The sequence below is a fragment of the Vibrio sp. 2132-1 genome (assembly GCF_033344315.1).
This window is the reverse complement of the sequence record NZ_JAWPON010000002.1, coordinates 1-82,639: the sequence shown is the minus strand read 5'-3', so window position 1 is coordinate 82,639 and position 82,639 is coordinate 1. Positions and strand designations below refer to the sequence as shown.

Here is an 82,639-nt window from a genome sequence, read left to right as displayed (position 1 = left end):
TGGCGCGTCCTGGAGGATTCGAACCTCCGACCGCCTGGTTCGTAGCCAGGTACTCTATCCAGCTGAGCTAAGGACGCGCAGATCTTCTTGCTAAGAAGTTGTGAAGTAAATCACATTCATTTCTTACGAAACAAAAAAAAGGCCATCGGGCCAGTCAATGAATGGCGGTGAAGGAGGGATTCGAACCCTCGATACGGGATAAACCGTATACTCCCTTAGCAGGGGAGCGCCTTCAGCCTCTCGGCCACCTCACCGTTTTCATTGTTATATCTCAGAAGAGATATGGCGCGTCCTGGAGGATTCGAACCTCCGACCGCCTGGTTCGTAGCCAGGTACTCTATCCAGCTGAGCTAAGGACGCACTTTTTGTTGATAAATCAACGTTGCAAGAATGGCGGTGAAGGAGGGATTCGAACCCTCGATACGGGATAAACCGTATACTCCCTTAGCAGGGGAGCGCCTTCAGCCTCTCGGCCACCTCACCGTCTTGCGGAGGCACATATTACGTTTTACCGAAAATATGTCAAACACTTTCTTTGAAAAAATCTACGAAACTGGCTTAACCGTTGCTGATTTAATCAAAGTGACTATTAAACGAACTTTATCACTCTATTATGATGAAAAAAAGAGAGTCTTCTCTGAAAAAAAGACATTTATTTTCAAATAACTTTCTGAAGTTCGAATCAACATTATTGATGAATTCACAGCCATACTCAACACAATAGTTTCTGCAAATTTTCAAAAACAGTAAAAACTAAAAAGGCCAACCCTTCGGTTAGCCTTTTTCATTCAAACTAAGCTCTGTAAACAGGAGCGACTTAGTAGTTACCTGAAGCAACGTTGCCATTGCCTTTTTCAGCTTGAATGCGCATGTAGATTTCTTCACGGTGAACTGAAACCTCTTTCGGAGCGTTAACGCCGATACGCACTTGGTTACCTTTAACACCTAGTACAGTTACAGTCACTTCATCACCAATCATCAGTGTTTCGCCTACGCGGCGAGTCAAAATTAGCATTCTTTGCTCCTTGAGTAATCTCTAAATTTTCTTGCTACAAAGCTATTATCCAACAAAAGTTATATTTTCGTAAACTACCTTGTTAGCGAAAATCAGCCTAAAAAGGCATGCTTTTGTTGAATGTTTAATGCTTCACTAGACGTAATGTAAGCATCATGCAGAATGTTTGCTGCTGTATCCACACATTCGGGTGCTAAAACTAGCATCATAGTGAGTGCATTCGTTGCGCTGAAATTGATCTCAATATCTCGCTTTGCCAACAAATCGCATGCGTGCTCTACCATTCCATTGGCCTCAAGCCCCACTGCGGTCAACAGGCTTACCACTTCACTATTACGGATTTTGTCGCTGAACACCAGATCGAACTTGGCACATGCATCTTGTTTTATCATGATACCTGCCCGTTCTGTTTCCTCGATCACATTCCAAATGTCGATACCCAACATCTGACATTGTTTTGTAGCACTAGATAAATGTTCTTTATCGACTTCGATTATGGCAAGGTCACGTTGAATGGCTATACCAGAGACGGCTTGATTGCCTAACTCCCCCTTTACCAGACTGCCTTCATTAACATCAAATGTCGAAAGCACGCGCAGTGGCACATTATTCTTCCATGCAAATTGCACTGAAGGTAAATGTAATACTTTCGCGCCTCGGCTTGCCATCGCTTCCATGGAAGGAAAATCGATAACCGCCAATTTTCGCGCGTTTTTCACTACACGTGGGTCACAAGTATAAATACCATCAACGTCGGTAAAGATTTGACACTCATCAGCGCGCAATGCGCCTGCCAGTGCCACTGCGCTCGTATCTGAGCCACCTCGACCTAATGTGGTGATATCCCCGTTCTCATTCACACCTTGAAAGCCTGCAACAATCACGATTTGGTCTTGCTCAAGCAATCCCAGAATTGTCTTAGTATCAATGTGTTTAATCGTTGCGTCATTGTGTTGATTATCCGTCACAATATTCGCCTGTGCTCCGGTAAGCGAGCGTGCAGCATGACCCAATTTATTGAGTGTCATTGCTAACAGTGCCATTGACACTTGCTCACCAGCAGAGAGCAAAACATCAAGTTCTCGAGCTGTAGGCACGCTATCTATCTGTTTAGCGAGGTCCATCAGTCTGTTTGTTTCGCCTGACATTGCAGACACGACAACAACAACTTGATTGCCATCATTTTTCGCCTTAATGATGTGTTCAGCAACTTGGTGGATTCTTTCAATTGAACCCACGGAGGTTCCGCCAAACTTTTGCACGATAAGGGGCTTTTTCACCAGTCTTCACCTTCCCAAGACCGAAGTCTCTTTAGAACTGCTTACATCGTCAGTATTTCCTTTTAGAAAAATTATATAAGCAGTAGTTACAACAAAAACCAAATAGCCTAAATGACTCGGTTAACTTTTGGTCAATTAAACCACTTGGCTGCTAAAAAAAATTACGCTCAATCAAAGAAACTTGATTGAGCGTAATTTTAGTAGTTAAAAGCTTATAAGCGCTCTTCTAACCAAGGCTGAACTGTTTTAATTGCCTCTGGTAGTGCGGCTACATCAGTACCACCAGCTTGAGCCATGTCAGGACGACCACCGCCCTTACCACCGACTTGCTCAGCAATCATCTTAACTAGATCACCAGCTTTTACTTTACCAGTTAGATCTTTAGTCACACCAGCAATCAGGCCAACCTTGTCACCTGTCACGTTGGCAAGCAGTACGACACCAGACCCCATTTGGTTCTTGATGTCATCAACCATAGTACGTAGGTTCTTGCTGTCAGCGCCTTCAAGAGCTGCGACTAGAACTTTTGTACCATTGACTTCAACCGCTTTGCCCATGATGTTAGCGCTTTCTGCTGCCGCCATCTTATCTTTTAGCTTCTGCACTTCTTTCTCTAGCGCTTTTGCTTTCTGTGCAGATTCTGCCAGTTTCTCTTCGTACTTCGCGTTTTGAGCTTCAATCGCGTCTAATGCAGCCTCGCCTGTTACCGCCTCAATACGTCGAATACCTGCAGCAATGCCGCTTTCTGAAGTGATTTTGAATAGGCCAATATCACCTGTGCTTGATGCGTGAATACCACCGCAAAGCTCTGTCGAGAAGTCACCCATAGACAGTACGCGTACTTCGTCATCGTACTTCTCACCAAACAGTGCCATTGCGCCTTTCTTCTTAGCAGACTCAATGTCCATCACGTTGGTTTCAATCGTGTGGTTGCGACGAATTTGCGCGTTAACTAGACGCTCAACTTCTTTCAGTTCTGCTGCAGTTACGGCTTCTAGGTGTGAGAAGTCGAAACGTAGGTTGTCTGCCTTCACCAATGAGCCTTTCTGCGTTACGTGCTCACCTAAAACTTGGCGTAGTGCTGCGTGTAGCAAGTGCGTTGCTGAGTGGTTTAGAGAGATAGCTGCGCGACGCTCTGCGTCAACGATAGTTGCTACTTCATCACCTTTCGCTAGAACGCCTTCTGCCATTACACCGTGGTGCGCGATTGCGTTACCTAGTTTTTGAGTGTCCTCAACGCGGAATACACCAGACTCAGTACGGATTTCACCAGCGTCACCACACTGACCGCCTGACTCTGCGTAGAATGGTGTTTCACCAAGTACGATGATTGCTTTGTCGCCCGCAGATAGCGAATCTACTTCGTTGCCTTCAACGAACATCGCTGCTACAGAACTAGAGCCTTTAGTACCTGTGTAACCACAGAATTCTGTTTGCGTATCAACTTTGATTGCTGCGTTGTAGTCAGTACCAAAGTTACCCGCTTCACGCGCACGTTGACGCTGCTCTTCCATCGCTTTCTCAAAACCTTCTTCGTCGATTGCGAACTCACGCTCACGTGCAACGTCGTTAGTTAAGTCAGCTGGGAAGCCATAAGTGTCGTAAAGTTTAAATACGGTTTCGCCGTCCAGTACTTTACCGTCTAGGTTATCTAATGCTTCGTTTAGAATAGCCATACCGCGCTCAAGTGTACGACCAAAGTTTTCTTCTTCGATACGCAGTACTTTTTCAACCACAGCTTGTTGACGCTTCAGCTCTTCACCAGCCGTACCCATGATGTCAGCTAGAACGCCAACCAACTTGTGGAAGAATGCACCTTGTGCGCCCAGCTTGTTACCGTGACGAACTGCACGACGGATGATACGGCGTAATACGTAACCACGACCTTCGTTTGAAGGCATAACGCCATCCACGATCAGGAATGAACATGAACGGATGTGGTCAGCGATAACGCGTAGTGATTGGTTTGATAGGTCTTCGTAACCGATCACTTCTGCTGCTGCTTTGATAAGAGCTTGGAACACATCGATTTCGTAGTTTGAGTGAACGCCCTGCATGATTGCAGAGATACGCTCGATACCCATACCAGTATCTACCGATGGTTTTGGTAGCGGTTCCATAGTGCCGTCTGCGTGACGGTTGAACTGCATGAATACGTTGTTCCAGATCTCGATGAAACGGTCACCATCTTCTTCAGGCGTGCCAGGACGGCCACCCCAGATGTGCTCACCGTGATCGTAGAAGATTTCAGTACATGGACCACAAGGGCCAGTGTCGCCCATTTGCCAGAAGTTATCAGACTCATACGGCTTGCCGCCTTCTTTATCACCAATGCGAACAATACGATCAGCGGGCACGCCAACTTTCTTGTTCCAGATGTCAAACGCTTCGTCATCGGTTTCGTAAACAGTTACCAATAAACGATCCGCTGGCAGTTTAAGAACTTCGGTTAGGAATTCCCAAGCAAAGGAGATCGCATCTTCTTTGAAGTAATCGCCAAAGCTGAAGTTGCCTAACATTTCAAAGAATGTGTGGTGACGAGCAGTGAAGCCAACATTTTCTAGGTCGTTATGTTTACCACCTGCACGTACGCAACGCTGAGCCGTAGTCGCTCGAGTGTAGGCTCGTTTTTCTAAGCCTAAGAAACAATCTTTAAATTGGTTCATACCTGCGTTTGTGAACAGCAGGGTTGGGTCGTTATGTGGAACTAACGATGAACTTTCTACGATTTGGTGTCCTTTGCTCTCAAAGAACTTGAGGAACGCGTTACGAACCTCATCAGTGCTCATGTACATGCAGCTCTTCCTGAAAATAGTCGAGTTAGAATTTTGCCGTATTGTAGATCATGCAAACAGCTGAGACTAGTTTTCTTGAGGAAAAGAGGGAGTAGGAGAAAAAATTTGAAGCAAAACAAAAATCAGTGCGGACGACTGACCGTTAATCTTCGTCCTCAAAGTTCAGCGCGTAGCTGATTTGGTCAAAACTGTAGCCACGATATTGCAGAAATCGCACCTGTTTAGCGTACTCTTTCTGGTCTTTGGCTTTAATACCTTTGAATTTCTTTTCTGCCGCCTGTTTAGCCAGTTCAAACCAATCTTGCGGCTCTTCAGCCATAGCTTGCTCAATCACCGATTCCGCAACACGCTTCTGGTTTAACTCTTGACGAATTCGACGCTCTCCATGTCCTTTGTATACATGCTGTCTAATTTGACTCTTCGCGTAACGTAAATCATCTAGATAATTATGGTCTAGGCAAAAATTAATTGCGATGTCGATGTCTGATTCTTCATAGCCCTTCATCGATAATTTTTGGTAAAGCTCATACTGACCATGATCGCGACGGCTAAGCAATTGGATAGCTGCCTCTTTGCTCGATAATGTTGGCGCCTGGCGTTTTTGGTACATGATGATCCTAAAAGTATTTTTGCTGTACAGGCTCTCAATGGCCTTTGTGATAATTCGATTTTTGATTTCAATAGATACAACAAAGCCCCGCATTGCAGGGCTTTGTCATTTATTAATCTATGAGAGATTAAAACTCTTCAGCTTGCTCTGGCGCTTCACCAGCTTCAGGCGCTTCCGCAAGTGCTGGCGCTAGCAACATTTCACGCAGTTTTGTATCGATAGTTTTAGCCACTTCAGGGTGCTCACGCAGGTAGTTACATGCATTCGCTTTACCTTGACCAATCTTATCGCCATTGTAGCTATACCAAGCACCGGCTTTTTCAACTAACTTGTGCTTCACACCTAGATCGACAAGTTCACCTTCGCGGTTAAAGCCTTGGCCGTACATGATTTGTGTGTTTGCTTCTTTAAATGGTGCTGCAATCTTATTCTTAACAACTTTGATGCGCGTTTCGTTACCTACGACTTCGTCACCTTCTTTGATTGCGCCAGTACGACGGATATCTAGACGAACAGAAGCGTAGAACTTAAGTGCGTTACCACCTGTTGTTGTTTCTGGGTTACCAAACATCACACCAATCTTCATACGGATTTGGTTGATGAAGATACACATACAGTTAGACTGCTTTAGGTTACCCGTTAGCTTACGCATTGCTTGAGAAAGCATACGTGCTTGCAGACCCATGTGGCTATCGCCCATTTCGCCTTCGATTTCTGCTTTCGGTGTTAGTGCTGCGACAGAGTCGACAACCATAACATCGATAGCACCAGAACGTGCAAGTGCGTCACAGATCTCTAGCGCTTGCTCACCTGTGTCTGGCTGAGAAACTAGCAATGCATCGATATCTACGCCAAGTTTCTTCGCGTATACAGGATCTAGAGCGTGCTCTGCATCGATAAACGCACACGTTTTGCCTTCACGTTGCGCAGCAGCAATAAGCTCAAGCGTTAATGTTGTTTTACCTGAAGATTCTGGGCCGTAGATTTCTACGATACGACCCATTGGTAGACCACCAGCACCCAAAGCGATATCAAGAGAAAGAGAACCCGTTGAGATGGTTTCTACGTCCATTGCGCGGTTATCACCAAGGCGCATGATAGAGCCTTTACCGAATTGCTTTTCAATTTGACCTAGCGCAGCGGCGAGCGCTTTCTGTTTGTTCTCGTCCATTACTTTCTCCGATTTATTCATCTTCTTTGGGCGACGAATAGTAATTCATTTTTCTTAAGCAGAAGAACTGCTCAGCAATGAAAGTTATTATACTGTTGATTCATACAGTGTCCATACCTGTATGAAAAAAATTTGGCTGACCTAAAGTCGTGATTTGCTCTAGCCCTTATCAATGCTGGGCTAAAACAATTTAAGAAATTCTAGAGTAGATGTTGATACAATTGAGTCAGCGCATGCTCGACCGCTTTTTTGCGAACTTCTGCACGGTCACCAGTAAAATGCATGGTTTCGACTTGCTGCCAACTTTGGTTATCAGCAAAAGCAAAGCAGACCATGCCGACTGGTTTCTCTTCACTGCCACCACCCGGCCCTGCAATACCACTGATGGATACACCGATGGTGGCATTGGAGTTTTTAATTGCACCCTGTACCATTTCAATCACAACTGGCTCACTCACTGCACCATGCGCTTCTAACGTTGAAGCTTGCACACCAAGCATCTCCATTTTCGCTTCATTACTGTAGGTGACAAACGCACGGTCAAGCCACGCTGAACTACCAGCAATGTCAGTAATGGCGGTTGCAACACCACCACCTGTGCATGATTCTGCGGTCGTTAAAAGATGCCCGTGTTTAGCCAATAATGCGCCTAAATCGGCACTCAATTTTGTTGTTTTTTCCATAGCCAAAATGCCCTTTGTCTCTTTTTACTTGATAGGGATTCACGTATCCTAAGCCGCTACGGAAATAAACAAAAGAACTTACCTGTGAAAGCTGAACAAAAACACACTCCGATGATGCAGCAATACCTCAAGCTAAAAGCTGAGAACCCAGAGATTTTGCTGTTCTACCGCATGGGCGATTTCTACGAACTCTTTTACGATGATGCCAAGCGAGCTTCTCAGCTTCTTGATATTTCATTGACCAAACGTGGTGCGTCTGCAGGTGAACCTATCCCAATGGCGGGTGTGCCATTTCACGCCGTAGAGGGCTACCTGGCAAAACTTGTTCAGCTTGGTGAGTCTGTGGCGATCTGTGAACAGATTGGCGATCCGGCCACCAGCAAGGGCCCGGTAGAACGTAAAGTTGTGCGTATCGTGACACCAGGTACTGTGACGGATGAAGCGCTGCTTTCTGAGCGTGTCGATAACTTAATCGCAGCAATTTACCATCACAACGGTAAGTTCGGTTATGCGACGCTGGATGTCACCTCTGGTCGCTTCCAACTGACAGAACCAGAAACTGAAGAAGCGATGACAGCCGAGCTTCAACGCACTGCACCACGTGAGCTACTGTTCCCAGAAGATTTTGAACCTGTACATTTAATGGCGAGCCGCAATGGTAACCGTCGTCGCCCAGTCTGGGAGTTTGAGCTTGATACGGCTAAGCAACAACTCAATCAACAATTTGGCACAAAAGATCTGGTTGGTTTTGGTGTAGAACATGCGTCCTTAGGGCTGTGTGCTGCTGGTTGTTTGATCCAGTACGTAAAAGATACTCAACGTACGGCTTTACCTCATATTCGCTCTTTAACGTTTGATCATCAGGATCAATCCGTCATCCTTGATGCTGCTACCCGACGTAATCTGGAAATTACTCAAAATCTAGCAGGCGGAACCGATAACACGCTCGCTGCAGTACTCGACCATTGTGCAACTCCGATGGGCAGCCGAATGCTGAAGCGTTGGTTGCATCAGCCTATGCGTTGCATTGAAACGTTAAACAATCGCCTTGATGCGATTGGTGAGATTAAAGAACAAGCTCTGTTTGCCGATCTTCAACCAACGTTAAAGCAAATTGGTGATATTGAACGTATCTTAGCGCGCCTTGCATTACGCTCTGCTCGCCCTCGCGATATGGCTAGACTTCGCAATGCCATGCAACAGCTACCAGAGCTAGAATCTGTCACCGCTTCTTTGACCCATCCGTACCTAACGAAATTGGCGAAGTATGCAGCTCCGATTGACGAAGTATGTGACCTGTTAGAACGCGCGATTAAAGAAAATCCGCCGGTTGTTATTCGTGATGGTGGCGTCATCGCTGAAGGCTACAATGCGGAGCTCGATGAATGGCGAAAATTGGCAGACGGTGCAACAGAATATCTTGAGCAGCTTGAGCGAGATGAGCGTGAACGACACGGTATCGATACGCTTAAAGTAGGCTATAACAACGTTCATGGCTTCTTTATCCAAGTGAGCCGTGGCCAGAGCCATTTGGTTCCACCGCATTATGTACGTCGCCAAACACTCAAAAACGCTGAACGCTACATCATCCCAGAGCTTAAGGAACACGAAGACAAAGTACTTAACTCGAAGTCTAAAGCGTTAGCACTTGAGAAACAGTTGTGGGAAGAACTGTTTGATCTATTGATGCCAAACCTTGAGAAGCTGCAAAACCTAGCTTCTGCTCTGTCTCAGCTAGATGTATTACAAAACCTAGCAGAGCGTGCAGATTCGTTAGATTACTGCCGCCCAACGCTTGTGAAAGACGCAGGAATTCACATTCAAGCTGGCCGTCATCCAGTCGTAGAACAAGTAACAACAGAGCCGTTCATCGCGAACCCAATTGAGCTTAACCCAGCCCGTAAGATGTTGATCATCACCGGTCCAAACATGGGTGGTAAATCAACCTACATGCGTCAAACTGCGCTGATTGCATTGATGGCACATATCGGCTCTTATGTACCGGCAGAATCCGCACAGATTGGTTCTTTAGATCGTATATTTACTCGTATTGGTGCATCAGATGATCTTGCATCTGGCCGCTCGACCTTCATGGTAGAAATGACCGAAACAGCCAATATTCTTCACAACGCAACTAAGAACAGTTTGGTGCTAATGGATGAAATCGGACGCGGTACTAGTACTTACGACGGTCTGTCTTTAGCTTGGGCAAGTGCGGAATGGCTCGCAACACAAATTGGTGCGATGACCCTATTTGCAACTCACTACTTCGAATTAACAGAGTTACCGAACCAACTGCCAAGCTTAGCGAACGTTCACTTGGATGCCGTAGAACATGGAGACAGCATTGCCTTTATGCACGCAGTTCAAGAAGGTGCGGCAAGTAAGTCTTACGGCTTGGCTGTTGCGGGCTTAGCTGGCGTACCAAAAACGGTCATCAAAAATGCGCGTAACAAGCTATCTCAGCTAGAGCAACTGGGGCAAAACAGTGACACACCGCGTCCAAGTGCAGTAGATGTGGCTAACCAGTTGAGCCTGATTCCAGAGCCTAGCGAGGTCGAACAAGCTCTGTCAGGTATTGATCCTGACGACTTAACGCCACGCCAAGCTCTTGAAGAGCTGTATCGCTTGAAAAGGATGCTGTAAATAGACTCACACCAAGGAGCAAAAAAGAAAAAAGGCTATGGGGAACCATAGCCTTTTGCGTATCTAGTGGAATACGGATTATTTAATCGTCTTCTACGTTAAACAAGTTTTCCATATTCAAACCTTGTTTGATTAGGACTTCACGAAGACGACGTAAACCTTCCACTTGTATTTGACGTACTCGCTCACGTGTCAGACCAATCTCTCGACCAACTTCTTCCAGCGTCGAAGGCTCGTAGCCTAGTAGGCCGAAGCGACGTGCAAGCACTTCTTTCTGTTTCGGATTCAACTCTTCTAACCAATGAATCAACGATGATTTGATGTCGTCATCTTGAGTCGAAACTTCTGGATCAGAGTTGTTTGCATCAGGAATAATATCCAGCAGCGCTTTCTCACCGTCACCACCGATTGGCGTGTCGACAGAGCTAATACGCTCATTAAGGCGTAACATTTTGCTTACGTCTTCGACTGGAATATCTAATTGAGCAGCAATTTCTTCTGCGGTCGGTTCGTGATCGAGCTTTTGAGAAAGTTCACGCGCAGTACGCAGATAAATGTTCAGCTCTTTCACTACGTGGATAGGTAGACGGATCGTGCGAGTTTGGTTCATCAACGCTCGCTCTATCGTTTGTCGGATCCACCACGTTGCGTAAGTAGAGAAACGGAAACCACGTTCTGGGTCGAATTTTTCGACCGCTCGGATCAAGCCGAGGTTACCTTCTTCAATCAGATCGAGTAGTGCTAGACCACGGTTACTGTATCGACGAGAAATCTTAACAACCAAACGTAGGTTACTTTCGATCATACGTTTGCGTGCCGCTTCGTCGCCACGTAGGGCGCGTCTTGCGTAAAGCACTTCTTCTTCGGCAGTAAGTAAAGGTGAGAAGCCAATTTCGCCCAAATACAACTGAGTTGCATCTAAGCTTTTACTGCTCGCGTCAAATTCTTCACGCGCAGTCGCTTTGCTTTCTGTGGATGATGATCTTTCGAGTTCGTTATCAATGGTCTTCACTGACGCATTGTCAAATGCAAACTCTTCAACTTTGGTTACTGTGTTGCTGATACTCATAACGCCTCCCCCTGGCGAGTTAGCAAGACATGACAACTCAATATGTCGCTAAATGATGTCGCAAGTTGTTTTTCAAAGTTTTAAGGCAAATAGCGTTTTGGATTCACTGATTTACCTTGATAGCGAATTTCAAAGTGTAGTTTGACCGACTTTGCACCTGAACTACCCATGGTGGCGATTTTTTGTCCGCTTTTTACGCTTTGTCCTTCTGTGACCAGCAGTTTGTCATTATGTGCGTATGCGCTTAAATAATTGTCGTTATGCTTTACTATAATTAAGTTGCCATAACCTCGTAGCGCATTGCCTGAATAAACGACTGTGCCGGCTGCGGTTGAAACGATAGGTTGACCACGCTGTCCTGCGATGTCGATACCTTTATTTCCCTGTTCTCCCGCCGAAAAGTTCTTGATTACTCTCCCTTTTGTTGGCCACAACCACTTTGAGACTTTATCACTCTTTGCTGTGGTAGTTGGCGATTTTTGCTTCACTTTTTGGTTATCTTTTGAACCAACATACTCCTTTGTTTTCGATTGTTCAACCTTCTTTGGAGGCTGTTTTTGTACGACTTTAGGCTTAGTCTCTGTAGGTTTTTGACTAGAGTTTTTACTCGAAGGTTTAGGTTTAGAGGCTGTTGATGTTTTCGTCACTGGAGCTGGGGGGGGCGTAACAACAGGAGCCACAACGGGTTCAACTTTTTGACCATATTTAGGGGCGACATATTTCGGAGCCCAAAGTTTTAGCCTCTGTCCTGGGTAGATAGTGTAAGGCTGAGTTAACTCATTGTAACGAACAAGATCATTTACATCTTTATCTGTGACATAAGCTATGAAGTAAAGTGTATCACCTTTTTTTACCTCATAATAACTCCCTCTGTAACTCCCTCTTTCAAGGCTTGAATAGTCTTTTTTTAGGCTAGAGACAGGTGCAGGGGAATGCGCTGCACAACCAACTAGTCCTGCAGCAAACACAAAGCTAATACCAATATGACGTAGTAACTTATTCACCTATCCCTAACCCTTAAGCTAAATCACCCGCAACCAGAGGTACGAACCGAACCATTTCTACAACGGTAGAGAGATATTCGTCTCCCTTACGCTCTATTTTTAATAACTGTTGTTCCGTATCTCCAACAGGAATGACCATTTTGCCGCCATCTCTTAATTGTGAGAGAAGAGCTTGGGGAATCACTTCAGCGGCAGCGGTAACAATAATAGCATCGAAAGGACCTCGCGCTTCCCAGCCCTGCCACCCATCAGCATGCTTAGTTGAAACATTGTAAATATCCAATTGCTTCAGGCGACGCTTTGCTTCCCATTGCAACGATTTAATTCGCTCAACGGAGTATACATGATCAACAATTTGCGCCAGTACCGCGGTTTGATAACCCGATCCCGTTCCGATTTCCAGAACACGACTCGCCGGTTCTAGCTCAAGCAACTCGGTCATACGAGCAACGATATAAGGCTGAGAAATAGTTTGTCCCTGACCAATTGGTAACGCATTGTTATCATAGGCTTGGTGCATCATCGCTTGAGAAACAAAGCTTTCTCGTGGCAAGCGTTGGATAGCATCCAGAACTCTTTGGTCTTTGATGCCACTGGAGATAAGAAACGCTATCAACCTGTCAGCATGTGGGTTACTCATTACTTCTCTTCCTTTAACCAACTATCCATAGCACGCAGCGACTCGTGAGCGGTGAGATCAACTTGCAGAGGCGTCATTGAAACTCGGCCATGCTCAATTGCATAAAAGTCCGTGCCCTCTCCTGCATCTTGCTCCTTTCCTGGTGGCCCTAACCAATAAATGTCATGGCCTCTCGGATCTTTTTGCTTGATCATATTCTCTGCGTGATGACGTGCACCTAAACGCGTAACTTCAATTTCACCTAAATTCTCTGATGGTAAGTCAGGCACGTTTACGTTCAGTAGACGATTCGTTGGAATCGGCGACGCTAAATGCTGTTGTACAATTTGACGTGCAATTTTAGCGGCGGATTCGAAATGTCGCTTACCCACTAGAGAAAAAGCCACCGACTGAACGCCAAGGAAATGACCTTCCATGGCGGCTGCTACTGTTCCAGAATAAAGAACATCATCACCCAAATTAGCGCCATGGTTGATTCCTGACAGAACAAGATCAGGCAAATCATCTTTCATTAGCTCATTCAGCGCGAAATGCACACAATCCGTGGGCGTGCCTTGCACTGAGTAGATATTTGGGGCAATTTCAGTCACGCGTAATGGTTGTTCTAATGTGAGTGAATTCGAAGCACCTGAACGATTTCGATCAGGTGCGACAATGGTCACTTCAGCGATATCTCTCAACTCATCAACGAGGGCATGAATCCCTTGAGCATGAACACCATCATCATTGCTGATTAAGACTCTTAAGGGCTTCGGGTTTCGTGAATCCTGTTCCATTAGTATTCTCTTTCTACTTCAACCTCATTAACTAACTCACGAACAATAGAGGTCGCAAAAGATCCCGCATCCAGTGAGAAAGTCAGCGTAATGTTGTTACCTTCAACCGTCCAAGCTAAATCTTTTGGCTTTAGCGCAATATCGCGACGGTCGTGGCGCATGCGATTACCACGAATCAGCGCCATGAGGTCAGGCTCTTCGTCTAAAAACGGTTGCTCTAATGCCAGAGCCTCGGCTTGAGTAGGCAGTGCATTATCGCCAGCAAGCGCAGCGGTAATTGCCGCTTCACCTCGCGCAAATTGCACTTGCAGAGCAGCGATGTTGTTTGCATCAATCAACTGAGTGCCAGAATCCGTCTGTGCAATGTCACCATCAATGAACTTATCAAACACACCATTCTCTAGACGAGCTGAAACGATGCGGTTGAAAATCCACGAACGAGCCGCTGATAAATACATGCTGCGCTTGTTTTGATTGCGGGTACGAACGTTTTCGCGTCCCCATCGACGTGCTTCTTCAAGGTTGTTACCATCGTTACCAAAACGCTGACTACCAAAGTAGTTTGGCACGCCAACTTGTTGCACTTTTTCAAGACGTTGCTCTACATCCGCTATATCTGTCACTTCAGACAAAGTAACCACGAACTCGTTCCCTACTAGGTCACCAGGACGCAGTTTTTTATTGTGACGATCTGTTGCAAGGATTTCGATACTTGGGTATTGAGACAAAAACGCTGAAAAATCTGGCGTTTCACCTTTTGGTAAATGGACACTTAACCACTGTTCCGTCACCGCATGACGGTCTTTAAGACCCGCCCAGCTAACGTCTTTCGACTTAACACCACAGGCTTTCGCTAACTCGTTAGCAACGAAGCTGGTGTTCTCGCCCGTTTTACGGATACGAACCATTAGGTGCTCGCCTTCGCCCGTAAAGGCAAAACCTAAATCTTCGCGAACCTGAAAGTGCTCTGGCTGCGCTTTGATTTTTGCCGATGCAACTGGCTTACCCGTTAGGTAAGCCAATGAAGATAAAATGTCTGACATGATGTGTTTCCGCTGATATCACAGCTTAGAGGAGCAAATTGCTAGTTATTGCTTAAACAGAAGTACAACGGCTTCCGTTGCAATGCCTTCTTTGCGTCCAGTAAAACCGAGACGTTCTGTCGTCGTCGCTTTTACGTTAATGTTACTAATGTCGGTTTCTAGGTCTTCGGCTATCGCCGCACACATTGCGTCAATGTGTGGTGCCATTTTAGGCGCTTGTGCCATGATGGTTACATCAGCATTGCCGAGACGGTAGCCTTGCTCTTTGACTCGACGGTAAACGTCTTTCAGTAATTCACGACTGTTTGCGCCTTTCCATTTATCATCCGTATCTGGGAAATGACGACCAATATCGCCAGCAGCAATCGCGCCCAGCAGAGCATCCGTTAACGCATGCAACGCTACATCGCCATCTGAGTGTGCAATCAAACCTTGCTCATAAGGGATTGCTACACCACCAATAATGACTGGGCCTTCACCACCGAATTTATGTACATCGAAACCATGACCAATTCGAATCATTTTCTATCCTTTCTTTGTTCGCCGCGCTCACGGCTTAGATAAAACTCGGCTAACGCAAGATCTTCTGGCTGAGTGATTTTTATATTGTTCGCATTCCCTTGAACTAAGGCTGGCTTCTCGCCTAGCCATTCCAAAGCCGAGGCTTCATCGGTAATGGTTACACCCTGTTCTAATGCGTCAGCCAGTGCTTGAGTAAGCTGCTGAGTTTTAAACATTTGTGGAGTCAGTGCATGCCACAATGCTTCTCTATCTACCGTATGGTCGATATCTTGTACTGCGTTTGCTCGCTTCATTGTATCTCTCACAGGAGATGCGAGAATGCCACCCGTTGAGTGGGCGCAGCAAACATCAATCAAACGGTCAATGTCGGATGTTAATACACATGGCCTTGCAGCGTCGTGAACTAATACCCACTCGCTTTCCAGGTGCTCATTGACATAGTTTAGCCCTGATAACACAGAGTCTGCTCTTTCTTTACCACCAGCTACACGAATCACATCTGGGTGCTTAGCAATGGACAATTCTGGGTAATATGGGTCGCTGTCAGTAACAGCAACGACAACCTTAGAAATATTTGGGTGAGAAAGCAGTTTCTCTACGGTATGTTCCAGTACCGCTTTACCTTCGATCAATAAATATTGCTTAGGGCGATCTGCCTTCATTCTGCTCCCTACACCAGCAGCAGGCACAATTGCGATATGCGATGAGTTCATATCCAACATTTTAATGGTTTTCCTCACCTATAATGCGGTAAAAAGTCTCGCCATCTTTAACTAAACCGAGCTCATGACGCGCACGTTCTTCAATCGCATCAAGACCTTGCCTTAAGTCATCAATCTCAGCGAACATTTCATTGTTGCGAGCTTGTAGCTTGCTGTTCACTTGTTGCTGAACTTCAATTTCATCTTTTACTGTGTAGTAGTCAGACACTCCGTTTTTACCAAACCATAGAGTGTATTGAAGCAAGCCAAACAGTAGCGTAAGGGCTATAACAAAGATTCGCATATCGCTGCTAACATTCTGTACCGGAAGGAATTAGATAAGGTGACATATATAGCATAAATGCGAGGTTGCCTCTAGGGGAGAAAGGGAGACTCACACGCTCCTTACAAGAAATAAGCAGCAAAATGAAACAAGCTCATGGGAAGCGAACCTTACCCATGACCAAAGTAAGACCCCAAAATACAAATCTATAAATACAAAAAAACGCCGTAGCGAGGGTTTCAAAAAGCTATTTAGCGAAACTTTACTCAATGAGAATTAAGCTTGGCCTTTAACTTCTTTAAGACCGCTTACTTGAAACATGGACTTAGCGCTTCCGTTATATAAAAAAACACCCCGCCAAGGCAGGGTGTTTTGAAAGCTTTAAGTTAAGCTGCTAATTCAGTGAAGAATTAAGCTTGACCTTTAACTTCTTTAAGACCGTTGAAAGGAGCGCGCTCACCTAGAGCTTCCTCGATACGGATTAGCTGGTTGTACTTAGCAACACGGTCAGAACGGCTCATAGAACCAGTTTTGATTTGACCTGCTGCTGTACCTACCGCTAGGTCAGCGATAGTTGCATCTTCAGTTTCGCCAGAACGGTGAGAGATTACTGCTGTGTAACCTGCGTCTTTAGCCATCTTGATTGCAGCTAGAGTCTCAGTTAGAGAACCGATTTGGTTGAACTTGATAAGGATAGAGTTAGCTACGCCTTTCTCGATACCTTCAGCAAGGATCTTAGTGTTAGTAACGAATAGATCGTCACCTACTAGTTGAAGCTTGTCACCTAGTAGTTCAGTTTGGTGCTTGAAGCCATCCCAGTCAGACTCGTCTAGACCGTCTTCGATAGAAACGATTGGGAATTGGTTAGCTAGCTCAGCTAGGTAGTGGTTGAACTCTTCAGAAGTGAAAGTTTTACCTTCGCCTTTCATGTTGTAGATGCCAGCTTCTTTGTCGAAGAACTCAGATGCAGCACAGTCCATAGCTAGAGTAACGTCTTTACCTAGTTCGTAACCAGCAGCTGCAACAGCTTCTGCGATAACTTCTAGAGCTTCAGCGTTAGATTTAAGGTTAGGAGCGAAACCACCTTCATCACCAACTGCAGTGCTGTAGCCTTTAGACTTAAGAACTTTAGCTAGGTTGTGGAATACTTCTGCACCGATACGTAGACCTTCTTTAAGAGTCTTAGCGCCAACTGGTTGGATCATGAACTCTTGGATGTCAACGTTGTTGTCTGCGTGCTCACCACCGTTGATGATGTTCATCATTGGTAGAGGCATAGAGAACTGACCTGCAGTGCCGTTTAGCTCAGCGATGTGCTCGTATAGAGGCATGCCTTTCGCAGCAGCAGCAGCTTTAGCGTTTGCTAGAGAAACAGCTAGGATAGCGTTAGCACCGAATTTAGATTTGTTTTCAGTGCCGTCTAGTTCGATCATTACTGCGTCGATTGCAGCTTGGTCTTTAGCGTCTTTGCCAACTAGAGCTTCAGCGATTGGGCCGTTTACAGCTTCAACTGCTTTAAGAACACCTTTACCTAGGAAACGTGCTTTGTCACCGTCACGTAGCTCAAGAGCTTCGCGAGAACCAGTAGATGCGCCAGATGGAGCTGCCGCCATACCTACGAAACCGCCTTCTAGGTGTACTTCAGCTTCTACAGTTGGGTTACCACGTGAGTCGATGATTTCACGACCTAGAACTTTAACGATCTTAGACATTAATGTTTCCTCTCGTTTCAAATATAAATGTCAATCTTAAAGGGCAGCAGCACAACCTTCGCCGCCGCCCGTATCCTTTTACTTCTCGAATTCGCCGCGTGCGTTTTGGCCCGCAGCCTTAACAAAACCTGCAAACAATGGATGTCCATCGCGAGGAGTCGAGGTGAATTCTGGGTGGAACTGAGCCGCTACAAACCATGGGTGAGCTGGGTTCTCAATCATTTCCACTAACTTCTTGTCCGCAGATAGACCTGATACTTTTAGGCCTGCTTTTTCGATTTGCGGACGAAGCACGTTATTCACTTCGTAACGGTGACGGTGACGTTCATGGATCGTCGCGCTACCGTACAGTTCACGAGCTTTAGTCCCTTTCTCTAGGTGACACAGCTGTGAACCAAGACGCATCGTACCGCCTAGGTCAGACTTTTCAGTACGCTCTTCTACGCTACCTGATTCGTCTACCCACTCTGTGATCAAACCTACCACAGGGTACTTAGTCTCTTTGTTAAATTCTGTTGAATGTGCACCTTCCATACCCGCAACGTTACGCGCGTATTCGATTAGTGCAACTTGCATACCCAAACAAATACCTAGGTAAGGCACGTTATTTTCACGTGCATATTGAGCCGCACGGATCTTGCCTTCAATACCACGATCGCCGAAGCCACCTGGTACTAGGATCGCGTCCAAACCTTCTAGAAGTTCAACGCCTTTTGTTTCGATATCTTGTGAGTCTACATACTTAATTGTGACGCTTAGACGGTTTTTCAAGCCAGCGTGTTTAAGCGCTTCGTTCACAGATTTGTATGCATCTGGTAATTCAATGTATTTACCAACCATACCGATGGTTACTTCACCAGTAGGATTTGCTTCTTCGTAGATAACCTGTTCCCATTCAGAAAGGTCTGCTTCCGGAGCAGTAATACCAAAGCGAGCACACACAAGGTCATCTAGACCTTGAGATTTAATCAACTGAGGGATCTTGTAGATAGAGTCTACATCCTTCATTGAAATTACTGCTTTTTCTGGAACATTACAGAACAGTGCGATTTTTTTACGCTCATTCGCAGGAATAACGCGATCGCTACGGCAAACTAGGATATCTGGCTGAATACCGATAGATAGAAGTTCTTTTACAGAGTGTTGCGTCGGCTTAGTTTTCACTTCGCCCGCTGCCGCTAGGTAAGGAACAAGTGTTAGGTGCATGAACATTGCGCGCTCACGGCCTAGCTCAACAGCTAGCTGACGAATCGCTTCCATAAATGGTAGTGATTCGATATCACCAACAGTACCGCCAACTTCAACGATAGCCACATCATGGCCTTCAGAACCTGCAATAACGCGATCTTTGATTGCGTTAGTGATATGAGGGATAACTTGAATAGTTGCGCCTAGGTAGTCACCACGACGTTCTTTACGAAGTACGTCGGCATAAACACGACCTGCAGTGAAGTTGTTACGCTTGGTCATCTTGGTACGGATGAAACGCTCGTAGTGACCAAGGTCAAGGTCAGTCTCTGCGCCATCTTCTGTAACGAACACTTCACCGTGCTGAGTAGGGCTCATTGTGCCCGGGTCAACGTTGATGTAAGGGTCAAGCTTCATCATAGTCACTTTAAGACCACGAGCTTCTAGAATAGCCGCAAGAGATGCTGCTGCAATACCTTTACCTAGAGAGGATACAACCCCGCCAGTAACAAAAATGTAATTTGTCGTCATGTTTAACCTGAAATTGGTTGAATGAGGGAAATGGAGTGCTTCTGGACGGGAGATAAATATACCAGAAGCTCCTTACCGCCACAACGTGAAATCTATCACACCGTAATTTTTTATTTTTTGCTTCAAATCAAAGTGAGCAAAGACAAACCAAAGTCCGTTTTCGTGTAACCAAACAAGCTGACCTTATATTATGTATTCTGCCAGTTTACCTCTGCCTCGATTCTTCTTGTTTTACTTCATCCCAAAAATGGTCAAGTTCTGATAAAGAACAATCTGTAAGTACTTTGCCTGACTGCTGGACCTTGCCTTCAACTTGTTTAAAACGTCGCGCAAACTTTACGTTTGCTTTTCCTAGCGCGACTTCTGGGTTTTTATCAAGGTGGCGAGCCAAATTGACAGTCGCAAATAGCAAATCACCGAGCTCCAACTCAACTTTCTCTTCATCGGGCTGAACTTGCAGTGCCTCTTCCATGACTTCGTCAATTTCTTCTCGTACTTTATCGACAACCGGGCCAAGTGAATCCCAATCAAACCCAAGTTTTGCACATTTTTTCTGAATTTTTGTAGCACGAGAAAGTGCCGGTAAAGAGTTTGGTATTGAGTCTAGGATACTTTCTTCCGCTTTGCCTACTAGGGCTTTTTCTTTTGCTTTTTCCGCTTCCCAGTTCGCGTTAATTTCCTCGTCAGATTCAAACTCAACATCTGAAAAAACATGCGGGTGGCGACGAGTCAGTTTTTCGTTCACGGTTTCAACGACATCCGAAAAGTCAAACAGCTCTTGCTCTTTCGCTAGCTGACTGTAAAAAATCACCTGAAACAACAAATCCCCTAGCTCTTCTTTTAGATTGGGCCAATCTCGATTTTGAATCGCGTCCACCACTTCGTAGGTTTCTTCTATAGTATGCGGAACGATGGTGTCAAAGGTTTGTTTTAAGTCCCAAGGGCAACCGTTTTCTGGGTCACGCAGCTTCGCCATGATTTGTTCTAACTGTTCAATTGGATGACTCATTTTTTGTTCCTTTAAACCTTTCTATTAAAGAAAAAGGTGAGCAGCCAAAACCACTCACCTTCTACATTATATTTTCTCAGCAGCTTTCACTAAGTAATTGTTACTTTGACAAGGCAACAAATTTTCGCGACTCCTGAGCATAGCCTACTATGTGATGCCCTTGAGCCGGCACGTCGGAATAAGTGCAGCTAACGCAGATAAAAAACCAAATATGACGCAAGTGTAACTCTGTAAATAGTTGAAGTTGTAGCTAGGCGACAAACAAACGAGACTCCATCACATGGTTCACCATGTGATGGAGCGAGTGCGTGCAGTCAACAACGCTACAACGATAACTATGACGAGAGTTTTAGCCGAGGCGTTTCACCGTCATGACATCCTTGATCTGTTCCACACGCTTCGAAACCCGCGAAAGCACCTCAATATTGGTGACTTCTAGGTCAAAGTCCATGATGGCAAGTTGACGTCTGTAGTCGACTCGGTTCTTCATACTGGTCACTTTGATCTTTTCGTTGGCGAACAGTGTCGTAATGTCTTTGAGTAGACCACCTCGCTCCATCGCTTCAACACGCACGGTGAGGATGTATGACCCCACAAAGCCGCTACCCCAGACTGTATCGATGATGCGCTCTGGCGCATGATGGCGCAGTTCTTCTAGCTGTTCACAGTCACTACGGTGTACTGAAATCCCACGACCTTGCGTTATGTAACCAGAGATATCGTCACCTGGAATTGGCTGACAGCAACGTGCTAGATGTGTCATTAGGTTATCGACGCCTTCTACTACAACTGCGTCTTTTTTCGGTCGGCTTTGCGCGGGTGATTTATGCTCAGCTTCTTGCAGTTTTTCCAGTGCTTGCTGGTCTTCTTCCTCTGCCGTTGGCTTGTTAACTAACGCGTTGATATGGTTAATGATTTGATTGATGCGCAAATCACCGCTACCTACCCCAACATACAATTCATCTGGTGTTTTGACGTTAAACCGCTTGAGGGCGTAATGCTCTGCATCTTTTAACGTTGCGCCAATTTTGGCTAACTCATGCTCAAGGATTTCACGACCTGCTTCGAGGTTCTTCTCACGGCTTTGTTTTCGGAACCAGGCGTTAATTTTGGCACGCGCACGACCAGAATGAACGAAGCCTAATGATGGGTTTAACCAGTCACGTGATGGGTTAGGTTCTTTCTGAGTGATAATCTCGACTTGGTCACCCATATGTAATTTATGCGTGAACGGCACAATACGACCTCCGACTTTGGCACCGATACAACGGTGTCCCACTTCGGAGTGAATGTGATAGGCAAAATCTAGCGGCGTTGCCCCCATTGGCAAATCGACAACATCACCACGTGGTGTAAAGGCATAAACACGGTCATCAAAGACTTGGCTACGCAGCTCATCGAGCATTTCGCCAGAGTCAGACATTTCTTCTTGCCAATCCAGTAGCTTACGCAGCCACGTGATCTTCTCATCATAACCGCTTCGGCTGCTTGCCCCTTCTTTATATTTCCAGTGCGCGGCAACACCCAGCTCCGACTCTTCATGCATTTGCTTGGTACGAATCTGGATCTCGATGGTTTTGCCTTCTGGCCCTAGAATTACGGTGTGGATCGATTGATAACCGTTTGGTTTAGGGTTAGCAACGTAGTCATCAAACTCGCTCGGTAGGTGCTTGTATTTGGTGTGAACTACACCCAAAGCCGCGTAACAGTCTTGCAGTTTGTCTGCGATGATACGTACTGCTCGAACATCAAACAGCTCATCAAAGGCCAAACTCTTCTTCTGCATTTTTCGCCAAATGCTGTAGATGTGCTTAGGTCGACCACTCACTTCGGCATTGATGCCCGACACTTCCATTTCGTGCGTGAGGTCTTCAACAAAGTCTTTGATGTACTGTTCACGAACGATGCGTCGCTCAGAAAGCTGCTTGGCAATTTGTTTGTAAGTTTCCGGCTGTTGGTAGCGGAAAGCGTAATCTTCAATTTCCCATTTCAGCTGACCGATGCCTAATCGGTTTGCTAGCGGCGCATAGATGTTGGCACACTCTTTTGCCGCCGCACGTCGAACTTCATCAGGCGCTTTTTTAACTTCAATAAGGTTACAAATTCGCTCCGCAAGCTTGATAACCACGCAGCGGAAGTCATCCACCATGGCAAGCAGCATGCGGCGTACGTTATCTACCTGAGATGACGCTGCACTGCCTTCCATGTTGACGTTGAGTTGGCCAATAGCAGCCATTTCTTCAACGCCGTCGATTAATTTTATGATTTCTTTGCTGTATTTCTCTTCCAGAATTTCTCTGTTAAAAGCACCACTTGAAACCAAAGGAAACAGTTGAGCAGCCACTAAAGTGGCTTGATCCATAGACAAGGTGATCAAAATTTCGATCATTTCTCGTCCACGCCACAACAACAGCTCCGCTTGCTCGTTATCAGCCAATACCGTCTGGCAATCTCGATATACTTCGATTAAGCGTGAGGCTGTGTTTTTCTCTTGTCCTAGGCTAGCCACCCAGTTTTCGAGTTCAAACTGTTCATCTTGGTTTAAATGCGCGCTTCTTACCGCAACCATCTCATCATCCTAATTATTATATTCGTGTGGTTTGACTAACACCGTCCAGGTTAGTTCTTTTTACCGCGCGTACACGCTGGCTTTATGACCACCCACCACAAATAAGGGGTCAAAGTCCTAAAGTTAGGACTTTTCAAACAATGCCATCGATTCTAGATGACTGGTATGAGGGAACATATCCAGCATACCTAATTTCGTTAATTTATAGCCTTGCTCTATCAAGCTTTGACTATCCCTAGCAAGGGTAGCAGGATTACAAGAAACATAAACTACACGCTGTGCGCCAAGCTCAGAAACTTGATCGATGATCCCACTCGCTCCCGCGCGTGCCGGGTCTAATAATACTTTATCAAACCGCTCTGCGGCCCAGGCTTGGCCTTCAAAATCTTGCTCAAGGTTAGCGTGATAAAATTGCGCGTTATTGATTTGGTTCAAAGATGCATTGTTTGTGGCTTTTTCTACCATCTCTGCAACACCCTCTACTCCAACCACGTACTTAGCTAATTTCGCAACTGGTAAACTAAAGTTGCCTAAACCACAGAACAAATCTAACACTCGGTCACTCTTTTGTGGGTCTAACCACTCAACCGCTTGTTTGACCATTTGTTGGTTTACACCTTGGTTTACTTGAATAAAGTTATTTGGTGCAAAAGGGATTTTCACTCCAACTTCTTGATAAAAAGGCATATCGCCTTCGATAAGGTCTAATTGTTCTGTCGATGGCATTAAGTACAACGATGCGCCATGACGTTTTGCCAACTCCGTTAGAGATTGAGTTTCACTCGTTGTCAGAGCGCTCAAGTGGCGCAGCGTAATACACGGACCATTATCACCAAGTACCAGCTCTACATGACCCAATTGTTCCGGCTTTTTGAACGCTTTTAGGGCTGAGTAAATCTCTGGCAGCAAAACATTCAGTTCCGGTGCCAGCACTGGGCAATCGGTCACTTGCGCAATTTGCTTACTCTGCTTTTTACGGAAACCAAAATGTAGCTGACGTGTTCTTTTATCAACAAACAAGCTCACTCTCGCACGGCGACGGTAGGCCTGCGAATATCCCAATAACGGGGCATCTAGTTCAATGTCACTGCCTGAAAATTTTCGCATTAGCTGACGCAACGTTTGCTGTTTGTACGTCAATTGTTGGTCATAATCTAGATGCTGCAAATCACAGCCACCGCACTCATTATAATGTGGGCAAAATGGCTCCACACGAGCTTCACTCGGCTTAAGGATTTTAATCAACTTACCGCGAGCGTATTTGCTCTTTTCTTCCACCAATTGAGTGACCACCTCCTCACCTGGCAGTGCTCCATCAATAAACAATGGCTTCTTTTTGAGGTAAGCAATGCCTGCGCCGTGGTGATCTAAACGCTCTACTTGCACTGCTTGGTGCCGAGTATTGAGTTGGGTTTTCTTTTTCGGTTGAAAGATGCGTGCCATGCTCTATGCCTGATTTATGTGTAATTGCTCTTCGGCTTCACTATTCTTGATTGCAGCCGTTGTGTGATTCGAGTGACTTGATTATGCTTACCGTTTATTCGGTGACGTCACTTCTTTGCTCAAGGCTTTATCGTGCGCTTGAGAAATAATGCGTTATTTTCCCATATCCAGACTCCGATGTAATTAGATAACATGACCAGATATGGCTTACGAGCACGTGTAATTACACTAACTCTCGCTCCCACTCTCATTATTGGTTTATTACTGAGCGGCTTTTTCTCATTTAACCGCTACCAAGACCTTGAGAAACAAGTTATCACCACTGGTAACAGCATTATTGAGCCGCTGGCGATTGCCAGTGAAACTCATCTACTATCAGAAAGCCGAGAGGCGGTACGTCGCTTGATAAGCTACGCGCACCGTAAAAACTCCAAACTGGTTCGTAGTATCGCGGTATTTGATGAACATCATGAGCTCTTTGTAACCTCTAACTTTCATCCTAATTTTGAAGCCTTGATGTTTCCCAAAGATAAACCGATCCCGCAACTGGGTAATTCGGAAATCTACGAAAACTCACTGATATTGCGTGTCCCCATTTTGTCAGAAGGTCACTACTTAGCGGAGTTGTCGAACGAAAGCCAAGGCACAAAAGCGATTGGTTACATCGCCGTCGAGTTAGATCTCTCCTCCTTGAGGCTGCAACAGTATCAAGAAGTCTTCTCTGCGTTTTTAGTTCTGGTTCTCGGTCTTGGCTTAGCAAGTGTGTTTGCTTCACGTCTAATGCACGATGTGACCCAACCTATCACCCACATGAAGAATGTCGTTGACCGCATTCGCCGCGGTCATCTGGATGTGCGTATCGAAGGCAAAATGCACGGGGAGTTAGACCAGCTAAAAAATGGCATCAACGCCATGGCGGTATCGTTATCAGAATATCACGTGGAGATGCAGCACAGTATAGACCAAGCCACGTCCGACTTACGTGAAACGCTTGAGCAGCTAGAAATTCAGAACGTTGAGTTGGATATCGCGAAGAAACGCGCGCAAGAAGCGGCCAGGGTTAAGTCAGAGTTCTTGGCAAACATGTCGCACGAGCTGCGTACTCCGCTCAATGGGGTGATTGGCTTTACTCGTCAAATGCTTAAAACGCAGCTTTCTAACAGCCAAACGGATTACCTACAGACGATTGAGAAATCGGCGAACAACCTGCTGAATATCATCAATGACATTCTCGACTTCTCGAAACTTGAAGCGGGTAAGCTGGCGCTGGAAAACATTCCTTTTGATTTCCGAGAAAGTTTAGAAGAGGTAATTAACCTACAAGCCACAAGTGCACATGAGAAAGGGTTAGAAATCACCCTAAAAGTGGACCCTAAAATTCCACCAGGTTTAGTTGGGGATCCACTACGTATCCAACAAATTTTGACGAACTTAGTCGGTAACTCAATCAAGTTTACCGAGCGAGGCAACATTGATGTTAGCGTAGAAATGCGCTCTCAATCAGGAGACTCCGTCGAACTACAATTCATGGTGCGTGATACCGGTATTGGTATCTCTGAGCGTCAGCAAGCGCAGTTGTTCCAAGCCTTTAGCCAAGCGGATGCCAGTATTTCACGTCGTTACGGTGGTACTGGCCTTGGTCTGGTTATCACTCAGAAACTGGTGAGCCAGATGGGCGGCGAAATCAGTTTAACCAGCCGTCTACACCAAGGTTCAACCTTCTGGTTTACGGTGCGCTTGCACTCAACCGAGATGCCAATGAGCGAACTGATTGAAGTGGAACTTCTGACTGGGAAGCAGTTACTGCTGATTGAACCAAACATGCAAGCCGCATCCGTAACCCAACAGATTCTAAGTCAGGAGGGTATTTTAGTAACCTACCGCTCTTCGCTACCAAACAACGAAGAACAATATGATTATGTACTGTTGAATTTAGCGGCCAACCAGACTCACGATGCGGAAGTTATTACACCTTGGATAGAACAAGCGAAACGCATGGCTCCGAGTGTTCTCCTAGGGACACCGAGTACCGAATTGGCGCTTGCGGACCAAATAATGACAGAGCATCACGTCCAGTGCCTGACGAAGCCATTGTCTCGCCGTAAGTTGCTACAAAGCCTGATTAGCGAACATGTAGAATCGCCACCGGTATTAAGCGCTCCAATTACGCCAAGCGAAGGGGACCGTTTACCTCTGACTGTACTAGCAGTGGATGACAACCCTGCAAACTTGAAGCTGATCTCTGCACTGCTCCGCGAACGAGTAGAAACCGTCACCGCCTGTAGCAATGGCCAGCAAGCGGTGAACCTGGCGACAGAGAAAAAGTACGATTTAATCTTCATGGATATCCAAATGCCACAAATGGATGGTGTGACCGCTTGTAAGCACATTAAAGAGTTGGAGCTAAATAAAGACACGCCAGTGATTGCGGTAACGGCGCATGCCATGGCTGGGGAACGAGACCGCTTGCTCTCGGCAGGAATGGATGACTACTTGACCAAACCTATTGAAGAGCATGTGCTACAACAGGTTTTGGTTCACTGGAACCCAAATGCTTGTACAGAGAGCATTGGCAAAGTCGCCCCTTCATACGTTGATGAACCTGAAGGAAGCGCACCACAATCCGTTTCTTCACCTCAACAGGATGTGATTATTGATTGGCAAGCGGCCTTAAAACAGAGCGCGAATAAAGAGGATCTCGCCAAAGATATGCTGCGCATGTTGATTGAGTTCATCCCTGAAGTAGAAGCAGTCGTTGACCAAGCTCTGGAGCAAGAAGATATCTCTCGTGACGACCTAATTCATGTCATCCATAAGCTGCACGGCAGTAGTTCATATTGTGGTGTTCCAAGGCTGAAATCACTCTGTGCGACGCTTGAGCAAGCACTGCGCTCAGGGATCAGTCTTGAGGAAGTTGAGCCTGAAATGTTCGAGCTGCAAGATGAAATGATTAAAGTAACAACAACCGCAAAGTTATACCTTGAACAGTGATCTATTGAAGAGAAACAAAAGCCAGAGCAAATGCTCTGGCTTTTTAGTATTTTGTTTAAGACTTACAAGCTAGGATTCAAAAATGACCGTCGCCACAGCGTAATGACGCTCATCGGAAATGGACAGGTGAATATGGTTAACGCCCATCGCATCCGCTATTTGCTTGGCTGTGCCCGTCAATGCGAGCACTGGTTTTCCAAGCTCATCGTTCGAGATGGAAAAGTCGTGAAACGTGACCCCTTTTGCGATCCCTGTCCCCAATGCTTTTGAGGCCGCTTCTTTGACTGCAAAGCGCTTAGCAAGATAACGACCTTGCAGCTTAAGCTGTGAGAATTTGGCCATTTCTTCTTCTGAAAGAATCCGCTGAGCAAAAGGTTCACCACTACGAGCTAACGCTTTTTCAATACGCTCAATTTCTGCAATGTCGGTCCCTAACCCTATAATCGCCATCTAGATAGCCCTATGACTGGCGAGCCTCAATCATCAGTGCTTTCATGTCAGCAACCGCTTTATTTAAACCATCAAATACCGCGCGACCAATGATTGAGTGACCAATGTTGAGTTCGTAAATTTCTGGTAATGCAGCAATTGGTGCGACATTGTGATAAGTCAGGCCATGCCCGGCATTAACAATAATACCTAGGTCATGTGCATAACTCGCACCAGCAGCAATCTTCTTCAGTTCAGCTTGCTGTTCGTCTTCTGTCGTCGCATCTGCATAGTGGCCAGTATGTAGCTCAATAAACGGAGCGCCACACTTTTTCGCAGCTTCAATCTGTTGACGGTCAGCATCAATAAAGAGCGAAACTTTAATGCCGGCATCTGTCAGCTTTTTCGTCGCAGCTTTAATTTTGTCAAGCTGCCCTACTACATCTAAGCCACCTTCCGTCGTCAGTTCTTCACGCTTTTCAGGCACTAGACACACAAACTCTGGTTTAGTTTGCAGTGCAATCTCAACCATTTCGTCCGTCACTGCCATCTCTAGATTCATACGCGTTTGAATGGTTTCACGCAGAATACGTACATCACGATCCAAAATATGGCGACGGTCTTCACGTAAGTGGATAGTGATACCGTCCGCGCCTGCACGCTCTGCAATTTCAGCAGCGTGAACAGGATCCGGGTATTTTGTACCACGTGCATTACGTAGAGTGGCAATATGGTCGATATTGACGCCTAAATAAATTGAGCTCATTTTCCGTTACTCCGTGCTCTGGGGGTCTGAATGAAAAATTCACGACTTTTTAAAGGTTTGCCGCCAAGATACGGCTTTAAGGCTATACGTGTAAAGCGTTTTGCCGCTTTTAGCTGCTCTTTAGTGACGAACCGCCGCTCACTGATAGCAATCAGTTCATTCCCTAAAAACGTGAGGTTATCGCGCCTAACCGAAGCAATAAACCCTTTCTGTTCCCGGTAACGATAGGTCATTTCTGGATCGACGGGCTCGCCGGTACCTGCACAATGCAAAAAATCCACGCCATACCCCATCGCAGACAGCAAGGCTAACTCAAAACGACGCAGTGCAGGCTCAGGGTTCTCGTTGTGCGCCAACTCGGTTAAAGCATGCAAATAATCATGAAATAGTGCTGGCATCGGCACTTCAGCCATCAAAATACGGCCAATCAGTTCATTGACGTACATGGCTGAGTAGAGATTAATGCCCGTTAACGGCAAACCTAGACTTATCGGCTCGGCTTGACGCAAAGTTTTCATTGAGCCTTTCCCCGACCATTTAAGTAATAGCGGGGTAAAAGGTTGCAATGCGCCTTTTAAGTTCGAACGCTTACTGCGCGCGCCTTTGGCCATTAAAGTCATTCGGCCATATTCCTCACTAAATACATCAAGGATTAAGCTCGATTCACTGTAAGGGCGTCGGTGCAATACAAAACAGCGCTGTAAACCTTCGGAAGACAAATTACTCATCTAAGTCATTGTGCCTAAAAAGTGTGAAATAAAAAATAAGGAGCCGAGCGGCTCCTTATTTTAATCGATACTGATTTTTCATCGATGTTGGAGCGAAGCACCTTCGCAGCCAAGATTATAAATCGTCTATATAACCCAACGATCGCAACGCTCGTTCGTCGTCTGCCCAGCCAGATTTCACTTTTACCCAGGTTTCTAGGTAAACTTTACGACCGAACAATTCTTCCATATCCAAACGCGCTTCGCGACCAATGGTTTTAATCTTCTCGCCGCCTTTGCCAATCACCATTTTCTTCTGACCATTACGCTCAACAAGAATCAAGGCATTGATGTGGAAACCGTCGGTTTCGGGGTTGTAATCAAAACGTTCAATTTCAACCGTTACTGAGTATGGCAGCTCTTCACCAGTAAAGCGCATCAGCTTTTCACGCACAATCTCAGACGCCATAAAACGCTGAGAACGGTCAGTCACGTATTCTTCTGGGAAGTGATGCGTTGCTTTAGGTAAGTGATTACGCACGTGCTTACGCAGTACGTCAATGTTCTTACCTTGCTTGGCAGAGATTGGCACAACATCCACGAAGTCCATCTTCTTCGACATCTCCGCCATGTGTAGCATCACGTCGTTACGATCTTGTACGTTGTCGACCTTGTTTACACAAAGCACAACTGGGAAGTTCGATTTTTGAAGTTTGGTCAGCACCATCTCATCGTCTTTAGTCCAATGCGTACCATCGACTAAGAAGAACACAAGGTTTACATCACTCAATGACGAGTTAGCTGCACGGTTCATCAAACGGTTGATCGCACGCTTTTCTTCAATGTGAAGTCCAGGCGTGTCGACGTAAATCGCTTGGTAATCGCCGTCCGTATCCACACCCATAATACGGTGGCGTGTCGTTTGCGGCTTACGAGAGGTGATCGAAATCTTCTGACCCAAAATCTTGTTCAAAAGTGTCGACTTACCTACGTTTGGACGACCAACAATAGCAATAAAGCCACAGTGTTGGTTTTCTGGCGAGCTTGGCTCACCTTGTGATGCGAAAAACGCATCGATATCGAATTCGTTATCAGCCATTTGTTAATTGCTCAAGTGCTGTTTCAGCAGCCGCTTGTTCTGCCTTGCGGCGGCTGGTGCCTTTACCGATTACAGGCTTATCCACACCTGCTACTTCGCACTCAACCGTGAACTCTTGGTTGTGCGCTTCACCTTTAATATTAGTCACTGTGTAGACAGGCAGCGGTTTTCTTCTGCCTTGTAGGAACTCTTGTAGGCGAGTTTTCGGATCTTTCTGTGAAACGCCTGGTTTAATGGCTTCAAGGCGTGACTGATACCAACTCAGTACAATGCCTCGCACAACTTCAAGATCACTGTCTAGGTAAATTGCGCCAATAATGGCTTCAACCGCATCGGCTAAAATAGAGTCTCGGCGAAAACCGCCACTCTTCAATTCACCTGGACCTAATTTTAAATAATCTCCTAGATCGAATTCACGACCCAGTTCCGCCAATGTATGTCCGCGAACCAAAGTAGCACGCATGCGGCTCATGTCACCTTCGTTCACTTTTGGGAAACGATGGTACAGATCATCAGCGATGACAAAACTTAAAATTGAATCGCCCAGAAACTCAAGACGTTCATTGTGCTTACTGTTGGCGCTGCGGTGCGTCAGCGCCAAATTGATAAGCCCGGCATCTTGAAACTGGTAGCCGAGCTTTCTCTCTAGTTTATCAATTGGAGAATTCATACTCTCTCGATATTTGAATGGTTAGTGAATGCCACCGATGCGGTTAAAACGCACACCAGTTGGAATCCATGAAGGTAGAACACTATCTGCGCCACGATCAAACTCGAAGCTGATCCAGATCGCGACAGCTTTACCGACTAAGTTTGCTTCTGGAACAAAGCCCCAGTAACGGCTGTCAGCACTGTTGTCACGGTTATCACCCATCACAAAATACTGACCTTGTGGTATAACCCACTCTGTCGTGCCGCTGCGTGGGAAATATTGCTCCACGCGGTTACGCACAAGAGGGTTAACCAAAATATTGTGCTCAACGTTACCCAATTTTTCATCCAGTTGGATCATTGGAATACCGTTCGAGCTAAACTGACTTTCTTCAACATTGCTCAGTTTAACTGGCTTACACGCCGATTCGCCTTGGCTTTGCACGCAAAGCTGCTTATCACTTGAATAACGCACGATATCACCAGGTAAACCAACTACACGCTTAATGTAGTCCACACTTGGTTGTGGTGGGTATTTGAATACCACGATATCACCACGCTCAGGCTTACCAGTTTCCACTAGCTGAGTACGCCATACTGGGTCTTTTAGACCGTACGCGTACTTCTCAACTAAAATGAAATCGCCAACCAGCAAGGTAGGCATCATTGAGCCTGATGGGATTTGAAATGGTTCGTAGATAAAAGAACGTAATACTAAAACGAACGCGATCACAGGGAAAATAGAGACGCTATTTTCAACCCACCAAGGCTGACGCTCAACTTTTTGCAAGGTCACTGCATCCAAACCATTAGACGTCTGAGCTTGAATCTCAGCCAGTTTTTCCTGACGCTTTTTCGCGAAAACCAGCTTTTCCAATAGCCAAACCACGCCAGTTACCAAAGTCGCAATAACCAACATCAGTGAGAATGTATTCGCCATTAAATTCCCTTATCTAAAAATACGAAAGTGAAAGAGCCGAAACCCTTTCACTTATTTTAATATCTAACGTCTTAAGACCGACAAGTGTGAGACAAAGTTCAACTTTAGTCTTTACCTACGTGAAGGATGGCTAGGAACGCTTCTTGAGGCAGCTCAACGTTACCGATCTGCTTCATGCGTTTCTTACCTTCTTTCTGTTTCTTCAGAAGTTTCTTCTTACGACTTACGTCACCGCCGTAACATTTCGCAATAACGTTCTTACGCAACTGTTTTACCGTTGAACGAGCGATAATGTGGTTACCAATTGCCGCTTGGATTGCGATATCAAACATTTGGCGAGGGATGAATTCTTTCATCTTCTCTACCAACTGACGACCGCGAGTCTGAGACTGATCTTTGTGTGTGATCATCGCCAATGCATCAACAGTGTCACCGTTAAGAAGAACGTCTACACGTACCATGTTCGAAGCTTCAAAACGCTGGAAGTTGTAATCCAAAGATGCGTAACCGCGTGATGTTGATTTCAGACGATCGAAGAAATCCAGTACCACTTCAGCCATTGGAATATCGTAAGTCACAGCGACTTGGTTACCGTGGTAAACCATATCAACTTGACTGCCTCGCTTTTCAACACACAGAGTGATTACGTTACCTAGGTACTCTGAAGGCACAAGGATATTACAACGCGCAATCGGTTCACGAATTTCTTCAATGTCATTGATCGCTGGTAGTTTTGCTGGGCTATCAACATACAGCAGATCGCCATCTGTCTTCTCAACTTCGTAAACTACCGTTGGTGCTGTGGTAATAAGATCCAAGTCGTATTCACGCTCTAGACGCTCTTGGATGATTTCCATGTGCAACATGCCAAGGAAACCACAACGGAAACCAAAGCCAAGTGCCGCAGAGTTTTCTGGCTCGTAGAATAGCGATGCGTCGTTAAGGCTTAGTTTGCCTAGTGCGTCACGGAAGTTTTCGTAATCGTCGGAAGATACAGGGAACAGACCTGCGTAAACCTGAGGTTTAACTTTCTTAAAGCCTGGTAGCGGTTTATCACAACCATTCTTCGCTAGAGTCAGCGTATCACCAACAGGGGCACCAAGAATGTCTTTGATGCCACAAACAACCCAACCTACTTCACCAGTACGAAGGGTATCGGTATCTACTTGTTTTGGCGTAAAGATACCAAGGCGGTCTACACCCCAAACTTGGCCCGTACTCATCACTTTGATCTTATCGTTCTTCTTCAGTTCGCCGTTTTTAATACGCACTAGAGAAACAACGCCAAGGTAGTTATCAAACCATGAGTCAATGATCAGCGCTTGTAGTGGCGCATCTGGATCACCTTCCGGTGCTGGAATCGCTGACACAATGTTCTCTAGAACGTCATCAACACCAATGCCTGTCTTCGCAGAACAGCGGGTTGCTTCCATTGCATCGATACCAACGATTTCTTCAATTTCTTCCGCTACACGCTCAGGATCGGCTGCTGGTAGGTCAATCTTGTTCAAGATTGGCACAACCTCTAGATCCATTTCGATCGCGGTGTAACAGTTAGCCAGTGTTTGAGCTTCAACACCTTGACCCGCATCCACAACCAATAGCGCACCTTCACAAGCCGCTAGAGAACGTGATACTTCATATGCAAAGTCAACGTGCCCCGGAGTATCGATGAAGTTCAGCTGATACGTCTCACCGTCTTTAGCGGTGTAGTTTAGCGTCACACTCTGAGATTTGATGGTGATGCCACGCTCACGTTCAAGATCCATAGAATCCAGAACCTGTGCGGCCATTTCACGATCGGTTAACCCGCCACAAACTTGGATTAGACGGTCTGATAGGGTCGACTTACCATGGTCGATGTGGGCGATAATCGAAAAGTTACGAATGTGCTTCATAGATTTAGGGTGACTAACTCTTTACAAATAGGGACAGTAAGAAACGCCATCTACTGACGGCATTTCAATCAAGTTGGCAGATTCTACCGAATTTCGTTAACGGGCGCACGTAATTTAAAGTACATACCCAAATAACCTTTAGTGGAGGGGGACAGCACTTACTGGATTGGCTCTCCAAGTACCCGAACGAGGGTAACTTGGCGCTTGGATTCATCTTCTAACGGACGAGAAACACGTTTTGCGATCCACATTCCACCAGCGGCAAACAATACCGATGCCAATATGATGATGCCTTCCCCGCCGGCTGTCAGCGGCGCTAATAGGAAGTGACCAAACATCGCACCGATAATCAAACCAAACAATGGCAGTAAATAAACCGCCATTGCTGATTTTATTAGGCTCGACTCAGGAAAACCAATCTCGACGACTTGACCTATTTTCACCGATTTATCCGTGCGCAGGTGCCAAGATAAACTCTTGTTACCAATGGCTTTAGTAACAACGCCCGTTCCACAGCTTTTCTGTGAAGAGCAACTACTGCAACTGGTCTGCTGTTCGCAACTTAAATCAATTTCGTATTGCTTGCCGCGACGATGCACGTCTGTCACGGTAGCCAACGCGGTCATCATTGTTATTTACTCTTTGTTACATTAAATGTGACTGATTGGGCGATACGCTGTGCTGTGGTCGGTGGAATGTCTCCTACAACAGAGATTTCATGTTGACCGCTCACAAAACTGTGTAGCGTTCTTCTGCCTTGGCGAACCAACTGCCCTTTTAACGAATGCTCATCCTTGTTTGCTACGTAAACAGAGAAGCTAAACAGACCATCAGAATACAGCTGGCTCTCCACCATTTGGTTAGTAACGGCCATACGATAGCGGTTGAGCTCGTTCGGCTCGAAACCCTCAGGGATCCAACCAACCTGCCAATTACTGGTCCCAATATCGCCTTTTGGCATGGTGAGAACAGCAGGTAATTGAACATCTTGCAGGCCACTCATTAACTCTGCGATTTTTGGGTTTACCGTGTAAGAAATAGTGCGATATTGTTCAAGCATTTCACCATCGCGGTCCACAAGGTCGGCACGTAACGGCAATTTACTCTTTTCATCGATCCATAGTACGTATGAATAGCGCAGACCGTCTTTAGGAACAATACGCAGCACTTGTGTTGCCACACCAGCTTCACGAGCTCTACCCACTTTTACATAGTCGTAATACAAGTTTAGCTCATCGATATTGGTGTTGAGCATAGGCATAGTCGGAGCGACCATTTTACCTGACTCGATGGTGAACGGTTCTAAACCCGTTTCGATATAACTTACTTCAGTTCCGCGACGAATCACTTCACGCACTGGGCCACTTAAGTAGACAAGATGAGCATATTGATCGTCACCATGCGTGGCATGACGATACAGCAACGGCTCAATGCTGTTCTTTTTGATAAGGATATAAGAGAGTTCGTAACTTAAATTCTTACTCGCCTCGCTCATTTGATGCAATAAAGCCTCCGCTGGCTTATCACCAGCAAAGGCTTGAGAAGACATCATACTGAACAGAGCGCAAGCGCTGATCAGAAATTTTTTCATTCAATATCCGGATTCAGATTTGCATCTTGTTGAGATGCATCACTGTTAATTCGTAACTGCAATTCGTAGTCTCGCAGCATAGCATGAACACGCTTGCGCTGCTCTTGCATATTTGCCTCGCCTACAGAACGTTCTACAGACTCACGAGTCAAACTCACTGGTTCTGCGCTGCCAGCAAACGGAACCGTCTGCAATACAGGTAATTGATCTGTTTGCGGCGACATTGAATCGCTACCACCGTACTGCTGTACACCTAAAATAACAACAAGCGATACACATGCAGCAACAGCAACTTGACCAAACTGCGTCAACCAACCTGGCAACTGACGTTTTGCTTTTTGCGGTTCTGGTTGCGACTCTTTTGGCGTATCCGCAATTGAGATAACATTTGCACTGTGCGAATCAAACGCACGGTGTGCAGGTTCATCTTCTAACGCTAACGCCACGCTTTCAGCAATATTCCACTCAGGTTTTGCTGGCGCTTCGCCTCGCATCACATCACCAATCAGGTGATAGTTCTGCCAAGCATCACGGCTCTCTTGGTCTTGCTCTAACTCTTGAATTAAAGCCTTATCGACCAATTCTCCATCCATGAGAGCTGAAAGTTTTTCTTTGTCAGCCATTATTTTCACCATAGTTATTACTTGTACTAGCGTTGCAAAAGAGGTCTGATTTTCTTTTCCACCGCCTCACGAGCACGGAAGATACGCGATCGTACCGTTCCTACCGGGCAATCCATCACTTCTGCAATTTCTTCATAACTCAAGCCATCGAGCTCTCGTAATGTCATTGCGGTTTTTAAATCTTCAGGTAAAGCTTCGATTGCACTGAACACCACCCGTTGCAATTCTTTGGACAACGTTAAGTTCTCAGGGTTCGATATTTCTTTAAGTGCACTACCTGTTTCGTAAAATTCAGCATCTTCAGCATCGACATCTGTCGCTGGAGGTCTACGCCCTTGAGCAACAATGTGATTTTTCGCAGTATTCACTGCAATGCGATACAGCCACGTATAAAACGCACTTTCCCCACGAAAGCTAGGGATAGCTCGGTAAGCTTTAATAAACGCTTCTTGTGCTACATCTGGTACATCGCCAGGATTACTAACGTATCTGGAAATAAGATTACATACCTTATTCTGGTACTTTGTTACCAACAGGTTGAATGCTTGCTTATCGCCATTCTGAACTCGCTCAATCAATACTTGATCGGTCAGCTGCTCGTTCATTCGAGCGGATACTCCTATTTGTTATGCCCCTACTCTTCTCAGATATGGGTACTAATTATGCAAAACGTAGTATTGACACCACTGCTTACTTGAGCACTATTGTGACCCTAACGTGAATGAGAAAGTTCCATGGTTTCTCAAGTTTTTTGTCATTGTTTTTTCACAGTGTGATGTCTGTACCCAAATGACCACCGCTGCCTGACTTTAGTCTAAGTTTGACAAGCGAGCATCTTGGAGGGAAATGGGTATAATGAATGATCTCTGTCCCAGATTGTGCTGGGTCGAGCATGGAAAAGCAATGGCATTGACAAACTATTACTTTTCATTTGCATGGCTAATGGCTATCTGAACACCGCGTTACAAATTATAACTTAGGAAGCATGCTCATGCTCTGCATGAAAAAGAAGAGTGGCTCAGTCACCGCAGTAACACGGACGTCGATAGGTCTCCCAACTTAGCCCTTAGCGACAGATGTCGCGATAATGGAATGCACATGGTGTGCAAATAATACACAAGGTAACTTTGTTACCTTAGCTTGGGATTATAAAAGTTATATGAACACAAATCGTGAACATGAGTGTGATGTATTAGTGGTAGGGAGTGGCGCGGCAGGTTTGTCGTTGGCTTTGCGCGTTGCTAACCACTGTAAGGTGATGGTGCTGAGTAAAGGACCACGCAGCGAAGGGGCGACCTACTATGCTCAAGGCGGTATCGCTGCCGTATTTGATGAGTCAGACACCATTGATTCACACGTTGAAGACACGCAAATCGCCGGGGATGGTATTTGCGATGAGGAGACCGTAAGGTTCATTGCTGAGCATTCAAAAGAGTGTGTACAGTGGTTGATTGACGGTGGTGTCCCATTTGATCGTGAAGAAGATGACTCTGACGATGAACCTCGCTACCACTTAACTCGTGAAGGTGGTCATAGCCGTCGTCGTATTCTTCACGCGGCAGATGCGACAGGTATGGCGATGCAAACCTCCCTGCAAGATAACGCTCATAACCATCCAAACATTCATGTTCTCGAACGTCACAATGCTCTGGACTTAATCACCGAAGACAAAATTGGCGGTGATAAAAACAAAGTTATCGGTGCTTATATTTGGAACCGCAACGAAGAGCATGTCGAAACCGTGCGAGCCAAATTTGTGGTTCTCGCTACAGGTGGTGCTTCAAAGGTTTATCAATACACCTCTAACCCAGATGTGTCGTCTGGTGATGGTATTGCGATTGCTTGGCGTGCAGGGTGTCGTGTGGCTAATATGGAATTTAACCAGTTCCATCCGACGTGTTTATATCACCCAGAAGCACGTAACTTCTTGCTAACTGAAGCGTTACGTGGCGAAGGTGCTTACCTGCGTCGTCCAGATGGTTCTCGCTTTATGCCAGATTTCGATGAACGTAAAGAGCTTGCTCCGCGTGACGTCGTGGCTCGTGCTATCGACTTCGAAATGAAGCGTTTAGGTGCCGACTGTATGTATCTCGACATCAGCCATAAGCCTGCTGACTTTATTACGAAACACTTCCCAACCATTTATTCACGTTTGATGGACTTGGGCATTGACATGACTAAAGAGCCAATCCCAATCGTACCTGCTGCACACTACACTTGTGGCGGTGTCATGGTGGATAGAAATGGCTGCACCGATCTGAAAAATTTGTATGCGATTGGTGAAGTTAGCTACACCGGGCTGCATGGTGCTAACCGCATGGCATCAAACTCACTTCTCGAATGCGTGGTTTATGCTTGGTCTGCGGCAAAAGATATTCTAAAACATCACACTAACGTTGAGCTACCTTCACAGTTGCCATGTTGGGATGAAAGCAAAGTAACCAATAGTGATGAAGAAGTGATCATTCAGCACAACTGGCACGAGCTTCGTCTGTTTATGTGGGACTACATGGGCATTGTGCGAACTGACAAGCGTTTAGAGCGCGCCTTACGCCGTATCCAACTGTTGCAACAAGAAACACACGAGTACTACAGCAATTTTCGAGTGTCGAACAACTTATTAGAACTGCGTAACCTTTTACAAGTAGCAGAGTTGATGGTTCGTTGTGCGATGCAGCGTAAAGAGAGTCGAGGTTTGCACTACACGCTTGATTATCCGAACCAACTGGAAAACAGCGGACCAACGATTTTGGTTCCAGCTAAACAGCTTTAACTCTACCAAGTAAACTATTACATCAGCAGGGAGCATTAGCTCCCTGTTTCATTTCCCATTGGCGTAATACCAAAGATAGTTGACGATACTGCTCATCGTCACAGCTATCACGCCAAATCGTAACACTACGGCCAGATTGCAATTGGAATGTTATCTTGAATGGTGATGCCGATGTATCGACTCGCTGTAAATGACCCTTTTCGGACTCAATATCTTCCGAGTATTCGCCATACTCAAGGGCATCAAACCTAACCGAGCCATCGCAGTGCACATACCAATGCCCATGACTTGTAGGTTGAACAAGGCCTTGGCTTGAGAGAGCCTTAACAATCAGTAATAACAAATAAGTCGATAATACGAGCGGAATGCTAGAGAAGATAACAGCCCAAGTCATCAATAAGAAAAGTACAACATTGAGGACTCGGGCAGTCAGAGAGGGAGAAGCAGTAAAATTAACGAACTTTGCTGAGGTTATGGGCGACAATTTTATCAACCATTGCTGCATGACCTAAATTTTCGCTACGGCCATGCCCCATTACCCAAGTAAACAGATCAGGATCATCGCATTCAAGTAAAGAAACAAAGTCACGCTGCTCTTGTTCACTCAGAGTATCAAAGCACTCTTCAAAAAACGGCATAATTACTACGTCAAGCTCAAGCATGCCTCGACGACAAGCCCATTTAATACGCGCTTTTTCTTCCGGAGTGTACATTCACTATTCCTTCATAGATGTCTTGTTGTTAGTGCGGAGTGTAACAAGGGATGTGCTACGTCACTAGTGTGCGGGTCACAATACGATAGTGAAAGCAGACAAATGTTGATTCGTAAATCGCTCCCCTAGTATCTCAAGGTTATTTGGGTATAACATAGCGGAAAAATATCTTCAAAAGGCATTGTAATTATGGAATGGCAAACTCGTTTTTCAGCATTACCTCTCTCAACTCAAGACGCACTTCCAGAGTTATCTATCTCACTGCTGGATAACTTCGGCATGATCACCATGATCGGTGATGATAAAAAATCATACTTACAAGGTCAGGTTACCTGCGATGTTGTTTCTTTAGAACAAGACCAATCAACACTGGGCGCACATTGTGATGCGAAAGGAAAAGTGTGGAGCGTGTTCCGCCTTTTCCATCATCATGATGGCTACGGCATGATCCAACCAAAATCGGCGATTGACGTAGAACTTAATGAAATAAAGAAATACGCTATTTTCTCTAAAGTAACGATTGAAGCTTCTGATGACGTTATCTTAGGTGTTGCTGGCGTCAAAGCCGACGAATTCATTTCAACAATGAGCAAGACAACTGGCAGCGTTCGCCCAGTTGACGGTGGCACAGCAGTGCAAGTTGCACAAGATCGCTGGTTACTGATATTAAGTGCGCCAGAAGCACAGCAAATCGTTGAAACTACCGACGCTGTCTTTACGACAAATGAGCTTTGGAATCGTTTCGATATTGAGGCAGGTTTACCATTTGTCTCTGCATCCGCGCAGAATGCTCACATTCCACAAGCACTTAACGTGCAAGCTTTAGGAGGCATAAGCTTCACAAAGGGCTGCTACACGGGACAAGAAACGGTAGCACGAGCGAAGTATCGCGGTACCAATAAACGTGCGATGTATATCGTAAAAGGTGCAACTTCTGCTCCATTCAGTGACGAACCAATTGAGCTCGAACGCAGCGTAGGTGAAAACTGGCGTTCAGTAGGTGCTTTATTAAATCACTACCAGTTCAGTGACAATCACGCGATTGGCCTGATCGTGCTGCCTAATAATCTCGATGAGGACACTCGTCTTCGTTTGGTTGCGCAACCAGAATGTGAATGGACAATCGAATCACTGCCTTACAGTCTTGATGATGAGTAATACAATCAATACTCCTTTGATGCAATTTCTCACAGACCAACACATTCCGTTTCGTCTGTTACCGCATCAAAGACCAGCAACCACCATTGAGGATGCCGCGCACCAACGCGGCATTCGCCCCTCTCAAATGGTGAAAGCAATCTTGCTACGAGACATGGGTAATCAATATGCACTCGCCTGTGCGCCAGGTGATCGTAGCGTTGATCCCAAAAAAGTGCGCTCGTTACTGAAATGTCGCCGGATGACTTGTGTTGATCAAGCCGATGTTGAGTCCATCACTGGTTACAAAATTGGTACTGTCACTCCTCTGCTACTAAAACGTCATATGCCAATCGTGTTCGACCCTAGCTTACTAGAAGAACAGGAAGTCACGATCAGCAGTGGCGATCGCATGGCTGGACTGGCGCTTTCTATCCAAGATCTTATCCAATTGTGTCAGCCGACCGTAGCTGAGATCTGTCGTTAATCGTCTAAAAACAATGTAATGACACGTAGTGTTTCTATCACTGCGTGATCTCGCTCATATCTACAAAAATAGACATGAGAATTTTTAATCACATATAAAACATAAATAGTCACAAAGATAAAACTCGTATATGCTGAATTTGTTGGTTAAGTTTCAAACAAGCACTTAACCAATATAAAGTGAGTCAGCTAGCTGAGTGACAGCATTCATGCAGTTAGTTATCCACTTTTGTGTAATGCATCTGTGACTATTCGCCCGCTGAAGCGGGCTTTTTTTTACGTGGAACTTTTTCTCTTTCATTTCCTCTAATCGTTAGAACGTAAAGTGTGTTACGCGAAGCACGACCTTAATAGAAACAACTAGCAAACAACCGTTTTCGTTCTATTCTTAATTCTGTAACAAAACTATTGCTTAATGCGTCACGTAAAAAGGAGTGTATTGGGTAAGGGTTCCTTTAGAGAGGTTATTTTTGGGGTAATCCTCACGCTATTTAAGAGATGACACTGTCAAATTGTCTAAGACAACACAATTCTCTGACGCAACACCCTACATCTGTATTTAATACTATTGCTGTCACAATAATTTTCGCGTCCAGAACGTAGAATACCTAGGCTAGGTTAGATAAAAGGAAAGTAAATATGAGACTGTTTAAGCGCTATACACCAAGTATGATTGCTAAACATATAAGTCGTCTTTTTAAAGGAAGAATTTATATTTACGGGGTCGGTAGATTCGAGTTTGATAACGGTAAGTTAATACTGCCGGAGAAAGCAGAGCAACGCCATTTCCGAGCGGTCAAAGAGATCAATCAAGAAATAATGAAACTCCGATGCGCATATGCTTAGCAAAATGTTGATAAAACAAAGGCTGGATTAACCAGCCTTTTGTGTATTTGAAGTTCGCTTTGCACTTACTGACGCGCCAGATCCGGCAAGTGTCCCTTTAAACCAAGCGCGCGCTTCATGATCTCATCTTTCGCTCCCGGCAGTTGCCCCGCTAAACTTAAGCCAATGCCACGAACGAGCTTCTTAGCTGGGTTCTCGCCAGAGAACAAATCTCGAAACCCTTGCATAGTAGCGATCATCTTTGCCGCTTCCGCTTTTCGCCAACGCTCGTAGCTTCTTAGGTTGCGTTTACTGCCGATATCTTGACCCTGCTTCCAAAGTGCTAATACTTCTTGAGCAAGACTGGCCGCATCTAATAAACCTAAATTCACACCCTGCCCCGCTAATGGGTGAATGGTATGAGCTGCATCACCAACCAGCGCGACTCGCTCGACGACAAAATCTCGCGCATAGCGCATTTTCAAAGGAAACGCAGCACGCTCTCCCACTACTTCACATAGACCAAGTCGAGCATCAAACTCACTCGTCAACGCTTTATTGAAATCATGTTCACTCATTGCCACTAACTGCTCTGCTCGATTTGGCTCCGTGGACCAAACAATAGAGCACATATCTGGTTGCGACATTGGCAAAAATGCCAACGGTCCGTGAGGAGTAAATATCTGGCGCGCAATGCTGTTGTGTGGCATAGCAGTTTTGACATTCGCGACCAAAGCATGATGACCATAGTCCCAATGCGTTAATGGAATATCCATTTGATGGCGAAGCCACGAATTCGCCCCATCGGCTCCGACCACTAATTTAGCGGTCATGGCTTGGCCATTATCGAGCGTCAGCCAGCTTTCTTGCTCACCGACCGCGAGAGTCGCGCAACGTGCAGGCATAAACATAGTGACGTTATCGAGCTTTTGGACTTGTTCAAGCAGCGCAAGTTGAATCACACGATTCTCAACAATATGCCCTAAATCAGGTTGTGCCATACTTTGTGCATTAAATTCAATGCTGGCAAAGCTATCTTGTTCCCATACTTCCATGCCATGGTAAGGCGAAGCTCGGCGCTGTTCTATGCCCTGCCAAGCACCAAGTTTACGCAAAATCGTCTCACTAGAGCGGCTCAGCGCAGACACACGAACATCGGGTAATTCTTTCAACGAATCATCTGGCACTTTACCTTCAATAACGGCGACACGCAGATCACTGTCTTTGAACGCGGCAGCAAGTGCCAACCCAACCATCCCTCCGCCGATGATGGCGATATCTACACTTTGCATCATTGCTTTTTATTACCTAATTCAGTGCGGCCGTTCATCGTTTTACCAAGCCAAGTGTATGGCGTAGTAGCGGCTGCTTAAAAATAGAAAGGTTATCCATCGCTGCTAAGGCAGTATTTCGGCCAATTCGCATCGCGGGTAAATCATTTGAAAAAACATGCACTAAGGCACTGGTTAGCCAAATAGTTTCGCTTCGATCTGCTTCTCTACGTTGACTAAAGCGCATCAGGCCTTGATAAAGACCCACATCCTCACTTTGCTGCACAATTTCTTCTGCTAGTGAGACTACATCGCGAATACCGAGATTAAAGCCTTGTCCAGCTATCGGGTGCAGCGTTTGCGCCGCATTTCCAACAATCGCAAAGCGATGTGAAATATTTTGCTTTCGATGGCGAAGAAGCAATGGGTAACTTGCACGGCGCCCCACTTTTTTCATCGCGCCTAAACGCCAACCAAAATCGTTCTGTAAACGCTGGAGAAATGCTTGATCAGATAACTCAAGAACGGCTTGGGCTTCTTCAGGGTGCAAACACCAAACTAAGGACATTCGATTGTCACTCATTGGCAATAAAGCAACAGGGCCATTCTCAGTAAAACGTTCAAAGGCTCTACCTTGATGAGGTTCTTGAGTCACAATATTGGCAATGACAGCCACTTGTTCAAAATCTTGCTCAGAAAGTTCTAGACCAATTTTCTGACAACAGGTCGAAACAGCACCATCTGCAGCCACCAGCAGTTTTGCTTCAAGTTGCTCACCACTTTTCAACGTCACATGGGTACAGTTTTGCTCGCGCTCGATATCGGTAACGGAGTCAGGACAAAACAGCGTAATTGACTCGCTACTGTCTAATAATTCTTGATATACACGCCCAACATCGGCTAATTCTACAACATACCCTAGAGCTTCAACCCCAACCTCTTGCTTGGTAATCTCCGTCATCCCAGCATGAGAACGGTCAGAAACGTGGATATGTTCAATGGGTGTGACAAACGGTTCTACTGACGTCCAGAGCTGTAGTTGACGCAACAGATTGACAGTACCGTAAGACAATGCGATTGAGCGAGAGTCAAAACCAGGGTGCATATCTGATTGTGCTTTAAAAGGCTCAACGACGGCAATGCGGAGCTTTCCCTGAGACAAATGGTCAATCGCCAATGCTAACGTTGCACCAGCCATGGCACCACCAGCAATGACTACATCATATTGCTTCATACTAACCTCTGGACGGTCTACGATTAGTGAATAGTAGGTTTTTTGTCGCTGCTTTCAGGACGAACACCAAATTCAGCATGAATCGTTAGTACGCAAGCTTTGATGTGCTCAATCACTTGCTCTAGCAATTGCGCTTGTTCACCAAGATCGTCATCTTCATCAATGCCTAATTTGGCAATCTCTTCTAGATCAGCCAGTGCTTCTTTAGCGTCATCAGATGCTTTGTTAAGCGCAACGCCTGCTAGACCTAGCCCAGAAATAAAGTGGTTTACAAAGTCGGACACACTGTCGGCTAATGCGAATAAGCCTTCTTCGCCCGGCTCATCTGGCAATAGTAAAGACAGCTCCATTGATGTGCCAGTAAGCTCATTAACAGTAACGTTGAATATGCTCTGAGCAAAAGTGAGTGCTGTCGAGGGCCACCCCATCCCATCATTGGTGTAGTCAAAGAGAATCGGCTGCCAAGTTTGATCATTGATCGCCAATCCACCACTTAACATGCCAACAAATAAGCCATGTAACTCCGCCGGTGTCACAGCCAGGCTTGCCGATTGCAGTTCAGCAGCAATAGATTGGTATTCAGGAAGGGTGATTTCACTCATAACTTGGCTCATTCTTGCGTAATAATGTATTGGTATATCCTACCATCAAGGTTAGTGGTCTGAAACGGCTATCAAATTCAATTTTGGACAGCATTTGTTCAATTTGCCCAATTCCTGTGTGATCTCGTCATCATTTCTCTTTCTGTGATGGGAAATGCTTGAATCTTAATAGCGGTTTTCCTATAGTTTGCTCCTCGGTAGTTGTATGAAGCAACACCTTAGATAGCGCGAATATAGAGTTTATTCATCATGAGCAATCAAGCGATCGACGTTGAAATATTAGGCAAACTTACACGAGTGAATTGTCCGACAGGACAAGAAGAGTCTCTTGTTGCAGCGGCAAAAGATCTGGATCGCCGATTGAAAGAAATGAGCGAACGTACTAAGGTAACCAATGAAATCCAACTGCTGACCTTTGCTGCATTGAATATTTGCTATGAGTTGCACACCAAGTCATACGAATCCAATGGTCAACAGCAAGAAATTACTGAGCGAATGGAAAAGCTCACCGCGTCTTTAGAGAACGCACTAAGCAAAGTTACGCAAGGACAGCAGTAAATACAAAATTTACCCTGGGGTGTGCGTCAGCAGGATTTAAGTCCCTGAGCCGATAAGCAATACCTAAGGGTTAGTATTTGGTAACTATTGAGCAAGCTCGGCATGCACCGAGAAGCCTACGGTTGTCATTGCTGATCCGCCTTGAACCAGCTGGTTCAAGGGCCACAATCCTCAACGGCACCCTGGGGTATTCTCTCTATGTCAGACCTCTCTCGACAAGACTTCCGCAAACTGATTCGTGAAAAGCGCAACGCTCTGTGCAGTGATACGCAATACCAAGCGGGAATCGACCTTATTACTCAATTTTCCCAACTTCCTGAAATCGATCAGGCGCAACATATTGCCATCTACCTTTCTGCAGACGGTGAGCTTGATACTAAACCGCTCATTGAATGGTTATGGCAACAGGGAAAATCGGTTTATCTGCCCGTCATCCATCCCTTTTCTAAAGGTCAGTTACTGTTTCTTCAGTATATAAGTGATGAACAGCTCGTCTACAACAAGTACGGCATCTTAGAGCCCAAGCTCGATATCAGACACCTCAAACCCGTTCGCCAGCTTGATTTAATCTGCACGCCTTTAGTTGGGTTCGACAGTATCGGACACCGCTTAGGCATGGGCGGAGGGTACTACGATCGCACTCTATCACGTTGGTTTATAACTGGAGAGGGAGCTAAACCTGTTGGTATCGCTCATGACTGCCAACATGTAGAACGCTTACCAATTGAAAGCTGGGATATTCCATTACCTAAGATCGTGACCCCAAGCCAAATATGGCAATGGGAAAGTGACAAGTAAGCCGCTATAATCACGCCCGCAAACGTTAACGAACATCTATTCAGGAGATTGGCATGACTCAAGATGAAATGAAAAAAGCGGCTGGTTGGGCAGCACTAAAATATGTTGAGAAAGGCAGCATTGTCGGTGTTGGTACTGGCTCTACCGTGAATCACTTCATCGATGCACTAGGCACTATCAAAGATGATATTAAAGGTGCAGTGTCTAGCTCTGTCGCTTCAACTGAGCGCCTTAAAGAGCTTGGTATTGAAGTATACGAGTGTAACGATGTAATGAAGCTGGATGTGTATGTTGATGGCGCAGATGAGATCAACCCAGCACGTGAAATGATCAAAGGCGGCGGCGCGGCTCTGACTCGTGAGAAAATTGTCGCAGCAATCTCTGATAAGTTCGTATGTATCGTTGACGGCACTAAAGCAGTTGACGTACTTGGCCAGTTCCCATTGCCTGTTGAAGTAATCCCAATGGCACGCTCTTACGTGGCTCGTGAATTGGTAAAACTAGGTGGTGATCCAGCTTACCGTGAAGGCGTTGTGACTGACAACGGCAACGTGATTCTGGATGTGCACAATATGCAAATTACCAACCCGAAAGAAATGGAAGACAAAATAAACGGCATCGCTGGTGTGGTGACTGTGGGTCTTTTCGCTCATCGTGGTGCAGACGTAGTGATCACTGGCACACCAGAAGGTGCAAAAATTGAAGAGTAAATAACAGCCCAAAATGAACCTATCTGGTTCACTTTTCTGTTATTTCATTACATACGGTGCTGAAAGGCACCGTTTTTTATTCCTTTCTATAAGAAAATTATCTCTTATTCCGTAATTTTCTTACCCAAAGCAATTTTTTTTTGTTACTTTATTGAACAGAAGACGCACAGGGAAACGTTTGTCTTCCTACAAAACTGTTAATTATCCCCTTTTTAATAGTTTTGCCCAATGTGCGCCACATTAGCCCACCTTTCCATTTTAAGGACGAGAAAAAATGGCCAAAGTTTCACTGGAAAAAGAAAAGATTAAGATCCTCTTGTTAGAGGGACTCCACCCTTCTTCAGTTGAAGTTCTTCAAGCAGCTGGTTATACCAACATTGAATACCATAAAGGTTCCCTTCCGGAAGAAGAACTAATTGAAGCAGTAAAAGACGTGCACTTCATTGGTATCCGCTCCCGTACGAACCTATCCGAAGAGGTAATCAATGCGGCGAACAAGCTGGTTGCAATTGGCTGTTTTTGTATTGGTACTAACCAAGTAAACCTAGATGCAGCAGCAAAACGCGGTATTCCTGTCTTTAATGCACCATTCTCTAACACTCGAAGCGTGGCAGAGCTTGTACTTGGGCAAATCCTTTTACTAGTGCGTGGTATTCCTGAAAAGAATGCACTTGCACATCGCGGTATTTGGAAGAAAAGTGCAGACAACTCTTACGAAGCTCGTGGTAAGTGCCTTGGCATTATCGGATACGGTCACATTGGTACGCAGCTTGGTATTATTGCCGAAAACTTAGGTATGCGCGTTTACTACTACGATATTGAGAACAAACTGTCCCTTGGTAATGCGACGCAAGTACATACCATGAGTGAACTATTGAACAAATGTGATGTGATTTCTTTGCACGTTCCCGAAACACCGGAAACGAAAAACATGATGGGTGAAGCTGAATTTGCTCGAATGAAACCAGGTTCCATCTTTATCAACGCGGCACGTGGCACCGTTGTGGATATTCCTGCACTTTGCCATAGCTTAGAAGCTGGTCACCTTGCCGGCGCTGCAATTGATGTATTCCCAACTGAACCAAAAACGAATGCTGACCCGTTCGAGTCTCCTTTACAAAAATTCGATAACGTCATCCTCACTCCACACGTTGGTGGTTCAACACAAGAAGCACAAGAAAATATCGGCTTAGAAGTGGCGGGTAAACTGGCTAAGTACTCTGATAACGGATCGACACTTTCAAGCGTAAACTTCCCTGAAGTGTCATTGCCAGAACACAGTGGTGAGTGCTCTCGTCTGCTTCATATCCATAAGAACCGTCCTGGTATTCTAACTCAGATCAACACCATCTTTGCTGAAGAAGGCATTAACATTGCCGCGCAGTACCTACAAACAGCCGCTGAAATAGGCTACGTAGTGATCGACGTTGAAACTGAACGAGCAGAAGAAGCTCTAACAAAGCTCAAAAACATTGAAGGCACAATCCGTGCTCGTATCCTGCATTAAACTGTGAAATAGAAATGACAAAGGCAGGGGTTGTAACTCCCTGCCTTTTGCTTTTTACTGTTTGCTAAGCCTTACTTTAGCTTATAAATGACATCGACTTGATCGCGAATGATCATGGTTGAATCTTGGTAGCTATTCGCTCCTTCTTTACTATCCATCGCCATTGAACGCATTAACACAGGCTGAACGTGCATCTGTCTGTAATTGATCTGCCATACATCGCCCAACTTTTTCTCAAAACCAGTCGCTAATGACCCTGCTTTTTCTCTTGCGTCCTTAATCGCAGCCATTCGTGCCTTTTGCTGATACTCGGCTTGGTTGCTTACCTTAAGTTGAATATTATCAACCTGATTAATTCCCGCTTCTAACGCCATATCTAGGTATTGGTTAAGGTTTTTCAGATCCGTCACCGTGACATCAATACTGCGAGATGCTCGATACCCAACAAGTTCTGCTTTTCCTGATTTAGGGTAATGGTACTGAGGAGCAAGGTATAAATTCGAGCTAGTAATATTGTCTTTTGACAAGCCGGCATCCGATAAGCTTTTTAGAAACTCTTCAACGGTTTTATCTACGGACAATTTCGCTTGTTCGGCCGTCATTGTCGTATCGACTACTTTTACAGAAAACGTAGCCATATCAGGTGTGGCCGTCACTTCGCCATACCCCGTTGTCGTAACATGAGCAAACTCTGGCGTATTCGCCAAAACTGAAGCACTGGTAAGGCTGAGTGCTGAAGCCAGCAAAAATGAATACAATTTCATTCAATAAATCCATCCATACAAAATTAAGTACTTAATCTCAGATTCCAACATCACTATCATGGCTGAGAAAGCGTGTGGTTTCATAATAGAAACTTCCGCCGATTATCCAAGCACCCATAGTGACTTCTAACACAACTTTGACTATGTAACATTGGCGTAATTTTTAAACAAAACACACTTAAGTTAACGATATGCAGCTCTGACGAACTTATTGAGGTAGATGCTGCTGCGCATACCCCACTATCGCATGTGAGATTTCTTGTAGTACCCCAGTTTCTAACTGCCAGTGGTGCCAATAAATCCGATGGGACATTAAAAAACCTGGAGTCACATCAACCAACACACCTCTGTCTAATTCGTCGGTAATTTGCAAGCGGGGGATCAAGCAATAAGCTACACCAGCTAACGCCACTTTTAGAAACGCTTCAGAACTACTGATGTTGTGATGAATAACGCTGTCAGGATTGACGTTAAAGTGCTCGGTAAGAAATGTTTTATGTAGATCATCATATTGGTCATATGAAACGGCCGGTGCTTTTGCCAATGTCTGATTATTTACGCCTTTAGAAAAATAACGCTGATAGAACTCTGGGCTCGCGACACAAACATAATCGATGCGACCTAAATAGTCTGCTCTGCATCCGGGGATTGGCTGGGACTCCAAGCTGATCGCTCCTGTCACTTCGCCACTTTTGAGTTTTTCAATAGAGCGGTATTCACCATAGATAGTCAGTTTTAGTTCAACTTGACGCTGCTTCATAACATTTTGCAGCGCTGGCAGTAGCCATGTTGCAAGGCTATCTGCATTAGTCGCTAAAGAGAGTTGCACAGGTCGCGTACTGGTATCATTTTTTAGTTCGGGGAGAATTTCATGCTCTAGCAAGCGTACTCGCCGATAAAGACCCAACAATTTTTTACCAATTGGCGTTGGCTTAGGTGGCTGGCTTCGAATTAAAACAGGCTGCGCGAGAAACTTCTCTAACTGCTTGATACGTTGAGAAATGGCGGATTGAGAAACAAATAAATGCTCGGCAGCACGCTCAAAGCTACCCTGATAAACTATAGCGTCTAATGCCTCAATCCATTTGTAATCTAACCCTCGCATACCTTTCCTCTCACTCCTGATCAAACGCCTCCCGTTAAATTAGTCTATCTAATGTAAGATTAAAATCATTAATTATACTTATTTAGATAAACGCTTTATCTTTCCCTTTTCTGTAAATGTATTTGTTATTTTGAAGTGAGGTGAAGTGTGAGCTTGTGGGTTCTATTGCAAGGTTTTGGTTTAGGAGCATCAATGATCATTCCGATCGGCGCGCAAAATGCGTATGTTTTGAATCAAGGCATAAAGCGTAACCACCATCTAACAACCGCCACTATTTGTAGCGTGCTAGATATGATTTTCATCTCTCTAGGTATCTTTGGTGGTGGTGCAATTCTGTCTCAAAATGAAATCTTACTGACGTCGGTGACACTTGGCGGTATTGCTTTCTTGAGCTTCTATGGACTGCTCTCGCTAAAAAGTGCTTTTAAGCCAGAGAGTGAATCGGAATCAAAAGGGGAGATCGTAGCTCGAGGTCGTCGAACGGTTATTCTAGGTGCGTTAGCTGTCACTGTGCTTAATCCGCACTTATATTTAGATACAGTCGTTATTCTAGGTTCGATCGGTGGACAATTTGAAGGCCATGATCGCATTGCTTTTGCACTAGGTACGATTATGGCTTCCTTTGTTTGGTTCTACACTTTATCGATAGGAGCAGCCAAACTAGGTCCAACACTCTCTCAACCAAAAGTGAAAAAAACCATCGACATTGCAATCGCAATGATGATGTTCACAATAGCATATATCTTAGCGAGTGAGCTTATTGATAAGTATTGGTAATCACCAGGTAGTAAGGCAGCAAAGACATGGAGTCACTAAAACGTATTTATAACAACAATAGAGAGCGATTCAACGCGCTCTCTATTCCTTTTCGGGAATGGCAGCACGAAGCCATTTTAGACTTTGAGACAGATATACGCATTGCGAGAGAGCTTGGTTGGACGGGTACGCATACCAAAAGCCTCTTTTTAACACTCAAAGGACAAGGTTACGCGGTTTATCTGACAGATAAGGACTCGCGCCTCGATGCCAAGCAGATTAAAGCGATTACAGGTAAACGTCCCTCTATTTGTAATGACGATGAAATGGTCGAAGTGTTAGGTTGCGTACCCGGCGCGGTTTGCCCAATAGGCTTACCGGAATACATCACTATCATTGTTGATACCAATCTCTATCAACATCAAGAGTTGCTGTATACGCCTGGCTTACCTGAGTTCACATTTGGATTTGCAGGTAAACATCTAAAACGCCTCTTACTTGCTGGTCATCACACCCTTTACGAAATATAAAAAAGCGAGGCCTATTGGCCTCGCTTTTGAATATCGACTGCTTTTGATTAAGCGTCGACTTTGTTCAGGTGAACATCCATTTGTGGGAATGGAATCTCGATACCATTTTCATCCAATGCTTCTTTAATACCTTGCATTGCATCAAAGTATACGCCCCAGTAATCTGCAGTTTTCACCCATGGACGAACCACAAAGTTAACTGAAGAGTCCGCTAACGTAAGTACACCAATTGTGATATCTGGGTCTTTCAAGATACGTGGATCTTTCTCTAGCGTCTCACGAATCACTTTCTTCGTTAGTTTAAGGTCTGCTTTGTATGAAACACCAATCACTAGGTCGACACGTCGTGTCGCATGGCGAGAGTAGTTAGTAATGGCACCGCCGATAACTGAAGAGTTAGGCACAACAACCATTTTGTTGTCTGGTGTTTTTAGAACGGTTTGGAAGATTTGAATTGCTTCAACACTACCCGCTACACCACCGATTTCTACGTAGTCGCCTGATTTGAATGGACGGAACGCAACAATAAGTACGCCTGCTGCAAAGTTTGATAGTGAACCTTGTAGTGCAAGACCAACAGCAAGACCTGCCGCACCAATCACAGCAACAACAGAAGCGGTTTGAACTCCTAATCGACCAAGAGCCGCGATTAGCACGATTACAAATAGCAAGTAACGAACAAGACCGTGAATAAATTCAACGACGGCCTTATCCATGTTTTTCTTTTCTAGTACTTTAGAAACACTACCAGCGACTGCCTTAACGATAAGATTACCGATAAACAGAATAAGCAGCGCAGAGATAATGTTCACACCGTACTGAACCAGTAGATCTGAATTGTTTGTCAGCCAAGTTTCAGCCTGAGTTAGACCATCCGTTAAAGTGGTATCGATACCCACCGATTCACCTGCCATAATTCTTATCCTCAAAAATAAAGAGATATAAATCCAATTGCCGTTAATTTATGAACCTTGTTTTTTAAAGGCTCTTTTCTAAAACAACATCCCTATTGCTCCACTGAACAGTGTCAGATTTTTGGCACAATATCCCAACTCTGACTTTTTTCAAAGTCAGAGTTTCGCAAAGATATGCAAAACAAGACTTTATCAGAGCTTTCTGACACTGACTTGTTACAGGTTACGCAATGCACTCTGATTTCGCCACTCTTAAGACTGATATTCCCATGTTTTCTTTAAAAAAACGTTAAAGGTGAGATATCTCACTAGCAAATACAACCTAACGCATAAAAATATCGGGAGAAAGCAGCGGGGAAGAAAGTGATAGACATAAAAAAACCCGCTCAAAGAGCGGGTTTTTAAGTAACTTAATCAATAACGATTATAGTACGTCAACTGCGTTAAGGTCAGCAAATGCTTGCTCTAGACGAGTAACCATTGAAGCTTGGCCTGCACGTAGCCATACGCGTGGATCGTAGTACTTCTTGTTTGGTGCATCTTCACCAGTTGGGTTACCGATCTGACCTTGTAGGTAATCGTGGTTTTCAGCTTCGAACTTACGGATACCATCCCAAGTAGCCCACTGTGTATCAGTATCGATGTTCATTTTGATTACACCGTAGCCGATAGATTCACGGATTTCTTCTAGAGAAGAACCTGAACCGCCGTGGAATACGAAGTTTAGAGAGTTCGCTGGAAGACCGAATTTCTCAGAAACGTGCGCTTGAGAATCACGTAGGATAGTTGGAGTTAGTACAACGTTACCTGGCTTGTATACGCCGTGTACGTTACCGAAAGATGCTGCGATAGTGAAACGGTGGCTGATTGCGCTTAGTTTCTCGTATGCGTATGCAACGTCTTCTGGAGAAGTGTATAGCTCAGACGCATCCATATCAGAGTTGTCAACGCCGTCTTCTTCACCACCAGTACAACCTAGTTCGATTTCTAGAGTCATGTTCATTTTAGCCATGCGCTCTAGGTACTTAGCAGAAATTTCGATGTTCTCTTCTAGAGACTCTTCAGAAAGGTCGATCATGTGAGAAGAGAATAGTGGCTTACCAGTTTGCGCGAAGTACTCTTCACCAGCGTCTAGTAGACCGTCGATCCAAGGAAGTAGTTTCTTAGCTGCGTGGTCAGTGTGTAGGATTACTGGAACACCGTAAGCTTCAGCTACAGCGTGAACGTATTTCGCACCAGCAACAGCACCTAGGATTTGAGCTTCTTGACCTTCAAGTTTTAGACCTTTACCAGCAAAGAAAGCAGCGCCACCGTTAGAGAACTGAACGATAACTGGAGCTTTAACTTTTGCAGCTGCTTCAAGTACTGCGTTTACAGAGTCAGTACCCACACAGTTTACTGCTGGAAGTGCAAAGCTGTTTTCTTTTGCAACTTCAAATACTTTCTGAACGTCATCGCCAGAGATAACACCTGGTTTTACGAAGTCGAAGATCTTAGACATGGATGTAATCCTATTTATCTGTCGTTTTTAAACAAAACTTGTTAAGTTGAAAATCTTGCAAACGTTTGCTCACAACTGAGGCTATTCTAGCAGAGTTCCTCACACGTTGCAGCAAACAAGAAAGCGGGAGAATCACTCCCCCGCTTTGCTTTAATTACTTAGCGCGTGCTTCTAGCATTTCTACTGCTGGAAGAACTTTACCTTCTACGAACTCAAGGAAAGCGCCGCCGCCAGTAGAGATGTAAGATACATCCGCTTTGATACCGAACTTGTCGATAGCCGCTAGCGTGTCACCACCACCAGCAACAGAGAAGCCTTCAGAAGCTGCGATAGCTTCAGAGATGCCTTTAGTACCTGCTTCGAAGTTCTTGAATTCGAATACGCCTACTGGACCATTCCATAGGATAGTCTTAGCGTTTTTAAGGATTTCAGCTAGTTCAGCAGTTGAATCTGGACCAAGGTCGAAGATCATGTCGTCGTCTTGTACTTCAGAAACGTGCTTGATTTCAGCTTCTGCGTTCTCGTCAAATGCTTTCGCACATGCAACGTCAGTTGCTACTGGAATTGCACACTCGTCCATTAGCTTCTTAGCTGTTTCAACTAGGTCTGCTTCGTATAGAGACTTACCAACGTTGTGGCCAGCAGCTGCGATGAATGTGTTAGCAATACCACCACCAACAACGAGTTGGTCAGCGATTTTAGATAGAGACTCAAGAACAGTTAGCTTAGTAGAAACTTTTGAACCACCTACGATAGCAACCATTGGACGAGCTGGCTTGTCCATTGCTTTGCCTAGCGCTTCTAGTTCGTTCGCTAGTAGAGGACCAGCACATGCTACGTCTGCGTGCATACCAACGCCGTGAGTAGATGCTTGAGCACGGTGAGCCGTACCGAATGCGTCCATTACGAATACGTCACATAGTGCTGCGTATTTCTTAGATAGCTCTTCGTCGTTTTTCTTTTCGCCTTTGTTGAAGCGAACGTTTTCAAGAACAACAAGTTCACCCGCATTTAGCTCTAGGCCATCTAGGTAGTCTTTTGCTAGCTTCACTTCGCAATCTAGTGCGTCGTTTAGGTAATTAACAACTGGTTGTAGAGAGAACTCTTCAGCGTATTCACCTTCAGTTGGGCGACCTAGGTGAGACGTAACCATTACTTTAGCGCCTGCTTCTAGGCAGTGCTTAATAGTTGGAAGAGATGCGATGATACGTGCATCCGAAGTTACTTTACCGTCTTTTACTGGCACGTTTAGGTCAGCACGGATAAATACACGTTTACCTGCAAGATCCAGGTCAGTCATCTTGATTACAGACATGATGTGTCCTCTCAAATATTTAATAATTAAAGTTTTTGAAAACTCGGCAACCCTGCCAAGCCTGTTAATTCTTCAAACTGGTTATAGATATGGAGATATTATGGATTTATTTCAAGGCTAGAAATAAAAATTCTCCATCACTTCTTCGTCATTACTGTTCCACTTGCGAAGAAGCTTGCATTGCTAAGGCAGTATCCAGCATCCGGTTAGCAAAGCCCCATTCGTTGTCGCACCAAACGAGCATTTTTACGAGTTGCCCGTTACTCACTCTAGTCTGGCTTCCATCCACAATCGCACTATGGGGGTCGTGGTTAAAGTCGATGGAAACGAGTGGCGATTCAGTATAGTCAACAATGTTACGTAATGTACACTGAGATGCGTTAACAATGGTTTGATTTACGTCATTAACTTTCACATTTGTACTAATTGTGACACTTAAATCCATTGCAGTGACGTTAACCGTTGGAACACGAACAGAAATTGCTTCGAATTTGTTGGAAAATTTCGGGAAGATTCTTTCAATCCCCTTATGCAACTTAGTGTCCACCGGAATAATAGATTGGCTTGCAGCGCGGGTACGGCGTAAGTCGTTATGATACGCATCAATTACTTGTTGATCGTTCATGGACGAATGAATTGTGGTAATGGTGCCAGACTCTATGCCGAAGGCTTCGTCTAATACTTTAATGATGGGAACGATACAGTTGGTGGTGCAAGAGCCATTGGAGACAACACGGTGCTCGTCTTTCAGAGTTTCGTGGTTCACGCCATAGATAATCGTATTATCTAGGTCGTTTGCGCCCGGGTGCGAAAACAGTACTTTCTTAGCGCCAGCTTCTATATGCGCTTGCCCATCGGCTTGCGAACCAAATACGCCAGTGCAATCCAAGACGATATCAACTTCTAAATCACGCCAAGGAAGTAATTCGATTTCGGAGAGGTGGAGAATGCGAATGGAATCATATTCACCGCTGTCATGATGAACATGCAAATGTTCTTGGTCATGGGAAATTTTTTTACCAAAGCGACCATGACTGGTGTCATATTGCAGTAGGTGTGCCATCGCCTCTGGCTGTGCTAGTTCGTTAACCGCCACAACCTTGATCTGCTGGTGTTTTCCGCTTTCATACACCGCTCGCAGAACATTACGACCTATACGTCCAAATCCATTGATCGCAACCTTTAGCATTTATCCTTCGCCCTACCAAAAATTTCGTGTTACAGATACTACCTGATCAGGCTGACAAACGCACCTGTTGAATCACAGTAAAGCAGGATTAAAAAAGGTCGAGACTATGCTCGACCTTATTACAACGATAGATAATTAAAATGCGACGTCTAAACCTAACCAGTAGCGACGACCATCTTCAATATATCCGTATTCTTCGTAACTGATTTCCTCGTCCAGCAAGTTATAGATAGCGCCTTTAATACGAGTATTGTCGGTTAACTGGTATGTCACACCGGCGTCCACAAAGGTATAAGCTGGCTCTACGATACTGTTTCTTGATGGGCCAGTAACCGGATCCATTTCTTTACCTCGGTACGTGACTTTCGCCCAGCTCTCTAGATCTGTTGTCGTTTGCCAAGTCACATCCACATTAAACAGATGCTTTGGTAACTGCTGCAGCGGCATGCCTTTGTATTCACCTGTTTTTTGCTCTGAGTCGGTAAATGTGTAGCTCGAGCTAAGGTAAATGGTTTCCGTTAACGGCGATGCTAAGGTCGCTTCAATACCTTGTGTGACGGCTTCATCCACGTTAATACGGTACGTTGGATCTGCGCCCCATTGGTTTGGACCATCAGTACAGATAGTGTCTGGACAAACAACACGTGTGATCTTGTCTTTGAATTCGTTATGGAACGCTGTCAAAGAGACATCTAAGCCAGAATCACCTTGATACAAGACGCTGATTTCTTTGTTTAGCGACGTTTCAGGGTCAAGATCTGGGTTACCGTAGATATTACCGCCACCACTGACTTGCGCCCAGCCAGGAGTAATTTCACGTAATTGTGGAGAACGGAAACCTGTTGCCACACCGCCTTTCACCGTCCAAGACGGATCAACTCGCCATACACCGTAAACACGCGGACTAAAGTGCGCGCCATAGTTTTCGTCATGATCTAGACGGCCACCAAGCGTAACGCTAAACGGATCAGCGATTTTCCATTCATCTTCAATGAAAATAGCCCACTGCGTATTCGATGTTTCAGTCTTCGATGACGCTTTGTTGGAGGTGAAATCCTCAAGCTCTGCATGAGTGGCGTCCACACCCGTCGTCAACGTATGGTTTCCGATACCAGTCACCAAGCTCGATTTGAACGTGGTGTTGGTGATCGTCATCTCACGAGATTTGTTCTCGCTCTCTTCTCGCTGTAAGTAAGTGTCTGAAATGCCAATCGAATCCCAATCACCGTTGTGGCTTACCGTTACGTAATTACGACGATATTCATTCAGTGAGTCTTCACACCCACCACGACACCCAGTGGTCGGCACTGAAAGGCCCACATTACCACGACGACTTTGTGCCGACGTGCCACCTTCTAATTGCACCGAGTGGCGATCATTAATCTGGTAAGTCAGTTTTGAAGAGATACTCTGCATATCTTTATCTTCATAACCGTATTCGATGTCATCTTCTTCTCTGGTTGTGTACTGACCATATACTTGGAGAGATAAATTTTCAGCCAACGGACCATTAACGAAAAAGTTCGCGCTCTGCTCTCCCCCTGAGCGGCTATTCTCTTGTAGTACCGTGCCCAGTTGAACATTACCTGTCCACTCTAGCGCATCTTTTCGTGTGATGACGTTAATCACACCACCAATCGCATCAGAACCGTAAAGCGTCGACATTGGGCCACGAATAACTTCGATTCGCTCAATCGCTTGAAGAGGAGGTAACCAACCTTGTTCGATACCAGGACCGTCACTATTTGGACGAGTTTCACGCGTGCTTTGACGTTTACCGTCGACCAGTATCAAAGTGTATTTAGAACCCATACCACGGATACTAATGTCGGTGGTATCACCACCACCTGTCACGACAACACCTGGCACACTTTTTAGTGCATCAGTCACATCGCGGTAATAACGGGAGTCCAACTCCTCACGTGAAATAACACTAATACTTGCAGGCGCGTCCGCTTGAGATTGCTCGTAGCTTGATGCAGTTACAACCACTGTTTCCATTTTAGAAACTGCATCATTGGCAAAAACATGAGGGACACTGACGAAGGCTAAAATACCAGTTGCGGTAATAACTGGCAGTCTAAGAGTAGACATCTACATCTCCATAATTGATAATGATTATTATTTTCGAAAGTGAATTATTCACAAATAGAATGAGATGCATAGTGAGAGTTATGGAACGGTTCTTTCCATTTATGGAACTCGTACATAACGCAGTAAGGAGTAAAAGAAATATGCACGACTTAGCATCAATTAGAGCCTTTGATGCGCTCAATCAGCATAAAAGTTTGACAGCCGCTGCTAAAGCCCTTAATCAGCCAAAATCAACGCTAAGTCGTCGCTTGGCACAATTAGAAGAAGACTTCGGTCAGGCTCTAACCGCCAGACAAGGTAATCGATTAGTTCTGACAAGAGCTGGAGAGATCTTTGCCCACTACAGCCGCCAGATTCTTGAGTTAAGTGAAGAGAGTTATGATGCACTTCAAGGTTTAACGAACCAAGTTTCAGGGCCACTGCATATTGTTTGTCACACTGCCTTAGTTAGAAGCTGGCTCGGCGGCGTACTCAATCGTTTTCTTGCTGATAATCCCGATGTTAGAGTTCAACTTACCAGTGACTTTTCTGAGGCGCATCATGACCCAGATTTGTTCATCTGGCTCGGTGAACGTAAAGAGCTAGACTGGCGAAAAGAAGTGCTGGGGGTATTTCGCTATACGCCTTTTGCCTCTCCAAATTATCTAAAACAACATGGGCCTATACCGCACCCCAAAGAACTTGAAGCACATCCATGGATCGATTTTGGTTCAGTGCAAGAAAATGGATTGATGCTAGCACACCCTCAACACGGTGAGTTCTTTTTAGAACCCTTTGTTAGTCGCTTATACAGCGACAACATAGCAATGCAAATAGACAGTATCGCGAATGGTCATGGTATTGGACTGCTGCCGACTTGGACAGCATGCGGCTATGAGAAACATCACCCAGGGCGAATCACACCATGCTTAGAAGGTTGGCTTTCTGAGCCTATTTCCATTAACTGCTATACACCAGCAGGACGACCACCACTGCGCTTATCCGTACTTTTAGACTGCATTCACCAAAGCATTCCACAAGGTTGGAAAACCTGACAAAAATAAAAAGGCCATCATAATGATGGCCTTTCTAACTTTAGCGTTTAACAATCGTCGTTTACGTTCGACTGTTTAGACGGTCCTGCAATTACGCTAGCAATTCTTTTGCTGTGTTCACTACGTTTTCAGTCGTGAAGCCAAACATCTCGAATAGCTGACCAGCAGGTGCAGATTCACCGAATGTTGTCATACCGATGATGCGACCGTCGAAGCCAACGTACTTGTACCAGAAATCAGCAATGCCCGCTTCAATAGCGATACGTGCCGTTACGTCTGATGGCAGTACAGATTCACGGTAAGCGGCGTCTTGTTTGTCAAATGCATCTGTTGATGGCATTGAAACAACGCGTACTTTCTTACCTTCAGCAGTTAGCTGTGCTGCTGCTTCTACTGCTAGTTCAACTTCAGAACCTGTTGCGATAAGGATTAGCTCAGGCTTGCCTTCGCAATCTTTCAGAATGTAAGCACCTTTCGCGATGTCTGCTACTTGTTCTGCTGTACGCTCTTGTTGCGCAAGGTTTTGACGAGAGAAGATAAGTGCTGTCGGTGCATCTTTACGTTCAATCGCTAGTTTCCATGCAACTGCAGACTCAACTTGGTCACATGGGCGCCATGTGCTCATGTTTGGAGTTACACGTAGAGACGCCATTTGCTCAACAGGTTGGTGAGTTGGGCCATCTTCGCCAAGACCGATCGAATCATGCGTGTAAACTTGGATGTTCTGAATTTTCATCAGCGCAGCCATACGCATTGCGTTACGAGCGTATTCCATGAACATTAGGAATGTTGCGCCGTAAGGAACGAAACCACCGTGCAATGCGATACCGTTGATGATAGCAGTCATACCGAATTCGCGTACACCGTAGTGGATGTAGTTGCCAGAGAAGTCCTCCGTTTCTAGAGACTTAGAACCAGACCACATGGTCAGGTTAGAAGGCGCTAGGTCAGCAGAACCACCCATAAACTCAGGAAGCATTTGACCAAACGCTTCTAGTGCATTTTGCGATGCTTTACGTGATGCAATGTTCGCTGGGTTTGCTTGAAGATCAGCAATGATTTGGTTCGCTTTTTCTTCCCACTGTGCAGGAAGTTCGCCGTTTAGACGACGTTTAAGCTCTGCCGCTTCAGCAGGGTAAGCTGCAGCGTATGCTTCGAATTTTTCATTCCAAGCTGCTTCTTTCGCGGCGCCCGCTTCTTTTGCATCCCACTCAGCGTAAACATCTGCCGGGATCTCAAATGGGCCGTACTCCCAACCTAGGTATTCGCGAGCCGCTTGGATTTCATCGTGACCTAGTGGTGCACCGTGACAGTCGTGCGAACCAGACTTGTTAGGAGAACCGAAACCGATAATTGTTTTGGTACAGATAAGCGTAGGACGTGGGTCCGCTTTTGCTGCTTCAATTGCTGCGTTGATCGCGTCTGAGTCGTGACCATCGACTGCTGGGATTACATGCCAGCCGTACGCTTCAAAACGCTTAGGTGTATCGTCAGAGAACCAGCCTTCAACGTGACCGTCGATAGAAATGCCGTTGTCATCCCAAAACGCGATCAGTTTGCCTAGACCTAACGTCCCAGCAAGAGAGCATGCTTCATGCGAGATGCCTTCCATTAGACAGCCGTCACCCATGAACACATACGTAAAGTGGTCAACGATATCGTGACCTTCTTTGTTGAACTGTGCCGCTAGTGCTTTCTCTGCGATCGCCATACCAACAGCGTTAGTGATGCCTTGACCTAGAGGACCCGTTGTTGTCTCGATACCAGGCGCGTAGCCGTACTCTGGGTGACCTGGGGTTTTTGAGTGCAATTGACGGAAGTTTTTCAGATCGTCAATAGATAGCTCGTAACCGCTTAAGTGCAGTAGAGAGTAAATAAGCATTGACCCATGACCGTTTGACAGCACAAAGCGATCGCGGTCGGCCCACTCTGGGTTTGAAGGGTTATGGTTTAGGTGAGAGCGCCAAAGAACTTCAGCGATATCAGCCATACCCATTGGTGCGCCTGGGTGGCCTGAGTTAGCTTGTTGAACACCATCCATGCTTAGAGCACGAATTGCATTGGCAAGATGTTTACGAGACGACATGTCTGCTCCTGAGTACATTAAGCGAAACGAAAAGTAGGTCATAATTCTCTCAAAGCCCTGTTGGGTGTGCAAACGTTTTCCAGTCCAAAACCTCACAAATATTGCACCTTTCGCGCCAAATCGTTCGAAGTTCTTAAAATTATCAATAAATCAGGCAAACGTTTGGTTATAACAAAAACCAAAAAAGAGCTTGTAATTCGAGCAATCAAATTTAGAATAGACGTCTAGATGTAGATACACCTACAAAAATTAGTATTAATTTGCGCTGGAGAGTTTATCATTCCCCAGTTTTAAACCAGATATAGTGGAGCTAACATGGCTAAGCACCTGTTTACTTCTGAGTCAGTATCAGAAGGTCATCCAGATAAAATTGCAGACCAGATTTCTGATGCGGTTCTTGACGCGATTCTAGAGCAAGATCCAAAGGCTCGTGTTGCATGTGAGACTTACGTTAAAACCGGTATGGTAATGGTGGGTGGTGAAATCACGACTTCAGCATGGGTAGACATCGAAGAGTTAACTCGTGAAACCGTTCGTGAAATCGGCTACGTACATTCAGATATGGGCTTTGACGCAGATTCTTGTGCGGTACTAAACACAATCGGTAAACAGTCGCCAGATATCAACCAAGGTGTTGATAAAGCTGACCCTAAAGAACAAGGTGCAGGCGACCAAGGCATCATGTTTGGTTACGCTTGTAACGAAACTGAAGTACTAATGCCAGCGCCAATTACTTACTCTCACCGTCTTGTTCAAAAGCAAGCAGAAGTTCGTAAAAACGGCACACTACCTTGGTTGCGTCCTGATGCAAAATCTCAGGTAACATTCCAATACGATCAAGGTAACATCGTTGGTATCGACGCGGTTGTTCTTTCAACTCAACACTGTGACTCAATCTCAACTTCAGACCTGCGTGAAGCGGTAATGGAAGAGATCATTAAGCCAGTACTACCTTCTGAGTGGATCAACAAAGAAACAAACTTCTTCATTAACCCAACCGGTCGCTTCGTAATCGGTGGTCCTATGGGTGACTGTGGCCTAACTGGTCGTAAGATCATCGTAGATACCTACGGCGGCGCAGCTCGTCACGGTGGCGGTGCGTTTTCTGGTAAAGATCCATCAAAAGTTGACCGTAGTGCAGCATACGCAGCACGCTACGTAGCGAAAAACATCGTAGCGGCAGGCATGGCTGACCGTTGTGAGATCCAACTTTCTTACGCAATCGGTGTTGCTGATCCAACGTCTATCATGGTGGAAACGTTCGGTACTGAGAAAGTACCTCACGACATCATCATTGAAGCGGTTCGTCAATTCTTCGACCTACGTCCATACGGTCTACAAGAAATGCTTAACCTTCTTCAACCTATCTACAAGAAGACAGCGGCATACGGTCACTTCGGTCGTGAAGAATTCCCGTGGGAAGCGACAGACAAAGCTGCACTTCTACGCGATTTCGCTGGCATCAAATAATCAAGCTAAGCAAGAATCAATCAAGCCCTCGCCTATGGTGGGGGCTTTTTATTTTCAGCAACTTTTATCTAGTCATTTCGGCTCATACCGCCCTGCCCCACAAAGCAGTCCTGTTTCTCCCTCATTTTTATACCGAATAAATTTTAAGCAATTATTTGTAAATTATCCCATCTCCGCCAATAGTTAAAATATTGTTAACTCCAATTTAAATAGAGACGTCGGATGCTGGCGACTGTGGAAGCAACACTTAAGTAAAGACATGAGTCAGGCATCTTTATGGCCGATACCAAACTAAGCCAATGCTCAGATGTAAACTTGAAAAAGTCGCTTCAAGTTTGACTGAACAAAAACCGCTGTCAGTTGGTATAAGCGGATAATGTGGGAATAAATCAAGGAGGAGTTATGCCTCGAACTGTTAATCCATCGGACTTCCACAACAAACGAAAGGAAGTGCCAGACAACGAATATGCCAGAACCATACCGTGCAATACGGTCAATCTTTCTGCACCTTTTCATTGGCTCGCATTAGGTCTGCATGATTTCGTGCGAATGCCGCTTATTAGTGCTTTCTATGGCATCTGTTTTATGGCTGCTGCGATAGGCATTGTTTTGCTCGTACAGTGGCAAGGCACACACTTAGTCGTCATGCCCAGTTTGATTGTTTACATGTTAATCGGTCCGTTTCTCGCGCTGGGCTTGTATGATGCCAGTTGGGAGAGAGAGCGCGGACACAAAGCAAGCTTGTTCCATTCAATGAAAGCGATCGGTCGTAACTCAACATCTCAATGGGCGTTCGCCGTGTTACTCGCAGTGTGTATGATATTTTGGATGCGCATTGCCGCTCTACTTCATGCACTCTACCCTTCTGTTCAAGGGGCACCTTTAAGTGAGTTCCTACCCTTCCTTGTCATCGGCTCTTTAGTTGGCTTTGTTTTGGCTTGTGTGGTGTTTAGCATTTCAGCCTTTTCTATTCCTCTCATGATGGAGCGTCGCGTAGACATGATGACCGCTGTATTTACCAGCTTTAATGCAGTGAAATCCAATATTCCAGCAATGATTGTTTGGGCAGCGATCATCTGTGGCGGTATTCTTATCGGCTTTGCGACCTACGGGATCGGAATGTTGTTTACCATGCCAATTCTAGGCTACGGTACATGGCACGCTTACCATGCCACCATCAAGAAAAAACACACACCATAATTAACTGATGCTATGATCTGGCCCTCGCAAATGCGGGGGCTTTTTTATTTGATTTATCGAGGTGAATTGTGGATATAGAACTCAGCTATAAAGCCAAGCAAGTGATGGCGGGCTGTATCGCGATGGCGGAACAAGCTTTCAAACGTTCTTTCCCGATTCCAACAATCACCTTCGACGTCCGTGGGAAAGCGGCAGGAAAAGCCTACCTTCAATTAAATCAAGTACGCCTAAACCCTGTTTTATTTCGCGAAAACACCCAAGCATTCTTAGATGAAGTCATTCCTCATGAAGTAGCACACCTGATTACTTATCAGGTTTACGGGCGAGTTAGGCCTCACGGTAAAGAATGGAAAGGCGTCATGGAAGCCGTATTTAACGTACCAGCCAAAACCACTCACAGCTTTGAAGTAAAATCCGTTCAAGGTAAGACCTTTGAGTATCGTTGTGGTTGTATGACCTACCCTCTATCGATTCGCCGTCATAATAAAGTGCTGCGCAAAGAGGCAACGTACTCTTGTCAAAAATGCCGCCAACCACTTAACTTCACCGGCATTCAATTATCGTAGCCCTTACCTCATAGTGTTACTTGCGTTCCCAAAATAAAGATCGAGTTGATCAAAACCTTCCCTTCGCCACTTATTGTTAACTTACTCATCACTAAAGCTATTTTATGCGTGTTATCATGAATAAAGTCATACTTTATAAAGACTTTTATCATGAAATACTTACTCTCTCTGTTGCTTATCGCGCTTTCTAGCACTGCGATTGCCGCGCCACCGAGCTCATTCTCTGCAGCCAAACGTGAGGCGGTCAAAATTTATCAAGACCACCCAACAAGCTTCTACTGTGGCTGTAACATTCAATGGCAAGGCAAGAAAGGCTTACCCGATTTAGCCTCTTGCGGCTACCAAGTCCGTAAACAAGAAAAACGGGCTGCACGAATCGAATGGGAGCACGTTGTTCCTGCGTGGCAATTTGGCCACCAGCGTCAATGCTGGCAAGATGGCGGACGTAAAAACTGTAAGAAAAAAGACAAAACTTTTCGTTTGATGGAAGCAGACTTGCACAACCTAACTCCTGCTATTGGTGAAGTAAACGGTGACCGTTCGAACTACAACTTCAGCCAATGGAACGGTATGGATGGCGTGAGTTATGGTCGCTGTGAGATGCAAGTGAACTTTAAGCAGCGTAAAGTCATGCCACCAGACCGTGCGCGTGGCTCAATTGCTCGTACCTATCTATACATGAGCAAAGAGTACGGTTTCAAACTGTCGAAGCAGCAAACGCAATTAATGAGTGCTTGGAACAAAACCTATCCTGTCGATAAATGGGAATGTGAGCGTGACGAGCGCATTGCAAAAGTACAGGGCAATCACAACCCATTTGTTCAAGAAGCCTGCCGCGCACTGTAACCTCCGACCTCGAAGCGTTTCAATTACTGATATTGAAACGCTTCTTGCCCCTTGTTTTTTCGGTGCAAAGCATCCATGTTAGGGTTTAAGTTTATTCTCTTGCTGGAAATCTCATGCGTACCCCTCGAATTTATCATCCAGAAACCATTCATCAACTTGGCTCACTTGCTTTAAGTGACGACGCAGCAGGCCATATCGGTCGTGTTTTGCGCATGAAAGAAGGCCAAGACGTTCTCCTTTTTGACGGCAGTGGCGCAGAGTTCCCAGCGGTTATCAGTGAAGTCAGCAAGAAATCAGTTTTGGTTAACATCACCGAGCGCGTAGAAAACAGTATTGAATCCCCTTTAGATCTGCACCTTGGTCAAGTCATTTCACGTGGCGATAAGATGGAGTTCACCATCCAAAAGTCTGTTGAACTTGGCGTCAATACCATCACTCCTCTGATTTCTGAACGTTGTGGCGTCAAGCTTGACCAAAAGCGTTTTGAGAAAAAACTCGCGCAATGGCAGAAAATCGCCATCAGTGCCTGTGAGCAATGTGGGCGTAATGTCGTGCCCGAAATTCGTCCAATTATGAGCTTGGAAGAGTGGTGTCAAGAAGAGTACGATGGTTTAAAGCTTAACCTTCACCCTCGTGCTAAATACTCAATCAACACTTTGCCAACCCCGGTTGAAAAAGTGCGCCTACTGATCGGTCCTGAAGGCGGTTTATCGTCTGAAGAGATCGAGATGACTCGAGAATACCAATTTGAAGAAACGCTACTCGGCCCTCGCGTTCTGCGTACCGAAACAGCGGCTCTGACAGCAATTACAGCCTTACAAGTTCGTTTCGGCGATCTTGGTTAAAACGGAGAAAAATAATGATCAAACTCGGTATCGTAATGGACCCAATCTCGTCCATTAACATCAAAAAAGACTCTAGCTTTGCCATGATGCTTGAAGCGCAACGACGCGGCTATGAAATCCACTACATGGAAATGAATGATCTGCATCTCGATCAAGGCGTTGCCATTGCAGATACTAAAGTGGTAGAACTAAAAGAAGATCCAAACGGTTGGTACGAGTTCAAATCAGAGCAAACTATCGAACTGTCTGAGCTAGACGCGGTGCTAATGCGTAAAGATCCTCCGTTTGATACTGAATACATCTACGCGACTTACATCCTTGAGCGTGCAGAAGAACAAGGCGCACTGATCGTTAACAAGCCTCAAAGCTTACGTGATTGTAACGAAAAGCTGTTTACGGCATGGTTCCCAGAGCTGACACCTACAACGATCGTGACGCGAAAAGCAGAGAAAATTAAAGAATTTCGTGAAAAACATGGTGATGTCATCCTGAAACCGCTTGATGGTATGGGTGGCGCGTCCATCTTCCGTGTAAAAGAAAACGATCCAAACGTCTCTGTGATCATCGAGACATTGACTAACCACGGTCAAAACTACGCAATGGCACAAACCTTCGTGCCAGACATCAGCAACGGTGACAAACGTATCCTAGTGGTAGATGGCGAACCTATGCCTTACTGTCTAGCACGCATTCCTGCTAAAGGCGAAACGCGCGGCAACCTAGCCGCTGGTGGTACTGGTGAAGCTCGTCCGCTAAGCGAAACCGACCTCAAAATTGCGCAAACCGTTGCTCCGACACTGAAAGAAAAAGGCCTTATCTTTGTTGGCCTTGACGTAATTGGCGACAAGCTAACAGAAATCAACGTCACCAGCCCAACCTGTATTCGCGAAATTGAAGCTGCTTTTGATATCTCAATCACAGGCAAGCTGATGGATGCGATTGAGCGTCGAGTAAAAGGCGAATAACTCAAACTGTATTACAGTTAATAGAGAGCGTAGTACATTAACTTAAGCAAACTCATGCACATACCTAGATGGTAAACTGTATGATGTTTGCTTAAGGGCATTTACGAGAGTTAAGGGTCAATATGAGTATGAATCTCACAAATCACTTTTTGGTTGCCATGCCTGGGATGAAAGATCCGTACTTTCAAAACAGCGTGATCTACGTTTGTGAGCACAACGAAGACGGCGCTATGGGGCTGATGATCAATGCTCCTGTTGATATCACCGTCGGCAACATGCTCAAGCAGGTGGAAGTTCAGCCAGTACACCCGCGCCTGTTTGAAGCCAGTCTAGATAGACCAGTCTACAATGGCGGCCCAATCTCGGAAGATCGTGGTTTTATTTTGCATAAACCCAAAGATTACTACGAGTCCAGCGTCCAAATGACCGATGACCTCGCGGTAACCACTTCGCGTGATATTCTGTCGGTGTTAGGAACAGAAGCAGAACCAAGTGATTACTTAGTGGCACTTGGCTACTCCGGTTGGAGTGCAGGCCAATTAGAAAGTGAGCTGGTCGAAAACTCTTGGCTCACCATTGAAGCGACGCCTGAAATTATCTTTAATACACCAATCAACGAGCGTTGGAAGAAAGCGGTCGAAAAGCTGGGTATCGACCCAAGTCACCTTTCAGCAGACTCTGGACATGCTTAGTCCAAATATACAGTTACATTAGATAGAGACACCTTATGTCACGCACAATTATGGCTTTTGACTTTGGAACCAAAAGCATTGGTAGCGCTATTGGCCAAGAAATTACTGGTACAGCTTCCCCATTAAAAGCCTTTAAAGCCAATGACGGTATTCCAAACTGGGACGATATCGAAAAGCAAATCAAAGAGTGGCAACCAGATTTGCTAGTGGTCGGTTTACCGACCGATCTGCATGGTAAAGACCTTGAGACCATAACCCCTCGTGCACGAAAATTTGCTAAGCGTCTGCAAGGCCGATACGGATTGCCTGTTGAGCTGCATGATGAGCGTTTATCTACTGCAGAAGCTCGTGCGGAGTTGTTCAGCATGGGCGGCTATAAAGCCCTATCGAAAGGTAATGTTGACTGCCAGTCAGCGGTGGTGATTCTAGAAAGCTGGTTTGAAGCCCTTTGGGGTGAGTAAACACTTCAAGCACAATGAAAAAAGGTTGGCTTCTGCCAACCTTTTTTGTTTCTGGATTGGATTAATCCATATCGATCTTAACGTTTGCCAAACTGCCCGTAGAGAATGCTTCACCACGCTGCGTTTTCAACATCAAGCGCAGATCATTTGCCGAGTCGGCACTATGTAGTGCATCCTCTTCGCTGATCTTACCTTGCATCACTAACTTATAAAGAGATTGATCGAACGTCAGCATACCAAACTCATTTGAGCGAGCCATGGTTGACTTCAACTCATGTAAATCTCCGCGACGAATCAAATCCGACACACGTGGGCTATTTAGCAAGATCTCAAATACACCATGACGTCCCTGCCCATTTTTATCTCGGATCAGCTGCTGACCAACCACGCCTTTTAGGTTCATCGACAAATCGAACAAGAATTGTTCTTTTTGATCTTTCGGTACCAAGTGAAGAATGCGCTCTAAAGCTTGGTTTGCATTGTTGGCGTGCAACGTTGCCATACACAGGTGACCCGTTTCGGCGAAGGTCATCGCGTATTCCATTGTTTCACGGCTACGGATCTCACCAATCAAAATCATATCTGGTGCTTGGCGCAGCGAGTTTTTAAGCGCAACTTCATAGCTTTCCGTATCTAACCCAACTTCACGTTGAGTCACGATACAGCGCTTGTGTTCATGCACGAACTCGATCGGATCTTCGACCGTCAAAATGTGCCCGGTTTTATTGCTGTTTCGATAGCCTGTCATCGCCGCCATGGTGGTCGATTTACCCGATCCAGTAGCACCGACCACCAGCACCAAACCACGCTTAGCTATCGCCAAATCTTGCAACACTAACGGTAACTTTAACTGCTCAAAAGTAGGGATATTAGTTTCAATACGACGAATCACTGCGCCTGGTAACTCGCGTTGAAAAAAGGCACTCACACGGAAGCGACCACAATCTCTCACAATGGCAAAATTCGACTCGCGACTTTTACGAAATTCCTGACGCCGATCTGGTTCCATAGCGCTGTCGAGTAATGCAGCCACATCACTCTCGGTGAGTTTTTCCCCTTGCGGACGCAATTCGCCATCCACACGAAATAGAATTGGCGCTCCAACCGTGATGTAAAGATCCGACGCTTTCAGCGCCAGCATGCCTTCGAGAAATTTATCTAGATCCATCTTCCGTATTCACCATTATCTGTATGAACGTTACGAGAATTGCTGCACTTCTAATCCGATCTTACTATCGACCTCTTCACGAGCAACCATGCCTTGCGCCATTAACTGACGAGCATTTTGCTCCATGGTTTGCATGCCGTGAGCCGCACCTGTTTGAATGATCGAATACATCTGCGCGACTTTGTCTTCGCGGATCAAGTTACGAATCGCAGGCGTTGCCATCATAATTTCATGGCATGCAATACGTCCACCACCATTACGCTTCAGAAGCTTTTGCGCGATAACCGAACGAAGAGACTCAGATAGCATCGAGCGGACCATATCTTTATCACTACCAGGAAAAACATCGATAATACGGTCAATAGTTTTTGCCGCCGAGCTGGTATGCAACGTCCCGAAAACTAAGTGACCCGTTTCTGCCGCCGTTAAGGCAAGGCTGATGGTTTCTTTATCACGCATCTCACCGACTAGAATCACATCCGGGTCTTCGCGCAATGCACTACGCAAAGCATTTTGGAAACTATGGGTGTCACGGTGAACTTCACGCTGGTTGATCAAACATTTATTGTTGTTGTGAACAAATTCAATCGGATCTTCAATTGTGAGTACGTGCTTGTTGTGATTACGGTTAATGTAGTCAACAATGGCTGCTAAGGTCGTCGATTTACCTGAACCTGTTGGGCCAGTGACCAGAACTAAGCCTTTTTCAGCGTTCGCAATTTTTTTGAAGATCTCTGGCGCTTCTAGCTCTTCCAGAGTTGGAATGCTACTTGGAATGGTACGGAATACTGCCGCACAACCGCGAGATTGGTTGAAGGCGTTGACACGGAAACGGCCAACGTTATGCAACTCAAAAGAGAAATCGACTTCGAGTTTTTCTTCGAACTCACTGCGTTGGGCATCGTTCATGATTTCGAAAACCAAACGATGCACTTCTTGGTGTGTAAACGCTGGAATACCTAGTTTTCTCACATCCCCATCAATACGAACCATTGGTGGGACACCTGCAGAAAGATGTAGATCCGAGGCATTATGTTTTACACTAAAATCCAGTAACTCAGTGATATCCATTTAAAATCCTTAAGTCTAAAGTACAGCTATGAGTAGTATTCAACAAAATATTGAACATATCACCTCTCAAATTCGATATGACGAGCAAAAATGTGGTCGAACTCCAGAGTCAGTGCAACTTCTAGCGGTAAGCAAAACTAAACCTGTCGAGGCAATTCTCGAAGCCTACCGAGCGGGACAAACCGCCTTTGGTGAAAACTACGTCCAAGAGGGCGTCAGTAAAGTTCAGCACTTTGCCGAGCATTATCCAGATAATCGAATCGAATGGCACTTCATTGGCCCGATTCAGTCGAATAAATCGCGACTTGTTGCCGAACATTTCGATTGGGTTCACACCATCGATCGAACCAAGATTGCTCAACGCCTGAATGATCAGCGTCCAAGCGAACTTAAACCGCTACAAGTTCTGATTCAGGTTAACACCAGTGGTGAGGCATCTAAGTCTGGTGTCACTGAAGCGGAAGTATTCGAGCTGGCGGAGTTGATTTCTCGCCTACCCAACCTCACTTTAAGAGGGTTGATGTCGATTCCTGCCAACGTGTCTGACTACGAATCACAACTCCATGAATTTCAGAAGTTGGCTACGTTGAAGCAAACACTCGAAGCACAGTTCCCAGAAATCGATACATTATCAATGGGAATGAGTGGTGATATGACCGCTGCAATCGAAGCTGGTAGTACAATGGTTCGTATTGGAACCGCTATTTTCGGCGCACGAGACTACAGCTAAATCAACAAAACGCTCACTCGCGACATAAGTTATGTCGCCAATCGTTAGAGCGTAAATGCGCAATCATCTTACTCGCCAATAGGAGCAGTAAGTAACAGCGGCGCCATTATACACCTGAGCGCACAACAAATTCTAAATATCATGATGGAAATCAGACAAATGGAACATAAAAAAATCGCCTTCATTGGTGCTGGCAACATGGTGAGAGCCATTGTTTCCGGCTTGGTTGCTAACGGATACCCAGCGCAAAACATTACCGCGACGGCTCCTTCAGAGGCTCGCCGCCTTCTGCTAGAACAAGATTTTGGCATCCGAACCACCAGCGATAACATCCAAGCTGCGACCGAGGCGGATGTGGTGGTATTGTCTGTAAAACCGCAAATGATGGCGGATGTCTGTAAACCACTGCAATCGATCGATTTCACTAATAAACTGGTGATTTCTATTGCCGCAGGCATCAACTGTTCACGATTGGATGATATGCTAGCCACCAAATTGAACTTGGTTCGTGTTATGCCAAATACGCCATCACAACTTGGGTTGGGTATGAGTGGTTTATTCGCACCAACTCATGTAACCGAGCACGACAAAGCTTTTGCCGCAGAGTTAATGGAATCGGTCGGTAAAGTATGCTGGGTTGAGCAAGAGTCTGGCATCAATAATGTGATTGCCGCAGCGGGCAGTGCTCCAGCATACTTCTTCCTGTTTATGGAAGCGATGCAAGCAGAAGCGATTGCGCAAGGCTTTGATAAAGAGACCGCTCGACTATTGGTTCAGCAAGCTGCACTGGGCGCGGCCAGTATGGTGGTTAGCAACCCAGAAACTGAGCTATCAACCCTGCGTGAGAACGTAACTTCGAAAGGTGGGACAACGGCAGAAGCACTGCGTACATTCAACGAACATCAACTTTCAGATATTGTCGCTAAAGCCATGCAAGCTGCTGTGGCTCGCGCGGAAGAAATGGAAAAACTGTTTTAATTATTTGGATGAACTCCGTTTAGTATCATCCATCACTTGTTAAGGGTACCTTATGAATTCAATGAGTTTTCTCATCTCAACCCTATTTGACCTGTACATCATGGTCGTAATTTTGCGAATTTGGTTGCAAGCTGCGCGCGCAGACTTCTACAACCCATTCTCGCAATTCATAGTAAAAGCGACTCAGCCGGTCATTGGTCCATTGCGCCGCGTTATCCCTTCCGTGGGGAATATTGACCTAGCAACCGTGTTGTTTGCCTACGTGTTGTGTGTGCTTAAATTTGTCGTGCTTATCCTAATAGCTTCGAACGGTTCCGTCTCTTTCAGCGCTGACTTCTTATTCTTGGGCTTATTATCATTAATCAAAGCCGCAGGTGGCCTATTGTTCTGGGTACTATTGATCCGTGCAATTTTGAGCTGGGTAAGCCAAGGCCGCAGCCCTATCGAGTACGTATTCCATCAACTGACCGAGCCAATGTGCGCTCCAATCCGTCGTATTCTTCCGGCTATTGGTGGTCTTGATTTAAGCGTACTGGTGTTATTTATCGGCTTGCAGTTCGCGAACTTCTTAATGGGCGATATCATTGGTCCAATTTGGTTCCAGCTATAATGTCAGCTGCAGTTTGGCAAGATGGTGAGGACATCATCCTGAAGCTCTATATTCAACCTAAAGCTAGCCGCGATAAAATCGTTGGCTTGCATGGTGAAGAGCTAAAAATCGCCATTACTGCTCCACCTGTCGATGGCAAAGCTAATGCACACCTAACTAAGTTCTTAGCCAAGCAGTTTAAAATCGCTAAGGGCTTGGTTCACATAGAAAAAGGTGAATTAGGACGGCACAAACAAATTCGGATAGAATCGCCTACCCAGATACCGACAGAAATTAAAGCCATCATATGATGGCTTTTTATTTACGATTTTGTACCACACTTACTAATACCAACGACTGAGTACGCATTTTTTACCCCCTGACCAAGGTAAAATTGCAGCTATGGTTGTTTTATAACAAGTGCTTTGAGGAAGTAACAATGAGCAAATGGATTACCGCATTACTGATTAGCCTGTTGTCGTTACCAAGCTTCGCCGATCAGTTTAAAAATATGAAAGATATCGAAGTACACTATGTAGCGTTTAACTCAACATTCCTAACACCCAAAGTCGCACGTAGCTACGATATCAAACGTAATGGATACCTCGCTGTGGTTAATATTAGCGTGTTAGATAGAGCTTCATTGGGTAAGCCAGCATTAGAAGCAAAAATTGCTGGACGCGCGAAGAACCTTATCGGCCAAACTCAGACCTTGACCTTTCGTGAAGTCAAAGAAGGCAATGCGATATACTATTTAGCCGAACTGCCAATTACCCACGAAGAAACTTTTACTTTCGATATTGACGTAAAAGCTGGAAACAAAGGCTCAGGTAAGCTTAAATTCACCCAGAAGTTTTATGTTGAAGAGTAATTGGGTTGTGATGTTCCAAAAGCTTTTGGATCTAAGCAGGCTAAAAACCACTTATTAGTTAAAGAATATCTAGAGGAGAACGATTTGTTCTCCTCTATCACTATTAAAAGAGATTCCCATGAAAAAAATTGTGCTAGCAACTGGTAACCAAGGCAAAGTTCGTGAAATGGCAGATTTGTTGTCTGACTTCGGCTTTGAAGTATTAGCGCAAAGTGAATTCAATGTATCGGAAGTAGCTGAAACGGGTACAACTTTCATTGAAAACGCAATCATTAAAGCTCGCCATGCCGCACAAGAAACAGGGCTTCCTGCCATTGCAGACGACTCTGGATTAGAAGTCGATTTCTTAAAAGGCGCTCCGGGCATTTACTCTGCACGTTACGCAGGCGAGAGCGCATCTGATCAAGAGAATCTAGAAAAATTGCTAGCGGCAATGGAAGGCGTACCAGAAGCAGAGCGTACAGCACGTTTCCACTGCGTATTAGTCCTCATGCGTCACGATAACGACCCAACGCCTATCGTCTGTCACGGTAAATGGGAAGGCCGAATTCTAACTGAAGCACACGGTGAAAATGGCTTTGGCTACGACCCAATCTTCTTTGTTCCTGAAGACAACTGTGCGTCAGCCGAACTTGAACCTGCACGTAAGAAACAACTGTCTCACCGCGGTAAAGCGCTCAAGTCGTTGTTTGCTCAACTGTCTGAGCAAGTGTCTCAGTAATCACGAGCGAATTAGACCATGTTAACGCCCCCAGCACTCAGCTTGTATGTACACATCCCTTGGTGTGTGCAAAAGTGCCCGTATTGCGACTTTAACTCTCACGCGCTCAAAACCGAGATTCCAGAAGAAGAGTACATCAGTGCCCTTTTAGAAGATTTGGATACCGACATTGAGAAATACCGACTTAACGAAGCGCCACGTCCACTGCATTCAATCTTCATTGGTGGTGGTACGCCGAGTTTGATTTCGGCAGAAGGCATCGAGCGTCTACTTAAGGGCATTGAAGCGCGTATTCCGTTCAAGCCTGAAATCGAAATAACCATGGAAGCGAACCCAGGCACCATCGAAGCAGAGCGTTTTGTTGGCTACCGTAAAGCCGGGGTAACGCGTATCTCTATCGGCGTGCAAAGCTTTGAGCAACAAAAGCTTGAGCGTTTGGGGCGTATTCACGGCCAAGACGAAGCCGTCAACGCTGCTCAGCTGGCGCACCAAATCGGTTTGAACAGCTTTAACCTCGATCTCATGCACGGCTTACCTGATCAAAGCATCGAACAAGCCTTGGCAGATTTGGACAAAGCGATTGAGTTGGCACCGCCGCACTTGTCTTGGTATCAGCTGACCATCGAACCAAACACCATGTTCTACTACAAGCCACCAACGCTACCTGACGATGATGACTTGTGGGATATTTTCGAGCTCGGACACCAAAAACTTGCAGCCGCGGGTTATGTGCAATATGAAATCTCCGGTTACAGCAAGCCGGGCTATCAGTGTCAGCACAACCTCAACTACTGGCGCTTTGGTGATTACCTTGGTATCGGTTGTGGCTCTCATGGCAAACTCAGTTTTACCGACGGACGTATTATTCGAACGACAAAGGTAAAACACCCGCGAGGCTATTTAGCGGCTTATCAAAATATGGTCAAACCTTATCTGCATACAGAACATGTCGTCGCGGATGAAGATCGTCCATTCGAGTTTTTTATGAACCGATTCCGCTTAATCGAAGCCTGTCCGAAGCAAGATTATGTGGACACCACGGGCTTACCGCTTAGTACGATTCAAGAAACCATCGACTGGGCGATAGAAATGGGCTACCTGAGTGAAACGGCTACCCATTGGCAAATTACTGAAAAAGGGAAGCTCTTCCTTAATGATTTGCTCGAAGCCTTTATGGCCGAAGAAAGCGAAGAGTAACGCAACCCCAAAACAAAAAAAGCCTCTCAATTGAGAGGCTTTTTATTTAGAAACTGTGCCGTCCTAAATAAGGTTGACACATTTCCAACATTAGAAAATTGAACGGCCAATTCGCTCTGAGAGCAGCTCAAGCGCCTTAGTACCCGCAAGCGAGTTACCTGAAGGATCAAGCTCTGGAGACCATACTGAAATAGTCATTTCACCAGGTACTACCGCGATAATGCCACCACCAACACCAGACTTACCAGGCATACCAACGCGATAAGCAAACTCGCCCGCGCCATCATACAAGCCACACGTTGCTAACAGTGCATTAAGTTGTTTGGTTTGCACAGGAGAAACTACAGGCTTACCCGTTTGTACCGATGTGCCCTTGTTTGCTAAATAGCTAAACGTTTTAGCCAAATCGACGCAACTCATCTTCAGCGCACAAGCGTGGAAGTAGTTTTGTAGTACTGGAATCACCTCATTTTCGAAGTTGCCAAACGAGCGCATGAGATATGCAATCGCCGCATTACGATCACCATGCATCATTTCGGATGCCGCAACGACTTTGTCATACACAATATGGGTATCACCAGAAAGCTGACGCACAAATTCCAACAGGCGCTGACGAGGTGCAGATAAGCGAGTTTGTAACAAATCTGCCACTACTATCGCTCCAGCATTTATAAATGGATTACGAGGAATACCTTGCTCCATTTCTAGCTGGATTAGCGAATTAAATGCCTGCCCCGAAGGCTCTTTTCCCACTCGAGACCAAATTTCTTCTTGCTTGTACAAGCACATCGCTAACGTCAAGCTCAATGCTTTTGAAATAGATTGGATAGAGAAAGGTTCATCGGCATCACCCGCCTTAATAACCTCACCTTCGTTGGTGTATACCGCAATACCTAACTTGTTGCTGGGTACTTTTGCCAGAGCAGGAATGTAATCAGCCACTTTACCTTGGCCGATTAAAGGGCGTACTTCCGCCAAAATATCTGTCAAAATTTCCACTGTCGGTTTCATTCTCTACCTTCTATTTACAAGAGAACTCGTTGAGCTCAGAGGTAAAAAAAGCCAACGTGTCGTTGGCTTTTCCATAGGGTTCGTTCGACTCAAGTCGATTATGGTTTTACTGCCACAATAATATTGCGGTTGATAGATTGATCAACACGGTGAAGATAACCGATGTAAGGCTCTTCTGAAAGTACCTTCCAACCTTGCTCTTCAAATAATGCCGCGACATCTTTCCATTTCAATGTGAATTCATTGAAAGACAACACCACTGAACCTTGCTTTTTCAATACCACTTTCCATGCAGGCAGAGCCTCTTTTAAAAGCTCTAGTGGACTACGGTTCAGTTTGCTGTCCTTGGCATTTTTGCTGCCGTGCTGCACGCCATAAGGCAGATCAGACACCATCACATCAACTGAGTTCTTTTTCACGACTTGATCAGCGATACGAGTATCAGCCGAATACAGCTTCATAAACTGAAGATTGCCTTGGTTGTAATCTTCTTTATTTGCTGCAGCTTCAACCACGAAACCATCCGCCACTTTCTTGCCACCCGCAGTGCGCTTTTCTTTGCTCACTTTGTGCTTAAAGCGGCCATTCTTCATGAACTTAACAATAAAGGTCTGGATCTCTTGCACCCACTTGGCGTTGATCTCAACCCCTACCACGTTCAAACCGTGGATCAAGCCTTCAAATAAGGTTGTACCTTTACCACACATTGGATCCATTAAGGTCAGTTGTTCACTTCCCGTATTGGACGCACTAATGCCGATATTCACCATCAAACGGGTAAACTGCTCATTTGTTTTCCCGGTGTAGCGCAAAATCTGGCTCATGCTTTCCGGGAAAGTGTTAAATACGGGCGCTTGAACTGGTCGAAGTAAACCATCTTCGCGCACTTCAAATAGCGCATAGTAAATCGAAGAGGCTGCGATTCTTCGCGCCTGCTCATCGGTTAGCGCTTCCTGACAAGAAAACACCAACGCAGCAGGTAAGCCAACGTCTTTACTACCAATTTCTGTCACATCCACGCCTTGTGAAGCTAAAATTGCTTTTAGTTCAGAACAGGCAATGGTCATTGCGCTATCAAAGTAAATTCGGTTATGACCCGGATTCGCTAATATCGCGTAATGGTACATCCCATGAACTCCTCTGGTTACGCAATACGCTTATATTTGATATCCCAAACACCGTGACCAAGACGGTGACCACGAGCTTCAAACTTCGTTAGCGGGCGATCGTCTGGACGAGGAACGAAATCACCATCTTTAGCAATGTTTTCGAAACCTGGCGCTTGGTTCATCACTTCAATCATGTGCTCTGCGTAGTTTTCCCAGTCGGTCGCCATGTGGAAAATACCTTCATTAGGGATAAGCTTCTCACGCACCATTTCCGCAAAACCTAATTGAACAATACGACGCTTGTGGTGACGCTTCTTATGCCAAGGGTCTGGGAAGAACAATTGCAGTGTCGATAAGCTGCCATTTGGGATCATGTGTTCGAATACTTCTACCGCATCGTGACACATTACACGCAGGTTAGTAATTCCCGCTTCGCGAGCATCGGCAAGACAAGCACCAACGCCTGGGCTATGAACTTCGATACCGATGAAGTTTTTCTCTGGCGCGTTCTTTGCCATTTCAACCAATGAAGCACCCATACCAAAACCGATCTCAAGCACTACTGGGTTATCGTTGCCAAACACCTCTTTCCAATCGAGAAGTTCAGCTTTGAAGTCAATACCCATCGTAGGCCAGCATTCATTCATCGCGCTCTCTTGACCTTTAGTCAAACGCCCTTCACGGCGTACAAAGCTGCGGATTTTGCGGATCAGCTTTCCGTCTTCGTTGTATTCGTTAGTGGTTACTTCACTCATTGATTTTGCCTGCACATTGATTAATCAAAGCGGGGATTATCCAAAGAATTTACTTAGGTGCAAGTATTTGTTGAGCTCTTGGTCTATGGCAATCCAAAAGCAACGAAACACCTCTTTATATCCCTACTGTTTATCCGTTGTACTTCTTGCCCATTATGTGGTGCAATTTTGCACCTAACCAATAATAGAATACAGAGCAAGTCGTGACACCTTTCGCCAGTGCCATCCTAGAATGGTATGACGCATATGGAAGAAAAGATCTTCCGTGGCAACAAAATAAGACCGCATACAGTGTCTGGTTGTCTGAAATTATGCTTCAGCAAACTCAGGTCACTACGGTTATTCCGTATTACCAACGTTTCTTGGAGCGCTTTCCAACCGTAATCGATCTTGCCAATGCTGAGCAAGATGAAGTCCTACACCTTTGGACTGGCTTAGGGTATTACGCCCGAGCCCGTAACCTTCACAAAGCAGCACAAGAGGTCGCCTCTACATACAATGGTGAGTTTCCTCTTGATATAGAGAAAATGAACGCCCTACCGGGGATTGGTCGCTCTACTGCTGCCGCCATTTTATCGTCTGTGTATAAACAACCACACGCGATTCTTGATGGTAACGTGAAGCGCACCCTATCCCGCTGTTTCGCAGTTGCAGGATGGCCAGGACAAAAAAAGGTTGAAAACCAGCTGTGGGAAATTGCCGAAACGCATACCCCACAAACGGATGTAGATAAGTATAACCAGGCAATGATGGACATGGGCGCAATGGTCTGCACTCGCAGCAAACCCAAATGTAGCCTCTGCCCTGTTGCTGACCTGTGTGTGGCAAAACAACAAGGTAATGTGCTCGACTACCCGGGCAAAAAACCGAAGAAAGATAAACCAATCAAGCAAACTCGTTTCGTGATGCTTCACCACAACACCGAAAATGGTCATGAGGTGTGGTTAGAGCAAAGACCACAAACAGGCATTTGGGGTGGCTTATTCTGCTTCCCACAAACCGAACATGTGGATGCAGAAAGCGACATTGAATTGCTACTGGATCAACGCGGCATTCAAGCCAGCAATATCAAACAGAAGCAAACACTGATTACCTTTCGTCATACATTCAGCCATTACCACCTAGATATCACGCCAATTTTGATTGATTTATCAAAGCAACCGGACGTGATAATGGAAGGCAACAAAGGTCTTTGGTATAACTTATCTAAACCTGAAGAAGTCGGTTTAGCCGCGCCAGTAAAACTATTGCTGGAAACGCTACCCCACGAACTTCGTTAATTGAATACAAGGAGTCATTATGAGCCGCACTGTATTTTGTGCTCGACTAAAGAAAGAAGGCGAAGGTCTAGACTTTCAACTTTACCCTGGTGAACTAGGTAAACGCATTTTCGACAACATCTCGAAAGAAGCGTGGGCTCAGTGGCAACACAAACAAACCATGTTGATCAACGAGAAGAAACTCAACATGATGGATCCAGAACACCGCAAACTGATCGAAACAGAAATGGTAAATTTCCTCTTTGAAGGAAAAGACGTTCATATCGAAGGTTACACACCGCCGAGCGAATAAAGTCGCTTGAGTTAAACAATGACATCGCAACCATTTGTGGTGTCATTTTTCTATTACCTTCAATAACTCTGATACTTATGAAAAAAATTGTCTTTATTGCTGCCGCACTTTTAATGGCAGGCTGTAGCCGTGAATTCGTCGAAAAGATTTATGACGTCAACTACGAGCCAACAAACCGTTTTGCCAATAACTTAGCTGAGCTACCAGGACAATTTGAAAAAGATACTGCGGCGCTAGATGCCTTAATCAATAGCTTTTCAGGCAATATTCAAAAGCGCTGGGGTAAAAAAGAAATCAAGTACGCAGGCAAGAGTAATTACGTTAAGTACATCGATAACTACCTTAGCCGCGCCGAGGTCGACTTTCGCAAAGGCGTGATCACGATAGAGACCGTATCACCGACAGAGCCCCAAAAACACCTAAAAGACGCGATTGTCACCACCTTATTAACACCAGACGATCCCGCTCACGTCGACTTATTCTCCTCTAAAGGTATCACGTTAGAGGGGCAACCATTCCTGTATAAACAAGTTGTCGACCAAGACAATAAGCCAATTCAATGGTCTTGGCGGGCAAACCGATTTGCGGAATACCTCATCGCAAATAAAATAAAAACCAAAAATGTAGATTTCAAGAAAGCGTATTACGTCGAAATTCCCATGGTTGAAGACCACTTTTCAACTCGCAGCTACCAATACGCCGATATCGTGCGTCGAGCTTCCAAGAAATACGACATTCCAGAAGACTTGATATACGCCATTATTAAAACCGAGAGCAGTTTCAACCCATACGCGGTAAGTTGGGCAAATGCATATGGCCTAATGCAAGTTGTACCTAAAACAGCGGGACGAGATGTGTTCAAACTCGTGAAAAAGCGCTCGGGCCAACCAAGCCCTGAATATTTGTTTAATCCAGAAAACAACATAGATACTGGTACTGCGTATTTCTATATCTTAAAAAATCGTTATTTAAGAGAAGTCCGCCACCCTACCTCTCTCGAGTACAGCATGATTTCAGCTTACAATGGCGGTACTGGAGGAGTTTTAAACACATTTCATCGCAGTGATCGCAAACGCGCAATGCAAGATCTTAATTCATTGCAACCCAACCAAGTTTATTGGGCGTTAACCAAGAAACACCCGAACGCAGAAGCGCGTCGCTACCTAGAAAAAGTTACAAATTTCAAAAAGGAATTTAACTCGAAGCAAACTTTGTAGTGACAGTTGAATAAAAAGCGTTCGAACAACCACTTTTTTGAAATTATTTAAAAAAAGTGGTTGACGCAACGCGGGAAAATCCGTTTAATAGCGCTCCGTTGCCCGGATAGCTCAGTCGGTAGAGCAGAGGATTGAAAATCCTCGTGTCGGTGGTTCGATTCCGCCTCCGGGCACCACAATTTGATTTGTTGGTGTCTTAACGAAATGTTATAACACGGACAAAAGCACAAAGAATAAAGTGTGCCGACTTAGCTCAGTAGGTAGAGCAACTGACTTGTAATCAGTAGGTCACCAGTTCGATTCCGGTAGTCGGCACCA

At 45.3% G+C, this 82,639-nt stretch carries 79 protein-coding genes, 6 tRNA genes and 1 other RNA gene; 34 read left to right on the top strand and 52 right to left on the bottom strand.

The genetic code is table 11. The annotated features are described in order from the left end of the window. From R8N47_RS02125 to pncC, 10 genes are all read right to left on the bottom strand, one after another. Positions 1–77 (bottom strand) — tRNA-Arg (locus R8N47_RS02125). 85 nt (positions 78–162) lie between these two features. Then, positions 163–254: transfer RNA gene (locus R8N47_RS02120), tRNA-Ser, on the bottom strand. A 29-nt stretch (positions 255–283) separates the two neighbouring features. Next, positions 284–360: transfer RNA gene (locus R8N47_RS02115), tRNA-Arg, on the bottom strand. 31 nt (positions 361–391) lie between these two features. Continuing rightward, positions 392–483: transfer RNA gene (locus tag R8N47_RS02110), tRNA-Ser, on the bottom strand. A 334-nt stretch (positions 484–817) separates the two neighbouring features. Further along, positions 818–1,015, bottom strand: a complete 198-nt coding sequence (gene csrA / locus R8N47_RS02105) for a carbon storage regulator CsrA (RefSeq protein ID WP_004415691.1) — start codon at positions 1,013–1,015, stop codon at positions 818–820. A 92-nt stretch (positions 1,016–1,107) separates the two neighbouring features. After that, positions 1,108–2,295, bottom strand: a complete 1,188-nt coding sequence (locus R8N47_RS02100; RefSeq protein WP_005383803.1) for an aspartate kinase — start codon at positions 2,293–2,295, stop codon at positions 1,108–1,110. A gap of 212 nt (positions 2,296–2,507) precedes the next feature. Then, positions 2,508–5,090, bottom strand: a complete 2,583-nt coding sequence (alaS, locus tag R8N47_RS02095) for an alanine--tRNA ligase (protein ID WP_005380872.1) — start codon at positions 5,088–5,090, stop codon at positions 2,508–2,510. 142 nt (positions 5,091–5,232) lie between these two features. After that, positions 5,233–5,700, bottom strand: a complete 468-nt coding sequence (gene recX / locus R8N47_RS02090; RefSeq protein WP_005383799.1) for a recombination regulator RecX — start codon at positions 5,698–5,700, stop codon at positions 5,233–5,235. 127 nt (positions 5,701–5,827) lie between these two features. Continuing rightward, positions 5,828–6,871 (bottom strand): recombinase RecA, encoded by a 1,044-nt coding sequence (recA, locus tag R8N47_RS02085; protein ID WP_005380874.1) that lies wholly within the window; start codon positions 6,869–6,871, stop codon positions 5,828–5,830. A 200-nt stretch (positions 6,872–7,071) separates the two neighbouring features. Further along, a complete protein-coding gene (gene pncC, locus R8N47_RS02080; RefSeq protein WP_017633544.1) occupies positions 7,072–7,554 on the bottom strand; it encodes a nicotinamide-nucleotide amidase in 483 nt (160 codons plus the stop codon). Positions 7,555–7,638: 84 nt separating this feature from the next. On the opposite strand from pncC, the gene mutS reads away from it, so the two are divergent. Next, a complete protein-coding gene (gene mutS / locus R8N47_RS02075; RefSeq protein ID WP_064354301.1) occupies positions 7,639–10,200 on the top strand; it encodes a DNA mismatch repair protein MutS in 2,562 nt (853 codons plus the stop codon). Between the two features lie 82 nt (positions 10,201–10,282). On the opposite strand, the gene rpoS is transcribed toward mutS, so the two are convergent. The 13 genes from rpoS to rlmD all read right to left on the bottom strand — a co-directional run bounded on the left by rpoS (position 10,283) and on the right by rlmD (position 24,690). After that, the gene (rpoS, locus tag R8N47_RS02070; protein WP_005380887.1) at positions 10,283–11,269 is read right to left on the bottom strand and encodes an RNA polymerase sigma factor RpoS; all 987 of its coding nucleotides are present in this window, start codon (positions 11,267–11,269) and stop codon (positions 10,283–10,285) included. Between the two features lie 80 nt (positions 11,270–11,349). Then, positions 11,350–12,273 carry a peptidoglycan DD-metalloendopeptidase family protein gene (locus R8N47_RS02065; RefSeq protein WP_064354302.1) on the bottom strand — a complete coding sequence of 308 codons (924 nt, stop codon included), beginning with the start codon at positions 12,271–12,273 and terminating at the stop codon, positions 11,350–11,352. 13 nt (positions 12,274–12,286) lie between these two features. After that, positions 12,287–12,913, bottom strand: a complete 627-nt coding sequence (locus tag R8N47_RS02060; protein ID WP_005380892.1) for a protein-L-isoaspartate(D-aspartate) O-methyltransferase — start codon at positions 12,911–12,913, stop codon at positions 12,287–12,289. Beyond that, positions 12,913–13,689, bottom strand: coding sequence for a 5'/3'-nucleotidase SurE (gene surE, locus R8N47_RS02055; protein WP_005383788.1), 777 nt, complete (start codon positions 13,687–13,689; stop codon positions 12,913–12,915). The genes R8N47_RS02060 and surE overlap by 1 nt, the downstream gene beginning before the upstream one ends. Next, positions 13,689–14,732, bottom strand: coding sequence for a tRNA pseudouridine(13) synthase TruD (truD, locus tag R8N47_RS02050; RefSeq protein WP_064354303.1), 1,044 nt, complete (start codon positions 14,730–14,732; stop codon positions 13,689–13,691). The genes surE and truD overlap by 1 nt, the downstream gene beginning before the upstream one ends. A gap of 45 nt (positions 14,733–14,777) precedes the next feature. Then, a complete protein-coding gene (gene ispF, locus R8N47_RS02045) occupies positions 14,778–15,254 on the bottom strand; it encodes a 2-C-methyl-D-erythritol 2,4-cyclodiphosphate synthase (protein WP_005380896.1) in 477 nt (158 codons plus the stop codon). Next, complete coding sequence (gene ispD / locus R8N47_RS02040; protein WP_064354304.1) at positions 15,251–15,976, bottom strand: 2-C-methyl-D-erythritol 4-phosphate cytidylyltransferase; 726 nt, start codon at positions 15,974–15,976, stop codon at positions 15,251–15,253. The genes ispF and ispD overlap by 4 nt, the downstream gene beginning before the upstream one ends. A gap of 1 nt (position 15,977) precedes the next feature. Further along, positions 15,978–16,259, bottom strand: coding sequence for a cell division protein FtsB (gene ftsB, locus R8N47_RS02035; protein ID WP_005380907.1), 282 nt, complete (start codon positions 16,257–16,259; stop codon positions 15,978–15,980). 389 nt (positions 16,260–16,648) lie between these two features. Further along, entirely contained in the window at positions 16,649–17,950 is a 1,302-nt protein-coding gene (eno, locus tag R8N47_RS02030; RefSeq protein ID WP_005383785.1) for a phosphopyruvate hydratase, read from the bottom strand. Positions 17,951–18,028: 78 nt separating this feature from the next. Next, positions 18,029–19,669 (bottom strand): CTP synthase, encoded by a 1,641-nt coding sequence (locus R8N47_RS02025; RefSeq protein ID WP_021034029.1) that lies wholly within the window; start codon positions 19,667–19,669, stop codon positions 18,029–18,031. A gap of 205 nt (positions 19,670–19,874) precedes the next feature. After that, on the bottom strand, positions 19,875–20,678 hold the full coding sequence (mazG, locus tag R8N47_RS02020; protein ID WP_042521267.1) for a nucleoside triphosphate pyrophosphohydrolase: 804 nt from the start codon (positions 20,676–20,678) through the stop codon (positions 19,875–19,877). A gap of 349 nt (positions 20,679–21,027) precedes the next feature. Beyond that, positions 21,028–23,247 carry a GTP diphosphokinase gene (gene relA / locus R8N47_RS02015; protein WP_005380915.1) on the bottom strand — a complete coding sequence of 740 codons (2,220 nt, stop codon included), beginning with the start codon at positions 23,245–23,247 and terminating at the stop codon, positions 21,028–21,030. Between the two features lie 123 nt (positions 23,248–23,370). Then, positions 23,371–24,690: a 23S rRNA (uracil(1939)-C(5))-methyltransferase RlmD gene (gene rlmD / locus R8N47_RS02010; RefSeq protein ID WP_064354305.1), complete on the bottom strand. Its 1,320-nt coding sequence runs from the start codon at positions 24,688–24,690 to the stop codon at positions 23,371–23,373. A gap of 192 nt (positions 24,691–24,882) precedes the next feature. On the opposite strand from rlmD, the gene barA reads away from it, so the two are divergent. Then, positions 24,883–27,681 (top strand): two-component sensor histidine kinase BarA, encoded by a 2,799-nt coding sequence (gene barA / locus R8N47_RS02005; RefSeq protein WP_033907441.1) that lies wholly within the window; start codon positions 24,883–24,885, stop codon positions 27,679–27,681. Positions 27,682–27,750: 69 nt separating this feature from the next. Here the strand turns inward: barA and acpS are convergent, their stop codons facing one another. From acpS to rpoE, 11 genes are all read right to left on the bottom strand, one after another. Continuing rightward, positions 27,751–28,131 (bottom strand): holo-ACP synthase, encoded by a 381-nt coding sequence (gene acpS / locus R8N47_RS02000; protein WP_005380927.1) that lies wholly within the window; start codon positions 28,129–28,131, stop codon positions 27,751–27,753. Positions 28,132–28,141: 10 nt separating this feature from the next. Further along, positions 28,142–28,876 carry a pyridoxine 5'-phosphate synthase gene (pdxJ, locus tag R8N47_RS01995; RefSeq protein WP_064354306.1) on the bottom strand — a complete coding sequence of 245 codons (735 nt, stop codon included), beginning with the start codon at positions 28,874–28,876 and terminating at the stop codon, positions 28,142–28,144. After that, positions 28,873–29,604 (bottom strand): DNA repair protein RecO, encoded by a 732-nt coding sequence (recO, locus tag R8N47_RS01990; protein WP_005384578.1) that lies wholly within the window; start codon positions 29,602–29,604, stop codon positions 28,873–28,875. The genes pdxJ and recO overlap by 4 nt, the downstream gene beginning before the upstream one ends. 115 nt (positions 29,605–29,719) lie before the next feature. Beyond that, positions 29,720–30,682 (bottom strand): GTPase Era, encoded by a 963-nt coding sequence (gene era / locus R8N47_RS01985; protein ID WP_005380931.1) that lies wholly within the window; start codon positions 30,680–30,682, stop codon positions 29,720–29,722. Then, the gene (gene rnc, locus R8N47_RS01980) at positions 30,675–31,352 is read right to left on the bottom strand and encodes a ribonuclease III (protein ID WP_005380932.1); all 678 of its coding nucleotides are present in this window, start codon (positions 31,350–31,352) and stop codon (positions 30,675–30,677) included. The genes era and rnc overlap by 8 nt, the downstream gene beginning before the upstream one ends. 21 nt (positions 31,353–31,373) lie before the next feature. Continuing rightward, complete coding sequence (gene lepB / locus R8N47_RS01975) at positions 31,374–32,273, bottom strand: signal peptidase I (RefSeq protein ID WP_064354307.1); 900 nt, start codon at positions 32,271–32,273, stop codon at positions 31,374–31,376. Positions 32,274–32,377: 104 nt separating this feature from the next. Beyond that, the gene (lepA, locus tag R8N47_RS01970; protein WP_005380934.1) at positions 32,378–34,171 is read right to left on the bottom strand and encodes a translation elongation factor 4; all 1,794 of its coding nucleotides are present in this window, start codon (positions 34,169–34,171) and stop codon (positions 32,378–32,380) included. A gap of 158 nt (positions 34,172–34,329) precedes the next feature. Next, entirely contained in the window at positions 34,330–34,800 is a 471-nt protein-coding gene (locus tag R8N47_RS01965; RefSeq protein ID WP_005384575.1) for a SoxR reducing system RseC family protein, read from the bottom strand. A 2-nt stretch (positions 34,801–34,802) separates the two neighbouring features. Continuing rightward, complete coding sequence (gene rseB / locus R8N47_RS01960; RefSeq protein WP_005380941.1) at positions 34,803–35,762, bottom strand: sigma-E factor regulatory protein RseB; 960 nt, start codon at positions 35,760–35,762, stop codon at positions 34,803–34,805. Beyond that, on the bottom strand, positions 35,759–36,385 hold the full coding sequence (locus tag R8N47_RS01955) for a sigma-E factor negative regulatory protein (protein WP_005380944.1): 627 nt from the start codon (positions 36,383–36,385) through the stop codon (positions 35,759–35,761). Before R8N47_RS01955 ends, rseB begins: the two co-directional genes overlap by 4 nt. A gap of 26 nt (positions 36,386–36,411) precedes the next feature. Next, on the bottom strand, positions 36,412–36,990 hold the full coding sequence (rpoE, locus tag R8N47_RS01950; protein WP_005380946.1) for an RNA polymerase sigma factor RpoE: 579 nt from the start codon (positions 36,988–36,990) through the stop codon (positions 36,412–36,414). Between the two features lie 554 nt (positions 36,991–37,544). On the opposite strand from rpoE, the gene nadB reads away from it, so the two are divergent. Then, entirely contained in the window at positions 37,545–39,158 is a 1,614-nt protein-coding gene (nadB, locus tag R8N47_RS01945) for an L-aspartate oxidase (protein WP_064354313.1), read from the top strand. 22 nt (positions 39,159–39,180) lie between these two features. Here the strand turns inward: nadB and R8N47_RS01940 are convergent, their stop codons facing one another. After that, a complete protein-coding gene (locus R8N47_RS01940) occupies positions 39,181–39,642 on the bottom strand; it encodes a protein YgfX (protein ID WP_230623489.1) in 462 nt (153 codons plus the stop codon). Next, on the bottom strand, positions 39,611–39,871 hold the full coding sequence (locus R8N47_RS01935) for a succinate dehydrogenase assembly factor 2 (RefSeq protein ID WP_005380951.1): 261 nt from the start codon (positions 39,869–39,871) through the stop codon (positions 39,611–39,613). The genes R8N47_RS01940 and R8N47_RS01935 overlap by 32 nt, the downstream gene beginning before the upstream one ends. Before the next feature lie 189 nt (positions 39,872–40,060). Here R8N47_RS01935 and ygfZ point away from each other — a divergent pair, with 189 nt between their 5' ends. The 3 genes from ygfZ (at position 40,061) to R8N47_RS01920 (ending at position 42,340) form a co-directional block, all read left to right on the top strand. Then, positions 40,061–41,029, top strand: a complete 969-nt coding sequence (ygfZ, locus tag R8N47_RS01930) for a tRNA-modifying protein YgfZ (protein ID WP_054577171.1) — start codon at positions 40,061–40,063, stop codon at positions 41,027–41,029. Next, a complete protein-coding gene (locus R8N47_RS01925) occupies positions 41,022–41,495 on the top strand; it encodes an aminoacyl-tRNA deacylase (protein ID WP_005384562.1) in 474 nt (157 codons plus the stop codon). Before ygfZ ends, R8N47_RS01925 begins: the two co-directional genes overlap by 8 nt. 638 nt (positions 41,496–42,133) lie before the next feature. Beyond that, entirely contained in the window at positions 42,134–42,340 is a 207-nt protein-coding gene (locus R8N47_RS01920) for a DUF1107 domain-containing protein (protein ID WP_005380970.1), read from the top strand. A gap of 65 nt (positions 42,341–42,405) precedes the next feature. On the opposite strand, the gene R8N47_RS01915 is transcribed toward R8N47_RS01920, so the two are convergent. The 3 genes from R8N47_RS01915 to R8N47_RS01905 are packed head-to-tail and all read right to left on the bottom strand — an operon-like array spanning position 42,406 to position 45,426. Next, positions 42,406–43,614, bottom strand: a complete 1,209-nt coding sequence (locus tag R8N47_RS01915; protein ID WP_033907445.1) for an FAD-dependent 2-octaprenylphenol hydroxylase — start codon at positions 43,612–43,614, stop codon at positions 42,406–42,408. A gap of 31 nt (positions 43,615–43,645) precedes the next feature. After that, positions 43,646–44,824, bottom strand: coding sequence for a 2-octaprenyl-6-methoxyphenyl hydroxylase (ubiH, locus tag R8N47_RS01910; RefSeq protein ID WP_005380974.1), 1,179 nt, complete (start codon positions 44,822–44,824; stop codon positions 43,646–43,648). 23 nt (positions 44,825–44,847) lie between these two features. Then, complete coding sequence (locus R8N47_RS01905) at positions 44,848–45,426, bottom strand: YecA family protein (RefSeq protein ID WP_005380976.1); 579 nt, start codon at positions 45,424–45,426, stop codon at positions 44,848–44,850. Positions 45,427–45,675: 249 nt separating this feature from the next. Between R8N47_RS01905 and R8N47_RS01900 the strand changes: the two genes are divergently transcribed. From R8N47_RS01900 to serA, 5 genes are all read left to right on the top strand, one after another. Beyond that, positions 45,676–45,984 (top strand): cell division protein ZapA, encoded by a 309-nt coding sequence (locus tag R8N47_RS01900; RefSeq protein ID WP_005384553.1) that lies wholly within the window; start codon positions 45,676–45,678, stop codon positions 45,982–45,984. Between the two features lie 8 nt (positions 45,985–45,992). Beyond that, a non-coding RNA gene (ssrS, locus tag R8N47_RS01895) (6S RNA) lies at positions 45,993–46,177 on the top strand. A 5-nt stretch (positions 46,178–46,182) separates the two neighbouring features. Beyond that, positions 46,183–46,782: a 5-formyltetrahydrofolate cyclo-ligase gene (locus R8N47_RS01890; RefSeq protein ID WP_005384552.1), complete on the top strand. Its 600-nt coding sequence runs from the start codon at positions 46,183–46,185 to the stop codon at positions 46,780–46,782. 53 nt (positions 46,783–46,835) lie between these two features. Further along, positions 46,836–47,492, top strand: coding sequence for a ribose-5-phosphate isomerase RpiA (gene rpiA / locus R8N47_RS01885; RefSeq protein ID WP_005380982.1), 657 nt, complete (start codon positions 46,836–46,838; stop codon positions 47,490–47,492). 274 nt (positions 47,493–47,766) lie between these two features. Continuing rightward, positions 47,767–48,999, top strand: coding sequence for a phosphoglycerate dehydrogenase (gene serA / locus R8N47_RS01880; protein WP_017821632.1), 1,233 nt, complete (start codon positions 47,767–47,769; stop codon positions 48,997–48,999). Between the two features lie 71 nt (positions 49,000–49,070). Here the strand turns inward: serA and R8N47_RS01875 are convergent, their stop codons facing one another. Next, a complete protein-coding gene (locus R8N47_RS01875; protein ID WP_005384550.1) occupies positions 49,071–49,763 on the bottom strand; it encodes an oxidative stress defense protein in 693 nt (230 codons plus the stop codon). Positions 49,764–49,971: 208 nt separating this feature from the next. Further along, the gene (locus R8N47_RS01870) at positions 49,972–50,868 is read right to left on the bottom strand and encodes a LysR family transcriptional regulator ArgP (RefSeq protein WP_005380990.1); all 897 of its coding nucleotides are present in this window, start codon (positions 50,866–50,868) and stop codon (positions 49,972–49,974) included. A gap of 147 nt (positions 50,869–51,015) precedes the next feature. Between R8N47_RS01870 and R8N47_RS01865 the strand changes: the two genes are divergently transcribed. Beyond that, entirely contained in the window at positions 51,016–51,645 is a 630-nt protein-coding gene (locus R8N47_RS01865) for a LysE/ArgO family amino acid transporter (RefSeq protein ID WP_031780897.1), read from the top strand. 26 nt (positions 51,646–51,671) lie between these two features. Beyond that, complete coding sequence (locus R8N47_RS01860; RefSeq protein WP_005380994.1) at positions 51,672–52,154, top strand: YbaK/EbsC family protein; 483 nt, start codon at positions 51,672–51,674, stop codon at positions 52,152–52,154. A 47-nt stretch (positions 52,155–52,201) separates the two neighbouring features. Here R8N47_RS01860 and mscS read toward each other — a convergent pair whose 3' ends face one another. The 5 genes from mscS to R8N47_RS01835 all read right to left on the bottom strand — a co-directional run bounded on the left by mscS (position 52,202) and on the right by R8N47_RS01835 (position 59,167). Next, the gene (mscS, locus tag R8N47_RS01855; RefSeq protein ID WP_005380995.1) at positions 52,202–53,068 is read right to left on the bottom strand and encodes a small-conductance mechanosensitive channel MscS; all 867 of its coding nucleotides are present in this window, start codon (positions 53,066–53,068) and stop codon (positions 52,202–52,204) included. Between the two features lie 424 nt (positions 53,069–53,492). Further along, on the bottom strand, positions 53,493–54,569 hold the full coding sequence (fbaA, locus tag R8N47_RS01850) for a class II fructose-bisphosphate aldolase (RefSeq protein ID WP_005380996.1): 1,077 nt from the start codon (positions 54,567–54,569) through the stop codon (positions 53,493–53,495). A gap of 154 nt (positions 54,570–54,723) precedes the next feature. After that, positions 54,724–55,884, bottom strand: coding sequence for a phosphoglycerate kinase (locus R8N47_RS01845; RefSeq protein WP_005384547.1), 1,161 nt, complete (start codon positions 55,882–55,884; stop codon positions 54,724–54,726). A gap of 151 nt (positions 55,885–56,035) precedes the next feature. Further along, positions 56,036–57,073 carry an erythrose-4-phosphate dehydrogenase gene (epd, locus tag R8N47_RS01840; RefSeq protein ID WP_005384545.1) on the bottom strand — a complete coding sequence of 346 codons (1,038 nt, stop codon included), beginning with the start codon at positions 57,071–57,073 and terminating at the stop codon, positions 56,036–56,038. A 135-nt stretch (positions 57,074–57,208) separates the two neighbouring features. Beyond that, entirely contained in the window at positions 57,209–59,167 is a 1,959-nt protein-coding gene (locus R8N47_RS01835) for a ligand-gated channel protein (RefSeq protein ID WP_021034033.1), read from the bottom strand. A gap of 140 nt (positions 59,168–59,307) precedes the next feature. Here R8N47_RS01835 and R8N47_RS01830 point away from each other — a divergent pair, with 140 nt between their 5' ends. After that, positions 59,308–60,201 carry a LysR family transcriptional regulator gene (locus tag R8N47_RS01830; RefSeq protein ID WP_017633561.1) on the top strand — a complete coding sequence of 298 codons (894 nt, stop codon included), beginning with the start codon at positions 59,308–59,310 and terminating at the stop codon, positions 60,199–60,201. 91 nt (positions 60,202–60,292) lie between these two features. Here R8N47_RS01830 and tkt read toward each other — a convergent pair whose 3' ends face one another. Further along, positions 60,293–62,287, bottom strand: a complete 1,995-nt coding sequence (tkt, locus tag R8N47_RS01825) for a transketolase (protein WP_064354308.1) — start codon at positions 62,285–62,287, stop codon at positions 60,293–60,295. 315 nt (positions 62,288–62,602) lie between these two features. Here tkt and metK point away from each other — a divergent pair, with 315 nt between their 5' ends. The 8 genes from metK (at position 62,603) to ruvX (ending at position 69,332) form a co-directional block, all read left to right on the top strand. Further along, entirely contained in the window at positions 62,603–63,757 is a 1,155-nt protein-coding gene (metK, locus tag R8N47_RS01820; RefSeq protein WP_005384541.1) for a methionine adenosyltransferase, read from the top strand. 402 nt (positions 63,758–64,159) lie between these two features. Further along, a complete protein-coding gene (locus R8N47_RS01815) occupies positions 64,160–64,957 on the top strand; it encodes a DUF2189 domain-containing protein (RefSeq protein ID WP_005381026.1) in 798 nt (265 codons plus the stop codon). Positions 64,958–65,025: 68 nt separating this feature from the next. Next, positions 65,026–65,523, top strand: coding sequence for a SprT family zinc-dependent metalloprotease (locus tag R8N47_RS01810; RefSeq protein ID WP_005381025.1), 498 nt, complete (start codon positions 65,026–65,028; stop codon positions 65,521–65,523). A 150-nt stretch (positions 65,524–65,673) separates the two neighbouring features. Further along, entirely contained in the window at positions 65,674–66,369 is a 696-nt protein-coding gene (gene endA, locus R8N47_RS01805) for a deoxyribonuclease I (protein WP_053306786.1), read from the top strand. Positions 66,370–66,482: 113 nt separating this feature from the next. After that, positions 66,483–67,214, top strand: coding sequence for a 16S rRNA (uracil(1498)-N(3))-methyltransferase (gene rsmE / locus R8N47_RS01800; protein WP_053304141.1), 732 nt, complete (start codon positions 66,483–66,485; stop codon positions 67,212–67,214). Positions 67,215–67,228: 14 nt separating this feature from the next. Further along, on the top strand, positions 67,229–68,179 hold the full coding sequence (gene gshB / locus R8N47_RS01795) for a glutathione synthase (protein ID WP_005381021.1): 951 nt from the start codon (positions 67,229–67,231) through the stop codon (positions 68,177–68,179). Between the two features lie 128 nt (positions 68,180–68,307). Then, positions 68,308–68,871, top strand: coding sequence for a YqgE/AlgH family protein (locus tag R8N47_RS01790; protein WP_005381020.1), 564 nt, complete (start codon positions 68,308–68,310; stop codon positions 68,869–68,871). 35 nt (positions 68,872–68,906) lie between these two features. Then, positions 68,907–69,332 (top strand): Holliday junction resolvase RuvX, encoded by a 426-nt coding sequence (gene ruvX, locus R8N47_RS01785; RefSeq protein ID WP_005381017.1) that lies wholly within the window; start codon positions 68,907–68,909, stop codon positions 69,330–69,332. A gap of 61 nt (positions 69,333–69,393) precedes the next feature. Here ruvX and R8N47_RS01780 read toward each other — a convergent pair whose 3' ends face one another. Both R8N47_RS01780 and R8N47_RS01775 read right to left on the bottom strand, forming a co-directional pair. After that, positions 69,394–70,500 carry a PilT/PilU family type 4a pilus ATPase gene (locus R8N47_RS01780; protein ID WP_005381016.1) on the bottom strand — a complete coding sequence of 369 codons (1,107 nt, stop codon included), beginning with the start codon at positions 70,498–70,500 and terminating at the stop codon, positions 69,394–69,396. A gap of 30 nt (positions 70,501–70,530) precedes the next feature. Continuing rightward, positions 70,531–71,571 carry a type IV pilus twitching motility protein PilT gene (locus tag R8N47_RS01775; protein WP_005381015.1) on the bottom strand — a complete coding sequence of 347 codons (1,041 nt, stop codon included), beginning with the start codon at positions 71,569–71,571 and terminating at the stop codon, positions 70,531–70,533. Positions 71,572–71,599: 28 nt separating this feature from the next. Here R8N47_RS01775 and R8N47_RS01770 point away from each other — a divergent pair, with 28 nt between their 5' ends. The 7 genes from R8N47_RS01770 to hemW all read left to right on the top strand — a co-directional run bounded on the left by R8N47_RS01770 (position 71,600) and on the right by hemW (position 76,657). Further along, entirely contained in the window at positions 71,600–72,301 is a 702-nt protein-coding gene (locus R8N47_RS01770) for a YggS family pyridoxal phosphate-dependent enzyme (RefSeq protein WP_064354309.1), read from the top strand. 159 nt (positions 72,302–72,460) lie between these two features. Beyond that, entirely contained in the window at positions 72,461–73,279 is an 819-nt protein-coding gene (gene proC / locus R8N47_RS01765) for a pyrroline-5-carboxylate reductase (protein ID WP_064354310.1), read from the top strand. A gap of 52 nt (positions 73,280–73,331) precedes the next feature. Beyond that, entirely contained in the window at positions 73,332–73,889 is a 558-nt protein-coding gene (locus tag R8N47_RS01760) for a YggT family protein (RefSeq protein ID WP_005381012.1), read from the top strand. Next, positions 73,889–74,179, top strand: a complete 291-nt coding sequence (gene yggU / locus R8N47_RS01755; protein ID WP_005381011.1) for a DUF167 family protein YggU — start codon at positions 73,889–73,891, stop codon at positions 74,177–74,179. The genes R8N47_RS01760 and yggU overlap by 1 nt, the downstream gene beginning before the upstream one ends. Positions 74,180–74,307: 128 nt before the next feature. Then, a complete protein-coding gene (locus R8N47_RS01750) occupies positions 74,308–74,739 on the top strand; it encodes a DUF4426 domain-containing protein (protein WP_005381010.1) in 432 nt (143 codons plus the stop codon). A gap of 118 nt (positions 74,740–74,857) precedes the next feature. Further along, on the top strand, positions 74,858–75,460 hold the full coding sequence (locus tag R8N47_RS01745; protein ID WP_064354311.1) for an XTP/dITP diphosphatase: 603 nt from the start codon (positions 74,858–74,860) through the stop codon (positions 75,458–75,460). An 18-nt stretch (positions 75,461–75,478) separates the two neighbouring features. Further along, entirely contained in the window at positions 75,479–76,657 is a 1,179-nt protein-coding gene (gene hemW / locus R8N47_RS01740) for a radical SAM family heme chaperone HemW (RefSeq protein ID WP_042521300.1), read from the top strand. A 90-nt stretch (positions 76,658–76,747) separates the two neighbouring features. Here hemW and glsB read toward each other — a convergent pair whose 3' ends face one another. The 3 genes from glsB to trmB all read right to left on the bottom strand — a co-directional run bounded on the left by glsB (position 76,748) and on the right by trmB (position 79,532). Then, a complete protein-coding gene (gene glsB / locus R8N47_RS01735) occupies positions 76,748–77,668 on the bottom strand; it encodes a glutaminase B (protein WP_005381007.1) in 921 nt (306 codons plus the stop codon). Between the two features lie 98 nt (positions 77,669–77,766). Next, complete coding sequence (locus R8N47_RS01730; protein ID WP_005384509.1) at positions 77,767–78,795, bottom strand: TRM11 family SAM-dependent methyltransferase; 1,029 nt, start codon at positions 78,793–78,795, stop codon at positions 77,767–77,769. 17 nt (positions 78,796–78,812) lie between these two features. Then, positions 78,813–79,532, bottom strand: a complete 720-nt coding sequence (gene trmB, locus R8N47_RS01725) for a tRNA (guanosine(46)-N7)-methyltransferase TrmB (RefSeq protein WP_005384506.1) — start codon at positions 79,530–79,532, stop codon at positions 78,813–78,815. Positions 79,533–79,735: 203 nt separating this feature from the next. Here trmB and mutY point away from each other — a divergent pair, with 203 nt between their 5' ends. The 5 genes from mutY to R8N47_RS01700 all read left to right on the top strand — a co-directional run bounded on the left by mutY (position 79,736) and on the right by R8N47_RS01700 (position 82,639). Next, a complete protein-coding gene (mutY, locus tag R8N47_RS01720) occupies positions 79,736–80,812 on the top strand; it encodes an A/G-specific adenine glycosylase (RefSeq protein ID WP_017635575.1) in 1,077 nt (358 codons plus the stop codon). 19 nt (positions 80,813–80,831) lie between these two features. Continuing rightward, positions 80,832–81,104: an oxidative damage protection protein gene (locus R8N47_RS01715; RefSeq protein ID WP_005381002.1), complete on the top strand. Its 273-nt coding sequence runs from the start codon at positions 80,832–80,834 to the stop codon at positions 81,102–81,104. 77 nt (positions 81,105–81,181) lie between these two features. After that, positions 81,182–82,321 carry a membrane-bound lytic murein transglycosylase MltC gene (mltC, locus tag R8N47_RS01710; RefSeq protein WP_005381001.1) on the top strand — a complete coding sequence of 380 codons (1,140 nt, stop codon included), beginning with the start codon at positions 81,182–81,184 and terminating at the stop codon, positions 82,319–82,321. Positions 82,322–82,421: 100 nt separating this feature from the next. After that, positions 82,422–82,497 (top strand) — tRNA-Phe (locus R8N47_RS01705). A 66-nt stretch (positions 82,498–82,563) separates the two neighbouring features. Further along, positions 82,564–82,639: transfer RNA gene (locus tag R8N47_RS01700), tRNA-Thr, on the top strand.

Excerpts from the sequence above, each read along its gene's own strand:
- csrA (WP_004415691.1), bottom strand. The coding sequence starts at position 1,015 with ATGCTAATTTTGACTCGCCGCGTAGGCGAAACACTGATGATTGGTGAT.
- alaS (WP_005380872.1), bottom strand. The coding sequence starts at position 5,090 with ATGTACATGAGCACTGATGAGGTTCGTAACGCGTTCCTCAAGTTCTTT.
- recX (WP_005383799.1), bottom strand. The coding sequence starts at position 5,700 with ATGTACCAAAAACGCCAGGCGCCAACATTATCGAGCAAAGAGGCAGCT.
- recA (WP_005380874.1), bottom strand. The coding sequence starts at position 6,871 with ATGGACGAGAACAAACAGAAAGCGCTCGCCGCTGCGCTAGGTCAAATT.
- pncC (WP_017633544.1), bottom strand. The coding sequence starts at position 7,554 with ATGGAAAAAACAACAAAATTGAGTGCCGATTTAGGCGCATTATTGGCT.
- rpoS (WP_005380887.1), bottom strand. The coding sequence starts at position 11,269 with ATGAGTATCAGCAACACAGTAACCAAAGTTGAAGAGTTTGCATTTGAC.
- R8N47_RS02060 (WP_005380892.1), bottom strand. The coding sequence starts at position 12,913 with ATGAGTAACCCACATGCTGACAGGTTGATAGCGTTTCTTATCTCCAGT.
- surE (WP_005383788.1), bottom strand. The coding sequence starts at position 13,689 with ATGGAACAGGATTCACGAAACCCGAAGCCCTTAAGAGTCTTAATCAGC.
- truD (WP_064354303.1), bottom strand. The coding sequence starts at position 14,732 with ATGTCAGACATTTTATCTTCATTGGCTTACCTAACGGGTAAGCCAGTT.
- ispF (WP_005380896.1), bottom strand. The coding sequence starts at position 15,254 with ATGATTCGAATTGGTCATGGTTTCGATGTACATAAATTCGGTGGTGAA.
- ispD (WP_064354304.1), bottom strand. The coding sequence starts at position 15,976 with ATGTTGGATATGAACTCATCGCATATCGCAATTGTGCCTGCTGCTGGT.
- ftsB (WP_005380907.1), bottom strand. The coding sequence starts at position 16,259 with ATGCGAATCTTTGTTATAGCCCTTACGCTACTGTTTGGCTTGCTTCAA.
- eno (WP_005383785.1), bottom strand. The coding sequence starts at position 17,950 with ATGTCTAAGATCGTTAAAGTTCTAGGTCGTGAAATCATCGACTCACGT.
- R8N47_RS02025 (WP_021034029.1), bottom strand. The coding sequence starts at position 19,669 with ATGACGACAAATTACATTTTTGTTACTGGCGGGGTTGTATCCTCTCTA.
- mazG (WP_042521267.1), bottom strand. The coding sequence starts at position 20,678 with ATGAGTCATCCAATTGAACAGTTAGAACAAATCATGGCGAAGCTGCGT.
- relA (WP_005380915.1), bottom strand. The coding sequence starts at position 23,247 with ATGGTTGCGGTAAGAAGCGCGCATTTAAACCAAGATGAACAGTTTGAA.
- rlmD (WP_064354305.1), bottom strand. The coding sequence starts at position 24,690 with ATGGCACGCATCTTTCAACCGAAAAAGAAAACCCAACTCAATACTCGG.
- barA (WP_033907441.1), top strand. The coding sequence starts at position 24,883 with ATGACCAGATATGGCTTACGAGCACGTGTAATTACACTAACTCTCGCT.
- acpS (WP_005380927.1), bottom strand. The coding sequence starts at position 28,131 with ATGGCGATTATAGGGTTAGGGACCGACATTGCAGAAATTGAGCGTATT.
- pdxJ (WP_064354306.1), bottom strand. The coding sequence starts at position 28,876 with ATGAGCTCAATTTATTTAGGCGTCAATATCGACCATATTGCCACTCTA.
- recO (WP_005384578.1), bottom strand. The coding sequence starts at position 29,604 with ATGAGTAATTTGTCTTCCGAAGGTTTACAGCGCTGTTTTGTATTGCAC.
- era (WP_005380931.1), bottom strand. The coding sequence starts at position 30,682 with ATGGCTGATAACGAATTCGATATCGATGCGTTTTTCGCATCACAAGGT.
- rnc (WP_005380932.1), bottom strand. The coding sequence starts at position 31,352 with ATGAATTCTCCAATTGATAAACTAGAGAGAAAGCTCGGCTACCAGTTT.
- lepB (WP_064354307.1), bottom strand. The coding sequence starts at position 32,273 with ATGGCGAATACATTCTCACTGATGTTGGTTATTGCGACTTTGGTAACT.
- lepA (WP_005380934.1), bottom strand. The coding sequence starts at position 34,171 with ATGAAGCACATTCGTAACTTTTCGATTATCGCCCACATCGACCATGGT.
- R8N47_RS01965 (WP_005384575.1), bottom strand. The coding sequence starts at position 34,800 with ATGATGACCGCGTTGGCTACCGTGACAGACGTGCATCGTCGCGGCAAG.
- rseB (WP_005380941.1), bottom strand. The coding sequence starts at position 35,762 with ATGAAAAAATTTCTGATCAGCGCTTGCGCTCTGTTCAGTATGATGTCT.
- R8N47_RS01955 (WP_005380944.1), bottom strand. The coding sequence starts at position 36,385 with ATGGCTGACAAAGAAAAACTTTCAGCTCTCATGGATGGAGAATTGGTC.
- rpoE (WP_005380946.1), bottom strand. The coding sequence starts at position 36,990 with ATGAACGAGCAGCTGACCGATCAAGTATTGATTGAGCGAGTTCAGAAT.
- nadB (WP_064354313.1), top strand. The coding sequence starts at position 37,545 with ATGAACACAAATCGTGAACATGAGTGTGATGTATTAGTGGTAGGGAGT.
- R8N47_RS01935 (WP_005380951.1), bottom strand. The coding sequence starts at position 39,871 with ATGTACACTCCGGAAGAAAAAGCGCGTATTAAATGGGCTTGTCGTCGA.
- ygfZ (WP_054577171.1), top strand. The coding sequence starts at position 40,061 with ATGGAATGGCAAACTCGTTTTTCAGCATTACCTCTCTCAACTCAAGAC.
- R8N47_RS01925 (WP_005384562.1), top strand. The coding sequence starts at position 41,022 with ATGAGTAATACAATCAATACTCCTTTGATGCAATTTCTCACAGACCAA.
- R8N47_RS01920 (WP_005380970.1), top strand. The coding sequence starts at position 42,134 with ATGAGACTGTTTAAGCGCTATACACCAAGTATGATTGCTAAACATATA.
- R8N47_RS01915 (WP_033907445.1), bottom strand. The coding sequence starts at position 43,614 with ATGATGCAAAGTGTAGATATCGCCATCATCGGCGGAGGGATGGTTGGG.
- ubiH (WP_005380974.1), bottom strand. The coding sequence starts at position 44,824 with ATGAAGCAATATGATGTAGTCATTGCTGGTGGTGCCATGGCTGGTGCA.
- R8N47_RS01905 (WP_005380976.1), bottom strand. The coding sequence starts at position 45,426 with ATGAGTGAAATCACCCTTCCTGAATACCAATCTATTGCTGCTGAACTG.
- R8N47_RS01900 (WP_005384553.1), top strand. The coding sequence starts at position 45,676 with ATGAGCAATCAAGCGATCGACGTTGAAATATTAGGCAAACTTACACGA.
- R8N47_RS01890 (WP_005384552.1), top strand. The coding sequence starts at position 46,183 with ATGTCAGACCTCTCTCGACAAGACTTCCGCAAACTGATTCGTGAAAAG.
- rpiA (WP_005380982.1), top strand. The coding sequence starts at position 46,836 with ATGACTCAAGATGAAATGAAAAAAGCGGCTGGTTGGGCAGCACTAAAA.
- serA (WP_017821632.1), top strand. The coding sequence starts at position 47,767 with ATGGCCAAAGTTTCACTGGAAAAAGAAAAGATTAAGATCCTCTTGTTA.
- R8N47_RS01875 (WP_005384550.1), bottom strand. The coding sequence starts at position 49,763 with ATGAAATTGTATTCATTTTTGCTGGCTTCAGCACTCAGCCTTACCAGT.
- R8N47_RS01870 (WP_005380990.1), bottom strand. The coding sequence starts at position 50,868 with ATGCGAGGGTTAGATTACAAATGGATTGAGGCATTAGACGCTATAGTT.
- R8N47_RS01860 (WP_005380994.1), top strand. The coding sequence starts at position 51,672 with ATGGAGTCACTAAAACGTATTTATAACAACAATAGAGAGCGATTCAAC.
- mscS (WP_005380995.1), bottom strand. The coding sequence starts at position 53,068 with ATGGCAGGTGAATCGGTGGGTATCGATACCACTTTAACGGATGGTCTA.
- fbaA (WP_005380996.1), bottom strand. The coding sequence starts at position 54,569 with ATGTCTAAGATCTTCGACTTCGTAAAACCAGGTGTTATCTCTGGCGAT.
- R8N47_RS01845 (WP_005384547.1), bottom strand. The coding sequence starts at position 55,884 with ATGTCTGTAATCAAGATGACTGACCTGGATCTTGCAGGTAAACGTGTA.
- epd (WP_005384545.1), bottom strand. The coding sequence starts at position 57,073 with ATGCTAAAGGTTGCGATCAATGGATTTGGACGTATAGGTCGTAATGTT.
- R8N47_RS01835 (WP_021034033.1), bottom strand. The coding sequence starts at position 59,167 with ATGTCTACTCTTAGACTGCCAGTTATTACCGCAACTGGTATTTTAGCC.
- R8N47_RS01830 (WP_017633561.1), top strand. The coding sequence starts at position 59,308 with ATGCACGACTTAGCATCAATTAGAGCCTTTGATGCGCTCAATCAGCAT.
- tkt (WP_064354308.1), bottom strand. The coding sequence starts at position 62,287 with ATGTCGTCTCGTAAACATCTTGCCAATGCAATTCGTGCTCTAAGCATG.
- metK (WP_005384541.1), top strand. The coding sequence starts at position 62,603 with ATGGCTAAGCACCTGTTTACTTCTGAGTCAGTATCAGAAGGTCATCCA.
- R8N47_RS01815 (WP_005381026.1), top strand. The coding sequence starts at position 64,160 with ATGCCTCGAACTGTTAATCCATCGGACTTCCACAACAAACGAAAGGAA.
- endA (WP_053306786.1), top strand. The coding sequence starts at position 65,674 with ATGAAATACTTACTCTCTCTGTTGCTTATCGCGCTTTCTAGCACTGCG.
- rsmE (WP_053304141.1), top strand. The coding sequence starts at position 66,483 with ATGCGTACCCCTCGAATTTATCATCCAGAAACCATTCATCAACTTGGC.
- gshB (WP_005381021.1), top strand. The coding sequence starts at position 67,229 with ATGATCAAACTCGGTATCGTAATGGACCCAATCTCGTCCATTAACATC.
- R8N47_RS01790 (WP_005381020.1), top strand. The coding sequence starts at position 68,308 with ATGAATCTCACAAATCACTTTTTGGTTGCCATGCCTGGGATGAAAGAT.
- ruvX (WP_005381017.1), top strand. The coding sequence starts at position 68,907 with ATGTCACGCACAATTATGGCTTTTGACTTTGGAACCAAAAGCATTGGT.
- R8N47_RS01780 (WP_005381016.1), bottom strand. The coding sequence starts at position 70,500 with ATGGATCTAGATAAATTTCTCGAAGGCATGCTGGCGCTGAAAGCGTCG.
- R8N47_RS01775 (WP_005381015.1), bottom strand. The coding sequence starts at position 71,571 with ATGGATATCACTGAGTTACTGGATTTTAGTGTAAAACATAATGCCTCG.
- R8N47_RS01770 (WP_064354309.1), top strand. The coding sequence starts at position 71,600 with ATGAGTAGTATTCAACAAAATATTGAACATATCACCTCTCAAATTCGA.
- proC (WP_064354310.1), top strand. The coding sequence starts at position 72,461 with ATGGAACATAAAAAAATCGCCTTCATTGGTGCTGGCAACATGGTGAGA.
- R8N47_RS01760 (WP_005381012.1), top strand. The coding sequence starts at position 73,332 with ATGAATTCAATGAGTTTTCTCATCTCAACCCTATTTGACCTGTACATC.
- yggU (WP_005381011.1), top strand. The coding sequence starts at position 73,889 with ATGTCAGCTGCAGTTTGGCAAGATGGTGAGGACATCATCCTGAAGCTC.
- R8N47_RS01750 (WP_005381010.1), top strand. The coding sequence starts at position 74,308 with ATGAGCAAATGGATTACCGCATTACTGATTAGCCTGTTGTCGTTACCA.
- R8N47_RS01745 (WP_064354311.1), top strand. The coding sequence starts at position 74,858 with ATGAAAAAAATTGTGCTAGCAACTGGTAACCAAGGCAAAGTTCGTGAA.
- hemW (WP_042521300.1), top strand. The coding sequence starts at position 75,479 with ATGTTAACGCCCCCAGCACTCAGCTTGTATGTACACATCCCTTGGTGT.
- glsB (WP_005381007.1), bottom strand. The coding sequence starts at position 77,668 with ATGAAACCGACAGTGGAAATTTTGACAGATATTTTGGCGGAAGTACGC.
- R8N47_RS01730 (WP_005384509.1), bottom strand. The coding sequence starts at position 78,795 with ATGTACCATTACGCGATATTAGCGAATCCGGGTCATAACCGAATTTAC.
- trmB (WP_005384506.1), bottom strand. The coding sequence starts at position 79,532 with ATGAGTGAAGTAACCACTAACGAATACAACGAAGACGGAAAGCTGATC.
- R8N47_RS01715 (WP_005381002.1), top strand. The coding sequence starts at position 80,832 with ATGAGCCGCACTGTATTTTGTGCTCGACTAAAGAAAGAAGGCGAAGGT.
- mltC (WP_005381001.1), top strand. The coding sequence starts at position 81,182 with ATGAAAAAAATTGTCTTTATTGCTGCCGCACTTTTAATGGCAGGCTGT.